This is a genomic window from Nonomuraea sp. H19, from assembly GCF_052068215.1.
Taxonomy (GTDB): Bacteria; Actinomycetota; Actinomycetes; order Streptosporangiales; family Streptosporangiaceae; genus Nonomuraea.
Window position 1 is genome coordinate 1 of sequence record NZ_JBQHCV010000029.1, and the last position, 115343, is coordinate 115343.

General features: G+C 70.0%; 102 protein-coding genes, 2 tRNA genes and 1 riboswitch (1 of these 105 running past the window's edge). Of the genes, 45 read left to right on the plus strand and 59 right to left on the minus strand.

Annotated elements, in window-relative coordinates; genetic code table 11:
- Window positions 1-399: 399 nt before the first annotated feature.
- From ACTMTI_RS44970 to ACTMTI_RS44995, 6 genes are all read right to left on the minus strand, one after another.
- On the minus strand, window positions 400-2973 hold the full coding sequence (locus ACTMTI_RS44970) for a valine--tRNA ligase (RefSeq protein ID WP_441126975.1): 2574 nt from the start codon (window positions 2971-2973) through the stop codon (window positions 400-402).
- Between the two features lie 163 nt (window positions 2974-3136).
- A complete protein-coding gene (clpX, locus tag ACTMTI_RS44975) occupies window positions 3137-4420 on the minus strand; it encodes an ATP-dependent Clp protease ATP-binding subunit ClpX (protein WP_185067261.1) in 1284 nt (427 codons plus the stop codon).
- Between the two features lie 182 nt (window positions 4421-4602).
- Window positions 4603-5226 (minus strand): ATP-dependent Clp protease proteolytic subunit, encoded by a 624-nt coding sequence (locus ACTMTI_RS44980; protein WP_441126976.1) that lies wholly within the window; start codon window positions 5224-5226, stop codon window positions 4603-4605.
- Window positions 5227-5237: 11 nt separating this feature from the next.
- The gene (locus ACTMTI_RS44985) at window positions 5238-5870 is read right to left on the minus strand and encodes a ClpP family protease (RefSeq protein WP_195897071.1); all 633 of its coding nucleotides are present in this window, start codon (window positions 5868-5870) and stop codon (window positions 5238-5240) included.
- Window positions 5871-6403: 533 nt separating this feature from the next.
- Window positions 6404-7789 (minus strand): trigger factor, encoded by a 1386-nt coding sequence (gene tig, locus ACTMTI_RS44990; RefSeq protein WP_441126977.1) that lies wholly within the window; start codon window positions 7787-7789, stop codon window positions 6404-6406.
- Window positions 7790-7955: 166 nt separating this feature from the next.
- On the minus strand, window positions 7956-8822 hold the full coding sequence (locus ACTMTI_RS44995; protein ID WP_441126978.1) for a helix-turn-helix domain-containing protein: 867 nt from the start codon (window positions 8820-8822) through the stop codon (window positions 7956-7958).
- A 235-nt stretch (window positions 8823-9057) separates the two neighbouring features.
- Between ACTMTI_RS44995 and ACTMTI_RS45000 the strand changes: the two genes are divergently transcribed.
- Window positions 9058-9537: an ATP-binding protein gene (locus tag ACTMTI_RS45000; RefSeq protein WP_441126979.1), complete on the plus strand. Its 480-nt coding sequence runs from the start codon at window positions 9058-9060 to the stop codon at window positions 9535-9537.
- A 181-nt stretch (window positions 9538-9718) separates the two neighbouring features.
- Here ACTMTI_RS45000 and ACTMTI_RS45005 read toward each other — a convergent pair whose 3' ends face one another.
- Both ACTMTI_RS45005 and ACTMTI_RS45010 read right to left on the minus strand, forming a co-directional pair.
- Entirely contained in the window at window positions 9719-10219 is a 501-nt protein-coding gene (locus tag ACTMTI_RS45005) for a DinB family protein (protein WP_441126980.1), read from the minus strand.
- 134 nt (window positions 10220-10353) lie between these two features.
- Window positions 10354-10965 (minus strand): hypothetical protein, encoded by a 612-nt coding sequence (locus ACTMTI_RS45010; protein WP_441126981.1) that lies wholly within the window; start codon window positions 10963-10965, stop codon window positions 10354-10356.
- 151 nt (window positions 10966-11116) lie between these two features.
- Between ACTMTI_RS45010 and ACTMTI_RS45015 the strand changes: the two genes are divergently transcribed.
- From ACTMTI_RS45015 to ACTMTI_RS45035, 5 genes are all read left to right on the plus strand, one after another.
- Window positions 11117-11983 carry a hypothetical protein gene (locus tag ACTMTI_RS45015; protein WP_441126982.1) on the plus strand — a complete coding sequence of 289 codons (867 nt, stop codon included), beginning with the start codon at window positions 11117-11119 and terminating at the stop codon, window positions 11981-11983.
- Window positions 11984-12335: 352 nt separating this feature from the next.
- A complete protein-coding gene (locus ACTMTI_RS45020; protein WP_441126983.1) occupies window positions 12336-13256 on the plus strand; it encodes an ABC transporter ATP-binding protein in 921 nt (306 codons plus the stop codon).
- A gap of 26 nt (window positions 13257-13282) precedes the next feature.
- The gene (locus ACTMTI_RS45025) at window positions 13283-14068 is read left to right on the plus strand and encodes an ABC transporter permease (protein ID WP_441126984.1); all 786 of its coding nucleotides are present in this window, start codon (window positions 13283-13285) and stop codon (window positions 14066-14068) included.
- A gap of 23 nt (window positions 14069-14091) precedes the next feature.
- Window positions 14092-15372 (plus strand): sensor histidine kinase, encoded by a 1281-nt coding sequence (locus ACTMTI_RS45030; protein WP_441126985.1) that lies wholly within the window; start codon window positions 14092-14094, stop codon window positions 15370-15372.
- Entirely contained in the window at window positions 15369-16046 is a 678-nt protein-coding gene (locus ACTMTI_RS45035) for a response regulator (protein ID WP_441126986.1), read from the plus strand. Before ACTMTI_RS45030 ends, ACTMTI_RS45035 begins: the two co-directional genes overlap by 4 nt.
- A gap of 119 nt (window positions 16047-16165) precedes the next feature.
- Here the strand turns inward: ACTMTI_RS45035 and ACTMTI_RS45040 are convergent, their stop codons facing one another.
- From ACTMTI_RS45040 to ACTMTI_RS45055, 4 genes are all read right to left on the minus strand, one after another.
- Window positions 16166-16369 carry a hypothetical protein gene (locus ACTMTI_RS45040; protein WP_441126987.1) on the minus strand — a complete coding sequence of 68 codons (204 nt, stop codon included), beginning with the start codon at window positions 16367-16369 and terminating at the stop codon, window positions 16166-16168.
- A 38-nt stretch (window positions 16370-16407) separates the two neighbouring features.
- Complete coding sequence (locus ACTMTI_RS45045) at window positions 16408-17364, minus strand: coiled-coil domain-containing protein (protein WP_441126988.1); 957 nt, start codon at window positions 17362-17364, stop codon at window positions 16408-16410.
- Window positions 17365-17369: 5 nt separating this feature from the next.
- Window positions 17370-17508: riboswitch (cyclic di-AMP (ydaO/yuaA leader) on the minus strand.
- 68 nt (window positions 17509-17576) lie between these two features.
- Window positions 17577-18656: a galactose-1-phosphate uridylyltransferase gene (gene galT / locus ACTMTI_RS45050; RefSeq protein ID WP_441126989.1), complete on the minus strand. Its 1080-nt coding sequence runs from the start codon at window positions 18654-18656 to the stop codon at window positions 17577-17579.
- Complete coding sequence (locus ACTMTI_RS45055) at window positions 18653-19432, minus strand: DeoR/GlpR family DNA-binding transcription regulator (RefSeq protein ID WP_441126990.1); 780 nt, start codon at window positions 19430-19432, stop codon at window positions 18653-18655. The genes galT and ACTMTI_RS45055 overlap by 4 nt, the downstream gene beginning before the upstream one ends.
- Before the next feature lie 136 nt (window positions 19433-19568).
- On the opposite strand from ACTMTI_RS45055, the gene ACTMTI_RS45060 reads away from it, so the two are divergent.
- Window positions 19569-19646 (plus strand): 50S ribosomal protein bL37, encoded by a 78-nt coding sequence (locus ACTMTI_RS45060; protein WP_441127100.1) that lies wholly within the window; start codon window positions 19569-19571, stop codon window positions 19644-19646.
- A gap of 36 nt (window positions 19647-19682) precedes the next feature.
- Here the strand turns inward: ACTMTI_RS45060 and ACTMTI_RS45065 are convergent, their stop codons facing one another.
- The gene (locus tag ACTMTI_RS45065; protein ID WP_441126991.1) at window positions 19683-20993 is read right to left on the minus strand and encodes a TrpB-like pyridoxal phosphate-dependent enzyme; all 1311 of its coding nucleotides are present in this window, start codon (window positions 20991-20993) and stop codon (window positions 19683-19685) included.
- A gap of 20 nt (window positions 20994-21013) precedes the next feature.
- On the opposite strand from ACTMTI_RS45065, the gene ACTMTI_RS45070 reads away from it, so the two are divergent.
- Complete coding sequence (locus tag ACTMTI_RS45070) at window positions 21014-21574, plus strand: HAD-IA family hydrolase (protein WP_441126992.1); 561 nt, start codon at window positions 21014-21016, stop codon at window positions 21572-21574.
- Here ACTMTI_RS45070 and ACTMTI_RS45075 read toward each other — a convergent pair.
- Entirely contained in the window at window positions 21564-22193 is a 630-nt protein-coding gene (locus ACTMTI_RS45075; RefSeq protein WP_441126993.1) for a uridine kinase, read from the minus strand. The two genes, ACTMTI_RS45070 and ACTMTI_RS45075, sit on opposite strands and share 11 nt — an antisense overlap.
- Before the next feature lie 346 nt (window positions 22194-22539).
- Window positions 22540-22610 (minus strand) — tRNA-Gly (locus tag ACTMTI_RS45080).
- Between the two features lie 89 nt (window positions 22611-22699).
- Here ACTMTI_RS45080 and ACTMTI_RS45085 point away from each other — a divergent pair.
- Window positions 22700-22776: transfer RNA gene (locus ACTMTI_RS45085), tRNA-Pro, on the plus strand.
- Window positions 22777-23327: 551 nt separating this feature from the next.
- Here ACTMTI_RS45085 and ACTMTI_RS45090 read toward each other — a convergent pair.
- Entirely contained in the window at window positions 23328-24437 is a 1110-nt protein-coding gene (locus tag ACTMTI_RS45090) for a hypothetical protein (protein ID WP_441126994.1), read from the minus strand.
- Window positions 24438-24775: 338 nt separating this feature from the next.
- Window positions 24776-25486, minus strand: coding sequence for an RNA-guided endonuclease InsQ/TnpB family protein (locus ACTMTI_RS45095; protein ID WP_441126995.1), 711 nt, complete (start codon window positions 25484-25486; stop codon window positions 24776-24778).
- Between the two features lie 35 nt (window positions 25487-25521).
- Between ACTMTI_RS45095 and ACTMTI_RS45100 the strand changes: the two genes are divergently transcribed.
- Window positions 25522-26289 (plus strand): aminoglycoside phosphotransferase family protein, encoded by a 768-nt coding sequence (locus ACTMTI_RS45100; protein WP_441126996.1) that lies wholly within the window; start codon window positions 25522-25524, stop codon window positions 26287-26289.
- A 30-nt stretch (window positions 26290-26319) separates the two neighbouring features.
- On the opposite strand, the gene ACTMTI_RS45105 is transcribed toward ACTMTI_RS45100, so the two are convergent.
- From ACTMTI_RS45105 to ACTMTI_RS45120, 4 genes are all read right to left on the minus strand, one after another.
- Window positions 26320-26703 carry a VOC family protein gene (locus ACTMTI_RS45105; RefSeq protein WP_441126997.1) on the minus strand — a complete coding sequence of 128 codons (384 nt, stop codon included), beginning with the start codon at window positions 26701-26703 and terminating at the stop codon, window positions 26320-26322.
- Window positions 26704-26821: 118 nt separating this feature from the next.
- On the minus strand, window positions 26822-27175 hold the full coding sequence (locus ACTMTI_RS45110; protein WP_441126998.1) for an MmcQ/YjbR family DNA-binding protein: 354 nt from the start codon (window positions 27173-27175) through the stop codon (window positions 26822-26824).
- Between the two features lies 1 nt (window position 27176).
- Entirely contained in the window at window positions 27177-28481 is a 1305-nt protein-coding gene (locus ACTMTI_RS45115) for a M50 family metallopeptidase (protein ID WP_441126999.1), read from the minus strand.
- Window positions 28482-28718: 237 nt separating this feature from the next.
- Complete coding sequence (locus ACTMTI_RS45120; protein WP_441127000.1) at window positions 28719-29834, minus strand: PP2C family protein-serine/threonine phosphatase; 1116 nt, start codon at window positions 29832-29834, stop codon at window positions 28719-28721.
- A gap of 118 nt (window positions 29835-29952) precedes the next feature.
- Here ACTMTI_RS45120 and ACTMTI_RS45125 point away from each other — a divergent pair, with 118 nt between their 5' ends.
- The gene (locus tag ACTMTI_RS45125) at window positions 29953-31179 is read left to right on the plus strand and encodes a GNAT family N-acetyltransferase (RefSeq protein ID WP_441127001.1); all 1227 of its coding nucleotides are present in this window, start codon (window positions 29953-29955) and stop codon (window positions 31177-31179) included.
- 14 nt (window positions 31180-31193) lie between these two features.
- A complete protein-coding gene (locus ACTMTI_RS45130) occupies window positions 31194-31346 on the plus strand; it encodes a hypothetical protein (RefSeq protein WP_441127002.1) in 153 nt (50 codons plus the stop codon).
- On the opposite strand, the gene ACTMTI_RS45135 is transcribed toward ACTMTI_RS45130, so the two are convergent.
- Complete coding sequence (locus ACTMTI_RS45135; RefSeq protein ID WP_441127003.1) at window positions 31347-31814, minus strand: ribose-5-phosphate isomerase; 468 nt, start codon at window positions 31812-31814, stop codon at window positions 31347-31349.
- Window positions 31815-31904: 90 nt separating this feature from the next.
- Here ACTMTI_RS45135 and def point away from each other — a divergent pair, with 90 nt between their 5' ends.
- Entirely contained in the window at window positions 31905-32390 is a 486-nt protein-coding gene (gene def, locus ACTMTI_RS45140) for a peptide deformylase (RefSeq protein ID WP_441127004.1), read from the plus strand.
- 107 nt (window positions 32391-32497) lie between these two features.
- Window positions 32498-33229 carry an SDR family oxidoreductase gene (locus ACTMTI_RS45145; protein ID WP_441127005.1) on the plus strand — a complete coding sequence of 244 codons (732 nt, stop codon included), beginning with the start codon at window positions 32498-32500 and terminating at the stop codon, window positions 33227-33229.
- Window positions 33230-33247: 18 nt separating this feature from the next.
- On the opposite strand, the gene ACTMTI_RS45150 is transcribed toward ACTMTI_RS45145, so the two are convergent.
- Window positions 33248-34651, minus strand: coding sequence for an aldehyde dehydrogenase family protein (locus tag ACTMTI_RS45150; RefSeq protein ID WP_441127006.1), 1404 nt, complete (start codon window positions 34649-34651; stop codon window positions 33248-33250).
- 138 nt (window positions 34652-34789) lie between these two features.
- On the minus strand, window positions 34790-35410 hold the full coding sequence (locus ACTMTI_RS45155) for a mycothiol-dependent nitroreductase Rv2466c family protein (protein ID WP_441127007.1): 621 nt from the start codon (window positions 35408-35410) through the stop codon (window positions 34790-34792).
- 90 nt (window positions 35411-35500) lie between these two features.
- On the opposite strand from ACTMTI_RS45155, the gene pepN reads away from it, so the two are divergent.
- The 11 genes from pepN (at window position 35501) to ACTMTI_RS45210 (ending at window position 54507) form a co-directional block, all read left to right on the plus strand.
- On the plus strand, window positions 35501-38065 hold the full coding sequence (gene pepN, locus ACTMTI_RS45160) for an aminopeptidase N (protein ID WP_441127008.1): 2565 nt from the start codon (window positions 35501-35503) through the stop codon (window positions 38063-38065).
- Window positions 38066-38197: 132 nt separating this feature from the next.
- The gene (locus ACTMTI_RS45165; RefSeq protein WP_441127009.1) at window positions 38198-39478 is read left to right on the plus strand and encodes an ROK family protein; all 1281 of its coding nucleotides are present in this window, start codon (window positions 38198-38200) and stop codon (window positions 39476-39478) included.
- Window positions 39479-39530: 52 nt separating this feature from the next.
- Window positions 39531-40460 (plus strand): carbohydrate ABC transporter permease, encoded by a 930-nt coding sequence (locus ACTMTI_RS45170; RefSeq protein ID WP_441127010.1) that lies wholly within the window; start codon window positions 39531-39533, stop codon window positions 40458-40460.
- Entirely contained in the window at window positions 40453-41259 is an 807-nt protein-coding gene (locus tag ACTMTI_RS45175; RefSeq protein ID WP_441127011.1) for a carbohydrate ABC transporter permease, read from the plus strand. The genes ACTMTI_RS45170 and ACTMTI_RS45175 overlap by 8 nt, the downstream gene beginning before the upstream one ends.
- Before the next feature lie 13 nt (window positions 41260-41272).
- The gene (locus tag ACTMTI_RS45180; RefSeq protein ID WP_441127012.1) at window positions 41273-42532 is read left to right on the plus strand and encodes an ABC transporter substrate-binding protein; all 1260 of its coding nucleotides are present in this window, start codon (window positions 41273-41275) and stop codon (window positions 42530-42532) included.
- Between the two features lie 23 nt (window positions 42533-42555).
- Window positions 42556-43665 (plus strand): glycoside hydrolase family 15 protein, encoded by a 1110-nt coding sequence (locus ACTMTI_RS45185; RefSeq protein ID WP_441127013.1) that lies wholly within the window; start codon window positions 42556-42558, stop codon window positions 43663-43665.
- Window positions 43662-46001: a glycoside hydrolase family 31 protein gene (locus ACTMTI_RS45190; RefSeq protein WP_441127014.1), complete on the plus strand. Its 2340-nt coding sequence runs from the start codon at window positions 43662-43664 to the stop codon at window positions 45999-46001. Before ACTMTI_RS45185 ends, ACTMTI_RS45190 begins: the two co-directional genes overlap by 4 nt.
- 12 nt (window positions 46002-46013) lie before the next feature.
- The gene (locus tag ACTMTI_RS45195) at window positions 46014-49286 is read left to right on the plus strand and encodes a TIM-barrel domain-containing protein (protein ID WP_441127015.1); all 3273 of its coding nucleotides are present in this window, start codon (window positions 46014-46016) and stop codon (window positions 49284-49286) included.
- Entirely contained in the window at window positions 49283-52111 is a 2829-nt protein-coding gene (locus ACTMTI_RS45200) for a TIM-barrel domain-containing protein (RefSeq protein WP_441127016.1), read from the plus strand. The genes ACTMTI_RS45195 and ACTMTI_RS45200 overlap by 4 nt, the downstream gene beginning before the upstream one ends.
- An 87-nt stretch (window positions 52112-52198) precedes the next feature.
- Entirely contained in the window at window positions 52199-53527 is a 1329-nt protein-coding gene (locus tag ACTMTI_RS45205) for a serine/threonine-protein kinase (protein ID WP_441127017.1), read from the plus strand.
- Between the two features lie 29 nt (window positions 53528-53556).
- Window positions 53557-54507: a hypothetical protein gene (locus ACTMTI_RS45210; RefSeq protein ID WP_441127018.1), complete on the plus strand. Its 951-nt coding sequence runs from the start codon at window positions 53557-53559 to the stop codon at window positions 54505-54507.
- Window positions 54508-54960: 453 nt separating this feature from the next.
- On the opposite strand, the gene ACTMTI_RS45215 is transcribed toward ACTMTI_RS45210, so the two are convergent.
- The gene (locus tag ACTMTI_RS45215) at window positions 54961-55326 is read right to left on the minus strand and encodes a TPM domain-containing protein (protein WP_441127019.1); all 366 of its coding nucleotides are present in this window, start codon (window positions 55324-55326) and stop codon (window positions 54961-54963) included.
- 7 nt (window positions 55327-55333) lie between these two features.
- Window positions 55334-55624, minus strand: coding sequence for a hypothetical protein (locus ACTMTI_RS45220; RefSeq protein WP_441127020.1), 291 nt, complete (start codon window positions 55622-55624; stop codon window positions 55334-55336).
- 203 nt (window positions 55625-55827) lie between these two features.
- Between ACTMTI_RS45220 and ACTMTI_RS45225 the strand changes: the two genes are divergently transcribed.
- From ACTMTI_RS45225 to ACTMTI_RS45240, 4 genes are all read left to right on the plus strand, one after another.
- Window positions 55828-56655 carry a nuclease-related domain-containing protein gene (locus ACTMTI_RS45225; RefSeq protein WP_441127021.1) on the plus strand — a complete coding sequence of 276 codons (828 nt, stop codon included), beginning with the start codon at window positions 55828-55830 and terminating at the stop codon, window positions 56653-56655.
- A 383-nt stretch (window positions 56656-57038) separates the two neighbouring features.
- Window positions 57039-58877, plus strand: coding sequence for a dihydroxy-acid dehydratase (ilvD, locus tag ACTMTI_RS45230; RefSeq protein WP_441127022.1), 1839 nt, complete (start codon window positions 57039-57041; stop codon window positions 58875-58877).
- Window positions 58878-58958: 81 nt separating this feature from the next.
- Entirely contained in the window at window positions 58959-59456 is a 498-nt protein-coding gene (locus tag ACTMTI_RS45235) for a WYL domain-containing protein (protein WP_441127023.1), read from the plus strand.
- 67 nt (window positions 59457-59523) lie between these two features.
- On the plus strand, window positions 59524-60417 hold the full coding sequence (locus ACTMTI_RS45240; protein WP_441127024.1) for a serine hydrolase: 894 nt from the start codon (window positions 59524-59526) through the stop codon (window positions 60415-60417).
- On the opposite strand, the gene ACTMTI_RS45245 is transcribed toward ACTMTI_RS45240, so the two are convergent.
- Genes ACTMTI_RS45245 through ACTMTI_RS45255 form a run of 3 tightly spaced genes read right to left on the minus strand, consistent with a single transcriptional unit; the run spans window position 60414 to window position 61976 of the window.
- Window positions 60414-60620 carry an FmdB family zinc ribbon protein gene (locus ACTMTI_RS45245; RefSeq protein ID WP_441127025.1) on the minus strand — a complete coding sequence of 69 codons (207 nt, stop codon included), beginning with the start codon at window positions 60618-60620 and terminating at the stop codon, window positions 60414-60416. The genes ACTMTI_RS45240 and ACTMTI_RS45245 overlap by 4 nt on opposite strands.
- 3 nt (window positions 60621-60623) lie before the next feature.
- Entirely contained in the window at window positions 60624-61421 is a 798-nt protein-coding gene (locus ACTMTI_RS45250) for a GNAT family N-acetyltransferase (RefSeq protein WP_441127026.1), read from the minus strand.
- 45 nt (window positions 61422-61466) lie between these two features.
- Complete coding sequence (locus ACTMTI_RS45255) at window positions 61467-61976, minus strand: HNH endonuclease (RefSeq protein WP_441127027.1); 510 nt, start codon at window positions 61974-61976, stop codon at window positions 61467-61469.
- Window positions 61977-62255: 279 nt separating this feature from the next.
- Between ACTMTI_RS45255 and ACTMTI_RS45260 the strand changes: the two genes are divergently transcribed.
- A complete protein-coding gene (locus tag ACTMTI_RS45260; protein ID WP_441127028.1) occupies window positions 62256-64313 on the plus strand; it encodes a prolyl oligopeptidase family serine peptidase in 2058 nt (685 codons plus the stop codon).
- A gap of 160 nt (window positions 64314-64473) precedes the next feature.
- Entirely contained in the window at window positions 64474-65124 is a 651-nt protein-coding gene (locus tag ACTMTI_RS45265) for a DUF6461 domain-containing protein (protein WP_441127029.1), read from the plus strand.
- On the opposite strand, the gene purU is transcribed toward ACTMTI_RS45265, so the two are convergent.
- Window positions 65121-65975, minus strand: a complete 855-nt coding sequence (gene purU, locus ACTMTI_RS45270; protein WP_441127030.1) for a formyltetrahydrofolate deformylase — start codon at window positions 65973-65975, stop codon at window positions 65121-65123. The two genes, ACTMTI_RS45265 and purU, sit on opposite strands and share 4 nt — an antisense overlap.
- Window positions 65976-66216: 241 nt before the next feature.
- Here purU and ACTMTI_RS45275 point away from each other — a divergent pair, with 241 nt between their 5' ends.
- Both ACTMTI_RS45275 and ACTMTI_RS45280 read left to right on the plus strand, forming a co-directional pair.
- Window positions 66217-67158, plus strand: a complete 942-nt coding sequence (locus ACTMTI_RS45275; RefSeq protein ID WP_441127031.1) for an anion permease — start codon at window positions 66217-66219, stop codon at window positions 67156-67158.
- 13 nt (window positions 67159-67171) lie between these two features.
- Window positions 67172-67804, plus strand: a complete 633-nt coding sequence (locus ACTMTI_RS45280) for a DUF47 domain-containing protein (protein ID WP_441127032.1) — start codon at window positions 67172-67174, stop codon at window positions 67802-67804.
- Window positions 67805-67880: 76 nt separating this feature from the next.
- On the opposite strand, the gene ACTMTI_RS45285 is transcribed toward ACTMTI_RS45280, so the two are convergent.
- Together ACTMTI_RS45285 and ACTMTI_RS45290 are read right to left on the minus strand one after the other, a co-directional pair.
- Window positions 67881-68840, minus strand: coding sequence for an SDR family NAD(P)-dependent oxidoreductase (locus ACTMTI_RS45285; RefSeq protein ID WP_441127033.1), 960 nt, complete (start codon window positions 68838-68840; stop codon window positions 67881-67883).
- Window positions 68841-68996: 156 nt separating this feature from the next.
- Entirely contained in the window at window positions 68997-69878 is an 882-nt protein-coding gene (locus ACTMTI_RS45290; protein WP_441127034.1) for an LLM class F420-dependent oxidoreductase, read from the minus strand.
- Between the two features lie 33 nt (window positions 69879-69911).
- On the opposite strand from ACTMTI_RS45290, the gene ACTMTI_RS45295 reads away from it, so the two are divergent.
- Both ACTMTI_RS45295 and ACTMTI_RS45300 read left to right on the plus strand, forming a co-directional pair.
- Window positions 69912-70286, plus strand: a complete 375-nt coding sequence (locus tag ACTMTI_RS45295; RefSeq protein ID WP_441127035.1) for an ArsR/SmtB family transcription factor — start codon at window positions 69912-69914, stop codon at window positions 70284-70286.
- The gene (locus ACTMTI_RS45300) at window positions 70270-70728 is read left to right on the plus strand and encodes an NUDIX hydrolase (RefSeq protein ID WP_441127036.1); all 459 of its coding nucleotides are present in this window, start codon (window positions 70270-70272) and stop codon (window positions 70726-70728) included. The genes ACTMTI_RS45295 and ACTMTI_RS45300 overlap by 17 nt, the downstream gene beginning before the upstream one ends.
- A gap of 41 nt (window positions 70729-70769) precedes the next feature.
- Here the strand turns inward: ACTMTI_RS45300 and ACTMTI_RS45305 are convergent, their stop codons facing one another.
- Together ACTMTI_RS45305 and ACTMTI_RS45310 are read right to left on the minus strand one after the other, a co-directional pair.
- Window positions 70770-71540, minus strand: a complete 771-nt coding sequence (locus tag ACTMTI_RS45305) for a hypothetical protein (RefSeq protein WP_441127037.1) — start codon at window positions 71538-71540, stop codon at window positions 70770-70772.
- A gap of 16 nt (window positions 71541-71556) precedes the next feature.
- Window positions 71557-72174 carry a TetR/AcrR family transcriptional regulator gene (locus tag ACTMTI_RS45310; RefSeq protein ID WP_441127038.1) on the minus strand — a complete coding sequence of 206 codons (618 nt, stop codon included), beginning with the start codon at window positions 72172-72174 and terminating at the stop codon, window positions 71557-71559.
- 86 nt (window positions 72175-72260) lie between these two features.
- On the opposite strand from ACTMTI_RS45310, the gene ACTMTI_RS45315 reads away from it, so the two are divergent.
- Entirely contained in the window at window positions 72261-74006 is a 1746-nt protein-coding gene (locus tag ACTMTI_RS45315; protein ID WP_441127039.1) for an NmrA family NAD(P)-binding protein, read from the plus strand.
- Window positions 74007-74066: 60 nt separating this feature from the next.
- Here the strand turns inward: ACTMTI_RS45315 and ACTMTI_RS45320 are convergent, their stop codons facing one another.
- The 5 genes from ACTMTI_RS45320 to ACTMTI_RS45340 form a co-directional block, all read right to left on the minus strand.
- Window positions 74067-74519 (minus strand): hypothetical protein, encoded by a 453-nt coding sequence (locus tag ACTMTI_RS45320; RefSeq protein WP_441127040.1) that lies wholly within the window; start codon window positions 74517-74519, stop codon window positions 74067-74069.
- A gap of 178 nt (window positions 74520-74697) precedes the next feature.
- Complete coding sequence (locus ACTMTI_RS45325; RefSeq protein ID WP_441127041.1) at window positions 74698-76407, minus strand: tetratricopeptide repeat protein; 1710 nt, start codon at window positions 76405-76407, stop codon at window positions 74698-74700.
- 198 nt (window positions 76408-76605) lie between these two features.
- On the minus strand, window positions 76606-77826 hold the full coding sequence (locus ACTMTI_RS45330; protein ID WP_441127042.1) for a DMT family transporter: 1221 nt from the start codon (window positions 77824-77826) through the stop codon (window positions 76606-76608).
- 360 nt (window positions 77827-78186) lie between these two features.
- Complete coding sequence (locus ACTMTI_RS45335; RefSeq protein ID WP_441127043.1) at window positions 78187-78669, minus strand: GNAT family N-acetyltransferase; 483 nt, start codon at window positions 78667-78669, stop codon at window positions 78187-78189.
- Window positions 78666-80225 (minus strand): XRE family transcriptional regulator, encoded by a 1560-nt coding sequence (locus ACTMTI_RS45340; protein WP_441127044.1) that lies wholly within the window; start codon window positions 80223-80225, stop codon window positions 78666-78668. The genes ACTMTI_RS45335 and ACTMTI_RS45340 overlap by 4 nt, the downstream gene beginning before the upstream one ends.
- Before the next feature lie 274 nt (window positions 80226-80499).
- On the opposite strand from ACTMTI_RS45340, the gene ACTMTI_RS45345 reads away from it, so the two are divergent.
- The 4 genes from ACTMTI_RS45345 (at window position 80500) to ACTMTI_RS45360 (ending at window position 84129) form a co-directional block, all read left to right on the plus strand.
- Window positions 80500-80784 carry a hypothetical protein gene (locus ACTMTI_RS45345; RefSeq protein WP_441127045.1) on the plus strand — a complete coding sequence of 95 codons (285 nt, stop codon included), beginning with the start codon at window positions 80500-80502 and terminating at the stop codon, window positions 80782-80784.
- A 564-nt stretch (window positions 80785-81348) separates the two neighbouring features.
- Entirely contained in the window at window positions 81349-82212 is an 864-nt protein-coding gene (locus ACTMTI_RS45350) for a mechanosensitive ion channel family protein (RefSeq protein ID WP_441127046.1), read from the plus strand.
- A gap of 10 nt (window positions 82213-82222) precedes the next feature.
- On the plus strand, window positions 82223-82603 hold the full coding sequence (locus ACTMTI_RS45355) for a globin (protein ID WP_441127047.1): 381 nt from the start codon (window positions 82223-82225) through the stop codon (window positions 82601-82603).
- Between the two features lie 17 nt (window positions 82604-82620).
- Window positions 82621-84129 carry a glycoside hydrolase family 13 protein gene (locus ACTMTI_RS45360; protein ID WP_441127048.1) on the plus strand — a complete coding sequence of 503 codons (1509 nt, stop codon included), beginning with the start codon at window positions 82621-82623 and terminating at the stop codon, window positions 84127-84129.
- Window positions 84130-84138: 9 nt separating this feature from the next.
- On the opposite strand, the gene ACTMTI_RS45365 is transcribed toward ACTMTI_RS45360, so the two are convergent.
- From ACTMTI_RS45365 to ACTMTI_RS45430, 14 genes are all read right to left on the minus strand, one after another.
- Window positions 84139-85302 (minus strand): MFS transporter, encoded by a 1164-nt coding sequence (locus ACTMTI_RS45365; protein WP_441127049.1) that lies wholly within the window; start codon window positions 85300-85302, stop codon window positions 84139-84141.
- A complete protein-coding gene (locus tag ACTMTI_RS45370) occupies window positions 85299-85676 on the minus strand; it encodes an acyl-CoA thioesterase (protein ID WP_441127101.1) in 378 nt (125 codons plus the stop codon). The genes ACTMTI_RS45365 and ACTMTI_RS45370 overlap by 4 nt, the downstream gene beginning before the upstream one ends.
- Before the next feature lie 221 nt (window positions 85677-85897).
- The gene (locus tag ACTMTI_RS45375) at window positions 85898-86290 is read right to left on the minus strand and encodes an NUDIX hydrolase (protein ID WP_441127050.1); all 393 of its coding nucleotides are present in this window, start codon (window positions 86288-86290) and stop codon (window positions 85898-85900) included.
- Window positions 86291-86454: 164 nt separating this feature from the next.
- Window positions 86455-88119 carry an energy-dependent translational throttle protein EttA gene (gene ettA / locus ACTMTI_RS45380; protein ID WP_441127051.1) on the minus strand — a complete coding sequence of 555 codons (1665 nt, stop codon included), beginning with the start codon at window positions 88117-88119 and terminating at the stop codon, window positions 86455-86457.
- Window positions 88120-88365: 246 nt separating this feature from the next.
- The gene (locus ACTMTI_RS45385; RefSeq protein ID WP_441127052.1) at window positions 88366-89655 is read right to left on the minus strand and encodes a GGDEF domain-containing protein; all 1290 of its coding nucleotides are present in this window, start codon (window positions 89653-89655) and stop codon (window positions 88366-88368) included.
- A 531-nt stretch (window positions 89656-90186) separates the two neighbouring features.
- A complete protein-coding gene (locus ACTMTI_RS45390) occupies window positions 90187-90828 on the minus strand; it encodes a single-stranded DNA-binding protein (RefSeq protein ID WP_441127053.1) in 642 nt (213 codons plus the stop codon).
- A gap of 182 nt (window positions 90829-91010) precedes the next feature.
- Complete coding sequence (locus tag ACTMTI_RS45395) at window positions 91011-92636, minus strand: GTP-binding protein (protein WP_441127054.1); 1626 nt, start codon at window positions 92634-92636, stop codon at window positions 91011-91013.
- Entirely contained in the window at window positions 92633-95116 is a 2484-nt protein-coding gene (locus tag ACTMTI_RS45400; protein WP_441127055.1) for a dynamin family protein, read from the minus strand. Before ACTMTI_RS45400 ends, ACTMTI_RS45395 begins: the two co-directional genes overlap by 4 nt.
- Window positions 95113-96345: a uroporphyrinogen-III C-methyltransferase gene (cobA, locus tag ACTMTI_RS45405; protein WP_441127056.1), complete on the minus strand. Its 1233-nt coding sequence runs from the start codon at window positions 96343-96345 to the stop codon at window positions 95113-95115. Before cobA ends, ACTMTI_RS45400 begins: the two co-directional genes overlap by 4 nt.
- 79 nt (window positions 96346-96424) lie before the next feature.
- Window positions 96425-97438: an agmatinase gene (speB, locus tag ACTMTI_RS45410; RefSeq protein ID WP_441127057.1), complete on the minus strand. Its 1014-nt coding sequence runs from the start codon at window positions 97436-97438 to the stop codon at window positions 96425-96427.
- A gap of 24 nt (window positions 97439-97462) precedes the next feature.
- Window positions 97463-98563, minus strand: coding sequence for a nicotinate-nucleotide--dimethylbenzimidazole phosphoribosyltransferase (gene cobT, locus ACTMTI_RS45415; RefSeq protein ID WP_441127058.1), 1101 nt, complete (start codon window positions 98561-98563; stop codon window positions 97463-97465).
- Window positions 98564-98584: 21 nt separating this feature from the next.
- Window positions 98585-99424: a sirohydrochlorin chelatase gene (locus ACTMTI_RS45420; protein ID WP_441127059.1), complete on the minus strand. Its 840-nt coding sequence runs from the start codon at window positions 99422-99424 to the stop codon at window positions 98585-98587.
- A gap of 70 nt (window positions 99425-99494) precedes the next feature.
- Window positions 99495-100670: a precorrin-6y C5,15-methyltransferase (decarboxylating) subunit CbiE gene (cbiE, locus tag ACTMTI_RS45425; RefSeq protein WP_441127060.1), complete on the minus strand. Its 1176-nt coding sequence runs from the start codon at window positions 100668-100670 to the stop codon at window positions 99495-99497.
- 80 nt (window positions 100671-100750) lie between these two features.
- Window positions 100751-101830: a GNAT family N-acetyltransferase gene (locus ACTMTI_RS45430; RefSeq protein WP_441127061.1), complete on the minus strand. Its 1080-nt coding sequence runs from the start codon at window positions 101828-101830 to the stop codon at window positions 100751-100753.
- A 77-nt stretch (window positions 101831-101907) separates the two neighbouring features.
- Here ACTMTI_RS45430 and ACTMTI_RS45435 point away from each other — a divergent pair, with 77 nt between their 5' ends.
- Window positions 101908-102321, plus strand: coding sequence for a DUF2795 domain-containing protein (locus tag ACTMTI_RS45435; protein ID WP_441127062.1), 414 nt, complete (start codon window positions 101908-101910; stop codon window positions 102319-102321).
- Between the two features lie 3 nt (window positions 102322-102324).
- Entirely contained in the window at window positions 102325-103335 is a 1011-nt protein-coding gene (locus ACTMTI_RS45440; protein WP_441127063.1) for a baeRF2 domain-containing protein, read from the plus strand.
- Here the strand turns inward: ACTMTI_RS45440 and ACTMTI_RS45445 are convergent.
- From ACTMTI_RS45445 to ACTMTI_RS45455, 3 genes are read right to left on the minus strand one after another with little or no spacing between them, the layout of a single operon-like run.
- On the minus strand, window positions 103325-103882 hold the full coding sequence (locus tag ACTMTI_RS45445) for a LutC/YkgG family protein (RefSeq protein ID WP_441127064.1): 558 nt from the start codon (window positions 103880-103882) through the stop codon (window positions 103325-103327). The genes ACTMTI_RS45440 and ACTMTI_RS45445 overlap by 11 nt on opposite strands.
- 33 nt (window positions 103883-103915) lie before the next feature.
- A complete protein-coding gene (locus ACTMTI_RS45450; protein WP_441127065.1) occupies window positions 103916-105319 on the minus strand; it encodes a lactate utilization protein B in 1404 nt (467 codons plus the stop codon).
- Complete coding sequence (locus ACTMTI_RS45455) at window positions 105316-106047, minus strand: (Fe-S)-binding protein (RefSeq protein ID WP_441127066.1); 732 nt, start codon at window positions 106045-106047, stop codon at window positions 105316-105318. Before ACTMTI_RS45455 ends, ACTMTI_RS45450 begins: the two co-directional genes overlap by 4 nt.
- Window positions 106048-106109: 62 nt before the next feature.
- On the opposite strand from ACTMTI_RS45455, the gene ACTMTI_RS45460 reads away from it, so the two are divergent.
- Complete coding sequence (locus ACTMTI_RS45460; protein WP_441127067.1) at window positions 106110-106811, plus strand: FadR/GntR family transcriptional regulator; 702 nt, start codon at window positions 106110-106112, stop codon at window positions 106809-106811.
- Here the strand turns inward: ACTMTI_RS45460 and ACTMTI_RS45465 are convergent.
- Window positions 106808-108235: a sulfatase family protein gene (locus ACTMTI_RS45465; RefSeq protein WP_441127068.1), complete on the minus strand. Its 1428-nt coding sequence runs from the start codon at window positions 108233-108235 to the stop codon at window positions 106808-106810. The two genes, ACTMTI_RS45460 and ACTMTI_RS45465, sit on opposite strands and share 4 nt — an antisense overlap.
- An 83-nt stretch (window positions 108236-108318) precedes the next feature.
- Here ACTMTI_RS45465 and ACTMTI_RS45470 point away from each other — a divergent pair, with 83 nt between their 5' ends.
- Complete coding sequence (locus ACTMTI_RS45470; protein WP_441127069.1) at window positions 108319-109320, plus strand: LLM class F420-dependent oxidoreductase; 1002 nt, start codon at window positions 108319-108321, stop codon at window positions 109318-109320.
- On the opposite strand, the gene ACTMTI_RS45475 is transcribed toward ACTMTI_RS45470, so the two are convergent.
- Window positions 109240-110655 (minus strand): MFS transporter, encoded by a 1416-nt coding sequence (locus ACTMTI_RS45475; RefSeq protein ID WP_441127070.1) that lies wholly within the window; start codon window positions 110653-110655, stop codon window positions 109240-109242. The two genes, ACTMTI_RS45470 and ACTMTI_RS45475, sit on opposite strands and share 81 nt — an antisense overlap.
- A gap of 95 nt (window positions 110656-110750) precedes the next feature.
- Between ACTMTI_RS45475 and ACTMTI_RS45480 the strand changes: the two genes are divergently transcribed.
- Window positions 110751-113573 (plus strand): helix-turn-helix transcriptional regulator, encoded by a 2823-nt coding sequence (locus tag ACTMTI_RS45480; RefSeq protein ID WP_441127071.1) that lies wholly within the window; start codon window positions 110751-110753, stop codon window positions 113571-113573.
- A 51-nt stretch (window positions 113574-113624) separates the two neighbouring features.
- Here ACTMTI_RS45480 and ACTMTI_RS45485 read toward each other — a convergent pair whose 3' ends face one another.
- Window positions 113625-115343 carry the 3' portion of an FtsX-like permease family protein gene (locus ACTMTI_RS45485; RefSeq protein ID WP_441127072.1) on the minus strand. The gene runs 213 nt beyond the window's last position, so only the last 1719 of its 1932 coding nucleotides appear in the window; its start codon lies beyond the right edge, outside the window; it ends in the stop codon at window positions 113625-113627.

The window sequence follows — 115343 nt, forward strand, 5'->3', positions numbered from 1 at the left end:
CAATAATGACGGGGTTCATACATGTAAAAACATGCACTGGCTTTTAACACACTGTTGAGTTCTCAAGAAACGGACGCGTACAACCCCACCAGAATCTCTTCTGAGGTCCTAGTGGCGGTGGCTCCACACTTCGTTTCTTTTAGACTACCAGATCCGGACGATCCTTGTCAAACCGCCCGATCCGGGAGCTTTCGGACTTGCCCCTCTCGGAGGCAACCCTGCTAACTTACCCGAACTTTCAGCCTTTGTCCAACACCGTGGTCGGAGGCAGCCCGAAAGCCTAAGTTTGATCACAGGGATGTCAGGACTCACCGGCCCTGCGTTGAAAACTCTAGCACCCTCAACGCCGTGGAAGGTCCATCTTCGGTAACGAAAGGACCTTCCCCGCGTCCGCACGGTTCAAACACCGAGCCCGGCGAGCTGCGTCTCCAACCGCGCGATGTCGGCGGCGGCCTGCTCAGCCCGGCTTCTGACCTTGGCCACCACGTCATCCGGGGCCTTGGCCATGAACTGCTCGTTGCCGAGCTTGCCCGCCACCTGGGCGGCCTCCTTGCGCGCGGCCGCGAGGTCCTTCTCCAGCCGCTTGCGCTCGGCCGCGACGTCGATCGCGCCCGCGGTGTCGATCTCCACGGCCACCTCGCCCACCGTGAGCCGCGCCGTGGCGTTGAACGTCTCCGCCGGCTCCGTCAGGCGCAGCAGCGCGCGGATGGCGCTCTCCTGGCCCGCCAGCGGCGTCCCGGTGAGCCCTAGACGGGCCGCCACCTTCTGACCCGGCTTGAGCCCCTGATCCGAACGGAACCTGCGGACCTCCGTCACCAGCTCCTGCAGCGCACCGATCTCGGCCTCGGCGGCCGCGTCCGTGTAACCGGCGTCGGCCACCGGCCAGGGCGCCACGACGATCGACTCGCCACCGGTGACGGCCCGCCACAGCTCCTCGGTGACGAACGGCACCAGCGGATGCAGCAGCCGCAGCAGCGCGTCGAAGACGTGGCCGAGCACCAGCCGGGTGTGTTCCAGACCCTCGCCGAGCTGGATCTTGGCCAGCTCCAGGTACCAGTCGCAGACCTCGTCCCACGCGAAGTGGTAGAGCAGGTCGGCCGCCTTGGCGAACTCGAACTCCTCGAACGCGGCGTCGGCGGCCGTGACGACCGTCTGCAGGCGCGACAGGATCCACCGGTCAGCCGCGGTGAGCTGCACGCCGTCGAGCGAGCCCACGGCGGCGCCGTTCATCATGGCGAACCTGGTGGCGTTCCAGATCTTGTTGCAGAAGTTACGCGAGCCTCCCGCCCACTCCTCGCTCACCGCGACGTCGGCGCCGGGGTTGGCGCCGCGCAGCAGGGTGAAGCGGGTGGCGTCGGCGCCGAAGCGCTCCACCCAGTCGAGCGGGTCGACCACGTTGCCGAACGACTTGGACATCTTTTTGCCGTACTGGTCGCGGACCATGCCGTGCAGCGCCACGACGCGGAACGGCGGCTGGCCGTCCATCGTGTAGAGCCCGAACATCATCATCCGGGCCACCCAGAAGAACAGGATGTCGTATCCGGTGACGAGCACGGACGTCGGGTAGAAGCGCTCCAGCTCCGGCGTCGCGTCCGGCCAGCCCAGCGTCGAGAACGGCCACAGCCCCGAGGAGAACCACGTGTCCAGGACGTCCGAGTCCTGCGTGTAGCCGGCGGGCGGATCCTCGTCCGGGCCCACGCACACGACCTCGCCGCCCGGGCCGTACCAGACCGGGATGCGGTGGCCCCACCACAGCTGGCGGGAGATGCACCAGTCGTGCATGTCGTCGACCCAGTCGAAGTAGCGCTTGGCCATCTCCGGCGGGTGGATGCGGGTGCGCCCGTCTCTCACGGCGTCGCCGGCGGCTTTGGCCAGCGGCGCGACGTTGACGAACCACTGCAGCGACAGCCGTGGCTCGACCACGGTCTTACACCGCGAGCAGTGGCCGACCGAATGCAGGTAAGGGCGCTTCTCGGCGACGATCCTGCCCTCGGCGCGCAGCGCGGCCACGACGGCGGGCCGGGCCTCGAAGCGGTCGAGCCCCTGGTATGGACCGTGCGCAGTGATCACGCCGCGCTCGTCCATGACGGTCAGGGACGGCAGGGAATGCCGCCGTCCGATCTCGAAGTCGTTGGGATCGTGGGCGGGGGTCACCTTGACCGCGCCGGTGCCGAAGGCCGGGTCAACGTGCTCGTCGGCGACCACGGGGATCATGCGGCCGGTGAGCGGCAGCTCCACCATCGTGCCGATGAGGTGGGCGTATCGCTCATCGGATGGGTGGACGGCCACTGCGGTGTCGCCGAGCATGGTCTCGGCGCGCGTGGTGGCCACCACGATCTCGTCTGAGTAGCGGATCGAGACCAGCTCGCCCTCGTCCTCGCTGTGCTCGACCTCGATGTCGGACAGCGCGGTCAGGCAGCGCGGGCACCAGTTGATGATCCGCTCGGCACGGTAGATCAGGCCGTCGTCGAACAGCTTCTTGAAGATCGTCTGCACGGCTCGCGACAGACCTGGGTCCATCGTGAACCGCTCGCGCGACCAGTCGACGCCGTCGCCCAGTTTGCGCATCTGGCCGAGGATCCGGCCGCCGGACTCCTCCTTCCACTGCCAGACCCGCTCGACGAACGCCTCGCGCCCCAGGTCGTGCCGGGACAGGCCCTGCTTGGCCAGCTCGCGCTCGACGACGTTCTGCGTCGCGATGCCGGCGTGGTCCATTCCGGGCAGCCAGAGCGTCTCGCGGCCGAGCATGCGGGCGCGGCGCGTCAGCGCGTCCTGGATGGAGTGGTCGAGCGCGTGCCCGATGTGCAGGACGCCCGTCACGTTGGGCGGGGGCAGGACGATGCTGTACGGCTCGCGCGAGCTGCCCGGGTCGGCGCGGAAGTAGCCTTCGGATACCCAGCGCTCGTAGCTACGGGTCTCGACGTCGGCCGGTGTGTACTGAGTAGGCAGCTCTGGCGTTGTCACAGTGACCAATTCTAGGGAGGCGAGCAAGCGGAAACCCCCATGCCCCCGAAGCCGTGGCCCACAGCCCCTGACGCCGGAGCGCCTGCACGCCGCGGACCGTCAGGTCCCCATGACGCCGAAAGCGCCCGCGTGGCTTGCTGCCACGGGGCGCTCGGTGTGCCGGAAAGACGGCTCAGGCGGACTTTTCGCGCGGAGTGCGCTGCTGCTTGGCAGCGAGCTGGTCGCGCGGGACGAGCGTCGGGATCGCGTGCTCGAGCACCGACTCACGGGTGATGACCACCCGGGCGACGTCCTGCCTGGAGGGCACTTCGTACATGACGGACTGGAGCACCTCCTCCAGGATGGCGCGCAGCCCGCGGGCACCGGTGCCGCGCAGGATGGCCTGGTCGGCGATGGCCTCCAGGGCGCCGTCGGTGAACTCCAGCTCCACGCCGTCGAGCTCGAGCAGCTTGCGGTATTGCTTGACCAGGGCGTTGCGCGGCTCGGTGAGGATCTGGATGAGCGCCTCGCGGTCGAGGTTGTGCACCGAGGTGATGACCGGCAGGCGGCCGACGAACTCGGGGATCATGCCGAACTTCAGCAGGTCCTCCGGCATCACGTCGCCGAAGATGTCGGCCGTGTCGACCTCTTCCTTCGACCGGATGATGGCGTTGAAGCCGATGCCCTTCTTGCCGATGCGCGACTCGATGATCTTTTCCAGGCCGGCGAACGCACCACCACAGATGAACAGCACGTTGGTCGTGTCGATCTGGATGAACTCCTGGTGCGGATGCTTGCGGCCGCCCTGCGGAGGCACCGAGGCCGTGGTGCCCTCCAGTATCTTCAGCAGCGCCTGCTGGACGCCCTCACCGGAGACGTCGCGCGTGATCGACGGGTTTTCGCTCTTGCGGGCGATCTTGTCGACCTCGTCGATGTAGATGATGCCGGTCTCGGCCTTCTTGACGTCGTAGTCGGCCGCCTGGATCAGCTTGAGGAGGATGTTCTCCACGTCCTCGCCGACGTATCCCGCCTCGGTGAGCGCGGTGGCGTCGGCGATGGCGAAGGGCACGTTGAGCATCTTCGCCAGGGTCTGCGCCAGCAGCGTCTTACCCGAGCCCGTCGGGCCGAGCAGCAGGATGTTGCTCTTGGCCAGTTCGAGGCCGTCGTCTCTGCCCCGGTCGCCGGACTGCACCCGCTTGTAGTGGTTGTAGACCGCCACCGAGAGCGCCTTCTTCGCCTTGTCCTGACCGATGACATAGGCGTCGAGGAACTCGTAGATCTCCCTCGGCTTAGGCAGGTTGTCCCACTTGAGCTCGGAGGACTCCGAGAGCTCCTCCTCGATGATCTCGTTGCAGAGATCGATGCACTCATCGCAGATGTAGACGCCTGGACCGGCAATGAGCTTCTTGACTTGCTTCTGGCTCTTTCCACAGAACGAGCACTTCAGCAGGTCTCCCCCGTCGCCGATGCGTGCCACCCCAGATACTCCTTTGCGTGGGACCGCCCTGCTCGCGAGCAGTGTCTCCGGACATTCTCCGGACTAGGTCGAACCGCTCAGGTTTCGACGTTACCGTCTTCTGGGCCCTCAGTGAGCCCCCTAGCGGCGAGTCGCACCGGAACGTGCCCTATTGGGCAGCGCCCCGGTGCGTCACGTCTCGTCTAGGAAGCTACGGCCTGAGCGCGTTTCTTCCTGGACGGGATGATGTCATCGATCAGACCATACGCCTTCGCCTCGTCCGCGTTGAGAATTTTGTCGCGTTCGATGTCCTTGCGGACCTCGGCGGAGGACCTGCCCGTGTGCCGGGCCACGATGTCCTCGAGGAGGGTCCGCATGCGAAGGATCTCGCGGGCCTGAATCTCGATGTCGCTTCCCTGGCCGCCACCCTCGGTGGACGGCTGGTGGATCAGCACCCGGGCGTTGGGCAGCGCGAACCGCTTGCCCGGGGTGCCGCCGGCCAGCAGCACGGCCGCGGCGGACGCGGCCTGGCCGAGGCAGACGGTCTGGATCTCCGGCCGGACGAACTGCATGGTGTCATAAATCGCCGTCATGGCCGTGAAGGAGCCGCCGGGCGAGTTGATGTACATGCTGATGTCACGGTCGGGATCGAGCGACTCCAGCGTCAGCAGCTGGGCCATCACGTCGTTGGCCGACGCGTCGTCGATCTGCACTCCGAGGAAGATGATGCGGTCCTCGAAGAGCTTGTTGTACGGGTTCATCTCCTTCACGCCGTATGACGTGCGCTCGACGAAGGAGGGGAGAACGTAGCGGCTTTCGATGTTCATGTCAGCTCCCCCTAGGAGACCGGGCCCTGTGAGGGCACCTGCCGCGCGCTCCGGACGACGTGGTCGATGAAGCCATAGTCCACGGCCTCCTCGGCCGTGAACCAGCGGTCGCGGTCGGAATCGGCCTCGATCTGGTCCAGCGGCTGCCCCGTGTGGAACGCGATCCGCTCTGCCAGCGTCTTCTTCACGTAGAGCATCTGCTCGGCCTGGATGGCGATGTCGGCGGCGGTGCCTCCGATGCCGCCCGACGGCTGGTGCATCATGACACGGGCGTGCGGCAGGCCGAAGCGCTTGCCCCTGGCACCGGCGGTGAGCAGGAACTGCCCCATGGAGGCGGCCATGCCCATCACCACCGTGGAAACGTCATTCGGCACGTATTCCATCATGTCGTAAATGGCCATGCCGGCACTCACCGAACCCCCCGGTGAGTTGATGTAGAGCGTGATGTCGCGATCGGGGTCGTCGGCCGCGAGCAGCAGCAGCTCGGCGCAGATCCGGTTGGCGATCTCGTCGTTGACCTCTTGACCGAGCACGATGATGCGCTCGCGGAGCAGGCGCTGGTAGAGCTGGTCTTCAAGCCGGAAGGCGGAGCCGTTCTCACGGCCTCGAGACTCAGGCTGATAGAAGGTCGGCGGGCTGGTCACAGCGTCACCTTCCGATGCGTCGTAATCGATTGGCTTTGCTTGTGACCTTAACGCGCGCTGCCTATAGGTCATGCCCGCTCCCCCGTGCTGTTCGCTGACGGCGCAGGTACGGCGGAAAGCCCATCTCATACGCAGCAGGCCCGCCGGTTGCCCCGCATGCCACATGACGCGGCTTTCGCCCCGGCGTAGGACGTGTCGCCCCCAGCGCCCTTGAAAGGCAGCCAGCCGCGAAGCGACCGCCACATCGCATCCGAACCGCGGCACGCCCACCGAGACCGCCACAAGCCTCCTGAGGGCCTCCCGAACGTGCCCAGCGCCCGGCACGTCGCTCCTGCCCGCGACGAAACCGCCGATGCCGTGCCGCCGTCCGGCCGATGCGGTGCCGCCGTCCGGCCGGTGCTGCGCCGCCGTCCGGCCGATGCCCGGTGGGATCGGATGTCTCCGGCCCGGCCAGAACACCGGCGAACGGCGCCGCCCCCGGACCCGTACGGATCCAGGGGCGGCGTGATGCGGGAATGCGGGAATGCGGGAGCTTACGCCTCGGGCTTGTCCTCGGCGGCGTCCTCGGGGGCCTCCTCGACGACGACCTCTTCACCGTTGATCTCGGTGTAGATCGCCTTGAGGTCGACCTCGTTGCCGTCGGTGTCGACGACCTTGGCGGCGTCACCGACCACGGACTTGGCCTTGTCGCGGACGATCTCGACCATGGCCAGCGTCAGCTGGTCGTTGTCGGCCAGGTGCTTGGCCAGCTCGTTGGGCTGGACGCCCATCTCCATGGCGCGGCGGACCACGAAGTTGGTCAGCTCCTGCTCGGAGACGCCCAGCTCCTCGGCCTTGACGATCTTGTCGAGCACGAAGCCGGTCTTGAGGGCGCGGGCGGAGTTCTTCTCGAACTCGGCCTGGCGCTCCTCCTCCGTCGTCTGGTAGAGGCGGAAGAAGGCGTCGCGGCTCAGGCCGCTCTCGGCGATCTGGTGGTCGAGGTTGTGCTTGCGGGCGTCGACCTCGGCCTTGAGCGCGCTCTCCGGCAGCGGGATGTCGATCTGCTCGAGCAGGGCGTCGAGGGCCTTCTCGCGGGCCTGCACGACCTGGTCGATGATCTTGTTGCGGCGGGCCTGCTCGCGGATGCTGGCCTTGAGCTCGTCGAGCGTGTCGAACTCGCTGGCGAGCTGGGCGAACTCGTCGTCGAGCTCGGGCAGGACCTTCTCCTTGACCGACTTGACGGTGATGATCACGTCGGCTTCCTCGCCGGCGTTCTCGCCGCCGACGAGCTCGGTCTTGAAGCTCTTCTCCTCGCCCGCGGACATGCCCTCGAGCGCGGCGTCGAGGCCCTGCAGCACGGAGCCGGCGCCGACCTCGTAAGAGACCTCGCTGGCCTGCTGCTCCTCGATGTTCTTGCCGTCGATCTCGGCGCGCAGGTCCATGACGACGAAGTCGCCGTTGGCGGCGGCCCGCTCGACGCCGGTCAGCGTCGCGAAGCGCTGACGCAGCGAGTTGAGCTGCGCGTCCACGTCCTCGTCGGAGACCTCGGCGGAGTCGACCGTGACCTCGAGACCCGCGTAGTCGGGCACCTCGAAGTTGGGCCGGATGTCGACCTCGGCGGTGAACTCGATCTGCTCACCGTCGTCGATCTTCGTGACCTCGATGTCGGGCTGACTGACCGGGAACACGTCGACCTCGTCGACGGCCTGGCCATACAGCTTGGGCACCGCGTCGTTGAGGGTCTCCTCCAGCACTACCGCCCGGCCGAAGCGCTGCTCGATGATGCGGGCCGGCACCTTGCCAGGGCGGAACCCGGGGACGCGCACCTGCTGCGCGACCTTCTTGTAAGCCGCATCCATGCTCGGGCGCAGCTCATCGAACGGCACCTCGACAGTGAGCTTGACCCGGGTCGGGCTGAGCTCCTCGACAGCGGTCTTCACGGAATGGTCTCCTTGATCAAGCTACGAGTGATCGCGGGCGCGTCCATTCGGTACGGCTCACGCGCCGCGCCCACATGAGCGGCGTTGGGCATGCTCCGCCACGGCGGGATCCAACGCCGTTAGCCAGTCTAGGGCAGACGCACACCCAACAACGACGCCGCCACCGTCAGAACTCGTCAGCGATCCTCTGCAAGATCTCAACCGTCTCGTCAGGCGTGGTGCTGACGGCGCACAGGCGCTCCATCACTTCGGTGTATCGGTCCACGTCCTCACGCTTGTCCAGGTAGAGCGCGCTGGCGAGCTGCTCGACGTACACGACGTCGGGCAGGTCGGGGTCGGGGAAGCGCAGGATGCTGAACGCCCCGCCCTCCGCACTGTGTCCTCCGAAGCTGAACGGCATGATCTGGATCGTGATGTTCGGCTGGCGCATGAGGTCGATGAGGTGCTCGAGCTGGGCCCTCATCACCTCGGCCCCGCCGATGGGCCGCCGTAGCGCGGCCTCGTCGATCACCGCCCAGAAGATGGGCCCGTCAGGCCTGTCGAACATCCGCTGGCGCTCCAGCCGAAGATCCACCCGCCTGGCGATCTCCTCGGCCCCGATGCCCGCCGCTCCGGCGGTCACCACGGCCCTTGCGTACTCCTTGGTCTGCAACAGTCCCGGCACGAACTGGACCTCGTAGGTCCTGATCCTGGCGGCGGCCTCTTCGAGGCCGACGAACGCCTGGAACCACGTGGGCAGGACATCGTTGAACCGGTGCCACCAGCCCGGCTCGTTGGCGGTGGCGACCAGGTCGAGCACGGCGGCACGGGCCTGCTGATCCACGACTCCGTACAGGGTCAACAGGTCCGCCACGTCGCGTTCTTTGAACCCCACTCGGCCCAGCTCCATGCGGCTGATCTTGGATTCCGAGCCCCGGATGAGGTGGCCCGCCTCCTCACGAGTGACGTTCTTTGCTTCCCTGAGCTTGCGCAGCTGGGAGCCCAGGAGGATGCGCAGCGCCGTCGGTCCGGAACCCGGCTGGTTCTGCGTCACTTTGCCTCCTATCAAGGTCCGCACACACAGTGACACCCCACTGCGGCTTATGACAAGGTCTCAACTCAGTGTCCGATTCGGATATCTATGCCCCAAAACGCCGCTTGCTATTGCACACTGCACTTGCACGTGCATTTGGGTCTTGCAGCGGCGGCGGGTCGTGACCCATGATGGGTTAAGTGCATATTGGGCCATACATGCACTAACTACGGCTGAACGGGGAGGCACAGGCGGCATGGTGGAGGATCCTCTGGCCACTGCCTCTTGCCTGCAGATCACCCGTGAGGTCGGCTTCGATCATCTGCTCATGGGTGGCGGCAAGCCGTACACGACCGCCTGCCCCCTGCCGTTCCAGGCCGACTCCGTGAAGACCGCCAGGGACGTGACCCGCTCGACGCTGCGGCGGTGGGGGTTGCACGACCTGAGCGACGACGCCGCGCTGGTGGTGTCCGAGCTGGTGACGAACGCGGTCAGGTACGCGATGTACGCGGCGGGACGGCGCGAGATCGAGCTGCTGCTGATGCGGGTCGCGCCGCACGTGCTGCTGGCGGTGTCCGACCCGAGCGACGAGGCGCCGCGACCCAAGGAGCCGGACTTCATCTCCGAGAACGGGCGCGGCCTTTACATCGTCGAGACCTACAGCCAGTGCTGGGGCTGGGACCCGCTCTCCCGCGGCGGCAAGGCTGTCTGGGCGCTCTTCCGCACCGAGCAATAACTCCTCTTCTTGTACGCGGTGCCGTGGCCCGCCAAGCGCCGACGCCGGCTCACGCCTGTCCAGGGGAACGGCCGCTGACCGGTCAATGGCGCGCCGCCGTCACGGAGCGTGCTGTGGGCCGGCTCCGTGGTCACATCCTTGACGGCCGGGATGGCCACATGTGGGGCACTCGCGCTGACCGTTATTCGCCGGTGACGCCGTCGATACGCTCGCGAAGCAGGTCGGCGTGGCCGTTGTGGCGGGCGTACTCCTCGATCATGTGGACGAGGATCCAGCGGTGCGTGCAGTCCTGCCCCTTGCGGATGCCGACCGCGTCCAGCGGTTTGGCGGCCGAGATGGCGCGGGCGCGCGCGATCTCGTCCTGCCACGTGGCGAACGCCTCCTCGGCAGAGGCGGTGTCGACGTCGTTGAAGTCGGCGTCGATGTCGCGGTCCTTGCCCCACAGGTTGGGCAGTTCCTCGCCGTTCAGCGTACGGCGGAACCACGCGCGCTCGACGTTCGCCATGTGCCGGACCAGTCCGAGCAAGGACATGGTCGAGGGCGGCGCGGAGCGCATGCGCAGCTGCACGTCCGTCAGGCCGGCGCATTTGACGGCGAGCGTGGCGCGGTGCCATTCGAGCCAGTTGTCGAGGATCGTCGACTCGTCACCGGTGAGGGGCGGCGGGATGCGCGTGTCAATCACGGGGACCGAGCATATCTTCGGCCCGGTGTTCGCTCTGCAGGAGCCGGTAGACGGCCTCGCGGACCGTTTCGTCCCGAACGTTGCCGATGAAGTCTTCGGGGGTGTTGCCGCAGAGGTGACGTAATTCCGCGGATTCATCCAGGAGGTCCTGGATCAGGGCACGCTGGGGCCTGAGTCGCCTCGGTCGGCCTGCGCGATCGGCCAGGCAGCCGGCCGGTGTAGAGCGAGGCCGGCGGGAGACGTACGGCCGATTCCAGAGTGATCGGGTGGCCGAGCGGGCGGCGGCGGTAGTTGGGCTCGGTGAGGTCGAGGGCGGCGAGTTGCCGTTCATCCAGCCAGAGGACGAAGAGCCTGGAGGTCTCGCCGGGGACCTCGATCGGCGCGGCCGGCACGTACCCCCACCTGCTCACGTGAGCGGACACGCCCGGCGCGATGCCCGGCACGTCGGCGAGCGTCATGGGGACGGCCGGCCGTACCGAATGGTCGAGGAACTTCCTGCGTAACTGGCTGGGCGCGGCGTTCGAGCCCACGGCGATCACCAGGTGGCGCTCCTTCAACGGGGCGAGTCCATGGCGGGCCAGCAAGGCTTTCAGCGGCTGGTCCGCGGTCCGCCACTCGTCCGGAGGACGGCTCCGGATGGGCCGCAGCGGTATGTAGGCGTCGTCGAGCAGGACGCCGGAGGTCGCCGGGATCCGGCCGGGATAGGTGAGCGGGCGGGAGATCGGATCCTCCGCGAACAGGCGCATGGCTCTCAGCATGCCCGGCCGCTGCGGGGATGACCGCGGTCAACCGGCCCGTAAGCGGGGAGCAGGCGTACGCAATCGGCGTGCAGTCACCGCGCAAGCGCTTCGGCGTTACCTGGCGGCACAACAGGACCGACGAGCAAGGAACACGCTGATGATGCGGATGGGAAAGCTGCTGCTCCCGGCAGGGGTGATCGTGGGAGTGATCGGCGCCGTCGTGCTGACGGCCGGCGTCGTCGGGATGATGTCGTGGCCCATGCCGGGGTGGACGAGCGGAGCCTTCTCCATCGGCATGGGGCTGACGATCCCCGGGGCCTTCATGTTCGCGTTCGGCATGTTCCACCGCGTGATGAACGCGGCCATGCCCGATGGCGCCCTGCGGCCGAGCGGGTCGGGCGGCCTGTTCGGGATGATCGACGACCTGGCCGGCGGCAACCGCGACCTCCTGGTCAACGGCGTGCCGGCGAGCGCCGTCATCCTCTCGATGCGCGACACGGGCGTGACGGTCAACGACCTGCCCATGGTCATGTTCGACCTGGAGGTCCGCCGTGAGGGCGCGGCCGCGTACCGCGTCGCCCACCGCGAGCGGATCCCCCGCCTGCTGGTCGGCGCCGTCCTCCCTGGCGCTCATCTCCCCGTCCGCATCGACCCGGACGACCACGGCCGCCTCACCGTCGACTGGGAGCACGCCGCGGGCCACGTCCCCCCGTCCGCCGGGCAGCGGGTGTCGGCCGCCGACGTTCTCGCCCGGGGTGTGCCCGCCATGGCCACCGTCGCAGGCACGTTCTCGACGAACGGCATGACCGCCGACAACGGCGACCCCATCGTGGGCCTCTTCCTCCACGTGGCCGGCCCGCACGGCCCATACGAGGTGCGCCTCGCCCACCGGGTCCCGCCGCACCACCTGGCCAGCCTCCTGCCCGGCACCCGGCTCCTCGCCAAGATCGCCCCTGAGGACCCCCAGAAGGTCGCCATCGACTGGACCGCCGCCCATCCCACTCCCGAGCCTCAGAGTCTCTGATCGAAGCCGTCGCCGCGCCCGGGAACCGAGCGTGGCGACGCGGCTGCCGCTACTGGCGGAGAGTCTTTCAGAGTGTGTGAAGAACAGCCGTCATGGCGGGCCTGGCGCAGCTGAACGTGCCGGAGGTGGCATGTTGTCAGCCGCCGTCGCCTGCGAGGTGCGCGAGGTGGAAGCGACGTCGTCGACGGTGCCATAGCGTCCCCGTCCGGGTGGCGATCCACCGATCGGTTGAGTCGACGCCTCCACCGTTCGGCAGCCAGGTCCCGTCTCCTGGTCGGTGTTGGAAGAAGTGCTGGTCGTAGCAGGCTGAATGCGCGAATCGCCGATGGGTCTAACCCGAAAGGACGCGCGCATGCCACCAGTGATCGAGGTACGCAACCTCCACAAACGCTATGACGACAAGATCGCGGTCGATGATGTCTCGCTCACCGTCCAGGAGGGTGAGATCTTTGGCATCCTCGGCCCGAACGGCGCCGGCAAGACGACGACCGTGGAGTGCATCGAGGGCCTCCGCATGCCGGATCGCGGTGAGATCAGGGTGCTCGGGCTCGACCCCCTCAGGGACCGCGCCGAGCTGACCCGGCGGCTCGGCGTCCAGTTGCAGGCCGGCCACCTCCCCGAGCGGCTACAGGTCGCCGAGGCCCTGGAGCTCTACAGCTCCTTCTACCCCGAGCCCGCCGACTGGCGCGCGCTGCTGGACGGCCTCGGCCTGGCGGACAAGGCGAGGACCAGGTACGCGAAGCTGTCCGGCGGCCAGAAACAACGGCTCTCGATCGCGCTGGCGCTCATCGGCAGCCCTCGGGTGGCGATCCTCGACGAGCTCACCACCGGTCTCGACCCGCAGGCCCGGCGCGACACCTGGGACCTGATCGAGGGCGTGCGCTCTCGCGGGGTGACGATCGTGCTGGTCACCCACTTCATGGAGGAGGCCGAGCGGCTGTGCGACCGGCTCGCGCTGATCGACGCCGGCCGCGTCGTCATGGTGGACACCCCGACCGGTCTGACCGAGCGGGCGCGCATCGAGCAGCGGATCCAGTTCCGCCCGTCCAGGCCGATGGACGACCGCCTGCTGACGAGCCTGCCCGACGTCTCCGGCGTCACCCGCCGGGGCGAGCTGGTCATCGTCAACGGCAACGACAACGCGCTCAATGCCGTCACCACCGCGCTGGCCCGCAACCAGATCGTGGCCGAACAGCTGCGCGTCGAGCAGGCAAGCCTGGAGGACGCGTTCGTCCAGCTGACCGGCAAGCGCATCGAACCCGGCTCCCGGTAACAAATCACAGAGAGGACCTCATACCCATGTCAGCCCTGCGCACCGCAGCATCCCCCGTCACCGCCGAGCGAGGTTCCGCGACGTGGCGGCTCATCAAGGTCGAGAGCACGTTGTGCGTTCGAGACAAGGTCGGACCCCTCTGGGGTATCGGCTTCCCGCTGGTCCTGTTGATCATCCTCGGCAGCGTCTCCGATCTGCGGGAGCCCGTGGACGCCGGCAGCGGCCTGACGTACTTCGACCTCTACGTCCCTGTCCTGATCCTGTTCAATTTGGCCATCCTGGCCACGGCCTCCCTGCCGACCACGCTCGCGGGATACCGGGAGAACGGCGTGCTGCGGCGCATGCGGACCACGCCGGTCGGCCCGGCCCGCGTGCTCGCCGCCCAGCTCGTGGCCAACTTCGCCATCGCGGTCGTCGCGATGGTCGTGTTCCTCGCGGTGGCCGGGTTCGGCTTCGGCGTCGATCTGCCGAAGCACCTTCTCGGTTTCGCCCTCGCCTGGCTGCTCGCGGCGGCCGCGCTGCTCGCGATCGGCCTGCTGGTCACCGCGCTCGCGCCCGGGCGTGGCCCGGCCACGGCGATCGGCACGGTGCTGTTCTTCCCGATGATGTTCTTCGCCGGACTCTGGATACCGATCTCGCTGATGCCGCCGCTGCTGCGGAACATCGCCCACTACACCCCGCTCGGCGCGGGCATGGGGGCGTTCCAGGACGCGTACCTGGGTCACTTTCCGTCCGCCGTGCCGCTGTTGACCCTGGCGGCCTATGCGGTGGTGTGCGCGTTCGTCGCGGTCCGCTGGTTCCGCTGGGAATAGAATCCCGCGGGGAGAGGGAAGTCTTGAGCAGGAAGATTTCGCAACAGCCGCCGTTCTTTCTGGTCAACGTGGTGCCGTACGCGCTGCTGACGCTCCTCGTCGCGATCCTGATGATCGTGGAGGACTGGGCGGGCGGCTCCTTACTCATCGACCTCGGCCTGTGCGGGCTGGCGGCCGCGTGGATGCTCGGCATGTTCACCTTGCGTCCCGGCTGGTGGGACCGGCCACGGATCATGGGAGTGTTCGTCGCGGGGCTGCTCGTGATCACCGCGGTCCTGGTGGCCCGGCACCCCGTTTTCGGGCTCTTCACCCCTGCCGCCTACATCTACTCCTTCACAGTCCTGCGCTGGCCGTGGCGGCTGCTGGGCGTGGCCGCCGCGGCGGTCCTGGCCGGTACGGCGCAGGCGTCCGGCATCCCCAAGACGGACGCGCTCGGCCTGACGATGCACGTGATCATCGTCGCCTTCAACATCGCCATCATGTGGGCCTGCGCCTGGGTCCTGCGGCTCGCCGAGAAGGAGGAGGAGCGGCGCGAGCAGATCCTCGAAGAGCTGAGCCGGACGAACCGGCTGCTGGAGGCCTCGCTCGCCGAAAACGCCGGCCTGCATGCGCAGCTGCTCGCCCAGGCCAGGGAGGCGGGCGTGCTCGACGAGCGCCAGCGGATGGCCCGCGAGATCCATGACACCCTGGCGCAGGGGCTCACCGGCATCATCGCGCAACTCCAGGCGGCCGAGCAGATGCACGAGGTCCCGGCGCCGTGGCGCCGGCCCTTCGACGCCGTCAAGAACCTGGCGAGGGAGAGCCTGGCCGAGGCGCGGCGCTCGGTCGACGCGCTCCGGCCCGAGCCGCTGCAGAGCGCGCGCCTGAGCGACGCACTTGCCGACGTCGCCGACCGGTGGTCGAAGCTGCACGGGCTCGCCGTTCACGTCACGACGACGGGCACGGTGCGGCCGATGACACCGGAGGCCGAGTTCGCGCTGCTGCGCACGGCGCAGGAGGCATTGGCCAACGTGGCCAAGCACGCGCACGCGACCAGGGTCGGGGTGACCCTGTCCTACCTGGAGCACGAGGTCGCGTTGGACGTACGTGACGACGGCAAGGGCTTTGATCCGGCAGGTCTCGAAGCCGGCACTGCCACAAACGGCGGGTCACGGCCGCCGTCCCGCGGCGGCGGATTCGGCCTGACGATCATGCGTCAGCGCGTCGAAGGACTGTCCGGCACTTTGCAGATCGAGTCCGAGCCCGGCGCCGGCACCGGGATCTCGGCCTGCATTCCCACCCTGCCGGCCGGGAGCCACGCATGACCGATCACGCGGCCGAGCCGGCAGCCGAGACCCCGATCCGGTTGGTGATCGCGGACGACCATCCCGTCGTCAGGGATGGGCTGAGCAGCATGTTCGCCTCCGCGCCCGGATTCGAGGTGCTGGGCGAGGCCGCGGACGGCGCCGCAGCCGTACGGCTCGCCCAGGAGCTCAGGCCCGACGTGATCCTGATGGACCTGCGTATGCCGGGCATGGACGGGCTGACCGCGATCACCGAGCTGACCAGGCTCGGCGTCACCGCGCGCGTGCTGGTTCTGACGACCTACGACACCGACACCCACGTCCTTCCGGCGATCGAGGCGGGCGCGACCGGCTACCTGCTCAAGGACTCCCCCCGGGAGGACCTGCTGCGAGGCGCGCGGGCCGCCGCCAAGGGCGAGAGCGTGCTGTCGCCTTCGGTGGCGGCACGGCTGATGAACCGGGTCAGGACGCCCGCGCCGCAACTGCTCAGCCAGCGGGAGCTCGAGGTCCTCGAACTCGTGGCGGCCGGGAACACCAACCGTGAAGCGGCCGCCCGGCTGTTCATCACCGAGGCCACGGTCAAGAGCCACCTTCTGAACATCTACGCCAAGCTCGGCGTGGGGGACCGCGCCGCCGCCGTCACCGAGGCGTTCAACCGAGGTCTGCTCGTCCCACGAATGCCTGAACAGTCCTGACCCTTGAGCTTGTCTTCGAGTGCGCACCTTGCCCAGCAGGTCAAGAGCCCGTTGGACGGAGCGCATGCGCTGGAAGGCGTCGCCCGCCGCGCGATCAGCGCGCCTCGTCGACTCTCGTGTCACATCCGGCCGGGTGTGCGGCCGGCCGCGTCGCCGTAGCGGACCCATCGACCGCCGGAGATCGTCGCCCACCGCTCGACGGTTCCTGGCGCAAGACCGAGGAGTTTGCCGATGACGGGCGGCGGAAGCTGGCGAGCGTGGTCGAGCAGGGCGCTGCTGCGGTCGGGACGGGCGTCGATGCCGAGCTGGGTCGTCTTCTTCAAGTGTGCGAATAGCTCACCAGATGCTATTCGTCCCATTCTCAGTACATCGAGATGTGCACGTGGTCGAAGTGGTTCTCGGTGACGCTGCCGCGGTTCGACATCGCCCGCCAGCCCGAGCCCATGTTGATGCGCTGCTTCCAGATCACGTACTTGACGCCGATCTTGTCCTTGTTCTTGATGGCCCAATCCGCGATCCGGTCGCCCAGGGCGTTGTTGGCGGCCGTGGGCATCGAGCCGCCGGTGCTCATCATGAAGTCGCAGGCCCGGCCCAGCGGATGCTCGCCGTCGGAGCCCGCGCGGAAGCAGCCCACCGCGTACGGCAGCGCGAAGTTCTTCTGGACCTGCGCGCGCATGAGACGCGTACGGGAGGTGATGTTGTCCGCGCCCGAGGGCAGTTCGGGGGCCCAGCTGCCGTTGCTCTTGCGGCCCGTGCCGAACGGCACGAGGTCCTCGAGCTTCTTCTTGATGTCGTCGATGACGTCCTCGGCCTCGTCGCGCTGCTTGTCCACCTCGGCCGCGTCCCCGCGGATCTCGTTGGCGAGCGCGACGGCCTCGTCGGCGGCCTTCTTCTTGTCGTCGCGCGCCTTGGCCACGCCGTTCACGAGCGCCTGCTGCTCGGCCGTCACCTGGTTGAGTACGGCCGCGCTGCCGCCGTTCTCCGGGAGCATGAAGCTCGGCACGGAGGGGTCGCCGTTCTGGTAGCGCAGCCGGGCGATCTCGCCGACGCGCTGCTCGGTCGCCGCCAGCGTCTGCTCCGCCGTGGCCAGGCGCTCCTTCGCCGCCTTCGCGGCCTCCTGCGCCTTGGCCAGTTCGACCCGCTTGAGGTTGTACTTCTCGATGAGCTTGTCGACCTTGCTGTTGAGCTGCTTCAGCTGGGTGCGGAGCTCGGATTCAGTGGGTTTGGGGGCCGCCGACGCCGTGGTCGCCGGAAGGAAGGCGACGGCGGCGGCGGCGATCAGACCGATGGCAAGACTCACGGGGGACGAAGCCGCCACGTGGTGTTTCCTCTCCCTCTGCCGACCGGGTTAGCTGACGGGTTCGGGATGGGAGTTGCTTCCCTACCACCGAAGTGGATTCACCCCAAGTGCATGGGTCCCCGGCTCCCGGGCACCGCGCCCGGGATTAGGCGTGCGCCAGCCGTTACGGATGGTGCATAAGGGGATATTAATGGTAGATCACGAGTAATGCGACCTTAACTAGAAATCCATTAGTGATCTACTTGTGATCGAAGCATGCGTGCGGCCTCCTCCGGCAGCACGTCGTTGACGAAGGCGCCCATCGCCGACTCGGACCCGGCCAGATACTTCAGCTTCCCGGGCGCGCGCCTGATGCTGAACAGCTCCAGGTGCAGGTACGCCAGCTCGCGGTCCTGCCGCACGGGCGCCTGGTGCCAGGCCGAGATGTACGGCATCACGACCCCGAACAGCCCGTCGAACGCCCGCAGCACCGAGGTGTAGAGCGGCGCGAACGCGGCCCGCTCCGCCTCCGTCAGCGCCGCCAGGTCGGCCACCTGCCGATGCGGGTAGATGTGCACCTCGAACGGCCAGCGTGCGGCGGCCGGCACGAACGCCGTCCACAGCTCGTTGGCGGCCACCACCCGCGTCCCGGCGGCGCGTTCGGCCGCCAGCACGTCGGCGAACAGGTTGCCCGGACCCTTGTAGCGGGCCGCGGCGCCGAGCTGGAGCCGGGTCCGGGGCGTGATGTACGGGTAGGCGTAGATCTGGCCGTGCGGGTGAGCGAGCGTGATGCCGATCTCCGAGCCCCGGTTCTCGAAGCAGAACACCTGCTCCACGCCCTCGATCCCGGACAGCTCGGCCGTACGGTCCGCCCACGCCTCCATGACCAGTTCCACCTGGGCGTCGGAGAGCCGGGAGAAGGAGGAGGAGTGTTCGGAGGTGAAGCAGACCACCTCGCACCTCCCCACCCCCGGACGGACCTCACTCAGCCCGCCCACATCCTGATAAGTCCCAAAATTTCCAGAAAAAGAGGGGAAGCGGTTCTCGAACACCACCACGTCGTAGTCGTACGCCGGGATCTCCGACGACCGCGTGTCCGACGACGGGCACAGCGGGCACTCGGCCGCCGTCCCGGTCGGCTGGAACGTCCGCGTCTGCCGGTGACCCGCGATCGCGATCCACTCCTCCGTCAGCGGGTCGTAACGCATCTCGGAGGCCACGGGCCGAGAGTCCAGCTCCCGCCGGTCGATCGCGCTCCGGTCGGCGTCGTCCCGCAGGTCGAAGTAGATCAGCTCTCGGCCGTCGGCCAGATGGGTGATGGTGCGTTTCAAGGGGTGCCCTCCGCGATGATCAATTCTCCGGCGCGTTCGGCCAGTTCGGTGCGTGCGTCCTCGGGCAACCCCGGGTCGCTGATGACCACGTCGGCCTCACTCAGCTCGGCGATGGTGCTGATGCCGACGGTGTTCCACTTGGTGTGGTCTGCGGGGACGACCAGCCGGTGCGCGGCCGCCACCAATTCCCTGTCGGTCTCGGACTCGAGCAGGTTGGGCGTGGTGAACCCGGCGCGCACGCTCATCCCGTGCACGCCGAGGAAGAGCGTGTCGACGTGGAGACGGCGGATCGCGGCCACGGCCACCGGGCCGACCAGTGCGTCCGAGGGCGTGCGTACGCCACCGGTCAGCACGACCGTGCGGTCGGCGCGCGGGTTGCGGTGGAACACGTCGGCGACGGGGATCGAGTTGGTGATCACCGTGAGCTCCGGCACGCCGATCAGGTGATGGGCCAGCGCCCAGGTCGTGGTCCCCGCGGACAGCGCCACGGCGGTGCCGGGCCGCACGAGCTGGGCCGCGCGCCGCGCGATGGCCTCTTTCTCCTGCTGCTGGCGGGCGGATTTGGCGGTGAAGCCGGGCTCCTCGGTCGAGCCGGGGCCGACGGCGGTCGCACCGCCGTGCACCTTCTCCACCAGCCCGCGCTCGGCCAGCACCTCCAGGTCGCGGCGGATGGTCATGTCGGAAACGCCGAGCTCGCGTACGAGGTCGGCCACCCGCACGCCGCCGTTGCTTCGCACGCGCTCGAGAATCGCCTGTTGACGCTGCTGTGCGAGCACGCCCGCTCCTTCCAACAGATTCCACCAAATTATGACACGAATATGTTGGGGAATGTTAGTTCGCGCGTGTCGCTTGCCCGATCGCCGTAAGAGAGAGACCTTGAAGGCACGCCTACCGATCATCGGGAGGGAACTCATGGCCAAGCGCGCACGCAAGGGCAGGGCACGCAAGAAGAAGAAGGCTAACCACGGCAAGCGCCCCACGGCGAAGTGACGGGGTGGCCGCCTCCATCCGGCGGCCATCCCGTTTTCACCCGGGGAGCTCGGCCAGGGCCTGGTCGATGCGGTCCTGCGGAAGCGTGTAGTCCTCCAACTGCCCGGCCAGGTAGCGGTCGTAGGCGCCGAGGTCGAAGTGCCCGTGGCCGCAGAGCGCGGTCAAGATGACCTTTTCACGGCCGCTCTCCTTGCAGCGCAGCGCCTCGGCGATGGTCTCGGCCAGCGCGTGCGTGGGCTCGGGAGCGGGCACGATGCCCTCGGTTCTGGCGAAACGGACGCCGGCCGCGAAGCATTCGTTCTGCGAGCGGGTGACCGCTTCGAACAGGCCCAGTTCGTACATGTGCGACAGCAGCGGCGACATCCCGTGATAGCGCAGCCCGCCGGCGTGAATCGGGTCCGGCACGAACGCGTGCCCGAGCGTGTGCATCTTGAGCAGTGGCGTCAGGCCGGCCGTGTCGCCGAAGTCGTAGGCGTAGGCGCCGCGGGTGAACGACGGGCAGGCGGCAGGCTCGACCGCGCGGAACACCGTCCCGATCCGCCCGGCCAGCTTCTCGCGCAGGAAGGGGAAGGCCAGGCCGGCGAAGTTCGAGCCGCCTCCGGTGCAGCCGATGACCAGGTCCGGCATTTCGGGAAGCTGTTCCAGCGCCTCCTCACCGATCACCGTCTGGTGCATGAGCACGTGGTTGAGCACCGAGCCGAGCGCGTAGCGGGCCTCCGGCGTCGCGGCGGCCACCTCGACGGCCTCGCTGATCGCGATGCCCAGGCTCCCCGGCGAGTCAGGGTGCTCGGCCAGCACCTTCCCGCCCGAGCTCGTCACGGGTGACGGGCTCGCGTGCACGGTGGCGCCGTACACCTGCATGAGCGAGCGGCGGTACGGCTTCTGGTCGTAGGAGGCACGTACCATCCAGATCCGGCATTCGATGTCGAACTGAGAACAGGCGAATGCCAGAGCCGAGCCCCACTGCCCGGCGCCGGTCTCGGTGGTGAGCAGCCGTACGCCCTCGCGCGCGTTGTAGTAGGCCTGCGGCACGGCCGTGTTCGGTTTGTGCGAGCCGGCGGGCGAGACGCCCTCGTACTTGTAGTAGATCCTGGCCGGCGTGTCGAGGGCCTTCTCCAGCCGGCGCGCCCGGATCAGCGGCGTCGGCCGCCAGAGCCGGTAGACGTCCAGCACCTCCTGCGGGATCGGGATGAACCGCTCGCCGCTCACCTCCTGCCCGATCAGTTCCATCGGGAAGAGCGGCGCCAGGTCGTCCGGCCCGATGGGCTGCCGCGTGCCGGGATGCAACGGCGGAGGCGGCGGCGCGGGCAGATCGGGAACGATGTTGTACCAGTCGCTGGGGATCATCGCCCCAGTCTGCGCCGACGATGCGCCGCGTTCCAGCACACCGTCTGGGAGTCCGGGAGAAGTGGGAGGCCGCGCTGGGTCTGCCCGCCGGCGGCATCGACGCCCACATGGGCCCGACATGGGCTGCGGGCGCGATCGGGGCCATCACCGAAGAAGGCGTCCACAACGAGCCGACCAAGCTCCTGGGGCGGGACGCGAGCGCCTTCATGGCGGAGTTATGGACCGAATACCTCGGGACGCTCAACGCGGACCTGGCCGCCTACCTCGGATCCCTGCGCCCTCGCTACCGGACGGGCATCCTGAGCAACAGTTTCGTGGGCGCGAGGGAGCGCGAGCAGGCCGCGTACGGCTTCGCCGGCCTCGTCGACCACATCGTCTACTCGCACGAGGCGGGCCTGGCCAAGCCGGACCCGCGCGTCTACCGCCTGACGTGCGAACGGCTCGGGGTGGCGCCGGAGGAGACCGTCTTCGTCGACGTGGACATGTGCGTGACTGCGGCCCGCGAGGTCGGCATGCACGCCGTCCACTACCGGGACGACGCCCAGGCCATGTCCGAGATCGACGCCCTGCTCAGTCGCTGACCAGCACCGCGAGCCGATCCGGGTGATCGGCCCTGACCACCACGTCCGCCGCCTGCTGGGGCCGCGCCTCCCGCTCGTACCTGTCGTACGCGGGCAGCCGCCAACGCTCCTCCTCGGGGGCCGCGCGCTCGAGCGCGCTCGCCGACAGCCATACGTGCACGCGCACCTCGAACACCAGCCCCCGCCCCAGCAGCAGCGTCCCGTCGACCAACAGCACCCCGCCCCGGGGCAGCTCCTCGTACGGCACCCGGTACGCCCGATCGATCCGGCTGTCCCACAGCGCCGGCAGCACCCGCCCTGAGCCGCCCGCGTCCAAGGGTTCGAGCACCTCGCGCTGCAGCGCCTTCACGTCGAGCCAGTCGTCGTAGAAGGCGTCGGGATCGGTCCTGCCGTACTCCAGCCGCAGCGACGCGGGCCGCAGGAAGTCACCCGCGGACACCCGCAGCGCGGGCCGCCCGCGCAGCCTGAGGGGCGCCACGAGCTCGTCAGCGAGCCTCTCCGGGCGCGCGGCCGGCGCCCCGTCGACGGCGACCCGCACCCATTCGTCGCGAGGGCGTCCGGAGATCAGCTCGGCCAATTGCTCGACGAGGGCATCACGGGAGATCGGTCGCGCACGCATCGCCATCAGCTTACGAGCGCCGTCAGAGACCCTTCACGAAGGGCGACATGGCCGCGGTCGCATCCTTGAGCACCCGAACCGACTCGACCGGATCGCCGGTCTCCATGCCTGGGGTCTCCACGCAGGGCGCTCGCTCAGGCATCAGGTCGCGTGAGAGCGCCGAAGAGCACGTAGCCATCGGCTTCGCCGTACGCGTCGGCCGCGAGCTCGATGACTGGGCCGGACCGCAAGCTGACTGGGCTCTGAGCGCCCGGAAAGAGCTCGGGCACGAAAGATCCGGAAGAATTAACCAAGATCACGAAAGGCCAGGTTCCCAACGGGGATGACCTGGCCTTTCGCCGTGCAGAGCGGACGACGGGAATCGAACCCGCGTAGCTAGTTTGGAAGACTAGGGCTCTACCATTGAGCTACGTCCGCGCGAACCGGTCGAACTCTGGTCTAGACTTCATCCGGTCGTCAGGGCGTAAGCGTACCGGAGTCCCGGTGCGTATGCGCAATCGGCGAGACGGGGCGTGGCGCAGCTTGGCAGCGCGCTTGCTTTGGGAGCAAGAAGTCGCAGGTTCAAATCCTGTCGCCCCGACCAGCTAGAGGGCCGCGTCCGATCCGGACGCGGCCCTCTGCTTGTCCATCGCTCCTATGACGCTCCCAAGACCCCGCTTCACGGCTCTGGAACCCCCTCCCGCCGAGGGCAGCAAACGGGCACCAGCCAGGGCCCGCGAATGCCGAGTGGCCGTAGATCAGCGGCCCTGCGCTGCAAGGAAGGTCCGATGTGGCCACTCCTGAGCCAGCACCTCGGTGAGCAGCGGCTGAGTCGTGCCACTGATGTAAAGAGCACCGTTCGGGCCTTTGTCTGCCAGCACAGTGGCGGTCGCCTCCGCCCCATAAACGTTTGGCCATGGCTCGACGCGATTGACCAGGACACCGCTGAAAGTCTGAGGCGCTACCCGCGTCGGACACGATGACAGTACGGCTCTCATAGTCGATCACCGGATCGGGTCGCTCGGACTCAATCCGCTCAGACAGATCGTCCGGGTACAAGTAATCCCACGCGAGGTCGGCCTCCGACAGTTCCTCGCCGCAGCAGTGGCACGTCTTCGGCTCAGGCATCGCCACGGCAACTCTCCTTCCGAACGATCAACCGTCGAAGACCGCCCACTTGATCCCCTGGTTGGCCAGCGGGCGTAACAGGCTGCGGTGTGCGGCGCCGAACGAGACATGGCACTCCTCTTTCTCGTCGTCGCCATCGACGCAGGCGATGAGGCCGGGCGCTACGTAGAAGGACGTCTGGTACAGCGGCCACATCCAGGTCTTGAGCGGCACCCGGCGCAGCGTGCTGACCAGCTCGGAGGCGATCGGCGTCGGCACCGGGCCGCCCCCGGCGTGATAGGGCGCGTTCACCATGGCCTCGTACAGCGAGAACTGGAGCAGGAAGCCGCTCAAGCGTTCACGTTCGGCGTAGCGGTATTCAGGCTCCTCAATCGTCCACACGGTCGGGTCGTCCTGGGAGAGGTCGAGCGACCAGTGGAAGCAGCCCTGGTTCTCGTAACCGAACTCCAGCAGGCCGTGGGCGTCGGTGGACAGCTCCTCTGCGGGACGTATGAAGTTCTGGACGCCGAGGACTTGCGGTCGCCCCTGCGCGAGCCGATAGAACGCGGCCAGGGCCTCAGGGGCACGGACCGATGGCGTGGCCGGCGCCGCATCGGCGTGGGACAGCGGATACCAACCTTCGATCAACAGTCGCAGCGCAGTGGCGCGGTCATTGTCGACGTGGTCGAGCCAGTCCAGCGCGGGCAGGGTGGCGGGCGTGCTCGGTGGGCGGACTCGGTCGAGCACGTCCAAGCTGAGCGGCGGCTCGATCCGCAGGTCACAGTCATCCATCGTCTGCTCGCCCGTCCTCCACCCGCTCTGACCATGTCGGACCGTGCCGAGGTAGAGAAATCCCTCCTCCAGCCGGACGAACAGGTGGATCGGCCCGAGCTCGGCCGACTGCTCCAGGGAAGGCCACGCCCGAGCCCACCTCAGGAACCGTTCTGCCAGAGCCTCCGGTACCGGGCCGATGAGCCGGAACTTCTCGCTGCTCCACACCCCGCTGGCCGCGAGATCATCGACGGCATCAGAAATGACCACACTGCCGCTGGGACCGACGGTGACATCGGCGCCACCGGCCGTGAACGTCTCGGAGGGCGTACCTACCAGGCCGAGCACATCGACGTCAGCGACCATGTCCATGGGCGAAAGCTGCATGCCGGTGACTGTAGTCCGCCGTCACGTCGTCATCTTCTGAGGACCGACAGAAGATCGATTATCGCTGCGGATGGTCATCGGGACACCGTTCCGGACGGGTGTCCCTGCTGTCCCTGAACGAGCGAAGAGCTGCCTGGTGCTTCGCACGCCTTCCTAGCGCGCCACGCGCGGAAACGCGGCTGCACATGTTGCAGCGCCTGGAAGCACGACCCCTGGAAGGGCGGGTGAAGCCCCTTTGAGAGCATCAGAAATTCCGGACTACTCCGTCTCGGTCGCGTAATATCGTCAGTTCGCCCGCGCGGTGGGCCGAGTCGTTGATCCTCTACCCCAAGGGAACGTCAACTACCACCGGCTGAAGCCGGTGGCTTGCTCTCACGATCCCGTCTGGCTGAAGGGAGGCCGGTAGCGTGTGGCTGGTTGACAGCAGCCCACCCCGTAACGCCGCGTGCGGCGATGTTGCGGGCCGCGATGTGGTCGGCGTGCCCAGCGAGGCCACACCCGGTGCAGACGAACCGGCCCCGCGCCGGCCGATTCGCCCTGGCAACGTACCCGCAGTCGGGACAGGCCTGCGAGGTGTAGGCGGGGTCGACCAGCATGAAGGCGACTCCGGCGCGTTCGGCCTTGTAGCGGGTGAAGGCGATCTGCTGGGCGAAGGCCCAGTTGTGCAGGGTGCGCCGCTGGAGCCGGTGAGCCCTTACCCGCCCGCGGATGCCCTGCAACTCTTCCAGGGCGATCCCTTGGCCGGTGCGTTCGGCTTCGCGCACCACATACTTGCTGATCTGGTGGTTGAGGTCGGTCATCATCCGATGCTCACGCCCCGAAAGGCGGCGCAGCACCCGCCGCGCCGCAGGAGTGCCCTTGGCCTGCAGGCGGCGGCGTTGCCGATGCCGCCGCTCCCGCAGGGTGCGGACGTGTCCGTTACCGTGGATCGGCCCGGACAGGGCGGGACCGGGCAGCACCGCACCGTCGGAGGTGACCGCCAGGTTCGCCACCCCCTGATCCACCCCCACGAACCCGTTGACCGGCTCGCTCGTGCGGTGCTCACCCAATCCCGCTCGCCGGCGGGGACGTCACCGAGGGGGTTGTGCGCGTCGGCGACACGGTGCGCCGCCCTGTTGGCCCCAATGCCCCGCTCGTCCACGCGCTGCTGCGCTATCTGGAGGAGATCGGGTTCGCGGGCGCTCCGCGGTTCCTCGGGATCGACGCGGCCGGGCGTGAGGTGCTGACCTTCATTCCTGGTGAGGTCGCCGGGCGGCCGCGGCCGGCGTGGATCGCCGACGAGGAGCGGCTGGCCTCCGTCGGGCGCCTGGTGCGCGACTACGACGACGCCGTCGCGGGTTTCGTCATGCCTGAGGGGGTGCGGCCCAGCTTCGGGTTCTCGGAGCCGCCGGGCATGCCGCCTGCGCCGCCCTACCCAGCCGAGTTGGTGGGGCATATGGACTACACGCCGGACAACATCGTGTTCCGGGACGGCGAAGCGGCCGCGCTGATTGATTTCGATATCGCCAAGCCGGTCGCCAGGGTGGATGAGGTGTGCAACGCGATGCTGTACTGGGCGCCGCTGAGCGACCCCCTCGACGCCGACCCGCTGCTGCGGGAGGTGGACGTGCCGCGTCGCTGCCGGATCCTCGCAGACGCCTACGGGATGTCGGACGTCGACCGCTCCCGGCTCGTCGAGGTGGCCGTGCTGCGGACACGGCGGTCGTGGTTCTCGATGAAGCAGATCGCCGAGGAGCAGGGCGGCGGCTGGGCACGCATGTGGGATGAGGGCGTCGGTGACCAGATCAAGCGGCGCGAGGCGTGGCTGGACCGCAATGGCCCAGCTATCGACGCGGCGCTGACGGCACCCTGATCCAGGGTCAGCGGCTGGAGCGGCCGCGCATCAAGGAGACGTCGCAGCGCGGTCCGAATCGCCGCTCAGGACACAGAACTCATTGCCCTCGGGATCGGCGAGGACGGCCCAGCCTGAGCCGTCGGGACAGCGCCGGTCAGCGACCAGGGTGGCGCCGAGGCCCAGCAACCGCTCGACCTCCTCCTCGCGGGAGGTCTCCGGACGCAGGCACAGGTGGATCCGGTTCTTGATCGTCTTTGTCTCCGGCACCTGGTTGAAGTGCAACAGCGGGCCGTCCTTCAGCATCACCTGGGTTTCGTGATCACCCGGTCTGTCCTCTGGATGCAGGGGACGGCCGGTCACCTCACTCCAGAACCTGGCCAGCTTGTACGCATCCGCACAGTCGATCGCGACGTTCTGCAATACCGACACCATGAGCAAGGAGTTTGCCCGAGCGCCACCGCGCCGGCCACTGGATTACCAGAGACCGCCGTGACCTCTCCAGCATGAACGTACTTCGGCGGACGGCCGGGCCAGGCGACCTAACCGGATGTCAGGACATGCGGGCGACGAGAGTTTTCGGGGCGATCTGGCGGTAGGCGTCGGCGACGATCTCCGCGATCTCCGCCCAGTCCATCTCCGGAACATCCAGGTAGACCCCGAGCCACCCCCGGTGCCCCACGTACGGCGGCCGGAAGAACCGCTCGGGAGCCTCGGCCACGAGCTCCTCCTGCGCCCCCGGAGGAGCCGCGCACCAGAACGCCAGCCGGTCGTCGTGGTGATGGTCGGCGAACATGACGAACGTCTTCTTGCCCCGGACGAACCACGTCGGCTCCCCGTGGCTGAGCCGCTCCGTCGTCTCCGGCAGCGCCAGGCAGAGCCGGCGCAGCCGGTCCAGGGCGTCCACGTCAGCCGGTCAGGGTGAGCGGGTTGACGATGTCGGCGTAGACGAGGAGGCCAGCCATGATCATCATGGCGATCGCGATCACGTATGTCAGCGGCAGCACCTTTGCGATGTCCACGTACGCCGGCTCCGGCCGCCTCATGATCTTGGCGAACGCCCGCTTGATGCCCTCCCACAGGCCGCCGGCGATGTGGCCGCCGTCGAGCGGCAGCAGCGGGATGAGGTTGAACATGCCGATCGCCAGGTTGAAGCCGGCCAGCAGGTTGACGAAGATGGCGATCTTCTTCTCGCTGGACAGGTCGGAGGCGAGGATCTCGCCGCCCATGCGGCCCGCGCCGACCACGCCGACCGGGCCCTCGGGGTCGCGCTGCTCACCGGAGAAGGCCGCGTGCCAGACGCCGACCATCTTCTCCGGCAGGTTGATCAGCGAGCCCGCGACCCTGGCGGTCAGCTCGCCCATGTAGCCGACGACCTGGCCGAGGCTCTGCTTCTCCATGACCTCCGTCGGCAGGACGCCGAGGAAGCCGACGTTCTTGTCGATCTTCTTCGGGTCCTCGAGGTTGGGCCGGTCCTGGGCGATGAGCGTGACGTCGAGCGTCATCGGCTTGCCGTCGCGGACGATGCCGAGCTTGACGGGGCCGGGGCCGTGGGAGCGGATGAGGTGGGTCGCGTCGTCCCAGGAGCCGATCTTCTGGCCGTCGAAGGAGACCATGCGGTCGCCGGGCTTCATGCCCGCCTGGGCGGCGGGCGTGGGCTTGTCCGTGGACGTGCAGGTGGCGCGCTGCTCCGAGATCGGGATCACGCACGTGTTGGTCTCGGGCGACACGACCGGCGCCCAGGTGGGCAGGCCGATGCCGACCAGCAGGATGCTGAAGAACACGAAGGCGAGCACGAAGTTCATCGCCGGGCCGCCGGACATGATGATGACCTTCTGCCACCACTTCTTGCGGTAGAAGACCCGGTCCTCGTCGCCGGGGCGCACCTCTTCCTGGGCGGCCTCCCGGGCCGACTCGATGAGGCCCTGGAACGGCCCCGTGGAGGTGCTCCTGACCTTGTTGGGGTCGTCACCCGGGCGCGGCGGCAGCATGCCGATCATGCGGATGTAGCCGCCGAACGGGATCCACTTGATGCCGTATTCGGTCTCGCCCCTGCGCCGCGACCACGCCGTCGAGCCGAAGCCGACCATGTATTGGGTCACCTTGACGCCGAAGAGCTTCGCCGGCACGAGGTGGCCGATCTCGTGCAAGGCGATGGAGAACATCAACCCGAAAAGGAAGATGAGGATCCCCACGAGATAGAGCCAGTTCATCTAGACGCGCTCCAGAGCAAGGCGGAAGTCCCGACAGCCCAAGGGTAGTCGAACTCCTCAGCCCTCACGGGCTTGCCGAGCCTTTGACCAGCATTGACAGTTCGCGATCAGTCGAACACGCTGAGAGACGACGGAGGGGGACGTCCAGCGCCGCGCCGCCGGGGCCGCGCAACCTTGAGGATGTCGGCCGGGCCCTTGCCAGTGACCGCCGTCACGACCGGCCCGTGTGAAACGTCACTATGGACGCCAGAAGAGCACCAGCGCGCAGTCGTCGTTGTGACCGGAGGCCATGGCGCTGACCAGCGCTCTGGCGCCGTCCCGGAACCCGGAGGTCAGCAGCCGCTCCGCCTCGCCGAGCAGCCGGTCGAGCCCGGCGTCGATGTCGCGGCCGGGCTGCTCGATCAGGCCGTCGGTGTAGAGCAGCAGCGCGTCGCCCTTGCGCAGGGTGCCGCTCTCGGGCTCGCAGTGCAGGTCGGGCACCACGCCGAGCACCACGCCTTTGGCCGAGGCGACCTGCCAGCTCCCGGTGCCCGAGTCGAACTTCACCACCGGCGGATGCCCGGCCGAGGTGATCGTGTAGTCGCCGGTGGCCAGGTCGAGGCGTACGTGCACCGCGGTCACGAACCCCTCGTCACCCCGCTGGCGATGCAGATAGGCGTTGCAGGCGGGCAGGAAGTCGTCGACCGCGCCGAGCAGCCCGCCGAACGTGCCCGACAGCAGCAGCGCCCTGGTGCCCGCGTCGACGCCCTTGCCGGACACGTCGACCAGGGCGAGGTCGACGATGTCTCCCTTGCGCAAGGAGACCAGGAAGTCGCCGCCGAAGGAGGAGCCCCCGGCCTGCTTGAGCACGACTTTGCCGCCCCAGTCCTTGGGCAGCGGGGGCAGCTCGCCCTGGCTCTTGAGACGGTCGCGCAGCTCCAGCAGCATCGCGTCGCCCCGCAGACCCTGCACGCCCAGCTTGCCCCTGGTGCGGGCCATGAGCAAGGCGAGCACGGTGGTGAACCCGATCGTCACGCTGAGCCCGAGCCCGACGCGGCCCATGCCGAGCGAGATCGCGATGTAGCCGAGCGCGGCGCCGACCGCCACGAGCAGCTTGACCAGGCTGCGCAGCCGCAGCTGCAGCCCGCCGATCAGGGTGACGAGGATGAGCAGCGACGGCGAGAACCACTCGGTGGACACCTTCGCGGCCAGCAGCCCGATGATGAGCGAGAGGGCGGCCAGGCCGATGAGCAGGTTGCGGTCGCGGGCCAGCGGACCCTTGCGGAAGTATCGGACGATGGACACAAGGAAGGGCACCCGCACCAGGACCGCACGGACCCGTGGCGGGATCAGCGGCGCCGGACGGGAACTCATGATGCGCCTGACTGTATCGGTCTGACCCGTGTTTGGGCAGCCCGCTTGACCAAGCCCTTGATCATTGAGCACGGATATTGAGTGGCTTTCCCTCTCTGGCCGCTCATACCGTGGACGGATGACGTATCCGATCCGCCCGATTGACTCGTCCGAGTGGCCGGCATTCGCCAGGGTCCTCGCAGAAGGGTTCGGTTGGACGCCACATCCCAAGCAGTCCGCGCGTCACAAGGCCGAGACCGAGCTCGACCGCACTCTCGCCGTCTTCGACGGCGACGTCATGGCGGGGGTCACCGCCGTGTACAGCCTCAGGATGACGGTTCCCGGCGGGCAGCTGCCCGTGGGCGGGGTGACCGCCGTCAGCGTGCTGCCCTCGCACCGCCGCCGCGGCGTGCTGTCCTCGATGATGCGCAGGCAGCTCTCCGACATACGCGACCGCGGCGAGTCGGTGGCCGCGCTGTACGCCTCCGAGTCGGTGATCTACGGCAGGTTCGGGTACGGCAGGGCCGCGAGCGGGCTGTCGTACCGCATCCACAAGCACGGCTCGGCTTTCGTCAGGAACGCGCCGGTCGACCCGTCGCTCAGGATCCGGGTGGCCAAGCCCGCCGACGTACGCGCCGACCTGGAGAAGCTGTTCGCATCGGTGGTGACGGCGCGCCCGGGACGCTACGCGCGCCACGGACCGTTCTGGGACGGCGATCTGGCGGACGAGGAGTTCGATCAGCAGGGGGCGGGCTCGCTGCGCTCGGTGCTGGCCGAGGACGACCGAGGCGTGCGCGGGTACGCGTTGTTCCGGATCAAGGGCTCCTGGGACGAGAACGACGTGCCCAACGGGGAGCTGCGGCTGAATGAGCTGGAGGCGGCCGACCCGGCGGCCTACGCCCTGCTGTGGCGCAGCGTGCTCGACCGCGATCTGGTCACCACTGTGCGGGCGCGCGGACCGGTGGACGACCCGTTGATCGCGCTGCTGGCCGACCAGCGGCAGCTGCGCGCGAGCTGGGCGGACGAGCTGTGGGTACGCCTGGTCGAGGCGGACCGGGCGCTGGCCGCCCGCGCCTACGCCGCGCCGGTGGACGTGGTGATCGAGATCGAGGACGACGTGTGCCCGTGGAACGCCCGCCGCTGGCGGCTGACCGCGGACACGACGGGCGCCGAGTGCAAGCCGGTCGACGAGGAACCCGACATGACGGTGCCGGTGAGCGCGCTCGGCTCGGCGTACCTGGGCGACGGGCTGCTCACCACTCAGCTGGACGCGGGGCTGCTGCGCGAGCACACGCCGGGGGCGGTCCGGTCGCTGGCCACCGCCATGTCCTGGAGTCCCAAACCGTGGGCGGGACGGGTCTTCTGACGTACGCTGCAGGCATGGCACTGCAAAGCCTGCAGATCACCGCGACCATCGCCATGCGTGCCCGCGACGTGTCGAAACCGTCGGCGGAGCAGCAGGAGGCCGCCGACCGGCGGCCCCTGCGCGATGAGATGCCGAGGCGGGACCCCAAGCGCAAGGGCCAGATCTAGCTACGGCAGCGAGGGCAGCTGGCCGATCGTCTCGTAGGTGTCCAGCTGCGCGATCCGCCTGCTGTGGCGCTCGCTGCCGGAGAACGACGTGCTCAGGAAGACCTCCACGAATCTGGTGGCGTCCTCGATGGAGTGCATGCGCGCGCCGACGCTGACCACGTTGGCGTTGTTGTGCTCGCGGGCCAGGCTGGCCGTCTCCTCACTCCAGGCGAGGGCCGCGCGGATGCCGCGCACTTTGTTGGCGGCGATCTGCTCGCCGTTGCCGGAGCCGCCGATCACCACTCCGAGGCTGCCGGGGTCGCCGGCGACGCCCTCGGCGGCACGCAGCACGAACGCGGGATAGTCGTCCTCGGCGTCATAGACGAAGGGACCGCAGTCGGTGACCTCGTGCCCATGGTCCTTCAGCCAGGACACGAGGTGGTTCTTGAGCTCATAGCCGGCATGGTCGGCACCGATGTAGACACGCACCCGCCCAGTCTTCCACAGCCTCGCCGATCGAGCTCACTGGCTAGAGTAAGGGCCTCTGTCGGTACCCAGTCCTTACGAAAGCAGACATCCATGCGAGAGATCCGCATCATCGGCGATCCTGTCCTGCGCACGCCCGCCGAACCGGTGACGGACTTCGACCGCGAGCTGCGCCGTCTCATCGAGGAGATGTTCCAGGCGATGTACGCGGTCAACGGCGTGGGCCTGGCCGGTCCGCAGATCGGCGTGTCGCGGCGGCTGTTCGTGTACGACATCAGCGGACGCAAGGGCCATGTGATCAACCCGGTGCTGACCGTCGACGACCCCGAGGAGGTCGACGACGAGGAGGGCTGCCTGTCGGTGCCCGACCGGCAGACGCGCCTGCCGATCTACGCTCCGGTCGCGCGGGCGGCGGGGGTGACCGTGGAGGGGATCGACCGGCTGCGGCGACCGGTGCGGATCAAGGCCCGCGGGTCGCTGGCGCGCTGCTTCCAGCACGAGACCGAGCACCTCGACGGCAAGCTTTACGTCGACAGGCTGCCGAAAAACGAAGCGCGCAAGATCATGCTGCGCGCATAGGCGCACAAACCGCTGCCTGCGGCGGACCGCTGAACGCGGCCCACCGTAGGCGCACAAACCGCTGCCTGTGGCGCCCCGCTGAACGCGGAGCATCATAGGTTGGCTGCATGAGCGTACTTTTCGGGAAGGGCGCATTAGTCACTGGAGGCTCCCGGGGCATCGGCCGGGCCATCGTGGAGCGGCTGAGGGAAGACGGCGCCGAGGTCGTCTTCTGCTACGAGCATTCCGAGGAGGCGGCGCAGCAGGTCGCCAAGGAGACGGGAGCGCAGGCCGTACAGGCCGATCTCGGCAGCAAGGACGATCTGGCGCGACTGTTCGCCGAGGCGGAGGCGCGGCTGCCGGGGCTGGACATCCTGGTCAACAACGCCGCCATCACCGCAGGGCAGAAGCCCATGACGGAGATCACGGACGAGGACTACGAGCGGGCGTTCGCGGTGAACACGCGGGCGGTGTTCCTGGCCATGCAGTGGGCGGCGCGGGTGATGCGCGACGGCGGGCGCATCATCAACATCTCCACGCTCAACACCCAGGTGCCCGCGCCGACGCTGTCGCTCTACTGCGGCAGCAAGGGCGCCATCGAGCAGTTCGCCAAGGTGGCGGCGCGGGAGCTGGGCGGGCGCGGGATCACCGTCAACGTCGTCTCGTCCGGCGCCACCGACACCGACATGCTGCGGAACAGCAATCCGCCGGAGGCGCTGGAGCAGACGCCGGCGTTCACGGCGCTGCAGCGGCTCGGCCGGCCGGACGACATCGCGGCCGTGGTCGCGTTCCTGGCGGGTCCGGACGGGCGATGGGTGACCGGGCACAACATCCACGCCACCGGCGGGCTGATCGTCTGACGGGTCGGCGGCGACCCGTCAGAGCTGCAGCGACTTGATCTCGAGGTATTCCTCGAGGCCGTGTTCGCCGAGCTCGCGGCCCACTCCCGACTGCTTGTAGCCGCCGAAGGGGGCCCGCGGGTTGAACTTGCCGCCGTTGATGGCGACCTGGCCGGTGCGCAGCCGGCGGGCGACCGCGACCGCATGCTCCTCGGTCCCCGCCCAGACGGCGCCGGCCAGGCCGTATCTGGTGCCGTTGGCGATCTGGACGGCCATGTCCTCGCTGGTGTACGGGATCATCGACAGGACCGGGCCGAAGATCTCCTCCTGCTCGATCGCCATCCCGGGCTCCACGCCGGCGAACACCGTGGGCTCGACGTAGTAGCCGCGCTCGTGCGGGCGGTCGGTGCCGCCGGCCACCAGCCGGGCGCCCTCCTCCTGGCCCCGGTTGATGTAGCGGATCACGCGGTCGCGCTGCACCGCGGACACCAGCGGGCCGATCCTGGTGGACTCGTCGAACGGGTCGCCGACGGTGTACTTGCCGGTGGCCTCGACGGCCAGGCGGACGGCGGCGTCGTACTGGTCGCGGTGGACGATCATGCGGGTCCACGCCGAGCAGGTCTGGCCGGCGTTGACGAAGCAGTTGGCCACGCCGACCTTGACGGCCGTCGCCAGGTCGGCGTCGGGGAGGATGATGTTGGCGGACTTGCCGCCGAGCTCGAGCGCGACCCGCTTGACGGATTCGGCGGCGAGTGAGGCGACCCGGCGGCCCGCGGCCGTCGAGCCGGTGAAAGAGACCATGTCCACCTCGGGGTGGGCGGCCATGGCCTCGCCCACGACCGGGCCGCGCCCGCTGACCAGGTTGAACGCGCCCGGGGGCAGGCCCACCTCGTGGAAGATCTCCGCCAGCGCGTACGCCGCCAGCGGCGCGATCTCGCTCGGCTTGAGCACGACGGTGCACCCGGCGGCCAGCGCGGGACCGACCTTGCAGACGATCTGGTGCAGCGGGTAGTTCCACGGCGTGATCGCCGCGACCACTCCGATCGGCTCCTTGACCACGAGCGAGTTTCCGACGCGCGACTCGCGCGGATGGCTCTCGGCGAGCTGGGCGTAGGAGGACAGGACGGTCGCCGGCATGAGCGCCTGTACCTTGAGCGCGAAGCCGAGCGGCGACCCCATGTCGGTCGCGATGGTCTTGGCGATCTCGTCGGAACGCTGTCTCAGCAGCTCGGCCGCCTCGCCGAGGATCTTGCCGCGCTCCGCGGCGGCCGTCTCCGACCAGGCGGGAAAGGCCTGCCGGGCGGCCCGCACGGCCGTCTCCACATCGTCGGGAGAGCCCGCCGGCACGCGGTCGATGATCTCTTCCGTGGCCGGGTTCACCACTTCGATGGGCTCGCCGGACGCCGATGCGGTCCAGGAGCCGCCGATATACAGCTGACGCATAGCCACCATCCTGACAGCGTCTCAGAAGACCGCGAGGCCCATCCTGAGCGGAGGATAAGCTTTCTCCACCTCTACCGGCCTTATTTGCGCCAGAGTACGACGATCGCCCCCAGGATGGCCCCGGCAAATCGGGATATGTCAGTCGAACGTCGGCCGTCGCGTGCGGGTGCGCTTCAGCTCGAAAAAGTCATCGAATTCGGTCACCGCCAGCACCCCGTCCCACAGCCGCCCCGCGTCCTCACCCCTGAGGATCTTGGTGATCACGGGTCCGAAGAAGGCGTTGGCGCCGACGCGGATGATCGGGGTGCCGACCTCCTGGCCGACGAGGTTGATGCCCTCGTCGTGCGAGGCGCGGATGGCCTCGTCCCACTCGTCGGAGTGCATGGCGTCGGCGAGGTCCTTGTCGAGCGCGTTGGCCTCGAGCGCGGCCTCGATGACCTCGCGGAGGCGTTCCGGCTGCTTCCTCATGTCCTCGTTGTGCAGGCGGGTGCCGAGCTGGGTGTACATCGGGCCGACGACCTGCTCGCCGTGCTTGGCCGCGGCCGCCGCGACCACCCGCACCGACCCCATGGCCTGGGCGGCCCGCCGTTTGTAGTCATCCGGGACGTCCTTGTCCTCGTTGAGGAAATGGAGGGACATGACGCGCCAGCGTGGCTCGATCGGCCGAACCTTCTCGACTTCGAGCAGCCACCGTGATGTAACCCAAGCGAATGGGCAGGAAGGATCAAACCAGAGGTCCACGGGAATCTTTTCGCTCACGTGTGGCCATAACCTGAGGTGGTTCGGGTCCTATTCCCGCCGTGACAGGATAACGGACAACCCCGATGAAGCGGTGTAAAGGAGCGCAACTTGGCAGGAAACCTGACCCGGGACGAGGCTCGTGAGCGTGCCCGGCTGCTGAAGGTCGAGTCGTACGAGGTGGCACTCGACCTGACGGAAGGGGAGGAGCGCTTCGAGAGCATCACGACGGTCCGCTTCACCAGCACCCGGCCGGGCGCGTCCACATTCATCGACCTGCACGGGGCACACGTCCGCCAGGTCACGCTGAACGGCCGCGATCTCGACGTGGCGGACTACGACGCCGACAAGGGGCGCTTCCCGCTCCCCTCGCTCGCCGAGTCCAATGAGCTGCGCGTCGACGCCGACTGCACCTACATGCGCACGGGCGAGGGGCTGCACCGCTTCGTCGATCCGGTCGACCAGAAGGTCTACCTGCACAGCCAGTTCGAGACGGCCGACGCGCACCGCATGTACGCGTGCTTCGACCAGCCCGACCTCAAGGCCGCCTTCCAGCTCACCGTGCTGGCCCCGGCCGACTGGGAGGTCGTCTCCAACGCCGCCTCCACGCACGTGACGGAGCTGCCCCAGCAGGCCGGCAAGCACGGGACGGTGCCGGCGGCCAAGCGGTGGGAGTTCCCGCCCACGCCGGTCATGTCCACCTACATCACCGCGCTGGTGGCGGGGCCGTACCACAAGGTCACCTCGGAGCACGACGGCATCCCGCTCGGCCTCTACTGCCGGGCCTCGCTGGCCGAGCACCTCGACCCCGACAACCTCTTCGAGGTCACCAGGCAGGGCTTCGACTTCTTCCACAAGGTGTTCGGCCTGCGCTACCCGTTCGGCAAGTACGACCAGCTCTTCGTGCCCGAGTTCAACGCCGGCGCCATGGAGAACGCCGGGTGCGTGACGTTCCTGGAGGACTACGTCTTCCGCTCCCGGGTCACCGACGCGGTGGTCGAGCGGCGCGCGGAGACGATCCTGCACGAGATGGCGCACATGTGGTTCGGCGACCTCGTCACCATGCGCTGGTGGGACGACCTGTGGCTGAACGAGTCGTTCGCCACCTACATGTCCGTGCTGGCCCAGGCCGAGGCGACCCGGTGGGGCAACGGCGCGTGGACGACCTTCGCCAACGTGGAGAAGTCCTGGGCCTACCGCCAGGACCAGCTCCCGTCCACGCACCCGATCGCCGCCGACATCCCGGACATGCAGGCGGTCGAGGTCAACTTCGACGGCATCACGTACGCCAAGGGCGCCTCGGTGCTCAAGCAGCTCGTCGCGTACGTGGGGCTGGACAACTTCCTGGCCGGTGTACGCGACTACTTCGCCGAGCACGCCTGGGGCAACACCGAGCTGAAGGACCTGCTCGACGCCCTGGAGCGGACCTCGGGCCGGGACCTGTCGGCCTGGTCGAAGGAGTGGCTGGAGACCTCCTGGGTCAACACGCTGCGCCCGTCGTTCGAGGTGTCCGACGGCCGGTTCACCAGCTTCGAGGTGCTGCAGGAGGCGCCGGCCGACTACCCGACGCTGCGCTCGCACCGGGTCGCGATCGGCCTCTACTCGCTGGTGAACGGCGAGCTGACGCGGACCAAGCGGGTCGAGCTGGACGTGGTCGGGGCCCGGACGCACGTGGCCGAGCTCGTCGGCGCCGAGCAGCCGGATCTGGTGCTGCTCAACGACGACGACCTCACCTACGCCAAGGTCCGCCTGGACGAGGACTCGCTGCGGACGCTGATCGACGGCGGCATCGTCAAGTTCACCGAGTCGCTGTCGAGGGCCCTGTGCTGGTCGGCGGCCTGGGACATGACCCGCGACGCCGAGATGTCCACGCGCGACTACGTCAGGCTGGTCGTCTCGGGCGCGGGCACGGTCTCGGACATCACGGTCCTGCAGACGATCCTGCGGCAGGCGCGCATGGCCGCGCAGCAGTACGCCGACCCGGCCTGGCGGGAGAAGGGGCTGGCGCTGCTGGCCACCGAGCTGCGCTCGCTGCTGGCCTCGGCCGAGCCGGGGTCGGACCGTCAGCTCGCCTACCTGCAGGCACTCGCACCGGTGGCGAGGTCGGCGGAGGACCTCGACCTGGTCCAGGGCATCCTGGACGGCTCGGCGGTGCCCGAGGGGCTGAGCGTGGACGCCGATCTGCGCTGGACGCTCGTGCACGCGCTGGTCTCCGGCGGCCGCCTGGGCGCCGCCGACATCGACGCCGAGCTGGAGCTCGACCCTACGGCGACCGGTGAGCGCTCGGCCGCGCTGTGCCGGGCCGCGGTTCCGGAGGCCGAGGCCAAGAGCGCGGCCTGGGACCGGATCGTGGGCGGCAAGCTGGCCAACCACATCGCCCGCGCCACGATCCAGGGGTTCCAGGACCCGCACCACCCCGAGCTGCTGGCTCCCTACCGGGAGAAGTACTTCGCCGAGGTGGGGCGGATCTACCGCGAGTGGACGTTCGACCAGGCGTCGTCGTTCGCGGTGGGCTGCTTCCCCTCGCTGCTCGTCGAGCCGGAGACCATGCAGGCCGCGAACGACTACATGGTGACCGAGCAGCCGCCGCAGGCGCTGCGCAGGATGATCCTGGAGGGCGCCGACGGCGTCCGCCGCGCGCTGAACAACCGGGAGAAGGACGCCGCGTCCGCCTGACGTTCCCGTTCGAAGACCCCCGCCACCCCGGCGGGGGTCTTCGTCGTTTCCGGGAGGTTTCCGGCTCTTGACAGGGGGATGCCCGCCAGGGATTCTTTCACCACTAACTTTATTCCTAAAGAAAGTCCCTTCATGGCAGGCACTGATCGCGGCGATCTCACCAGGACGGCGATCCTCGCCCTCCTGGGCACCGTCGGCCCGCTGAGCCGCACCGAGATAGCCCGCGAGCTCGACCTCAGCCCGGCCAGCGTCACACAGCTCACCCGAGAGCTGATCGGGCACGGGATGCTGGAGGAGCTCGACCTCAAACCCTCGCGCGGCGGGCGGCCCGCCCAGCGGCTCGGGCTGGTGGGCAGCGCCGGACGGGCGCTGGGCGTCAAGGTGACGGCCGACCGCCTGGTGCTGGTCGACGTCAGGCTCGACGGCGAGGTGCTCGGCTCCTGGGAGCTGCCCTGCGATCCGGCGGCGGCGGACGTGCTCGACGATCTGGCGGGCGCGGTGGAGTCGGTGGTACGCGACGTCTCCGCGCGCCCCGGGGCCCCGCTGCTGGGGGTCGGGGTCGGGGTGCCGGGCAGCGTGGACGACCAGGCGGTCGGCACGGTCAACGCGCCCACGCTGGGGTGGCAGGCCATGCCGGTCGGCGAGCGGCTGCGACGCCGGCTCAACCTGCCGGTGCTGGTCGAGAACGACGTGAACGCGCTGGCGGCGGCCGAGCGGCTGTACGGCCGGGGGCGTACGCACCGGGACTTCCTCGTCGTGACGATCGGGCGCGGCGTGGGCGCGGCGATCGTGGCGGACGGGCGGGTGTACCGGGGGGCCAGGGGCGGCGCCGGCGAGTTCGGTCACCTGCCGGTGGATCCGGATGGACCGGTGTGCGGGTGCGGGGCCCGGGGGTGCCTGGAGGCGTTCGTGGGCTGGGCGGGACTGCTCGGCGCCGCCCGCGCCAAGGGCCTGGCCGTCCCCGGCGCCGTCCCCGTCGACAGCCCTTCTGGTCCCGGCGATGCGCGCGCTGATGGGACGCCGGCTACCGGGAGGGCCGATGCCCCGGTGGCGGCGCTCGGGCGGGCCGCGGCGGGCGGCGATCCGGTGGCACGGGCCGTGTTCGAGGAGGCGGGGGCGATCCTGGGCCGGGCCACCGCCGGGCTGATCAACGTCGTGGACCCCGAGGTCGTGGTGGTGCTCGGCGAGGGCACGGCCGACTGGCCGCTCTGGAGGGCCGGATTCGACCCGGCGCTCAGGGCGCAGCTCTACCCGGGGCGGCGCGACATCTCGATCGAGGTGGAGAGCTGGGACGACACGAGCTGGGCCCAGGGGGCGGCGGCCCTGGTGCTGGCCACCCCGTTCGACGCCGCGGGCGCGGCCGGGGAGCAGGGCCGCCTGGTGCGGGCCCGCCTCATAGGAGCCACGCCATGAGCGCCCGTACCCGCCGTCCCGTGTTAGGGGGCGCGAGCGAGGAGGCGGCCCCATGACCCTCACCGAAGCCCCGCCGAAGGCGCGCGCCATGCATGGGCTCGCAAGGCCGCGCAGGCGCTGGCGGTACGCGGGCACCGTCGCCTTGTTCCTGTTGCCGAGCCTGGTCCCGCTGACCCTCTACACCCTGATCCCGATGGTCGGCTCGCTCTGGATCAGCCTGCACGAGTGGGATCTCATCACCCAGATGCGCTGGATCGGCCTCGGCAACTACGTCGAGCTGATCGGCGACCCGGAGACCAGGGCCGCGTTCCTGCACACGCTGTATTTCATCGCCGGCTATCTGCCACTGGTCTACGCCGGCGGGCTCGGGCTGGCCCTGCTGCTCAACCGGGCGATGCCCGCGCGCGGTCTGCTGCGCGGGATCTACTTCCTGCCGGTGATCACGAGCTGGGTGGTCGTGGCGCTGATGTGGAAGTGGCTGCTCAACCCGGCCAGCGGCGTCGTCAACTGGGCGCTCGCGCTGTTCGGGATCAGCGGCCCCGGCTGGTGGACCGACCCGGACTGGGCGATGCCGTCGATCATCCTCGCCTCGGCCTGGAAGGACCTGGGCTTCGTGATGATCATCCTGCTGGCCGGGCTGCAGGCCATCCCGCGCGAGATCCAGGAGGCCGCCATGGTGGACGGGGCCTCGGCCTGGCGCAGGTTCCGGCACATCACACTGCCGCTGCTGTCGCCCTCGACGTTCTTCGTCGTGGTGATCTCGCTGATCAACGGCTTCCAGGTCTTCGACCAGGTCCAGATCATGACCGGTGGCGGTCCGGGCGGGGCCACGCAGGTGGTGGTGTCGCAGATCTACGACCTCACCTTCCGTTACGGGCGGGCGGGTGCGGCCTCGGCGCTGTCGTGGCTGCTGTTCGCGCTGGTCCTGCTGGTGACGATCGTGCAGATCCGGGGCCAGAGGCGGTGGGTGCACTATGGGTAAAGTCCTGCGCTACGCGCTGGTCGGGCTGGGCGCGGTGGTGATGCTGTTCCCGTTCGCGTGGGCGGTGATCACCTCCATCACGCCGAGCGACGCGGTGCTGGCCGTGCCGCCCGACTTCACGCCCGCGGGTGCGAGCCTGGACGCGTACGCCAAGCTGCTGGAGACGCTGCCGTTCTGGCGGATCGTGCTCAACAGCGCCTGGATCGGCGCGACGTCCACCGCCCTGCAGCTGGTCACGAGCGCGATGGCGGCCTACGCCTTCGCGCGGCTGCCCTTCCCCGGCCGGGGCGCGTTGTTCTCGGTCTACCTGGCGACGCTGATGATGCCGCTTCCGGTCCTGGTCGTGCCGCTGTTCATCGAGATGCGCACGTTCAACCTGGTCGACACGTATTTCGCGCTGCTCGCGCCGACCATCGCCTCGGCGTTCGGGGTGTTCCTGCTGCGGCAGGCGATCAATCAGGTGCCCAGGGAGTTCGACGAGGCCGCCGTACTGGACGGCGCAGGACATTTCCGGATTTTTCTCTTCGTGGTGTTGCCGCTGATCCGGCCGGCCCTGGCGACGTTCGCCATCTTCGGCTTCATGGCCAGCTGGAACAGCTATCTGTGGCCGCTGATCATCATCAAGTCACCCGAGTTCATGACGCTCCCGCTGGGCCTGGCCACGCTGCACGGTCAGTTCACCACGCAGTGGGACGTGGTCATGGCCGGATCAGTGGTCAGCGTCGTGCCGATCCTCATCCTCTACGTCTTCGCACAGAAGCACGTCATCGCCAGCGTCGCGCAGAGCGGGCTCAAGTAAAGGAAATCCCCCCATGTCACGAAAAATCAAGATCGCTGCCGCCGTGGCCGCCGCGTTGCTCGCCTCCGCCTGCTCCCAAGGGTCGGCGACCAAAGGGTCCAGCGGCGCGGATGGCAGGGTGATGCTGCGGTACTTCACGTTCTCGGCGGCCCCCGACCACGTCAAGGACCTCGACGCGATCGAGAAGGCGTTCGAGAAGGAGAACCCGAAGGTGGACGTGGTCGTCGAGACCGCCCCCTTCGAGCAGTACTTCACCAAGCTCCAGACCAGCATCGCCGGCGGCACCGCGCCCGACACGTTCGAGCTCAACTACGAGAACTTCGTGACCTACGCCAGCGCGGGCTCCCTGCTCGACCTGTCCACGGTGGCGGGCGACGGCGACATGTCGGTCTACGCCCAAGAGTCGCTCAACGCGTTCAAGCGGGACGGCAAGCAGTACGCCCTGCCCGCCTCCTTCTCCACCGTCGTGCTCTTCTACAACAAGGACCTGTTCGAAAAGGCCGGCGTGGCCGCGCCGACCGCGGACTGGACGTGGGAGGACGAGCAGGCCGCCGCGGCCAAGCTGACCGACCGGAAGAAGGGCGTCTACGGCGACTTCCAGCCGGTGCAGTTCTTCGAGTTCTACAAGACGCTCAAGCAGGCGGGCGGCGAGTTCTTCACGGCCGACGGCAAGAAGACCGCCTTCGACAGCCCCGCGGGGACCAAGGCGGCGAACTGGCTGGTCTCCAAGGTCGGCAAGACGATGCCGACCGAGGCGGAGATCGGCGGCACCGCCGACTACGACACGAACCTCTTCAAGTCCGGCAAGCTCGCCATGTGGCACAACGGCATCTGGCAGTTCGCCGGTCTGAAGGACGTCCCGTTCGAGTGGGACGTGGTCGTCGAACCGGGTGACGCGAGCAAGGCCAGCGCCGTCTTCCACAACGCCGTCGCCGCGTCCTCCACCACCAAGCACACCAAGGAGGCCTGGGCCTGGGCCCGCTTCCTGTCCTCCTCGAACGTGGCGGCGACCACCCGCATCACCTCGTCGTGGGAGCTGCCGCCGGTCTCCGACCAGCAGGTGCTGGCCGGCTACCTCAAGGACCCCGAGCCCGCCAACCGGCAGGCCGTCTTCGACTCGCTCAAGTCCATCGCGCTGCCGCCGGTGATCAAGCGCCAGCAGGAGATGCAGGACGCGGTGACCAAGGAGCTCAGTGAGGCCGCCGCCGGGCGCAAGTCCGTGCCGGACGCACTCAAGGCCGCCGCCGCGGCCGTCGACGCCCTGCTCAGCTGAAACCACTCATCAGGAGAGACCCGTTGTCCCTCGTCGCGCACAGCCTTGACCTGATCAGGCGCTTGCAGTCCCCCTCCGGGGCCTATCCGGCCTCGCCCACCTTCTCCGCCTACCGCGGCTACTCGTGGCTGCGTGACGGGGCGTTCATCGCCGAGGGGGTGAGCAGGCACGGCGACGTGGCCGGCGCGGACGCCTTCCACGCCTGGTGCGCCGGGGTGGTGGGCGACCGCGCGGGCCAGGTGGACGCGCTCGTCGCCCGCGCCGCCCGCGGCGAGTCCGTACCGGTCGCGGAGATGCTGCCCACCCGTTTCACGCTGGACGGGGTGAACGGGGACGACGACTGGTGGGACTTCCAGCTCGACGGGTACGGCACGTGGCTGTGGGCGCTCCACGCGCACTCCGCGCGACACGGCAGGGTGGTGCCCGGCGTCGAAAAGGGTGTACGGGCGACCGTCCGCTATCTGACGGCGTTCTGGCATCTGCCCTGCTACGACTGGTGGGAGGAGCACGTCGAGCAGCGGCACGTGGCCACGCTGGGCGCGGTGCACGCCGGGTTGCGGGCGGCGGACGCGCTGGGGGTGCTGAGCGCGGCGGAGTCGGCCGCGGCCACCAAGGCGGTGGCGGGCATCGCCGATCTGGTGGCGCGAGAGGGGATCGGCCCCGCCTCGGCGGCCGGAGGCGCGGCCGCTGGGCGGCTCAGGAAGTGGCTCGGCAGCGACGCCGTGGACGGGAGCCTGCTGGCGTGTGTGACGCCGTTCGGGCTCTACCCTGCCGATCACCCGGTGGGGGCGGCGACGGTGGCCGAAGTCGAGCGGCAACTCGCCCGGGACGGCGGCGTCTACCGCTACCTGGCCGACACCTTCTACGGCGGCGGGCGGTGGCTGCTGCTGTCGGGGTTCCTGGGGTGGAACCACGCGGCGGCCGGACGGCAGGCCGAGGCCCGGCGCTACCTGGACTGGATGGCCGCGCAGGCGACCGCGTCGGGTGATCTGCCCGAGCAGGTGCCGGACCTGCTGCTGGCGCCCGAGCGGCGCCAGGAGTGGCTGGATCGCTGGGGTCCGGTGGCGACGCCGCTGCTGTGGTCGCACGGAATGTATCTGATCCTCGCCGACGAGCTGGGGGTGCGGGCATGATCCGGCATCGGCCGTTCGGGTCGGGGCATCCGTATGCGGACAGCGAGGACCAGCGGGTGCCCGCCCGGCCGCTGAACGGCGAGGCGGTGGAGCTGCGGGTGCGGGCGTCGGCCGGCGTCGTCGCGGTGGTCTGCGAGTGGACCACCGACGGCGGGGCCCCGCGGGAGCTGCCGCTCACGAAGGCCGGCGAGGGGTCGCGCGCGGGTGCCGACGGAGGCAACGGCGGCGCGGCCGGAACCGGCGGCGCGGCAGGGACCGACGGTGACGCCGGACCAGGCGCGGTGGCGCACGCCGACGGCACGAGCGTGGCGGCGCAGGCCGACGACGCGGGCGTGGCGGTCGACGGCGGGCATCTGGCCGCCGCCCAGGCCAGGGCCGCTCGGGCCGCCGCCGGGTCGTGGGCGGTGCGGACGCCCGTCCTGCGTGCCGGGCATCGCTACGCCTATCGCTTCCGGGCCACCCTGGCCGGTGGCGGAAGCCGTACCAGCAGGTGGTTCGAGGTGACGGCGGCGACGTGGTCGGACTCCGGCGGGAAACTCGACGTCAGCGGCGGCGAGCGGATCGTGCCGGGGAGCGTGCGGTGGCTGGCGGACGGCGACGGAGCGCTGCGGGTGCGGTTCGAGGTGGAGCTCGCGCCGGGCGAGCACGTGGTCGGCTTCGGCGAGCGGTTCGACAGCGTGGACCAGCGCGGGCGCGCGCTCGACGCCGTGGTGTTCGAGCAGTACAAGGCACAGGGCCGGCACGGGCGCACGTACCTGCCGATGCCGTTCGCGCTGGTCGTAGGCGGGGCCTCGAGCTGGGGGCTGCACGTGGGCACCTCGCGGCGGACCTGGTACGACGTCGGCGCCGCCACGCCCGGCCGGCTGCGCGTGGAGGCCGAGGTGGGCCGGGACGGCGAGCTGGGCGTGCGCTTCCACGACGGCCCGCGGCCCGCCGACGTGCTGCGCGGGTTCCTCGACGACGTCGGGCGGCCGCAGGAGCTGCCGCCGTGGGTGTTCCGGCTGTGGGCCAGCGGCAACGAGTGGAACACGCAGGAGCGCGTGCTGGCCGAGATGGACCGGCACCGCGAGCACGGCATCCCGGTGGGCGCGCTGGTCATCGAGGCGTGGAGCGACGAGACGACGTTCACGGCGTTCCGCGGAGCCGAGTACGAGCCGTCGGAGGAGCCGCACCGGCTGGCCGACTACACCTTCCCGCCCGGCGGGCCCTGGCCGGACCCGAAGGGCATGGTGGACGAGCTGCACCGCAGGGACATCAAGGTGCTGCTGTGGCAGATCCCGCTGCAGAAGATGCGCCCGCACCCCAGGCACCAGGCCGCCGTGGACGCCAGGCAGCTCGTCGAGCGCGGCTACGGCGTGCGTGAGGCCGACGGCCGGCCGTACCGCAACAGGGGCTGGTGGTTCCCGCTCGCGCTCATGCCGGACCTGTCGTCGCAGGAGGTCCGCGACTGGTGGACGGCCAAGCGGCGCTACCTGGTCGAGGAGGTGGGCGTCGACGGGTTCAAGACCGACGGCGGCGAGCACGCCTGGGGCCACGACCTGCGCTACGCCGACGGCCGCGACGGCGCCGCGGGCAACGGCCTGTTCCCCGTCCACTACGCCCGCGCCTTCGGCGACCTGCTGCGTAGCTGCGGCAAGGCGCCGGTGACGTTCAGCAGGGCCGGGTTCGCCGGGTCGCAGCGGCACGGCGCGTTCTGGGCCGGGGACGAGGACTCCACGTGGGAGGCGTTCCGCTCCTCCATCAGGGCCGGGATCACGGCTTCGGCCTGCGGGATCGTCTACTGGGGCTGGGACCTGGCCGGGTTCTCGGGCGAGGTGCCGGGCGCGGAGCTGTATCTGCGGGCGGCCGGAGCCTCGGCGTTCATGCCGATCATGCAGTACCACTCGGAGTTCAATCACCATCGCACGCCCCTCAGGGATCGCACGCCGTGGAACGTCGCCGAGCGGACCGGTGACGAGCGGGTGATCCCGGTGTTCAGGCAGCTGGCCGAGCTGCGCGAGCGGCTGGTGCCGTACCTGGCGGAGGAGGCGCGCGAGGCCGTGGGCGGCGGGGCCCCGCTCATGCGCGGGCTGTTCTTCGACCACCCCGGCGACCAGCGCGTCTGGGAGTATCCGCTGCAGTACAAGCTCGGGGACGCGTTGCTGGTCGCGCCCGTGACAGAGCCCGATATCTCGGAAATCACCGTCTATCTCCCTGAGGGCGAGTGGATCGACGTCTGGACCGGACGCGCGCTCGACGGCGGCCAGGAGGTCACGCTGCCCGCCCCCCTCGACCGCCCGCCGGTGCTGTGTGCGGCGGAGCACTGGTCCCGGCTCTCCCCCATGTTCACCGTCTGAGAGGAGCACCCCGTGGTCGTGTTACGGTCGGGCGCCGTCGTCGCGGCGATCGCCCTGCTCGCCTCCTACGCCGCCGTGCCCGCGTTCGCGCTCGACGGCATCCACCACAACCCGACCGGAACCGACGACCTCTACTCGGCGGAGCCGACGGAACGCGTGCCGCGCGACCCCATGGCGGGTGAACCGGTGCAGATCAAGGTGACGACCTGGCCGATCGAACCGGGCCAGAGCGTGTGGGTGACCTGGACGAAGAACGGGGCGAACCAGCCCCCAATCGGCGCGGCCTGGGACCACAACAGCGGCAACAACAGCTACTGGAAGATCGACCTGGGGTCGTTCGCCCGGGGCGACAAGATCTCCTACACGGTCAACGCGGACGTGAACGGGGGCGGGCAGAAGAACGCCGGCCCGTTCTCGTTCACGGTCACCTCGTGGAGCACGGTGACGAACGTGACCGGCTACACGAACAACGGCACGTCGGTGGACGTCACGACCGGCGACAGCGCGGGGAGCTTCACGCCGAAGATCCGCTTCGCGTTCCCGGCGCTCGACCGCTTCAGAACCCAGATCGCCCCAAGCGGGCAAGGTCTGAACATTTCCGGTATTTCCGGCTATACGGTGACCGACTCCGCGAGCACCCTCACGATCTCCACGAGCTCGCTCGTCCTGAAGATCCAGAAGTCGCCTTACCGGCTGTCGGTCTACAAGGGTGACGGGACGACGCTGATCACCCGCCAGTACGACCCCGCGACGTTCCGGAACATCGGCTGGGCCAGCGACGGCGCCACCACGATCACCAAGATTGAAGATCACTTCATGTCCCCCGCCGGGGAGCGCTTCGAGGGCTTCGGCGAGCGCTACGACCGGCTCGACCAGCGCGGCACCGATGTGCACAACTATGTCTACAACCAGTACAGGGACCAGGGAGCGACGCGGCGCACGTACCTGAGCGTGCCGTTCTTCCTGAACTCGGCCGGATACGGGATCTACATCCCGACCACTCGCTACGCCGTCTTCAACCTCAACACCCACCTGAGCGACCTGGCCGGGTTCACGGTGGACACCGGTGGCGGGCTCAACTCGACGCTCGACTACCACTTCTACGCCGGCACCCCGGCCAAGATCGTGGACGACTACACCGCGACCACGGGCCGCCCGCAGCTTCCACCGAAATGGGCGTTCGGCGTGTGGATGTCGGCCAACGAGTGGAACACGCAGGCCGAAGTCGACGCGGAGCTGGCGAACGTGGCGACGCACAAGATTCCACACACGGCCATGGTGCTGGAGCAGTGGAGCGACGAGGCCACCTTCTACGTCTGGCACGGCGCGACGTACACCCCCACACCGGGCAGCGGCCGACTCTCCTACAGTGACCTGACCTTCCCCGCGGGCACGGCGTGGCGGGACCCGAAGGCCATGGTCGACAACGCCCACAGCAAGGGGATCAAGGTGATCCTCTGGCAGATCCCGGTGTTCAAGGAGAACTTCGACAGCAACCCGCCGACCGCGCCGCAGCAGCACCTGAACGACAAGGCGTACGCGGAGTCGCAGGGATATGTCGCGAAAAATCCGACTAACGGGCCCTATCGCATCCCGACCGGCCAGTGGTTCGGGGACAGCATGGTCCCCGACTTCACCAGCACGGCCGCGGCGAACTGGTGGATGAGCAAGCGGGACTACCTGATCGACGAGATCGGCATCGACGGCTTCAAGACCGACGGCAGCGAGGCGATCTTCGGCAGGAACGTGAAGTTCGCCGACGGCCGCAAGGGCGACGAGATGCACAACGCCTACCCCAACAGCTACACCGGCGTATACAACGCCTACGTCAAGGGCAAGAGGCCGGACGGCACGATCTTCAGCAGGGCCGGCACGGCAGGCGCCCAGACCAGGTCGATCTTCTGGGCCGGCGACCAGAACTCCAGCTTCTCCGCCTTCCAGGAGGCGGTCAGGGCCCAGCTCAGCGCGGGCCAGTCGGGAGTGCCGTACATGGCCTGGGACCTGGCGGGCTTCACGGGGTCCTTCCCCAGCGCCGAGCTCTACCTGCGGTCGGCGGCGCAGGCCACGTTCTCGCCGATCATGCAGTACCACTCCGAGAAGGCCGATCCCGGCACGTCGGAGGCCCGAACGCCGTGGAACGTGCAGGCCCGCACGGGCGACACGCGCGTGGTGCCGGCGTTCCGCGCGTTCGCCAACGTGCGCATGAACCTGATCCCCTACCTCTACACCGAGGCCAAAGCCGGCGCGGCCACGGGCGTGCCGATGATGCGCGCGATGAGCTTCGCCTTCCCCGGCGACGCCACGGCCGCGGCCCTGGACCAGCAGTACATGTTCGGCTCGCAGCTCCTCGTCGCACCGATCACCGCGCAGGGCGCGACGTCGAAGAACGTGTACGTGCCCGCCGGCGAGTGGTACGACCTGTGGAACGGCGGCCGCTTCACCGGCCCCGGCACCAAGACCTACAACGCGGGCCTGGACACGATCCCGGTCTATGCCAAGCCGGGCGCGATCATCCCGCTCAATCTCAACGCCGACTACCAGCTCGGCGGAGAGATCGGCAACAGCGTGGACAACTACACCAACCTGACGTTCCGGATTTATCCCTCAGGAACCACGTCGTACGCATATTTCGAGGACGCCGCGAACGCCACCCGCACCGTCACCTCAGCGGAGAACTGGGCCGGGCACGCGGTGACGGTCACCGTGCCGCCGCTGACCACGACCAGCACCCTCCAGGTCGCGAGCACGAAGCCGGCCTCGGTCACCGGCGCCACCGCGCGGGCCACGCTCGCCGGCCTCAAGGCGGCGGCCGAGGGCTGGTGGTGGGACCCGGTGCACCAGCTCACCCACGTCAAGCTGGCGAGCAGCGCCGCGAGCAGGACGGTCACGCTCAACGGCGTCGACAAGGCCGCGTACGAGGCCGAGTTCGCGACGGGCACCGGCACCTCGGCCGGCACCGACCACCCCGGCTACACCGGCACCGGCTTCGTGGACGGCTTCGCCACCTCGGGCGACGCCGTGACGTTCCAGGTCAAGGCCGACACGTCCGGCAGTCACCAGCTCAAGTTCCGCTACTCGACCACGGTGGCCGCCACCAGGGCCGTCTACGTGGACGGAGCGCCGGCCGGCACGCTGTCGCTGCCCCCGCTGGCGAACTGGGACACCTGGGGCACGGCCACGCTGACGACCTCGCTGTCCGCGGGCGCCCACACCATCAAGATCTCCTATGACGCCGCGAACACCGGCGGCATCAACCTCGACAACCTGGTGGTGGCCCGGCCATGACACGCGCCCTCGTTCTCCTGTCGGCCCTGCTCCTGCCCATGACGGTGGCCTCGTCCGCGCAGGCGGCCGTCCAGCGGGTGGAGTTCACCAGCGGCTCGGCGTACCTGATCGTGGAGTTCCTCGACGACGACCTCGTGCACTTCGAGCTCGCCAACGGGGCCGGCCCCGGCGTGAACTCGCCGATCTTCGCCACGCCGCAGGTGGCGAAGAAGGACTACCCGGGCCCGTCGAGCTTCACCCAGTCGGGGAACACGCTGACCACGGCCTCGATGAAGGTCGAGGTCGCGGCGGGGACGCTCTGCGTCAAGGTCTCCGACCCGGCGCGGCCGCTGTACGAGGCGTGCCCGCGCAACCTCGCCCAGGCGTGGAAGGGCCTGACGATCACCAAGGGCTCGATGCAGAACGCGTACGGGCTGGGCGAACAGTTCTTCATGGGCGGCAACGCCGACGGCGACTGGGTGGGCCGCACCCGCTCCCCCGGCGGGCCGTACGGCAACGCCATGGTCTTCGACACCGACAACGGCCCGGTCGGCAACGCGCAGATCCCGGTGCTGTTCGCGGTGGGCGCGGCGAACCTGAACTACGGCCTGCTGCTCGACCAGGTCTACAAGCAGGAGTGGAACCTGACCGGCGACCCATGGACGGTGGACACCTGGGGCGACCAGCTCAGGTGGTACACGATGACCGGGCCCGACCTGCCGGACCTGCGCAAGGACTACATGGAGCTGACCGGTCGGCCGCCGGTTCCGCCGAAGAAGGCGTTCGGCATGTGGGTGTCGGAGTTCGGCTACGACAGCTGGAGCGAGATCGACAACCGGCTCAACGGGCTGCGGGCGGACGCGTTCCCGGTGGACGGGTTCGTGCTGGACCTGCCGTGGTTCGGCGGGGTGACGGCCGGGTCGGACAACACCCGCATGGGCACGCTTTCCTGGGATACGACAGCCTTTCCCAACCCCTCGGCCACCATTTCCGACTACGCAGCCACCAAAGGCGTCGGTTTGATGACCATCGAGGAGTCCTACGTCGGCAAGAACCTGCCCGAGCACGCCGACCTCGCCTCCCGCGGCTACCTCGTCAGGGCGGGCTGTTCCGGCTGTGCCCCGGTCTACCTGACCAATAACGACTGGTGGGGCCGCGGCGGCATGATCGACTGGACCCAGGACGCGGCCGCCGACTACTGGCACGGGCTCAAGCGGCAGCCGCTCATCGGCCAGGGCATCCAGGGCCACTGGCTGGACCTGGGCGAGCCGGAGATGTACGACGCCGCGGACTGGACCTCCGGCGTGCTGCCCGGCAAGCATGCCCACGCCGACTACCACAACGTCTACAACCTCAAATGGGCCGAGAGCGTCGCGCGCGGCTACGCCTCCTCCGGCAAACGCCCGTTCATGCTCGCCCGCTCCGGCGCGGCGGGCATGCAGCGGCACGGCGTGGCCATGTGGTCGGCCGACATCGGCTCCAAGCTCACCGCGCTGGCCCAGCAGCAGAACGCGCAGCTGCACATGTCGATGTCCGGCATCGACTACTACGGCTCCGACATCGGCGGCTTCCGCAGGGAGATGCTGAACTCCGATCTCAACGAGCTGTATACGCAGTGGTTCGCCAGCGGCGCCTGGTTCGAGGTGCCGGTACGGCCGCACACGGAGAACCTGTGCAACTGCGCGCAGACCTCACCCGACAAGATCGGGCACAAGGCGAGCAACCTGGCCAACCTGCGCCAGCGTTACGAGCTCGCGCCCTACTACTACTCGCTGGCCCACCGCGCCCACCTCTTCGGCGAGCCGGTGGTGCCGCCGCTGGTGCACTACTACCAGAACGACCCGAACGTCCGCGAAGCCGGCCACGAGAAGCTCATCGGCCGTGACCTGCTGGTCGGCGTGGTGGCGGGCGCGAACGAGCGCGAGCGGGACATCTACCTGCCCGCGGGCACCTGGTACGACTACGCCACCGGCGAGAAGCTCACCAGCTCCGGCCAGTGGTTCAACGACCGCCCGCTGTGGGTCAACGGCGCGTTCCGGCTGCCCGCCTTCGCGCGCGCCGGGGCGATCATCCCCAAGGCGCACGTGGACGGCAAGACCATGAACGTGGTGGGCAAACGGACCGACGGCACGACCAGGAACGAGCTGATCGCCCGGGTATATCCGGCCACTACATCCACAAATTTCACCCTTTATGAGGACGATGGGGCGACGACCGCGTACCAGGGCGGCGCCGTCCGCACCACCCAGATCAGCCAGCAGCTCAGCGGCGGCACGGCCACCATCACCGTCGCCCCCTCCACCGGCTCCTACAGCGGCGCCCCGGCGAGCCGCCCCACCGTGGTGGAACTGGTCGCCGACACCCAGGCGTCGGCCGTCACGCTGAACGGCTCCCCGCTCACCCAGCACGCCACCAAGAGCGCCTTCGACGCGGCCGCCGCAGGCTGGTACAACGCGGGGGGCAACCTCATCGTCGCCAAGGCGGCGAGCGCGAGCGTCACCACGGCCAAGGCGTTCGCGTTCACGCTCGGCCAGGCGCCGGCGTCGATGACGTTCAGGTGCGACAACGGCACCACCACACCCGGCCAGTCGGTCTACGCCGTCGGCAGCGTCCCGCAGCTCGGGTCCTGGTCGGTGGCCGGCGCGGTGAAGCTGTCGCCCACGGCGTACCCGTCGTGGACGGGCACGGTCGGCAAGCTCCCGCCGAACACGGCCGTCGAGTGGAAGTGCGTCAAACGCCAGGAGTCCGGCTATCCCGACACCGCCGACCAGTGGCAGCCGGGCGCCAACACCTCTTTCACGACCCCGGCCAGCGGCAACGGCGGCACGACCGCCGGCACGTTCTGAGCCGCCGATGCGCTCCGCGGCGAGGAGCTCAGATGGCCTGCCTCGACTTGGCGATGTCATCGAAGGCGCGGTGTTAGCCTCAAGTACGTGCTCGGGCCAAGTACCACACTCAACGACCGCTACGTGCTGGCGGACCGCCTCGGCGGCGGCGGCATGGGCGAGGTGTGGCGTGCCGACGACACGGTCCTCGGGCGCGCGGTCGCGGTCAAAGTGCTCACGCCCGCCTTAACCGAAAACCCGACCTTCATCCAGCGGTTCCAGAACGAAGCCAGAGCCATGGCCACGCTGCGCCATCCCGGCGTGGTCGACGTCTACGACTACGGCACCGGCGAGGTCGACGGCCGCCAGGTGAGCTTCCTGGTCATGGAATACGTGCAGGGGGAGTCGCTCGACCGCCTCCTGCACCGCGGCCCGCTCGGCCCCGCCGCCACGATGCGCCTGGTCGCCGAGGTCGCTGACGCGCTGGCCGCCGCGCACGCGCAGGGCATCGTCCACCGTGACGTCAAGCCGGCCAACCTCATGATCAGGCCCGACGGCGGCGTGGCGCTCACCGACTTCGGCATCGCGCACTCGGTCTCGGCGGGGCATCTGACGGCCACGGGCACGATGCTCTGCTCGGCCGGCTACTGCGCCCCGGAGATGGCCGCCGCCAGTGAGGTCACGCCGGCGGTCGACATCTATGGCCTGGGCGTGGTGGCGTACGAATGCCTCACCGGGCAGCTCCCCTTCCAGGGCGACACCCCCGTACAGATCATCTTCAAGCACCTCAACTCCCCCGTCCCCGCGCTGCCCGAGGACGTGCCGCCGGGGCCGCGGCAGGTGGTGACGCGGGCGCTGGAGAAGGCGCCCGGCCAGCGCTGGCCGACGGCCGCGACGATGGCCGAGGCCGCGCGCAACGCGATGGCCTCTCCCGCCACGCTGCCCGTGCCACGCCCCAGCCCCAGCCCCAGCCCCAGCCCCAGCCGCAGCCGCAGCCGCAGTCGAACGCTGCGGGTGGCGCTCACCGTGGCCGCCGCCGTGATCGCGTCCGCCGCCGTGGCGGGCTCCGTCTGGCTGCTGCCGGCCGGACCCATGACCGACGAGGAGGTGCAGCCGGCCGTCAGCGGCACCTCGACCACGGTCTCCCCCACGCCCACGCCGCCCACGGTCACCAAGAGGCAGTCCGCGCCGCCGACCAAGCGGCTCCCGAGCGCCAAGCCGACGCGCGCGACGCCGGTGCCCAGCCCCACGCCCACCGTCACCGCCACACCGACCACGACGACGACGCCCACCTCCAAGCCGACCACGTCCGAGCCCACGAAGGAGCCGTCGGACGAGCCGACGCAGGAGCCGGAGCCCACCACCCCCGGCCCCGAGGAACCCACGATCGGCCAGCCGACCGACGACATCCAGTGCGTGCGGGAGCCATGTCCGTGAGCGTCCCCGGATCGTGAGAAGGTCGTCGCGTGGACAACAGTCGTGACCTGCTCATCGCCTTGGCCCGCCGCTACGCCTTCGCCGATCTCGGCGCGCTCGCGCCGACGACCGAGATCGCCGCGGTGTGCGAGTTCGGGCACCTGCTGCTCTCGCTCGACGCGGAGGACTTTGCGGCCGAGGCGAAGGGCGTGCCCGCCGAGCTGAGGCGACGGGCGCGGGCCTGCCACATGCCGCAGACGCCGCGCGAGCAGCCGCGGGGCGCGCTGGAGTCGCTGCGACCGGCATACGAGCTGCTGCTCGAGGTGATCGCTGTGCGGTGGCACCGGCGGGAGCTGAGCCCGATGATCGCCGCGGTGCACATCGCCGGCGAATACCTGCCGCTGCTGGCCTTCGAACCGCAGCTGGGCCACGCCGGCGATCCGGCCCGCTGGCCGGCGGGGCTGAGCGGGCAGGGCAGCAGGTTCGGAGTGATCGGCGACCGCGAGTGCGATCACACCAAGTCCGAGCAGTCCGCCACCAACCGGACGTTGCGGGTGGCTGGGGAGCCGGCCGAGGGCTGGCGTGCGTACTTCGACCGGCAGCACAGCCAGGTCGCGGGCGCGCTCGCGGTGTGCGTCGCCACCTGCCGAAACCCCTGCACGGCCATGGACTGGATCGCGCCGGAGCCGCGTGCCGACCTGCACCTGCGGGCCCGCACGGCGCTGGCCTTCGCCGAGACCCCGCTGGTGCGGCTGCGGCATGCGGCGCCGGTGGGGCACGGGTTCGGGGTGCCGTCGCCGGAGGAGATGCTGGACGCCTGGGAACGCAGCCGTGCGGCACTGGACAAGAACCCCGTGGGCGCGGCGGCGCTGAAGGACGACGGCTTCCCGCTCCCGGGTCTGCCATCGCTGTTCTCCGCCATCGCCGCAACCCCGATCGCACCGTCCACGCTCCTCCACGGCGTCAGCGACCACATCGCCAACCTGCTCTCACGTCTCTAACTCGCCGCACTTCGGTTGAGACCGCTTTTTTACGGCGGTGCCACTCCGGTTAAGGACATCCATCTTTTACGGCGGTGCCAAGTGGGCACCACCCGCCGCCCCTTGGTGACCGGCCCTCCAGGGAGACGCTTCCCGGCTTCCCCGGTGCCCCGCCGCAACGGCGCACGCTTGACCAGCCCCAAGTCACCACGACACCGCTACGACGCGTGCTTTTCCGTGGCCAAGTCACCGCGCTGCCACGGCGCCTGCTTAGCCGGTGCCCACGTCACCGCCCACCGCGACAGTGCCCACTTGGCCCATGTTGCCGGTGCCCGAGTCGCCATGGTGCCGGGCAAGCGTGCGTTCGTTACGGCGAGCACCATGTGGGCCTTCACGACCGGCCATGACGGGCGGCAACCGGCTACGGCGCGTGCGGGTAAGCCGGCTTGCCGTAAAAGATGATCTTTTTCGGGTTTATCGGGGACGGGCGGCGGACTGCTGGGCGAGGGAGGAGATGCCGTAGAGGACGCCGCCCACCACGTCGCCCGCGCTGAAGGCGGTGGCCATGGACATCGCCGTCAGGCGGCAGGCGCTGTCGCTCAGCCGGCGCCGGGCGTTCTCCCCCGTCACGATCTCCAGCCCCCGGCCCTTGACGTCCACGAGGATCACCACGGCGTCGTCGGCCTCGTCGCCGAGTGCGGCGTGCAGGCGCTCGGCGAAGTGCCGCCGCCCCCCGGCCGGTTCCCCCAGGAACAGGCCGAACCGCAGCCCGCTGCGCCGTCCGGCGGCGCGCAGGGCGTTCCTGATGTCGTCGGCTTGTGCGGTGGTCAGTCCTCGCATGGTCGCCTCACCATCCGGCGGAAGCGCCGCCGACGCGTCTGCCGGGCTCTGCCTTTTCGGCCGCGGCCACCCAGTCGATCTCGGGCACGTCCGCCCAATGGGCCACCCGGTCGGCCAGCACGAGGTCGGAGGTGCTCACGCCGCGCTCGCTCCCGGACGGACCGCCGAACCAGATCGGGCCGGACTCGAGCCGCCGCCGGCTGTCGCGCCCCGGCACCATGACCAGCAGGCTGATCAGCACGAACAGCCCCATGGACACCCCGATGAGAAAGAGCAGGATCTCTGCCGCGCTGTTCACACCAAGAACGTAAACCCCGTGAGCGGGTCCGGCCAGACCTGTTGCGGGAGTGTCGGTATGATCTTGTCCAGGACGGGCACTTCTCTAGAGAAGAATGTAAGTAATACCCCGTAATCGGGTGTGGAACACGATGAGCTGAGCCATAAAACTATGGACTGGGCAGCACTAGGAATCGATCAGATTCGCGGGCTACGGTGAGTGACGTGGACTCCGACAACCAGCGAGAAGACGGTCACAATGCGTCACCGATCTGGGTGAGCGAGCGGCCAGAGAGCGAGCAGACCGCCGCCGCGAGGCCTTCGGCGCCCACCTCCACGTACGCGCCGGTTGAGCGCGCGTCCGTGCGCAGCCTGCTGCAACAGCCGCGTTTCCGCCGCTTGCGCAACCGATTGCTGGTGGCGATCGCGGTTGCCCTGGTGGTGGGCTTCCTCGTGGCCGACTGGCGGGTGGGCGTGACCGCCGGCGTGGTCGCGGCCATCGCCGAGGCCGTCTATCGCGCGCGCTCCAACTCCTCCGTGCCCGCCTGGCGACGCTCGTCGGTGGCGGAGCGGCGCACCGAGGCGCAGCTTCGCAAGCTGGAGCGCAACGGCTACCGCACGCTGCACGCCAGGGCGATCCCCAACAGCGAGGCCCAGATCGACCATCTCGTGGTGGGCCCGACGGGCGTGTACGCGGTCGACTCCGAGAAGTGGGACAAGCGCCTGCCCGTACGCGTGCAGATGGGCAAGAAGCTCTTCCACGGCCCCTTCGACCAGAAGGCCCGCCTCAACGAGGCCAAGTGGGAGGCGTCGCAGGCCAGCGAGCTGATCAGCAAGTCGTTCGGCCGCGAGATCGCGGTCGTGCCCTCGCTCGCGATCTATGGCCCGCCCGTGCCGTGGAAGATCATGACGATCCGCGGCGTGGACGTCTACCAGGGCGACCGGGCCCGCAAGTGGATCACCAAGCGGGAGCGGGCGCTGACCGACAGCGAGATCGACCGGATCTACGACATCGCCGCCCAGGTGCTGCCCGCCCGCTACGGCGAGGGCTGAACCCACGGGTCCGGCTGCCGCCCAGCGGTGGATCTCCGGGATGGAGCCGCACCAGGGGAAGACCTCCTTCTTGCCGGCCCGGGTGATGTCGCCGCACACGCCGATCTGCGTGAACCCGCACGCCGGCACTCCCGCGTCGCGGGCTCTCCCGCGTGGTCGTCGTCGGTCCTGTCCTCGGGACCCGGCTTGGCGGCCGCGACCGGCGTGAACCTGACTCTCTCGACCTGTGAAGCCGCGTTCCTCCCGATTCGGGCGACTGTCGGCCCCTTTTGCTTGATTTGCGCCACGATCCGGTAAGCAACCGTCCGGCGTGTGGACAGGCGTCTCAGTTAGCGGGCGATGGCCGTACCATGTGAAGACTCGCTAGCGATGGGAGATGCCCAATGCCCGCCCTCAGGTCACGTACAGTCACCCACGGCAGGAACATGGCCGGTGCCCGGGCCCTGCTCCGGGCGACCGGCGTAGCCGGGAGCGACTTCGGCAAGCCCATTATCGCGGTGGCCAACAGCTTCACCCAGTTCGTGCCGGGCCACGTGCATCTGCGCGAGGTCGGCGACGTGGTGTCGGCCGCGATCAGGGAGGCGGGGGCGATCCCCCGCGAGTTCAACACGATCGCGGTCGACGACGGCATCGCGATGGGCCACGGCGGCATGCTCTACTCGCTGCCGTCGCGCGAGCTGATCGCCGACGCCGTGGAATACATGGTCGAAGCGCACTGCGCGGACGCGCTGATCTGCGTCTCCAACTGCGACAAGATCACGCCGGGGATGCTGCTGGCCGCGTTCCGGCTGAACATCCCGACGATCTTCGTCTCGGGCGGGCCCATGGAGGCCGGCAAGACGCCGGGCAAGAAGCTCGACCTGATCGACCCGATGATCGCCGCCGCCGACGACTCCGTCTCCGACGCCGAGTTGCTGGAGATGGAGGAGAGCGCCTGCCCGACGTGCGGCTCGTGCTCGGGCATGTTCACCGCCAACTCCATGAACTGCCTGGCCGAGGCCATCGGCCTGGCGCTGCCCGGCAACGGCACGATCCTGGCCACGCACAAGCGGCGCAAGCAGCTATTCGAGGACGCGGGCCGGCAGCTCGTGGAGATCACCCGCCGCTACTACGAGGACGACGACGAGTCGGTGCTGCCCCGCTCGATCGCGACCCGCGAGGCGTTCGAGAACGCCATGACGCTCGACGTGGCGATGGGCGGCTCGACCAACACGATCCTGCACATCCTGGCCGCGGCCCGCGAGGCGGGCGTGGACTTCGGCCTCAAGGAGATCAACGAGATCTCGCTGCGGGTGCCGTGCCTGTGCAAGGTCGCTCCGGCCACGAACAAATACCACGTCGAGGACGTCCACCGCGCCGGCGGCATCCCGGCCATCCTGGGCGAGCTCGACCGGGCCGGCCTGCTGCACCGCGACGTGCCCACGGTGAACGGCGGCACGCTCGCCGACCTGCTGGCCGCCTGGGACGTCAAGTCGCCGGCAACGCGGCCCGAGGCCGTGGAGCTGTGGCACGCGGCGCCCGGCAACGTGCGCACGGTCAAGGCCTATTCGCAGGACAACCGCTGGGACTCCCTCGACCTCGACCGGGCGGCCGGGTGCATCCGCGACCTGGAGCACGCCTACACCGTGGACGGCGGCCTGGCCGTGCTCTACGGCAACATCTCGCGCGACGGCGCGGTGGTGAAGACGGCCGGCGTGGACGAGTCGATCTGGACGTTCAGCGGGCCTGCGGTGGTGTTCGAGTCGCAGGATGAGGCGGTCGAGGGCATTCTCGGCGGACGGGTCAAGGCGGGCGACGTGGTGGTCATCCGCTACGAGGGCCCCAAGGGCGGCCCCGGCATGCAGGAGATGCTCTACCCGACCTCGTTCCTCAAGGGCAGGGGCCTGGGCAAGGTCTGCGCGCTGGTCACCGACGGCCGCTTCTCCGGCGGCACGTCCGGGCTGTCGATCGGCCACGCCTCCCCCGAGGCGGCCGAGGGCGGCACGATCGCGCTGGTCGAGGACGGCGACATCATCGACATCGACATCCCCAACCGGTCGATGGAGCTGCGCGTGCCCGAGGCCGAGCTGGCCGAGCGGCGTGCGCGGCTGCTGGCCGACCTGGGCCGCTACCGGCCGCGCGAGCGCAACCGGCCGGTGAGCGTGGCGCTCCAGGCGTATGCGGCGATGACGACGTCCGCCTCGACGGGCGCCTCGCGCGACCTGTCCCAACTGGGCCACTAAACCCTGTACGGCAGGCGATAACCCTGTCGCCTGCCGCACAGAGTTTCGAAAATTGTCGGTGGTCATCCCTATTCTTGGGGTATGACGACAGTCGTGAAGCACGATACTCGCCCGCTGACGACCGCCGAGATCGCCGCCCTCGCACTCTCCCTCGCTCACCTCGGAGCAGGCCCCCAGGCCGTCACCGCCCGGCGCGGCCTGCAGCACGCACTGGAGCACCTGGAGCTCGACGACGACGTCATCGCCACCACGCTCACGACGCTGACCGAGCCGCTGCCCGTGGAGGTCGCCTCCCGTGCCAGGCTCATCGCCGACGCCATCAGCAGCCGACTCATGATCCGCCTGCACTACCGGGACGCCGCCGGCGCGATCACCGCGCGTGACGTCGAGCCGGTGACGTGCCTGGTCCACCGCGAATACTGGTACCTGGTCGGCGTGTGCAGGATGCGCCGGGCGATCAGGGCGTTCAGGTTCGACCGGATCATCGCGGTCGAGCCCACGCTCACGCCGTCCCGTCCGCACCTGGCCGACCGGTTCCTGCCGTTCCAGCGCCGCAAGCGCGGCAGCAGGGCCGCCTGAGGAAATGACCGGCGCTTGACCGGGCGCGACCCCGGCCTTTGGGGTGACGGATGGCAGGCTCCCGCACATGCGCGTACGGGGGATCTCGCTCATCGCCATTGCCCTGCTGGCCGCCGCGCCCGGCTGGGCCGCCAACCCGCTCGTGACCCCGCGCCCGGCCGCCACGGCCGGGCAGCCGGAGTCCGTCGTGGAGAGCGCGCTGTCCCAGGACGACCGGCGCGCTCTCGACCAGGCGCTGGAGCGCTATCTGCGCGATCGGCCCGGCCGGGCGGCACTGGCCGTCTATGACCGTACGACCGGCGCCAGATACGCCTTCCACGAGCGCGCGCCGTTCATGCTGGCCAGCGTGGGCAAGGTGGACATCCTGCTGGCGTTCCTGCTGGACAAGCAGCGCGAGCGGCGGCGGCTGAGCGACTATGAACGCAAGCTGGCCGCACGGATGATCCGCAACAGCGACAACGACTGCGCACACGAGCTCTATCTGACCATCGGCGGCCGGAAGGGGCTGGCCAAGGCGCTGCGCGGGCTGGGCATCGACCACACCTCGCCGGGGCCCGGGCTCTCCTGGGGATCGACCCGCAGCCTCCCCTCCGACCAGGTCGAGGTGCTGGAACGGCTCACCGACCCCGGCGGCCCGGTGTCGGAGCACAACCGGCGCTACGCGCTCGACCTCATGTCATCCGTGCTGCCGGACCAGGCGTGGGGCGTCAGCGCGGCCGCGCCCCGGGGCGAGGTGGCGCTCAAGAACGGGTGGCTGCCCGCCCACGAACACGACGGGCTGTGGACCATCAACAGCGTGGGACGCCTGGTCGTGCGGGGGCACGAGCTGCTGATCGCCGTGCTGTCGGAGCGCAGCCCGGCCATGGAGACGGGCATCGCCACGGTCGAGCACCTCGCCCGGCTGGCGGTGCGCACGCTGACCGGCTCGGAGACGACGGTCAGCGCGGCGCGCGCTTCCTAGGAGCAGCAACCGCCGCCGCAGCAACCGCCACCACCACTGGGCCGCGGTGCGGCGGCGCCGCCGGTCATGGCCACCGTGGACAGCAGCTTGACGGTGTCGTCGTGGCCCTCCGGGCAGGGCGCCGGGTCGCCGGAGGCCGACATGGGACGGGACACCTCGAAGGTGGAGCCGCATGCGCGGCAGCGAAACTCGTAACGCGGCATGAGCTAAGGGTAAGTCAAATGCGCGTAGTCGGAGACGGGCTCGTAGCCGATGGCCTGGTAGATGGCGTTGCTCGTCGGGTTGTCCAGGTCGGTGAAGAGCACGACCTGCCGGCAGCGCTCGGCCAGCCCGATCTGGCTGGCGTATGCCGTGACGGCGGCGCCGTACCCGTTCCTGCGGCACGACGGCGGCGTGTAGACGGGACCGATGCGGCACACTCCGCCGGCCGCGGGCGAGAGCCCCGCCAGCGAGACCGGTGCCCCGCCCGCCTCCCACAAGAACAGTTGCCGCCCCGCCAGGCGATGCGCGACGCGCTCGGCCACGTCGCCCTCCCCCATGCCGACCTCGTCGCCGAACGCCTGATACCAGCTCACCAGCAGCGGGAAGTCGGCCGGAACGGCCGGCCTGCCCTGACCGGGCACGTCGGGGACGGAGAGCGTGCCGAGCCGGTAGAGCCGCTCCGACACCACCCGCCCGGGCCTGCCGAGCAGCCGCATGATCTCGTCGGTGAGCTCCACCCGTCCCACCACCCCGGGAAGGTCGTCGCGCAGCTCCGCCACCAGGGGCGCGATGGCCTCGACGGGCATGACGGCGAGCCCGACGGGATGCGGCGGCGTACGGAAGGCCGCGCCCCGCACCTCACCGTCGACCCTCCACCAGCCGAAGAGGGGATCCTTGACGGGCATGCCCGCCCGCAGGTTGGCCAGGATGGTCAGCGCGACCGTGTTGCCGACGGGGTCGCCGAGCAGGAACGGCTCGGCGACCGCGGCGTATTCCTCAACATCTGAGGTGAAGGTCCACATGCCTACTCATGGTGTCAGGCTGGAACCTTCTGGCTCAAAGCGGTTTCAGGCCGCAGCCTCGAGGTAGGGCGCCCACTGAGGGTCTCCGACGAGCGTCGCGCCGATGAGCCGCCAGTGGGCGCCCCGTGGCACCGCCGGGCTGACGCGTAGCGTCCACCCCAGCTCCTCCAGGTATTTGTCGGCCTTCCTGTGGTTGCACGTCGTGCACGAGGCGACGCAGTTTTCCCAGGTGTGGGTGCCACCCCGGGACCGCGGGATGACGTGGTCGATGGTCTCGGCCCGCTGGCCGCAGTAGGCGCAGCGGTAGTTGTCGCGCCGCATGAGAGCGGCCCTGGTCAGGGGGATGCGCGAGCGGTAGGGGATGCGGACGTATCTGCGGAGCCTGATCACCGAAGGCACGTCGAGCGTGCAGCTCGCGGAGCGCAGCACCGCGCCCCGGCCGTCGCGATGCACGACGTCGGCCTTCTCCCGGAGCACGAGCACGATGGCACGGTGCAGAGAGAGGGTGGTCAGTGGCTCATAGGTGGCATTTAGCAGCAGGACTTGGCGCGTCATCGGGCCTCTCCCTGCTGCGCGCGTATCAAAGGGGACATGCCGCGGCATGTCCCGCCTGTCGGCCCCTCCTGGGGCACTTGTGCTTCCGTCACGTGGACCTCCGCCGGACGGCCCAGCGGATGGTCACCACGGCACCGTCCTATCACCAAGTCTGGCGTCTGCACCGTGGTCCCCGCCACCCCAAAAAGCTCCCGGTGGGATGACCAGAGGGACGCACGGTACGTTTTATGCCCACTTCACCAGCACTTTACGCGTCCGCGTTGGCATAGGGTTCCGTCCATGACGCGTGAGCCGTACCCGATCGCCCGGCGCGAAGACATCATGGACATCCTGCACGGAACGCCCGTTCCGGACCCTTATCGATGGCTCGAGGATCCCGACAGTCCAGAGACGAAGGACTGGCTGCTGGCGCAGGCCGAGCTGTTCAGCCGGCAGAAGGGGCCGCAGCGGTTCAAGAGCCGCATCGCCGAGTTGCTCAGGTCCGGCTCGGTCGGCACGCCGACGTGGCGCGGCGAGCGCTATTTCTTCTCCCGCCGCACTCCCGACCAGGAGCACGCCGTCTACTACGTGGCCGACGCCAACGGGACGGAGCGGGCGCTGATCGACCCGATGGCGATCGACCCGTCCGGCCTGACCACGCTGGACGCGGTGCAGCCCGACAAGGAGGGGCGCCTGCTGGCGTACCAGATCTCGGTGGGCGGCGACGAGGAGTCGATCCTCTACGTCATCGACGTGGCGACGGGCAAGCGCGTCGAGGGACCAATCGACCGCTGCCGCTACTCCCCGATCGCCTGGCTGCCCGGCGGCGAGGCGTTCTACTACGTACGCAGGCTGCCGAGCACCGAGGTGCCGGAGAACGAGACGCAGTTCCACCGCCGCGTCTATCTGCACCGCGTCGGCACCTCCACCGAGGACGACGTGATGATCTTCGGCGAGGGCCTGAAGATGACCAACTACTACGGCGTGTCCGTCTCGCGTGACGGCCGCTGGCTCCAGGTGTCCGCGCACGAGGGCACCGCGCCGCGCAACGACCTCTGGGTGGCCGACCTGACCGCGTCCGAGCTCGACCGGCCCGACCTCAAGGTGGTCCAGGAGGGGGTGGACGCGCAGACCGGGCTGGTGTTCGGCCGCGACGGCAGGCTCTACGTGCACACCGACCGCGACGCGTCCAGGGCCAGGGTGTGCGTCACCGACCCGGCCACGCCCGGCTTCGAGAGCTGGCGCGACCTGATCCCCCAGGACCCTGAGGCGGTGCTGAGCGACTTCGCGATCCTCGACGACCTGGAGCGCCCGGTCATGCTGGTGGGCTGGACCCGCCACGCGATCAGCGAGATCACCGTTCACGACCTGGCGACCGGCGAGCGGATCGGCCAGGTGCCCACGCCCGGGCTCGGCTCGATCGGCGGCATCGCCGAGCGCCCCGAGGGCGGCCACGAGGCCTGGTTCGGCTACACCGACAACACCACGCCGCCCACCATCCAGCGCTACGACGCCAGGACGGGCGAGACCACCCTCTGGGCGGCCTCGCCGGGCGCGGTCGAGGTGCCGGAGGTGCGCACCCAGCAGGTCGTCTACCGGTCCGAGGACGGCACGGACGTCCGCATGCTGATCATCTCCCCGGCCGACGACGCTCCCGGCCCGCGGCCGACGATCCTGTACGGCTACGGCGGCTTCGGCCTGTCGATGACCCCCGGCTACTCGGCGTCGATCCTGACCTGGGTGGAGGCCGGCGGCGTCTACGCCATCGCCAACCTGCGCGGCGGCGGCGAGGAAGGCGAGGACTGGCACCGCGCGGGCATGCTGGCCAACAAGCAGAACGTGTTCGACGACTTCCACGCGGCCGCCGAATACCTCATCGAGACCGGGGTGACGACGGCCGCGCAGCTCGGCATCTCCGGCGGCTCCAACGGCGGCCTGCTGGTGGGGGCCGCTCTGACGCAGCGCCCGGAGCTGTACTCGGCCGTGGTCTGCTCGGCGCCGCTGCTCGACATGATCAGGTACGAGAAGTTCGGCCTCGGCGCCACCTGGAACGTCGAATACGGCTCCGCCGAGGACCCCGAGCAGTTCGGCTGGCTGTGGGGCTACTCGCCCTATCACCACGTCAAGGAGGCGGTGGCCTACCCCGCGACGCTCTTCACCGTCTTCCAGTCGGACACGCGCGTGCACCCGCTGCACGCGTGGAAGATGTGCGCGGCGCTGCAGCACGCCTCGGCGGCCGACCGGCCGGTGCTGCTGCGCAACGAGGCCGAGGTGGGGCACGGCGCCCGCTCGGTGAGCCGGTCGGTCGACCTGTCGGCCGACACGCTGACCTTCCTCGCCACGCATCTCGGGCTATGACGTCGAAGGTGTGAGCACGCCGGGGCCGGCCACGGTCGAGGCCGGCCCCGGCGCTGCGCTGCGGCCCTATGCGACGCGGTCGACAGAGGCAAGCTGATCGGGGCAGGGACCCTCCGTCGTCCGGTGGTTCTGTCGGTGGGGCCTGGCAGCATGTCGTGCCATGACGACCGACCTCCTCGCCTCCTACCGCTGGTTGCAAGCCCCCGATGGGAGCCCGCAAAACCCGCTGGGCGACATCTACTGCGTGTCCTTCTTCCGCGGGCTCGACCCCGTCGAGGTGCTGCGCAGGTTCGGCCCCGAAGCGCCTCCCGGGCGGGAGATGACCTTCCAGGAGCTGGATGAGGAGGTGTTCGAGTTCGTTCAGGAGACGGGCGGCGGGCAGGGCGGTGGGCACGTCGGGGTCGTCAAGGCAGGCGCCTGGAGCCTGGCCGTCGAGTTATGGGGCTGGTGCGCGACGCTCGGAGAGAGCGTTGCCCGGCTGTCCCAGGGATGTGAGATGGTGGCCGTCGGGCGGCACGACTACGCCGAGGACCACTTCACCTATGCCGTCGACGGCACGACCGTCACCTCCTTCACCCCGGTCCGGCCCTGCGATCGGTACGGCAGCGACACCGACCGGCTCAACGAGCTGATGCGCGAGGTCGGACTGCCACCGGAGGAGTCCGAGGACGACGCCGTGTGGGATGACCTGTCCGAGCACGGACTGGCACGGGCCTTCGTGCTGGCGGCCGGGATCACCGGTGTGCCGCTGACCCCGGCACTGCTCGATGGCCCCTTCCTCGTCGGCGCCATCGACGAGAGTCTCAGCTAGCGCGGGAAGACGATGGTCTTGTGGCCATCCAGCAGCACGCGCTGCTCGGCGTGCCACTTGACCGCCCTGGCCAGCGTCACGCACTCCACGTCCCGCCCGATCGCCGCCAGGTCCTCAGGCGCGTGGCTGTGGTTGACCCTGGCCACCTCCTGCTCGATGATCGGCCCTTCGTCCAGGTCGGAGGTCACGTAGTGGGCCGTGGCGCCGATCAGCTTGACGCCCCGGTCGTGGGCCTGGTGATAGGGCTTGGCGCCCTTGAACGACGGCAGGAACGAGTGGTGGATGTTGATCGCCCTTCCCGCCAGCTTCCCGCACAGGTCCTGCGAGAGCACCTGCATGTAGCGGGCCAGCACCACCAGGTCCACCTGATAGTGCTCCACCAGCGCCAGCACCTCCGCCTCCTGCCTGGGCTTGGTCTCCGGGGTGACCGGCAGGTGGTGATAGTCGATGCCGTACGACTGCGTGAGCGGCCGCAGGTCGGGATGGTTGGAGACGACCGCGGCGATCTCGATGTCCAAGGTCCTTGACCTGACCCGATAGAGCAGGTCGTTCAGGCAGTGGTCGAACTTGCTGACCATGATCAGCACCCGGGGCTTCCTGGCGACGTCGCGTACCTTGAACTCCATCGCGAAGTCCGGCGCGAGCGCCGCGAAGGCCGCGTTGACCTCGTCCTCGCCCAGCGGTCCCGCGAACTGCACGCGCATGAAGAAGCGCTGCGCGACCCGGTCGCCGAACTGCTGGCTCTCGGTGATGTTGCATCCGTGCCCGGCCAGCAGGCCGGAGACGGCGGCCACCACACCGGGCCGGTCGGGGCAGGACAGGGTCAGGATGTATTCGGCGGGGCTGGTCATGCGTCTTCACACTTTCGCGGGCATGGGATCGTTGGGCGCCTTGAGGCTGATCTGGGCAGCGTACCGGTCGCCGACCGCCACCACCGCTACCTCGCGACAGCAGCGTCGGTGGCATGGCCGAGGGTACCCGGCGTGGGCGGTGGGAGCCTCGATCTTGGGTAGTTGTCGGGCATTACGGACGCTTGCCGCGAGTATCACGTGTCCCGCCCCAACGGGGCGGGCCTGGATGGAGTGCGCGCTTTTGGACGCCGTCGTACTGATCGTGGTCGCGGGCTTGTTCGCGGTCGTGTCCGGGGTCAACGACGGGGGCGCCCTCCTCGCGACCGGGCTCAAGCTGCCCACGGTACGCCCGGCCACCGGCATCCTCGCCCTGGTCGTGATGGTGGCGCTGGTTCCGCTGGGCACGCACCAGGTGGCGCTGACCTTCGCGACGAGGCTGGCCGGCTTCCGCGCGCCCGGCGGCGAGATCGCGATGACGCTCGCGGTGATCTCCGCGCTGGCCGTGGTCTCCGCGCTCAGCGCGAAAGGCCGCCCGACCAGCCTCACCCTGGCCGTCGTGGGCGGTCTCACGGGAGCCGCGCTGGGCTGGGGGCTGCCGGTCTCGCCCGGCTCGGTGGCGCTGGTGCTGGCGTTCGGCGTGGCGGCGCCCATCGTCGGGGGGTTGCTGGCGTGGGCGCTCGTCCGGGTGCTGGTGGCGGTGACGACGGCTCGGGGACTCGCGCGCTGGCACCGGGCCGGGTTCCTGCTGCAGACCTTCGCGTACGCGGCCAACGACGGGCAGAAGATGCTGGCCGTGTTCATGATCGCGCTGGGCTTCCAGGACGCACCGCCCGCGTACACGTCGCTGGTGGCCGTCCTGTTCGGCCTCGGCACCCTCTATGGGCTGCCCAAGGCCGGCCGTACGCTCAGCCGTGAGCTCATCGTCTCCCGGCCCGCGCACGGGGTGGCCGCGGAGCTGGCCGCGGGCGTGGCGGTGATCGCCTGCGCGGTCGCCAGCATGCCGGTGAGCATGACACAGTCCGTCGCCGGGGGCCTCATCGGCGCCGGCATGGCACAGGGTGGCGGCCGGGTCCGCTGGTACGCCACCGCCAAGATCGGCGCGGCCTGGCTGCTGACCCTGCCGGCGAGCGCGCTGCTGAGCTGGGCCCTCGCCGCCCTGGTGAGGGGATTGACGCTGTTGTGAAGGGGGTGCGGAAATGAAGCGGCTACGGCGGATCAGGGATCTCATGACCGGTCGCATGGACAGCGCGCTCACGGAGGCGCTGCTCGGGCAGCTCCAGGCCACCAAGGAGGGCGCGTGGCTGGCGATGGCCATGATCGGAGGAGAGGTGGGCAGGACGGGGGCGCACGAGCAGATGCGCTCGATCGAGCACCTCGGCGATGAGGAACGCGCCCGTTTGGTCGAAGAGCTGAAAACCGCCGTCGTCACGCCCATCGACCCCGAGGACCTGTTCCGCTTGTCGCGCTCGATCGACGACGTGCTGGACTCGTTGCGGGACTTCGTCCGCGAATCCCACCTCTACCGGGTGCCCGACCAGATGCGCTTCACTCCCCTGCTCGACCAGGTCATCGTCGGCATCGACGCACTCGAGAGCGCCGTCCGCGACCTCGCCTCCCGGCCTTCGGTGGTGGCCAGGGACGCGCTGGAGGCGAAGAAGGCGGGCGGGGCCATTCGGCGGATGTACCAGTACGAGATCTCGCGGATCTTCTCGGGGGAGCTGACGGCGGACGCGATGAAGGAGCGGGAACTGGTACGCCGACTGGAGATCGTCGGCGTGGCCATCGGTGACGCGGCGAACGCGATCGCCGACGGCGCGATGAAACGGTGAAGGGCTCGCCCGGCACGCAAGGCGGCTCGGCGCGTGGGAGAGCCCCGCGAACGGGCCGGCTCGGCGGGCAGGGCGGTCACCGTACCGGGGCGAAGGCGTCGACACCGGTGAGGTCGGCGGACAGCCGCCACAGGCGCGCGGCCTGTTCCGGATCGATCGCATGGGCACGCACGCCCGCCCCCTCATCCGCGGCGAGCCCGGTGATGTCGCAATCCTCGCAATAGACGCCGCCCATGCCCGCCAGCTGCGGGGAAGTGGCCGCCCACACCTGGGTGGCCGCACCCTGCGCGGGAGTCTTGAAGGTGGGGTCCAGCGCGTTGCCCGCCTCGTCGATCCAACCCGCCGCGATCATCTCCTCCTTGGGGAGGTGCCGCTGCAGCGGCGTCAGGATCGCGCCTGGATGCAGCGAGAACGCACGCACCCCGGCGTCCTGGGCGAGCGCGTCGAGGTGCACGGCGAACAGGATGTTCGCGGTCTTCGCCTGTCCGTAGGCCAGCCACTTGTCGTAACCTCGCTCGAACTGGACGTCGTCCCACCGGATGCCGGAAATCCCGTGGCCTGCGGACGAAACAGTCACCACTCGGCCTCCGCCGCGAACGATGGCCGGCCAGAGGCGGTTGACGAGCGCGTAGTGGCCGAGGTGGTTGGTCGCGAACTGCGCCTCCCACCCGGGCCCGACCCTGGTCTCCGGGCAGGCCATGATGCCCGCGTTGGCGATGACGATCTCCACGCCGCGCCCGGTGGCGAGGAAGCGCTCCGCGAACCCGCGTACGCTCTCCAGATCGGCGAGGTCCAGCGCGTCCACCTCGACCCCGTCGATGCCCTCAACCGCCTCCCGGGCAGTGTCGGGACGGCGGGCCGGAACGACGACATGGGCGCCGGCACGGGCGAGCGCCCGCGTGGTCTCCAACCCGATGCCTGAGTAGCCGCCGGTGACGATCGCCAGCTTTCCCGACAGATCGATCCCTCTGAGCACGTCGTCCGCGGTGCTCCTGGCGCCGAACCCTGATCCGATCTTGTGCTGTGGCGTTGTCATGGACACAACGCTACGAATTGGAGCGCACTCCAGGTCAACCGCCGCGCCCCGCCCTCAGCCGGCATCGGCGACACGCCCATGACCGGCGGCCCGGCACGTGCGCGCCATCACCGCATGCGGCGTCACACGCGGGGACCCCGCCAACCCGTACGGAAACTACAGGTCGAGGGCCGGAGCGAGGTCGGCGAGTTGGGCGAGAACGTCGGTGAGGTCCGAGGTGTTCGGGGAGAGGGGCTGGATGGCGACGTGGTCGGCGCCGGCGTCGAGGTGGGCGCGGACGCGTTTGGCGATGGTGTCCGGGTCGCCCCAGGCCACGATGGCGTCCGTCAGGCGGTCGCTGCCCCCGTCGGCGAAGTCGGCGTCCGTGAAGCCCAGCGTGCGCAGGTTGTTGAGGTAGTTGGGCAGGGTCAGGTAGAAGGCCATGTGGGCGCGGGCGATCTCGCGGGCGCGGGCGGGGTCGGTCTCGATGACGACCGCCTGCTCGGGGATCAGCAGGCGGCCGGGGCCGAGGACCCGGCGGGCCTGCGCGGTGTGCTCCGGCGGGACGAAGTAGGTGTGGGCGCCGGATGTGCGCTCTCTTGAGAGCTCCAGCATCTTGGGGCGCAGCGCGGCCAGGAGCCGGGGGGCCTCGGCCTTGGGGAGGCTCCGCTCGGCCTCGTCCATGGCGTCGAGGTAGGCGCGCATCGTGGTCAGGGGCTTGGTGTAGTCGTGGCCGCGCCGGCCGACCAGAGGGCCGTGGCTGACTCCGATGCCCAGCAGGAAGCGGCCGGGGTAGCCGTCGGCCAGCGTGACGCCGGCCGCGGCCATGGCGGTGGCGTCGCGGCCCCAGAGGTTGGCGATGCCGGTGCCGACGGTGATGCGCTCGGTGGCCGCGAGCAGGATGGCGGCGACGGCGAACGCGTCCTTGCTGCCCACGCCCTCGTTGACCCAGATCGAGCCGTAGCCCAGCGCCTCGATCCTGGCCGCCGCCCGCCGCGCTTCCCCGGCAGGCGCCTTGCCGATCATGGAATGCCACACGCCGATGCGCCCGATGTCCACGACCACTCCTCTCGCGTAGGATGTTCGATCGAGATGGAACACTACATCGATGTTCGACCGCCGTCGAACAGGACGCGCTCGCTCACTCACGCCTCTCCGCTCGAGGTCTCGCTGCAGGCCGCCCTCGACGCGCTGGGCGACCCCGTACGCCGCCGCATCGTCCGCGAGCTGGCCGGCGGGCCCGACTGGACCCGCGCCTGCGGGACGTTCACCCACCTGCCGGTGGCCAAGTCCACGCTCAGCCACCACTTCGCGGTCCTGCGCAACGTGGGCCTGCTCGAGCAGCGCGACGAGGGCACCCGCAGGCTCAACCGGCTGCGGCGCGCGGAGTTCGACGATCGCTTCCCGGGGTTGCTGTCGCTGGTTCTCGACGAGGAACGGGACGTGCCGCATGACGGACGCCCCTGATGACCGCCCCGCCGCGCGCGTCGTCTGCCTGGACCGCGACGGCAGGGTGCTGCTGCTGCACTGGTACGACCGGGTCGCCCGCATGGACGTCTGGGAGCCGCCGGGCGGGGGGATCGACCCGGGTGAGACCCCTCTGGAGGCGGCCAGGCGGGAGCTGACCGAGGAGACGGGCCTGCCGGGCTCGGCGGTGCTGGATCGGTTCGTGGCGGTCGAGCGCGACTTCTCGTGGCTCGGGGTGCGTTACGTCAAGACCGAGCCCTTCTTCCTCGCCAGGTTCGACACCGTACGCCCCCACGTGGATCCGGGGGAGCTGACGGAGGAGGAGCACGCGGCCTACCTCGGCTACGCGTGGGCGGAGGAGCTGCCCGCGACGGTCGACCCCCCGGAGCTGGCGAAGATCGTCGAGCGCCTCACCGAAGAGTCAGGCGGCGGAGCTCACTGAAGGGCCCCCGCCGGAAGATCTGTGCGGGGCGGGCCGCGTGATCAGCCGCCCAGTTCGGCCAGCGTCGTCGCGAGCAGCCCGCGCAGCAGCGCCCCCGCCACCTTCTCGTGCACCGGCTCGACCGGCAGCCCCTTGTCCACCTCTTCCCGATAGATTTCGCGTTCGCGAACGTCGGTGTAGGGCAGCGCGGTCATGCCGACGAGCACCGTGACGCGGGTGCCGCCCCTCGGCAGGAGGGCCACGGCATGCGTACGCACGCAGGTCTCGTCGGGGGCGCCGTACCAGCCGCACTTGATCGCCGCCTCGGGAGACCCGATCGCCTCCCGCGCGCCGAACGTCTGCTCCGCGCCGACCTGGCGCATCCACTCCAGGATCGTCGCCGCCACCGGGTCGCCCGCCACGGCGGACTGGGCGAAGGCCGCGTAGGCGGTGGCGACCTCGTCGGCGGCGACCTCGACCGAGCCGAACCGCGACGGGTCGCCGTTCGGCGGCGACCAGGCCACGCCGGTGCGCTGCCTGATGTCGTCGAGGATGACGCCAGGGCCGACGGACAGCCAGAGGTTGAGCGTGTCAGTGTTGGACGAGACGACGACGGCGGGCTCGGCGTGGCGGCGCCATCGGTCGGCGTCACGGATGCGGTCCGCGCTCACCCACGCGTACAGCGGTTTGAGCAGCGACGCGCAGCGAAGCCGCGCCAGGCCGGATTTGACGCCCACCGTACGGGCGGGCGGCCCGCCGTAGCCGCGTTTGATGCCCGCTGCCTGGGCGGTTGCGCCATGGTCAAGGTCGTCGAGTAGCTCGTAGAACGCCACGCACCCCACCGTAGACCTATGGAGCCTGCCCCCAGCGCCCTTCGTACCACTCCGCGCTCGGCGGGTCGCCGGGCAGCTCGGTCACCCCCGGCGCGCGCAGGCCGTCGAGTGTGATGGCCAGCAGGCGCTCCTTGACGTGCGGCTGTTCGCCGTCCGGTGCCGGGCGGCTGAACTGCTCCATGAGCAGCGAGACGTCGAGCGTGGTCACGTCGCTCCTGAGCACGCCCGCCTCGCGCGCCCTGGTGATCAGCCGGTCGGCCAGCTCCGTGGCTCTGCGAGAGGTGCGCCACATCTCGTCGGTGACCTCGATGGCGCCCGCGACGGGGGCGAGGGCGCCGGACCGGAAGCCGACGCACGTGCGCACGTACAGCTCCAAACCCGCCCACGGGTCCGGCTCGGCCAGCCCCGCTTCGGCCGCCTCTGCCACCCGCTCCATGGCGATCAGGCACAGGCGCTGGAACAGCTCCTCCTTGGTGCGGTAGCGGCGGTAGAGGCTGCCCATGCCCACGCCGGCCTGCTTGGCGATGGCCGACACCGGCGCGTCGAACCCCTGCGTGGTGAACACCTTATGCGCCGCCTGCAACAGCCGCAGATCGTTGCGTGCCGCCTCGGCCTGCCTGCCGCGTGTGCCCATGCCGTACAGGATAGCCCGGTTGCGGAGCGATCCGCTCCGATATAGATTTCGGAGCGAACCGCTCCGAAAGAAATGTGGAGGTTGTCATGCGTGCTGTGGTCTTGAGGCGGTACGGCGGGCCAGAGTCGCTGGTCGCCGAGGAGGCGCCGGACCCCGTCGCCGGCCCTGGCCAGGTGCTGGTGGAGGTGTCCGTGGCGGGCGTCACGTTCGTGGAGACGCAGGTACGCGCGGACCGGGGGCCACGCCGGGCCGAGCTGCCCGCGATCCTGGGCAACGGGGTGGCGGGGACCGTGCTGGCCGTGGGCGAAGGCGTGGACGATGCGCTGATCGGCACGCGGGTGGTCAGCACGCTGGGCGGTTACGGGGGTTACGCGGAGCTGGCGGTGGCGAACGCCGGCGACCTCATCCCGGTGCCCGACGGCCTGTCGATGGAGAGCGCGGTGGCGTTGCTGGCCGACGGGCGCACCGCCGTGGGCCTGGCGCGCGCCGCCGCGCCGCGGCCGGGCGAGTGGGTGCTGGTCGAGGCGGCCGGCGGCGGTGTGGGCAGCCTGCTGGTGCAGCTCGCGCGGAGCGCCGGCGCGCGCGTGATCGGCGCGGCGAGCAGTGCGGCCAAGCGCGAGCTGGCCGCGAGCCTGGGCGCCGAGCTGACCGTCGACTACACCGAGCCGGGCTGGACCGACCTGGTACGCGCCGCGACGGGCGGCCTGGACGTGGTCTTCGACGGCGTCGGCGGCGAGATCGGCGTGGCCGCGCAGGGGCTGCTGAAGGACGGGGGCCGGTTGAGCGCGTACGGCATGGCGGGCGGCCCCATGACCACCCCGGACCCGCGCGTGACGGCGGTCGCCTGGCCGCAGGCCGACCTGCGCGAGCTGGCCATGGAGGCGCTGGCGGAGTCCGCGGCCGGGCGCCTGCGCCCACAGATCGGCGCCGTGCTCCCGCTGGAGTCGGCCGCGGAGGCGCACGCGGCGATCGAGGCGCGTACGGTCACCGGAAAGACCCTGCTCCTGCCCGGGCGGGCGCGGACGATCCTGGTCACCGGTGCGACCGGCAACCAGGGCGGCGCCGTGGCCCGCGAGCTGGCCGCCCGCGGCTGGTCCGTGCGCGCTCTGGTGCGGGACCCGGACTCCGCGGCCGCCCGCGCCCTGACCGGCGTCTCGCTGGTGCAGGGGGACCTGGACGACCCGGCCTCCGTACGCGCCGCCATGACGGGCGTGCACGGCGTCTTCAGCGTGCAGGCGCTCGGGTGGACGGCGGAGGAGCTGGCACAGGAGGTGCGCCGGGGCACCACGATCGCCGACCTGGCCAGGGAGCTGAAGGTGGCGCACCTGGTCTACAGCTCGGTGGGCGGCGCCGAACGCGACACCGGGATCGATCACTTCACCGGCAAGTGGGCCATCGAGCAGCACATCGCGGCCTCGGGCGTGCCCGCCACGATCCTGCGGCCGACGTTCTTCATGACCAACCTGCTCTTCTACGCCGACGCCCCGGACGGGGAGCGGGTCATCAAGCTGCCGTTCCTTCCGGAGCAGCGCATGCAGCTGATCGCCCCTGAGGACATCGCCCACTTCGCTGCCGAGGCGTTCGACCGTCCTCAGGAGTACACCGGCAGGCAACTCGAGATCGCCGGTGAGGCGCTCACCGGTGCCGAGATCGCCGAGGTGTACGAGCGCGTCACCGGCGTGCCCACCCGTTTCGAGCCGCAGCCGACGGGCGGGGAGCGGATGTACGAGTGGTTCCGGGAGAGCGGCTACCAGGCCGACCTGGACGCCCTGCGTAAGGAGCACCCGGGCCTCACGACGTTCGAGACCTTCCTCCGGGGCCGCCTGGCTTAGGGGCGCCTCGAAGCGGGGGCGCGGCTCCGACAGGCGTTGACCGGGCTCGCCGGCGCCCGCTCAGATTCCGAATCGGGCCCAGGAGACGGCCAGCGCGGCGGGCACCAGTGCGACCAGCACCAGCGCGGTCGCCACCTTCCAGCGCCTGGCCACCCCGGTCTGCGTCACGAACGCCGCCACGGCCCCCGCTCCCGCGAACGCCACCCCCGCCGTCGCCGCGTGCGCGAACTGCGACGTCCACGACGGCAACGCCTCCCCCACGGCCCTGAACACCACGAGCGTCCCGGCCGCCGCCAGCGCCACCCGCCGGCCGGGCCGTACGTCCACCCGCTCCAGCACGCGCACGGACCCGGCGAACAACGCCAGTGTGATCACTGCCACGACCCCGATGGCCGGGACCAGGCAGCCCCAGTCCTCGCAGCCGACGCCCGCCCACGCCAGGCGCACGGTGGCCCACCACAGCACGCCCAGGACCGCGCACACCACGGCCGCCCGCCCCATTCGCCCCGTCATGGCATCTATGCTCCCACCAGGCGAGCCACCCCCTGGAGCACCGACTCCACGACCGGCTCTCCGGCAATCAGCCGTGCCACCACCGACCGGCTCCTCGGCGATCAGCCGCATCCCACCACCGACCGGCCGTCTCGCCCGGCGGTTGCCGCTGCGCATCCCCCACGCGCGGCGCGGCGCGTCACGAGAGCCCGTCGGCCCGGCGTTCATCCTCGCCGGCCTCTGCCACGCGGCCAAGGGCGCGCAGGGCGACGGCGCGGTTGGCGTACAGGTCGGCCTGGGGCTGGAGCTGGATGGCCTGGCTGAGGTCCTCGACCGCCCCCTCCGGTTCCCCCGCCACGTACCGCAGCACCCCCCGGTTCCCCCAGGCCACCGCGAGCTCCGGCGCGGACTCCACGGCCTGGTCCAGCGCCGCCCTGGCCGCGGCCAGCCGGCCGGCCGCGGTCTCCAGCTGGCCCAGCACCGTGAGCAGATGCGGGTTGCCGGGAGCCAGGGAGAGCCCGGCCGTGACGTCGGCCATGGCCTCCTCGTCCCGCCCCTCGGCGGCCAGCAGCCCGGCGCGGTTGATGTAGGCGTCCAGCCAGCCGGGGTCGAGCTCGATCACCCGGCCCAGGTCGGCGAGCGCGCTGTCGGTGTGCCCCCACACGGTCCGCACCTCCGCCCGGTTGTAGTACGCCTCGGGCAGCGGCGGCCCGGCCCGCATCGCCTGCTCGTAGTCGGCCAGCGCCTCCTCGTGCTGCCCGAGCCTGAACAGCAGGTTCCCGCGCTCCAGGTAGTAGTCGGGGAAGCCGGGGTCCAGGGAGATCGCGGCCGCGTAGTCCTCCAGTGCCTCCTTGGTGCGCCCGAGCGCGGCCAGCAGCTGGGCCCGGTTGGCGAGCAGCACCATCCGGTGCACCGGATGCCGCTCCCCCAGCTCGCGCGCCAGCTCAATGGCCGACTCGACCAGCGACAACGCGGCCCCGATCCGGCCGTGCCGCAGCTCGATCAGCGCCAGCCCGTTGCGGTCGAAACCGAGCTTGAAGGCTCGCTCGACGGGGTCGGGCAGCAGGCTGGAGATGGCGATCGCCTGGTTGATCCATCTCCTGGCCCTGGCCAGATCGCGCTGCTCGGGGTCGGGATTGCGGGCGTCGAGCATGGCGGTGCCGTACGCGCTGGCGGCGTGCATCTTCGGATCCTGGCTGGCCGCCCGTACGCGATCCCAGACCGCGCGCGCCTCCGCGGTGCGTCCCAGCCCGCCGAGCGCGGTCGCGGTGCGCTGGGCGAAGCGCCACCACCGCTCGCCGCCCGGCTCGGTATGGGACATGCCGCGTTCGCCGAGCTCGACGACGGCGTGCAGGAAGCCCTCTCGCATAGAGCGGTCCACCAGGGCCCACAGCTCGTCCGCGCCACGCGTGTCGGGGGCGGGCTCGGGGCCGCCGGAGTACAGCATGATCCTGAGCGTGACGGGCGGGATGCGCCGCATCATGACGTCGAGCAGTTCGACGTCCGTCGGGTCGGCCTCGGCGCCGTTGCACACGGCCAGTGCCCACCCCGGGCGTACGGTGTCGCGGACGAACTCCGCGATCCCGTTGGCCAGCCGCAGCGTACGGCGGGGCGCGGGCACGAGGATGCGTTCGTCATCGGACAGGCTCGCGTCGATCGTGACGCGCCTGGCCTGGACGAGACCGGCCAGTTCGGGCGCCGCCGCGAGGATCTCGATGTCGTGCGCCGCCACCAGCTCTCCCGACCTCTTCAGAGCGGGTGGCACCAGGTGCCGCAGCAGGGCGGCGGCGACGGTGTACGGGCCGCGCGGCCGCCGATGACCGTCGATCAACGGCAGCAGCAGCCGCGCGGCCCCCCATCGGGAGGGTGGTTCGCCCTGGACTCTGAGGTGGGACCTTGCCTCAGTCACCCCTTGTGAATGACGCTGGAGGTCCCGGCCAGCCTCGCGGTGCCTGGCTTGCGGACAATGATGCGTTTCATGACGCTGCCTCTCCACTTGGGGTTAATCGCCCATCATTAGGGCACCCCTACGATTATCAAGAGTTGCGGCGAATAAGCGGGAGGCCAATGGATAAGAAGTAGTTGCCTTTTGACTGGATTTTCTAACCTATTTGGAGCGGAACCATCGGGGCAAACCTCTCCTGCGCGCTTGATCGGATTCCTCCATCAAGTCGCACAGGCAGCGGCCGAGCAGCGTGACCGACTGACAGCAGCCGGGTCCCGGCAGGTTCCTGGCGCGGACGATGATGGTGGCCCGCTCGATCAGCCGCTGCAGACTGGGTTCCCCGCCGCCTTTGAGTGAACGGGTGTTCCAGGGACACGAATCGAGGTTCGAGCAGGCGGTCTTGGCGATGTACGGCATGGGGCCGCGGTCGAGCCGCAGCGGGTCCTCTCGCTTGATCTTCCGGTTGGCCAGCGCCTTCGTGGCCGTGCGGGAGACGGCGAGAAGATCGTGGTTCTTGATCTTGCGTTCCTTTCTCAAGGCCGCGGACCTGGCAGGCAGGGCCAGCAGCATCGCGCCCGCCATCAGGCCGCCGCCCACGATCATGCTCCAGCCCACCTGCTCGTCGAACCAGATCACCGCGATCACGGCCACCCAGACCGGCTGCGACGACATCAGGATCGCGCTCGGCACGGCGGGCACGTGCGCCTGACCGTACGAGCGGGCCAGGAACCCCAGCGCGCACGACACCACGGACAGATGTGCCAGCAGCAGCCAGTCGGACGCGCCGACCGGCACGGTGATCCCGTCGCGCACCCCGACGGCCCCGGTCATGAGCCCGATGGCCAAGAGCTGGATCACGGTCAGCGCGTACGGGCGGAACGCCCCGCGCTTGGACAGCTGGCCGAGCATGAGCGTGTGGCCGGCGTAGAGAGCGGCCGCGCACAGCGTGACCATGAGCGCGACCACCGACAGCTCGTGCTCTTCCACCCCGCGCATCAGCGTGAACGCCGTCATGCCGGCCAGCGCGAGGACGACGCCGGCCCAGACCCTGCGGGGCACCTTGGCCTTGAACAGCAGGAGCGCCAGGATCGGCGTGATCACCACGCTGCAACCGACGGCGAACCCCGACACGGCCGAGGGCAGGCTGTCCAGCGCGATGGCCTGCGCCGTCTGACCGACCCCGAACATGACCCCGAGAATGACCCCGTTGATCCACGCCCCCCGGGAAAGTCCCCGCAGGCAGCCGGGCTTGAAGAGGAAGAGCGTCAGCGCGGCGATCAGATAGCGCTCGGCCAGCAGATCCTCAACCGGTAACCGATGAATGAGATCCTTCATCAGCGGGAACGCCGACCCCCAAGCGGCGCTGACGAACAACAGAAGCACGGCTCCCGGGAGGGGTCGGGGAGCGGGCACGACTGCCATGCCAAAAGCATCTCACTACTATTTGCAGCCGTAGATGTACAGGCAGCAGCCGGTGAGGTTCCTCTACCACTCGGAGTTAAGACCCTCACCCGTGGGTTCGTACATCCATACCGTGAGGCAGAGAACCGGCTATTTCCTACATATCCCGCCGTAGGGAATTAGTGCTTTCTGCCGGGACAAAGTGCGGGAGGAATGTCACTCACCGTGACGGCGGAGATCGGCGAGGATCGGCGGCGAGGTCACGCCGGAGGAGAGCCGGGAGAGGTCATCGGGGAAAGACGAGGAGGCGGCCCTGGAGGGGGACCGAGGGGCCGGGCGAACTCAGCGGACGGCGGGCGGCAGCAGGCGTTTCTCACCGTAGACGACGGTCAGGTCGCCTACCTGCTGCCGGGCGAGCTCACGCCAGCCCTGGCGCGCGTACAACGCGAGCGCGGCCTCCTGGTTGAGCGTCGTGTCACCTCTGACGCTGTGGAACCCGAGTTCCACCGCGCGCCGCTCGAGCGCGATGAGCATGGCCGCGCCGAAGCCACGCCGCTGGAACCCGGGATGGACGCGCAGCCGGCAGATCTCGGCCGTCCCGGTGTCGACGGGTTTCAGCCCGCCCATCGCGACGACCCGGGAGGCGACCTCACCGACGAGGAAATCGCCACCGCAGCCCAGATAGACCTCCTGGATACGCGGGAAGTCGTCGTCGTAGTAGACGCCGTCTCCGGGGACCAGACCCACCTCGGCGAGGCAGATCCTATGCAGGGTGAAGATGGTGTCGAGATCGGACCATCGATAGCGCCTGATCGTCAACTTCATGCACCGCCCCCTTTCGGTTGTGGCTGCCGCTGCCGATACAGCACGGCCTGATATTCCTTGAGCTTCGGATGGTCGGCGTCGCGCGCCATGATCGCCTGCTCCAGCTGGAGAGCGGGACGCAGGATGAGATCGGTGAGATATTCGTCGCCGACCAGTTGCAGGGCTTTCGTCCCGATGGTGAGCGCTTCGTCGAGCTCGCCGTCGATCAGCTTGCACTGGGCCTGGTCGAGCCTGATCAGCGTCTGGTCGAGGATGTGGTCCTCGTACTTCTCCAGCGCCTGGTCGAGCACCACCTCGGCCTCGATCGTCTGGCCGAGCTTGGTGAGCACGTCGCCCTGGTAGAAGTAGAGCTGCTTCTCGGTGTAGCCGAAGGCCATGTCCTCCTGATCCTCGATCCTCATGTGGGAGAAGGCGTTCCGCGCCCGGGCCAGCGCACGCTTGGCCTGGTCGACGACCTCCTTCTTGCTGTCGCCCCCCGCCAGCATGGCCAGCGCCCGCGCCTCGACGACCGGCGCCATGGCCTGGGCGGGGCACGGCGTCGCGCCGGCCAGGTCGCGGCTCTTCTTGGCCAGCTGCAGCGCCTCGCGGGCGTCGCCGAAATAGAGGGGGACGAGGGACTCGCGAGCGGTGACCCACGCGCGCAGCGCACGGTCGCCGGTCTCGTCGGCCGCGGTGCGCCCGGTGCGGAAGAACGAGCGCGCCAGCCGGTGGTCGCCGAGGTTGATCAGGATCATCCCGCTCAGCCCGGAAAGCTGGGCCGCCATCCGGAGCAGGCGGTCCTGCAGATCGATCGGCTGCCGGCGGGACATCGCGATGCGGACGGCGCTCATTTCGAGCAGCACGTCGCACAGCAGCCTGAGCGGGGCCGTCGTCGTGTATTGACGGCCGAAACTGATCGTGGCCTCCTCCCACTGGTCGAGCATCGCGGCCGACACGGTGCCCGACACGAGCGTCTCGTCCATCCGGCGCCTGATGCCCTCGCACGCGCCGAGCACGGGACCGTCGAGCTCGACAGTGCGGGCGGTCTCGGGGTTGAGCAGCGTTAACAGCGTGCGCCTGAGGATGTTCTCGTCCTCTTCGGTCACGGGCTCCGGCGCGGGCGGCGGCTGGAGCACCATGTCGCGCTCCTTCGTCGACAACATCGGCTCGCGCTCTGGCAACTCCACGGCCAGCACCGGCATCCGGTGGCCGTGACCGCAGATGCACGGCCCGTCGAAGCCCAGTGCGGCCGGCTCGACCCGGTAGACGGTGCACAGGTAGTGGAGGTATTCGGGCCCGGGGCGTTTAAGCCCGCTCTCGTAGGCGGACAGCAGCGTCTCGCCGATGCCCGGCATCGGCTTCTGGTCGCGCTCGAACAGGGCTCTGACCTGTTCGATGACGTCGGCCAGCGCGATCCCGTGGGCCAGGCGGTGCGCCTTGATGCGGGTCGTGCCGAACTGGGTCGTGCAAGCCTCGTGGATCTCGTCGGCTATCTGGGCCGAGGTTCGCCCGGCGGCCAGGCCCTTGGCCCGGGTCCGTCGCGCGATCTCCGTCTCCCTGTGTTGCCTGCCGGACATCCCGGCCCCTCTCACCATGTCTTGACCGGTCCACAACTGGTGACTGAGCGTAGTCGCAGAATCGCTGTGCGCCTACCCATGACTATGAACTAACGGCGGCGAGTTTGGAAACGTCCTTCCCAAGACTACGGTTAAGGATCGTCCTCCCAAGGACTGTTTCTTACATCCCACGAGGGAGAAGCAACTCCCCGTGAGCGTGGGGCCCGCATTGCGCCAGCCGTTGCCATGCGTCATCTTTGGCCCACCAGCAGCGATCGGCGAGGGAGGACGAACGGTGGGGGACGACAACTTCGAACGGCTAGAGCGGCTGGTGTCCGAGTTGGGCACTCACGGGTTGCTCGCACGAGTGGTCCAGACCCAGAGCGGACGCGGGTTCGTACGGGTCATCAACCCGAACGCGACGAGCCTGTCCGAGAACGTCACCTGTCGGCCGACAGCCGTGTCGGACATCCCGGACTGGTGGTACTGCTGGTCCTGGGGAGAACGGATGCACACGGCCGACGACCCGGCCGGTGCGGCGACGAAAGTCGCCCGCGTGCTAGCCGCAGTGGGAGAGTGACGACGCGGTGATCCGGGTGGAGCGCAGCCACCGCGGCTCACCGCACCCACGGCGGCCACACGGAGCCGGCGGGGTGACCGGTGCGGAGGGTCTCTTGTTTGCCGGGACCCTGGTCACTCCGCCGGTTCCGCCCACAGACACGCTGTCGGCGTACGGCTCCCCCCGTACGCGCACAAGCCGCCCGTCCGGTCCGCCGGGCGGGTGCTCGGGGGATCCCTCCCGGAACCGGCGCAGGACATGCTTCCGGGTGTGTGTCCTGCTCCGAGCCGTCCGTCATCGGAGCGCCTGCTCTCTCCCTCCGCGGCCTAGAGAGCCGGCGACCCCGTCTTCCCCGGCGTGATGTGACGGCGGGCGGTTCGGTCAGCGGTATTTTGGATCGCGTCGAAACGGTCCAAGCAAAGCCGACCGAACCGCTTCCGGAGGGGGATCCACCCAGTGTTACTGCTGGTGACAGCGTCGCCACCACCCGTTTCGCCGTCCGGGCTGCCGGACCTCAGCAAGGTGAGCTCACAGGTGGAGCAGTATTGCCAGAGCGACACCGTCGTGTGCTCTACCATTGCGGGGATGTTCCCCAACGCGTCCTGGGCACCCCTGGTCGCCACCGCGGTCACCGTTGTGCTGATCCTCGTCATGGCGTTCGTGCTGCGCAAGGTCGCGCACCGGTTAATCACCAGGGTGGTCAACCGCGCGGCGACCGGCGGCTCCATCGCCAGCAGGTTCCGCAAGGGCGCGGTGACCGACGGCATCGACGCGTTGCTGCACGAGCGGCGCAAGCAGCGGGCCGAGACCATGGGCTCGGTGCTCAAGCACGTCGCCTCGATCGTCATCCTGGGCACCGCGGTGCTGACCGTGCTCGACCGGCTGACCATCCCGATCGCTCCCCTGCTGACCAGCGTCGGCATCCTCGGCGTGGCCATCGGTTTCGGCGCGCAGGAGCTGGTCAAGGACTTCATCGCGGGCATGTTCATGCTGCTAGAAGACCAGTACGGCGTGGGCGACGTGATCGACGCGGGCGCCGCGATCGGCACGGTCGAGGCGGTCACCCTGCGCGTCACCAGGCTGCGTGACGCGGACGGCCGCGTCTGGTATGTCCGCAACGGCACGATCACCAGGGTCGGCAACGAGTCGCAGGGCTGGTCGCGGGCCTACATGGACGTCCCGGTGGCCTACGACGCGGACGTCGTGGGCGTACGCGTCCTGCTGGAGAAGGTGGCGGAGGAGATCTGGACCGACCCCGAGCTCCGCGAGTCCAAGATCGTGGAGCACCCGCAGGTGTTCGGCGTCGAGCAGTTGTCCAACAGCTCGCTGGTGTTCCGCGTCTCCGCCAAGACCCTGCCTTCCGCGCAGGCGGAGGTGTCCAGGGAGCTCAGGCTCAGGGTCAAGTCGGCGCTCGACACCGCAGGCATCTCCATGGTGTCCACCGCATAGTCTTATGAGCGTGACTGAGACCTCCTTTTACGACGCCGTCGGGGGCGAGGAGACCTTCCGGCGCCTCGTGCACCGCTTTTACGAGGGGGTCGCCGAAGACCCGTTGTTGCGGCCGCTCTACCCGGAGTCCGATCTGACGGGCGCCGAAGATCGGCTGCGGGGCTTCCTGATCCAATACTGGGGCGGTCCCAAGACCTACAGCGAGCAGCGCGGCCACCCGAGGCTGCGGATGCGGCACATGCCGTTCACGATCGGCGAGCCGGAGCGGGACGCCTGGCTGCGGCACATGCGGGACGCGGTCGACTCGCTCGGCCTGCCCGAGGAGCTGGAGAGCCGGCTCTGGGACTATCTCGTGTACGCGGCCCACAGCTTGGTGAACTCACCTGTATAACGGGCATGACACGCCACATGGATATCCCCTGGTGGCGTGATGCCGTCGTCTACGAGATCTACGTTCGCAGCTTCGCCGACGCCTCAGGAGACGGCGTCGGCGACCTGGCCGGGGTGCGGGATCGGCTGCCGTACCTGCGGCGGCTGGGGGTCGACGCCATCTGGCTGACGCCGTTCTATCCCTCCCCCATGGCCGATCACGGCTATGACGTGGCCGACTACCGCGGCGTCGATCAGCTCTTCGGCACGCTGGACGACTTCGACGCGCTGGTCGCCGACGCGCACGAGCACGGGCTGAGGGTGCTCGTGGACATCGTGCCGAACCACAGCTCCGCCGAGCATCCCTGGTTCCAGGCGGCCCTGCGCGGCGAGGGCCGCGACCGCTACATCTTCCGCGAAGAGATCAACAACTGGCAGTCCACGTTCGGCGGGCCGGCCTGGACGCAAGTGGCCGACGGCCAGTACTACCTGCACCTGTTCGCTCCCGGCCAGCCCGACTTCAACTGGCGCAATCCCGAGGTGCACCGGGAGTTCCTGGACATCCTGCGGTTCTGGCTGGACCGGGGCGTGGACGGGTTCCGCATCGACGTGGCGATGGGCCTGTACAAGGCGCATGGGCTGCCCGACGTGGCCGACCAGTCCTTCATGTCGGTCTCCCCGGTGTGGGGGCAGCCCGAGGTGCACGGCGTCTATCGCGACTGGCGCCGGCTGCTGAACAGCTACCAGGGCGAGCGGATGGCCGTGGGCGAGGTGTGGACCGACAGCCCGCAGGACCTCGCCCTCTACGTCCGCCCCGACGAGCTGCACCAGAGCTTCAACTTCGCCTGGCTGCAGGCGCCCTGGTCGCCGACGGCGTTCAAGAAGGTCATCGACGACACCCTCGCCTCAGTCCCGTTCGCGACGTGGGTGCTGTCCAACCACGACGTCGTACGGCACCGCACCCGTTACGGGACGGCCGACCCCGGCACCGGTCTCGCGCGGGCCAACGCCGCGCTGCTGACCATGCTGGCCCTGCCCGGGTCCGCCTACCTCTACCAGGGCGAGGAGCTGGGCCTGCCCGAGGTGACCGATCTGCCCGCCGAGGCCCGGCAGGATCCGGTGTTCTTCCAGTCGGAGGGCAAGCTGCCCGGGCGCGACGGGTGCCGGGTGCCGATTCCGTGGACGGTGGACCCGCCCTCGTACGGGTTCTCGCCGGGCGGGGGCGCGCCGTGGCTGCCGCAGCCGGAGACGTTCGCGGAGCTGAGCGTCGAGAAGCAGGAGGGCGACAGCGGCTCGACGCTGGAGTTCTACCGCAAGGCCCTGATCTGCCGCCGTGACCTGGTCAGATCCATTCCTTATACGCTGGAGTGGCTGGAGTCTCCCGAGGGTGCGATTTTCTTCACCCGTGGCCCGCTGGTCTGCGCGATCAACTGCGGCACCGGGCCGGTACGCCTGCCGGAGCACGACTCCGTGCTGCTGGCGAGCGGGCCGCTCAAGCGGGGCCTGCTGCCGCCCGACACGGCGGTGTGGCTGCGGCGCGCGTCATAGCCCGCGGGTTCACCCGCCCCGCGGACGCTCGCCGCGGGCGGGGAGGACGGGCAGTGAGGCCAGCGTGCACACCAGCCCTGCCGCGAATCCCGCCCAGAACCCGGCGCGCACCATCAGCACTCCGGCCAGCGGCGTGACGATCAGGGAGACGGTGTTCTGGATCGTGTTGTGGGTGCCGAGCACCCGGCCCGCCCACCCGGGTCCGGCCAGCTCGCCCGCCGCGAGATAGGCCAGCCCGTTGCCGGCCACGGTCATCACCGCGGCCAGGGCCAGCATGACGGGTCCGAGCCAGGTGCGGGTGAGGGCGCCGGCGACCAGCAGCGCCAGCACGCCGAGGGTGGCGAAGGTGATCAGCAGCAGGGGCCGCATGCGCAGGCCGGTGCGGTCCGACCAGCGGCCGACCGCGATGCGCACCACGGCCCCGCCGATCGCCGCCGCCCCGAACAGCTGCCCGGCGGCCACGCTGTCCCAGCCGTAGAGCCCCACGAGGCAGCTCACGCCGTACGTGCTCACCACGATCTGCGGCACCACGTGCAGCGCGCTGGTGGCGTGCACCCGCCACAGCGTGCGCTGCCGGTACGGCGAGCCCGCCGGCGCGGCTCCGGAACCGGAGATCTCGTGCGGCGGCTCGGCCAGGAACGCCGCGGCCAGCACGGCGGCCAGCAGGCTGGCGCCCGCGCAGACGAGCAGCACGCCCGGCAGGCCGTGCGCCCGCGCTACGGGCGGCAGCGCGAAGGCGCCGACGGCCATGCCGAGCGTGAAGGAGACCTGGCGCACGCCCATGGCTACGCCGCGCTCCGGCGGCTCGAACCAGCGCAGCACGATCCGGCCGCCGCCGACCATGGCGGCCGAGCCCGCCGCGCCGGCCAGGGCGAGCAGTACGATCACCGCCCAGGTGCGCTCGACGAAGGCGACGGCGGCGAACAGCACGGCCGCCAGCCCGACGCCGATGCCCAGGACCAGCCGCTCCCCGTGCCGGTCGGCCAGCGCGCCCCATACGACGAGGGCTAACAGGATGCCGAACGCCGGCGCGTTCGCTATGAGCCCGCCCACTGGCAACGAGACCGCGAAATGTCGCATTATTTCGGGCATGACCAGGGGCAGACCGAAAAGTCCTAGCGTGACGCTGGCATGGGCGTTGACGCCCAGCGCCAGCATCCGCCAGCGCCTCATCCCGAGAAGCGCTTGAGGTAGGCCAGTTCGTTCTCGTTGAGCCTGCGCGGGGCTTCGCGTTCGACGTCGTAGGCGGCCAGCACCGACTGGGCGGTGACGTACACCGCGTCGTCGTCGCGGATCTCGTAACGCAGTGTGAACCGTACCGGCCTGATCTCCGTCACCCAGGTCTCCACCCGGACCGGGCCAGGACGGAAGCCGAGCGGGCTGCGGTAGTCGATCTCGTGGCGGGTCACGACCAGACCTCCGAACGGCTCCTCGCCCGCGTTGCGGAGATCGATGGCGAACATGCCGAAGCGGGCGTCCTCCAAGTAGTCGAGGAAGCGCACGTTGTTCACGTGGCCTTGGGAGTCGATGTCGGCGAACCTCACCATGCGGAGGTAGATGTGCCGTTGGGCCTGGGTGCGTTCAACCACGTCCGCAACCGTACCCGCCCGAGCCTTGGGACCTCGCGCCGGGCCAGGACACACCGCCCGACGCCCGGCCAGGCTCGCGCCGCCCAACGCCGGGACAGGACCGCCCCGCCCAACGCCGGGACAGGCTCGCGCCGCCCGGCGGCCAGGGCGGGGCGACCGGCCGGAGGGGGCTTTTGGAGTCAGCGGAGGCGGCCGCTTTGGTGAAGGTGGTCGAAGACGATCTGGTCGACCGGGGCCACGCGGTCGCGGTCGGCGTAGGTCAGCCAGACGACCTCGTCGATCTCGCTGCTCGCCGTCGGGGTGCCCAGGTAGCGGGCCGTGTAGCAGGTCATTTGCACGGTGACACCGGCGGCGTGGCCGTCTGCCTGGGCCTGGAAGGTGCCGAAATGTGCGGCGCTGGACGGGATGATGGCCACGGCGAGTTCCTCGTCGATCTCCCTGACGAGGGTGTCGAGGTCGGTCTCACCAGGCTCGCGCTTGCCGCCGGGGAGGTAGTAGACGTCCTTGCCGCGTGACCGGGTGCTGAGGATCTTGCCGTCCTCCAGGAGGATCCAGGCGACTTTGTCGATCATCGTAGTGAAGGTCATCCTTTGCTCGAGGGTGCCGGCCGTTCCCCAGCCATGCTCTGTCACGTTCAAGGCCCGCGCGCGCCGTCGAGCAACACGAAAAGCAGGGAAGAACGCGTGAGGGGCGGGCCCAAGCGGGCCTGCCCCTCACGCTGAAGGTCACTGCAAGATCAGTCGCGGTGCAGCTTCCGGTACGTCACCCGGTGCGGGCGCGCGGCATCGGCGCCGAGCCGCTCGATCTTGTTCTTCTCGTAGTCGGCGAAGTTGCCCTCGAACCAGAACCAGTTGGACCCCTCTTCCCACGCCAGGATGTGCGTGGCGATGCGGTCGAGGAACCACCGGTCGTGCGAGGTGATGACGGCGCAGCCCGGGAAGTCGAGCAGGGCGTTCTCCAGCGACGACAGCGTCTCCGTGTCGAGGTCGTTGGTGGGCTCGTCGAGCAGCAGGACGTTGCCGCCCTGCTTGAGGGTGAGCGCCAGGTTGAGCCGGTTGCGCTCGCCGCCCGACAGCACCCCCGCCTTCTTCTGCTGGTCGGGGCCCTTGAAGCCGAACGCCGCGATGTACGCCCGCGACGGCATCTCCACGTTGCCGACCTTCATGTGGTCGAGCCCGTCGGAGACGACCTCCCAGACGTTCTTGTTCGGGTCGATGCCGCCCCGGCTCTGGTCCGCATAGGAGATCTTGACCGTGTCACCGACCGTGATCGCGCCCTTGTCGGGCGTCTCCCCGCCGGTGATCATGCGGAACAGCGTGGTCTTGCCGACGCCGTTGGGGCCGATGATGCCGACGATGCCGTTGCGGGGCAGGTCGAACGTCAGCTCCTCCATCAGCAGCCGGTCGCCGAACCCCTTGGTGAGGTCGTCGGCCTTGATCACCGTGGTGCCCAGGCGCGGGCCCGGCGGGATCTGGATCTCCTCGAAGTCCAGCTTGCGGTATTTGTCCGCTTCGGCCGCCATCTCCTCGTACCGCTGGAGCCGGGCCTTGCTCTTGGTCTGGCGGGCCTTCGGGTTGGACCGGACCCACTCGAGCTCGTCCTCGAGGCGCTTCTTGCGCTTGACGTCCTTCTGCCCCTCCACCTTGAGCCGCTGGGCCTTGAGCTCCAGGTAGGTGGAGTAGTTGCCTTCGTACACGTACGCACGGCCGCGGTCGAGCTCCAGGATCCAGCCCGCGACGTTGTCCAGGAAGTAGCGGTCGTGGGTGACGGCCAGGACGGTGCCGGCGTATTTCTCCAGGTGCTGCTCCAGCCACTGGACGCTCTCGGCGTCGAGGTGGTTGGTGGGCTCGTCGAGCAGCAGCAGGTCGGGCGCCTCCAGCAGCAGCTTGCACAGCGCGACGCGGCGCCGCTCACCACCGGACAGCTTGGTCACCTCGGCGTCGGGCGGCGGGCAGCGCAGGGCGTCCATGGCCTGCTCCAGCTGGCTGTCGAGCTCCCAGGCGTTGCGGTGCTCCAGCTGGTCCTGCAGCTTGCCCATCTCGTTCATCAGCTCGTCGCTGTAGTCGGTGGCCATCTGCTCGGCGATGTCGTTGAAGCGCTGGAGCATCGCCATCGTCTCGGCGACGCCCTCCTGGACGTTGCCGAGGACGGTCTTCTCCTCGTTGAGCGGCGGCTCCTGCTGGAGCATGCCCACCGTGAAGCCGGGCATGAGCTTGGCCTCGCCGTTGGACGGCTGCTCCAGGCCGGCCATCATCCGGAGCAGCGTCGACTTTCCAGTGCCGTTCGGCCCCAGGACACCGATCTTGGCTCCGGGCAGGAACGACAGCGTGACGTTGTCAAGGACAACCTTGTCGCCGTGCGCCTTGCGCACGCGCTGCAGCGTATAGATGTACTCCGGCATGCCCTCTAGCTTAGGGGCTCCTGACCCGGGCTTCCGCCGTTCCTCCCCGCCGGCGGTCGGACAGCGCCACAGTTCCGGCCCAGCAAGGCGATGCGAGACGTGTGCCCGGCACGACCCGACGGGCGTGTGCCGGGGTGACGGGCCCGCGAGCGGGCAACGCCACGGTTCCGGCCCAGCAAGGCAATACGAGACGTGTGCCCGGCACGACCCGACGGGCGTGTGCCGCGGTGACGGGCCCGCGAGCGGTCAGGCGGTGTCTTCGGGGAGGGGACGTCGGGGTGGCTGGACGGCTGGGATGCAGACGCGGTCGCGTCCCAGCTCCTTGGCCCGATAGAGGGCCAGATCGGCGGCGGCCAGCAGGTCGATCAGGTCATCGCCGTGCACGCTCATCAGCGCGACCCCCGTCGAAATGGTGACCTTGATCAGGGTGTCGTCGACGGGGACGGCCATGTGGCCGATGTGGGTGCGCAGGCGTTCGGCGACGCGCCGGGCCTCGTGCATGTCGGCGCCGGGCAGCAGGACGACGAACTCCTCGCCCCCGAAGCGCCCGACCACGTCGTAGTCGCGCAGCTGGCTGCGTAGCGTGCTCGCCACTCCGACCAGGACCTGGTCGCCGACCAGGTGGCCGTGGGCGTCGTTGACGCGCTTGAAATGGTCGATGTCGATGATCAAAAGCGCCAGGGTGCCACCGGTGCGGCGGGCGCGGACGATCTCCGTGTCGGCCTCGCGTTGCCAGGCGGCGGCGTTGAGCAGGCCGGTCTTGGCGTCGGTGCGGGCCGCGGCCTGGAGCTGGGCGTGCAGGAGGCTGCGTTGCAGCAGCACCACCGGCGGCAGAGCGAGGAGCAGTAGGCCCAGGTTGAGGCCGCAACTGATCGAGACCGTGATGCCCAGGCAGAGCTCCACGATGTCCAGCAGCACGCTCTCCCTGTCCCACAGCACCTCCCCCCAGGGGACGTCGGGGTTGGCCATGTGGGCGGCGACGGCGATCAGCGCGATGTTGAGCAGGGAGAAGAGCACCGCGGCGGCCACCGCATAGATGATCGTGGACCCGTTGCCCCGCAACAGCGCCGCCGGATCCTCGACGAGCCGATGGAACAGGACGGACGCCGCGCAACCGGCCAGGCCGATGGCGGCCGAGCTGAACACCCGGCGGTAGAGCACGGTCGCCCTGACCCGCACCTGGAGCAGGATCTGCAGCACGATCGGCGCGAACAGCGCATAGACCGGGGGCAGAAGCAGCGCCACCGGCAACCACCAGGCCGACAGCAGGTCCCGTGAGACTCCTGCGGGCATGCCGAGGCGCCTGGTGGCCTCGATGCAGACCGCACCACAGCCCATGAGGGCGGCGAACGTGAGCGCATCCGCCCCCCGGAACCGGGTGGCCAACGCGAACAGGACGATCGCAACAAGATCAAGAACGACTATCGCGCACAGGTAGATCACGAGCGCGCGCCGTTGGCCTAGCAATGGCCAGCGGTCGACCAGTGTTGACACACCGCCGCGAGAATTGATCGAGGCGTGACCAGTCGCCGCCATTCTCGACTCCTCCCTGACTAACGATGTGTAACACAATAATTGCGGAGTGTGCGTTTCGCGATGGGAACCGATACGTTGGCAGCGACGACACCTGCTCATCGTTCACTGGAAAGGAGCAGCCATGGTGCGGGGTGTGATCTGGACCTGACAGATGCTCTAGCGATCTGACGCAGGCAACATGCCACCGGCCGTCGGGGCGATCAAGCGGGACCCGGCCGGTGCCCCCTCCCCCCTTTACTCTTCTGGCTGCCCTCCTGCTGTCTTTCTCCTCCCGCCTAAAAGGCTGATCTCCGCCGCTCGCTCGTCCCTTCGTCAAGGACGGCTCTGTCGTCACGCCGAACGTCCCTTGCCGTGCTCCTCGCCATCGGCCGCCGCCTAGCTCCTCCGCTCACCGGCTCGCAGCTCACCGGGAGCGCCGGGCTTGGCGGCTGTTGCCTTGTAAGCCCGTCTTTCCGCTGCTTGGTGGGTCCGGTGGCGCTGGCCGCACGGGGGCACCTGAGTAAGCCCTCGATGCCCCCGCTCGCCTGGCGCCTACGCCGCCGCTCGCTCCTCCAAGGTCAGGGGCTCGGCGTCACGGTCCCCCTCATCGGCGGTGTCCGGCCTCTGGTCGCCCGGCAAACCTGCTGTGTCGTCTGCCTCCCCCACGGTGCGCACGGCGTCACGGTCACCTCCCAAGACGCGCACAGTGTCACCCTCGGCGCCGGACTCCGGGCGGGCGACGGCTCGGAGGTTTCGTGAGCCCATGGCCCAGTCCTGAGTCTCCTCGTCGAGGCGGTCGCGCATCTGCTTGCTCATCGAGCCCACCCCGCCGCCCCGCTCCGGTTTGGTGAAGACGCCGGTGCCCCAGCGCAGGTCGTGACCGACCGCACTGGCCTCGATCTCGGGCATGAAACGGCGGTCGCCCTCCGCGCCGAACTCGCGGATGCGCAGCTTGCCCGACACGACCACCGGCTGGCCCGCCCGTACGGAAGCCACGACGTTTTCGCCCAGGGCGCGCCAGCAGCGGACCGTGAAGCAGACCCGCTCCCCGTCCGTCCACTGGCCCGTCTTCTTGTCGAAATAACGGTGTGAGGTGAACACCTTCAGCGAGGTGACCCTGAGACCGTCTTCGAAGGTGTATTGCCTGGGCTCTGCTGCGACGTTGCCAGTGAGCGTGATGTAGATGTCGTTCATCCCATGCCTCCCATGCCTCGAACGCGGCGGGCCGGCTGCCCGCGACCTGGGGAACACGGTGCCGTGGGAGGGCACGGTCGCGGGCGGTGGAACGGGATTCTGTGGATGAGGGTGCCGGGGTGGAGGGAGGTTGTGGACAAGCAACGCCGCACGTCAGCCCGCGAGCCGCGGACGGCGTTCGATCAGCCGGACAGGTCTCGGAGGGCCGTGTAGAAGGCGTGGTGGCGGCTCAGCTCGCGTTCGACGGGCTCGACGACCATGGTCGCGGACAGCGCGGCCACCCGGCGCCGCATCTCGCGTTCGAGCCGCTCCCGCTCCTTGGACGCCCCGAGCTCCACGAAGTTGCGTGACGCGATGCCCGACAGCACCCCCAGCCCCAGCACGGAGGCCATCATGAGCCCTACCCAGGGCAGTGTCGCGCTGTCGCCGAGCAGTTCCAGGGTGGGCGGCAACTTCCCGGGCATGAGCAGGCCGGCCGCCAGCCAGGCCGTGCCGGCCAGGAACGCGGCCACCAGGAAGTACTGCCACACCTTGAGCGCCCGCCACCAACCGGGCACCCGGTCGAGTTGCGGCGCCACCTCCGTGAGGTCCTCGGTCAGCGCCTGCGGCAGCTGTCCCGCGCGGGACCTCGCCGCCTGGTGCACGGCCGTGCGCCACACCGGGTTCATTCCCATGGACAGCCCGTCGGCGAGCGCGTGCACGGCGTTGGCGACCTCGGCCGACTGGGCGCTCACGGACCCCTTCGTGATGCCGCGGATCTCGTCGCCCACGTCCTCCAGGCGCAGGGTCTTCAGCGGGTCGGCGCGGAACTTGGCGAACCAGCGCGGGTACGGCCACCCGACCCACTGGCTGGACCGCTCCGCGTAGACGTTCTCCATGGCCTCGCCCACGGCCGGTACGCCCACCGCGTCGCACAACGCGTCCGTCAGCCCCATCCTGCGGGCGTCGTCGACCGAGGAGGGCGCGCTCAGCGCATCCCCCAACGGCATGGCCTCGACGATGCGCTGCTCCAGGCGCTGGAGGTCGGCCTCCAGCTTCTGGATGGCGGCGCGCCGCCGGGCGACGGCGGTCGCGATGACGCTCTTGAGGCTCTCGATGCCCCGCCCGGTGACCGCAGAGGTGGGTACGACGCTCGGATGATCGACGCCTTCGCGGCGCAGCAGGTCGTTGAGGTCGATGACCAGCTCGGCCAGCTCTTCGGTGGTGAGCCGGTCGGCCTGGTTGAGCGCGAACACGGTCACCGCCTCATGCCCCGCCAGCTCCGTCACGTAGCGGCGGTGCGTGGAGGCGTCAGCGTATTTCTGCGGGTCGAGCACCCACACCACCAGGTCGGCCAGGCCGATGAGCCGGTCGGCCTCGGTGTCGGTGAGCGCCCTGATCGAGTCGTGGTCGGGCAGGTCGAGCAGGATGAGCCCGTGGAGCTGGCTGTCCCCCTTGTCCAGCGCGCTGGCCCGGGAGAAGCGGTGCCGCCACTGGATCTGCAGCCAGTCGAGCAGCGGACCGGCGCCCTCCAGCCCCCACACGCAGGCGTGGGTGCGGGCGGTGGTCGGCCTGCGTACGCCGGTGGGCGACAGCTCCAGCCCGGAGATCGCGTTGAACAGCGACGACTTGCCGCTGCCCGTGCCGCCGGCGAGGGCGACGACGGTGTGCTCGGACGACAGCTTGAGCCGTTCCCCGGTGCGCTGCAGCAACCCGGTGGCGTCGCTGAGCAGTTTCTTGTCCAGCCGTCCCGGCCCCAGCTCCACCACCTTGGTGAGCGCGGTCAACCGCGGTGCGAGCCCTGGCTTGGTGGGCATGGTGGTGGTCATCGAGCGACCTCGAGGTTGTACGTTGCCTGATAGAGCCGGGTCGCGACGGACTCGTCGGGGATGCCCGCGGAGTCGAGCGCTTGCACGTAACGCATGGCTTCCTCGTCGAACAGCATGCCGATCCTGGCCCGCAGATCGCTGAGCGCCTTGGCCCCGATGCCGCGCAGCGACTCCGCACCGAGCAGGGCGTTGACCAGCCGGTGCGGCACTCCTTCGCCGTTGGTTCCGCTGAACATCGCGACCATGAAGATCAGCGAGAGAACGTCGGGGTCGAACGAGACCAGCTTCGACACCGACCGCTTGGCCACGCCCTCCGTGCGTACGAGCTCGCCCAGGTGATCCTGCCAGGACGCGATGGCCCGGCCGGTGTGGCGTACGAGATTGTCGGAGGGTCTGTCGAGGCCCTCGCCGAGCTTGGCGCCCAGCTCGGAACGGTGCCGCCAGCGGGCCACCACCTCCTCGGCGGCGCGGTTGGCGGCGGCCACGATCACCGACTCCAAACCGGTGCGGATCGCCGCCTTGAACGCCAGTACGCGCTCGGGCGCCTGGCTGGCCGCCCGGCCGCGCTTGCGCAGCTGCAGCGAGCGCATGAGGTCGCCGGAGCCGGCGAAGTCCTGCCAGCGGGCCAGCACCTCGCCGTGCAGCAGGGAGCCGTTGCGCGACGCCTTCTCGATGGCGCCGAGCGCGTTGAGGAATGCGGCCTCCACGTCACCGCGCAGCTCGGCCCGGAACGCGACCTGCCCTTCCAGGTGCTTGGCCAGCGCGGGTACGCGGGTCTTGAAGCTGTTGAGCACGCCGTTGAGCGTCTCGCGCACGGCCTGCGCGCGGCGCTCCTCGTCGACGGACAGCTCGGCCAGCCAGAGCCGCAGGTCGGTGACCTCGCTGTCGGGCAACCTGCCGTCGCCGACCGTCGCCTCGTGGATGACGAACCTGTCGATCTCGCCCAGGCCGTATTCGGTGAGCATGCGTACGAAGTGCTTGAGCACCATCTCGGCGGACCTGGGCTGCACCCGCGACAGCACGATGGCGAGCCGGGCGCCGCGCTCCTTGGCCAGCTTCAGCAGATTCCAGGCGGGGGCGTCGGCGTAGCGGGCCGCCGTGGTCACGAAGATCCACAGGTCGGCGGCGTCGAGCATGCGGTGCGCGATCTCGTGGTGTTCCTCGACGACCGAGTCGATGTCGGGGGTGTCGAGCAGCGCGACGCCCTGCGGGAGCTTCTCGGTCGCGACGATGACGATGCCGCGCATGCCGTCGTCCCGAGGGGCGGCCTTGTCCAGCCGTTGGAGGCCGCCGAGCAGCTCTCCCTCCGCGAACCACGAGCGGTCCTCGGGGTGGCAGACCAGCACGGGGGTGCCGGTGGTCGGGCGGCGTACGCCGGTGCGCGAGACATTTCGCTCGGCCAGCGAGTTGATCAGGGTGGACTTGCCCGCGCCGGTGGAGCCGGCGATCACGATGAGTGCGGGGGCGGCGCTGGTCCTGACCCGGGGCAGCACGTAGTCCTGGAGCTGGGCCAGCAGGTCGGCCTGCGCCTGCCTGGCCTCCTCCGCGCCGGGCAGGTCAAGCCCGAAGCGCAGGTCGGCGACGCTCTCGCGCAGCGCGTCCAGCGCCGCGGTGAGCGCTTCGGCGGCCTCCGCGGGCAGCGCCTCGACGCGGGTGCCCTTGGGGGCTTCGTCCGAGTCCTCCTCGGCGGCCCCCTCATCGCCCGCCTGCTGCTCGTCGGCGGCTCGGGGCTGCTCGCCTTCGGCCCCCTCATCGGACAGCTCGTCCTCGGGCGACAACTGATCGCCGGAGAGCTCGTCCTCAGCACGCGGCTCGACTTCGGCGTCCGGCTCGTCCTCAACGTGCGGCACGTCCGTGGCGTCCGGCTCGTCCTCAACGTGCGGCTCGACTTCGGCGTACGGCTCGACTTCGGCGTGCGGCTCGTCTTCGTCCGCCTGCGACTCACCGGCGGCTTCGGGCCCCTCATCGGACAGCTCACCCTCGGGCGACAACTGATCGCCGGAGAGCTCGTCCTCAACGTGCGGCTCGGCTTCGGCGTACGGCTCGGCTTCGGGGCGCGGCTCCTCGTCATCGCCGGGCTGCTCGGCCGCCTCGTCGCCGGTCGCGGCCGAGTCCTCGGGCGTGGCGGGCCCGGCAGGCTTCACGAAAAGGGAGGGCCCCGTGAACTCGACCGGCTCCACCGGAGCGGCAGGTTCGCGGGGCGCGGGGCGGTCCGCGCCGGTGACGGGCCGGGCGGGCGCGAAGAAGTTCATGGGACTGGAAGGAGTCTCGGACGGCTCCTCGGGCTCCTCGGAACGAGCGGGACGCGAATCGCCGTCCCGCTCCCGCTCGGACGCCGAGCGCGGCTCCTCGCTCCCCGCCCGCGCGGCCTTGGCCGAGCCCGCGTCGAAGGCGTCGAAGTCGTCGTCCCGCACCGGCCGGAAGCTCAACGTCTGCTCCCCCAGTGACTCCTGCCGCCCGTCATCCCTGGCCGTGTTCACGGCAAGCGCTCCGCTCGAACCATCTCGACCTCCTGGCCGACCCTGACGACGTCGCCGACGATGACGATCGCCGGCGGCCGTATCCCAGCCGCGGACACGCGGTCGGCCACGGTGGAAAGCGAAGCGATAACCGCCCGCTGGGTCGGAAGGGTACCGTCCTGTACCACCATTACGGGAGTCTCCGGGGAACGTCCGTCTCGTTGGAGCGCCTCGGCCACCTTCGCCAGCCGCTCGACGGCCATCATCAGCACCAGAGTGCCCTGGGAACGGGCCAGGCCGGGCCAGTCGACGGTCGACTTAGGGTCGTCGGGTGCCACGTGCACGGAGATCACGTGGAACTCCTGGCTGACCCCTCGATGGGTCACCGGCACGCCAGCCGCCGCGGGCACCGCGACGGCGCTGGTGATGCCGGGCACCACCAGCACCGGGATGCCGGCCTGGGCGCAGGCGATCATCTCCTCGCCGCCGCGGCCGAACACGAAGGGATCGCCGCCCTTGAGCCGCACCACGAACTTGCCCTGCCTGGCGCGGTCCACGAGCAGCTCGTTGATCGTGTCCTGGGACAGGGACCTGCCGTAGGGGACCTTGGCGGCGTCGATCAGCTCGACGTCGGGCGCGAGCTCGTCGAGCAGGGCGCGGGGCGCGAGCCGGTCGGCGACCACCACGTCGGCCTGCGCGAGGAGCTGCCGGCCCCGCACGGTGATCAGGCCGGGATCGCCGGGCCCGCCGCCGACCAGGGCCACGCCGACCGGTTTCGTACGGTTGCGCCGGGCGTCGACCGTGCCGTCACGCAGCGCGCCGACGACCGCGTCCCGGATGCCGGCGGCCCGGCGCGGGTCGCCGCCCGCGGTGACGGCCACGCTGATCTCATCGACCCGCCCCGTGGCCGGCGTCCAGGCGGCGGAGGCGTCCTTGTCATCGGCCCGCACACACCACACGCGCTTGGCCTCCGCCTCGGCGGCGACCGCGGTGTTGACGGATCTGTCGTCGGTGCAGGCCTGGACGAGCCAGGCGCCGTCGCAGTCGCCGACCTCGTAGGGGCGATCGTGCCAGGTGACCCTGCCCGCGGCGATCAGGTCGTCGAGTGCCGGCGTCACGCCCGGCGACACGACGGTGACCTCCGCACCGGCCTCTAGCAGCGCGGGGACGCGCCGCTGCGCGACGCGGCCGCCGCCCACGACGAGCACCCGGCGGCCGGAAAGCCGCAGCCCGAGGAGGTAGGGGCCCATGAGGGGAATCTCCCGTTCGCGAAGGTTGTGTTAGGAGGTAAACCTACCGGCTCTGAATCCGTCATTTGCTGCACGTGGGTCAACGACCGTCAAGAAGGGGCTGCCGGGGATCCCAGCGAGGCCCGCCCTGCTCGTCCTTGCGGCGTCTGGCCATCGCTGACAGCGCCTCAAGGATAACGCGGTTCCCGAGATACGCGGTGATGTCCGCGTGGTCGTACGGCGGCGCCACCTCGACCACTTCCATGCCGGCCACGGGCAGCTCGTAGCAGATCCTGCGTACGGCGTCGAGGAGCTGCCTGGCCGTCAGCCCGCCGGGCTCGGGCGTGCCGGTGCCGGGCGCGTGGCCCGGGTCGCAGACGTCGATGTCCACGGACAGGAAGATCTGCTCGCAGTCGTCGAGCGCGATCCGGAACGACTCCGTCAGGCATTCGTCGAGCCCGCGCGCCACGATCTCGGTCATCTCGTAGGAGCGCATCTTCTGCGCGGCCATCCACTCCAGCGTCTCCGGCTCGGGCCAGTAGCCGCGCAGCCCGATCTGCAGGAACCGGTCACCGCGGATGGCGCCGGACTCGATGAGCCGGCGCATCGGCTGACCGTGGCCGTACAGGTGGCCGAAGGCGATGTCCCCGGTGTCGGCGTGTGCGTCGAAGTGGATCATGGAGGTACGGCCGGCCCCGTGCGCCCTGGCGGTGCCGCGCGCGTCCGGCAGGGCGACGGTGTGATCGCCGCCGAGCACCATCGGGATCGCGCCGGAGGCGGCCACCCGGTGCACCGCCTCCTCGATGGCGGCCAGTGAGCCCTCGACGTCGCCCGAGTAGCACTCGACGTCACCCGCGTCCAGCACCCGAAGGTCGCGCAGCGCGTCCACGCGCAGGGCCAGGCTCGGTCTGGAGCCGTCGTGGGGCAGGTAGCAGGCCTGGCGCAGGGCCATCGGACCGAATCTGGCGCCGGGCCGGTTGGTGGTGCCGCCGTCGAACGGCGCACCGATGATCACCACGTCGGCGTCGGCGTAGCTCGCCGGGTCATTGACGTCGCAGCGATCCACGCCGAGGAACGTGATGTCAGGGCCGTACATCGCGCCATAACGGGACACAGTTCACCTCCAGTGCCCCAATCATCACACGGGCTTCTCGGTCACTCCCGCCGCGTCGAACGTGGCCACGTCGTGCATCACCCGCACGGCGGCGCAGACCAGCGGGTGCGCCAGCAGACCGCCGGTGCCCTCCCCGAGCCGCAACTCCAGGTCAACAAGCGGGCGCAGGCCGAGGTGGGCGAGCGCGGCGGCGTGGCCGGGCTCGGCGGAACGATGCCCGGCGACACAGTGGTCGGGCGCGGCGGGGTCCAGCGCGGCGGCCACGAGGGCGGCGGCACCGGCGATCACGCCGTCGAGGATCACCGGCACGCGGGCCGCCGCGCCGCCCAGGATGAATCCCGCGAGGGCCGCGTGCTCGAACCCGCCGACGGCGGCCAGCGCCCGCAACGCCTCGCTGGGCTGCGGGAACTCCCTTGAAGCAGGCGGGCCGGAGACGGCCGCGCCCGGCAGCCCGTTGACGCGGAGGGCCTCGCGGACGATGTTCACCTTGTGGGCGTACGTCTCGTCGTCGATGCCCGTGCCCCTGCCGGTCACCTCGGCGGCGTCCTTGCCGGTGAAGACGGAGATGAGGGCGGCGGAGGCGGTGGTGTTGGCGATGCCCATGTCGCCGGTGATCAGGCAGCGGGCCCCGGACGCCACCAGGTCGCGGGCCACGATGATCCCGGCCTCCAGCCCTCTGACTGCCTGGTCGACGGTCATGGCCGGGCCTTGCGACAGGTCGGCGGTGCCGTACCCGATCTTGTGCTTGACCAGCCCCGGAGCGTCGGGCAGGTCGGTGGCGACGCCGACGTCCACCACGGTCACGGACACGCCGGCCTGGGCGGCGAAGGCGTTGGCCACCGCGCCGCCGGACAGGAAGTTGGCCACCATCTGCACGGTGACCTCCTGCGGCCAGGGGGTGACGCCGCGGGCGTGCACGCCGTGGTCGGCCGCGAAGATGGCCAGCGCCGCGGGAGCGGGCATGGGAGGCGGGCAGGCGCCGGAGGCGCCGGACAAGCGGATCGCGACCTGCTCGAGCACGCCGAGCGAGCCACGAGGTTTGGTGAGGCGATCCTGATAAGCGCGAGCCTCCGCGAGCGCCATGGCGTCGGCGGGGCGGATCGCGGCGAGCGTCTCAGCGAGCACAGCTAAACCTCCAATTACCACTTAGGGGACGAGTTGGAGCGCTTCCTCGTATCGGTCGATCACGATGTCGGCCAGGGTCTCGCAGTCGCCGATCACCTCGGCGCAGCGGATGTCGAGATCGGGATGCCCCGCGCCGTACGCCAGCGCCTGCGCCCAAACGCGCTCGAGCAGGCCGCCCGCGAACAGCAGGTACGGCACCACGATCACGCGTTTGGCCCCCAGGCGGCGGCAGCGCTCAAGCCCTCCGGGGACGCCCGGAGGGGTGACCGACACGAACGCGGTCTCGACGGTCATGAAATCGTAGGCGTGCGTCTCCCAGAACAGCCGCGACACCCGGTGGATCTCGGCGTTGGCGGTGGCGTCCGTCGAGCCCTCGCCCACCAGCACGACCGCGGTCTCGCTGGGCTCCACGTGCAGCTCCTCGACGGCCGGCGCGTCGACCGCGCGAAGGCGGGGCCGGGCGCCGACGAGCTCCAGCGCGCGCGGCTTGGAGATCTCGGCGGCGGCCTCGGTGAGCCGCTCTGCCAGCAGCCCGAGCATGCGCGGGTCGGGCCCGAGCGGGCGCCCGTGGTCGTACATCAGCGTGGGATGCCGCTTCTGCTCCAGCTCCATGGCGGCGCCGAACTCCTCGCTCACCCCTCTGAGGCTCAGCGGCAGCGTCACGAGGCGGTGGTGTCCCCTGGCGACCAAGGAGGCGACCGACTCGCTCAGTCGCGGTGTGGCGCGCTCCAGATAGCCACCGGAGACGTCGGGGCCCGTCTGGTCGAGGCGGCAGCGGAGACGGTGTACGAACCTGCCGAACTCCGCGGCGTAGGCGTCATCGTGCGAGCCCTGCCCGATCAGCAGGAGCGGCGGCTTCATCGTGAGGGAATCTCCGGTGCGGTGGACAAAGTCACGCGAGGATAACCGATGCGCACCGGTAGGGAACAGGTCACGCTGTGTGTGCAGGTGTCGCATGCACCACGAAGACGGGATCGGAGCCGGTCAAACTGTGGGAGCCGTCGGGGTTGAGCGTGAGCTTCGACACCAGGATCTGGGTGCCCTCACCGCGGTAGCCCTGCTCGCGCAGCCGGTCGAGCACGGCCGAGACCTGCTCGACCTTGCTGAGCGCGCACACCAGTGAGCGCGGCCCGCGGGCGGCGCAGGCCATGACCACGTCGGGGCCGCCGCCGCCCACGAAGACGGCGTCGGGGTCGGGCAGCGGCTCCAGCGCCGGCGGCGCCTGTCCCCTGGTCAGCGCCACCTTGACGCCGTGCTTGAGCACGTTGGCGCGCAGCTTGGCGCAGGACTCCTCCTCGCGCTCGACGGCCATGACCGCCGCGCCGAGCCTGGCGCACTCGACGGCGATCTCGCCGACGCCCGCGCCCACGTCCCACACCAGGTCGCCGAGCCGGGGGCCGAGTTTGGCCAGGATGTACGCCCTGACCTCCGCCGGGAGCCTGCTCTCGAACGGCAGCGCCCACTCGGCGGGCCCCGGCTGGGCGCCGGCCACCCAGCTCGGCTCCTTGGGCTGGTGCAGCGGGTCGATGACGAGGACGACGTCGGGATCCTTCCACGGCCGGGTCGTGGCCTCGCCCATGCGGCTGTGCGTGATCCGCTCGTCGGGGCCGCCGAGGTCCTCGCAGACGATCAGTGCGCGGGGCGTGGTGGGGGCGAGTTCCCTGGCGATCTCCCCCGGGCCGACGCCGGGCGCGACGAGCAGCGCGACCTTGGGGTGGGCGCGGCAGGCGTTCACGGCGCGGTCGAGCTGGTGCGGGCCGGCGGGGGCGACGACGAGCGCGTCCTCCCAGTTGAGCCCGGCGCAGGCGAAGGCGCGGGTGACCAGCGAGGTGGCGGGCAGCACGTCCGGTTTGATGCCGTGCGCCCGCAGCGTGCGTACGACGCCGAAGAATCCGGGATCGCCCTCGGCGAGCACGACGGCGGGGCCCTCGCCGTGTTCGAGGTGATGGTCGAGGGTTTCCAGCAGCGACTCGTCGCCCGCGGTCTGGGCGGTGAGCTTGAGCTGCCCGAGGATGGCGTCGGGTCCCACGACGAGCCGGGCCTCTTGCAGCCGGTCCACCGCCTTGGCCGAGAGCTCGGATCCGTCCCAGCCGACAACCGTGATCATTGCGCCTCATCCTCCTCACCTCAAGGGTGACGGCTGTCGCGGTGTTTCACAAAGGGTGCGAGGGTCAGTACGGTGTGCCCTCACTCCAGGTCGGACGGGATGAGGCTGTAGACCACGAGGTCCTCGCCGGCGAATACGCCGCGGGCGACGCCCTCGCGGACGAAGCCCGCCTTCTCGGCCACCCGCTGGGACTCCGGGTTGGCCACGGCCGCGCGGAGCTGGAGCCGGCTGAAACCCTGCCGCTCGAACAGCCAGCGGGCGATCGCCAGCACGGCCTCGCCGGCGTACCCCTTGCCGCGGGCCCAGGGGGCGGTCATGTAGCCGACCTCGGCCGTCCGGTTGCTCCAGTCGAGGTCTCTGAGGTCCACGTTCGCGGCGAAGCGGCCGGTTTCCAGCTCTTCGGCGCTCCAGGCGATGCCCGTGCCCCTGATCCGCAGCTGTTCGGAGATGTCGATGAACGCCCGCGCGTGCTCCCTGGTGTAGTCGCGCGGTACGCCCGTCCTGGCCTGGGTGAGCGGGTCGGCGCCGGTGGCGGCCAGATCGGGGACGTCGGCGACGGCGGGCGGCCGCAGCAGCAGCCGCGAGGTGCGCAGCTCCGTCCTGGGCAGCGTGTCGGAGGGGATGCGGCCGTCGCCGCGCAGCAGCCCGAACACGACGAGATCGTGCGGGCCGTCGTGCTCCATGACGGCCTCGCGCAGCACGCCTTCCCAGGTGAAGCCCGCTTTCTGGGCCACGCGGAGCGAGGCGACGTTGTCGAGGTTGGCCGTCAGGTCGATCCTGCGCAGGCCGGTGGTCTCGAACGCCCAGTCGACCAGCCCGCGCACGGCCTCGGTGGCGAGGCCGCGGCCCCTGTAGAGCGGGTGCACGCCGTACCCGACCTCGGTCGTGCCCGCGCTCCACGAGGTCTTGAACAGGCTGATGGCACCGACGATGACACCGTCGACGTCCGTCATGGCCAGGTGCACGCCCTGCCCGGAGCGGTGCAGCTCGTGAGCGCCGTGCGACAGCCACTGGGCGATGCCGGACACGTGGGTGGGGGCGCCGGGCGGCAGGAACTGGACGCGGGACTCCACGATGGCTCGAATTCGAGCCGCGTCCTGAGGGCCGAACGGCCGCAGCGTAAGCCTGGCCGTGGCGATGCTCACGTGGGGATCGAACACGCTCGGCAGGGTACACAGTCGCAATGTTTGCCCACGAAAGCGGGGGTAGGGGCGCAATTGAGAGGAGTGACGGAACCATGGAACAACGTGGGAGCGACAAGCACGGCCCCCGTCTGGACGAGCAGCAGAAGCACGAGGACGAGGGCCTGGTACGCGGCGGCGGCACGACCCATGCCGAGGAATGGAAGGAGCCCGAGGCCATGCCGTCACCCGGTGAGGAATCCCTGCAGTCGTCGTACCCGCCCGGTCACGAGCCAGGCACCCCCGCCGGCATCACGCAGCAGGGCGTCGACGTCCGCAGCGAGCTCGCGAAATGGCTGAGCGACTGCCAGTGGCCCGCGGCCAAGGACGATCTCGTACGTCACGCCGAACGCGTCCAAGTGCCGGACGAGGTGGCGGACATGGTCGAATCCCTTCCCGACCGCCGCTACACGAACGTGGCCGAGGTCGCCAAGGCGCTCGGGCTCGGCGTGGAAAAGCGGAGGTGGTGACCGGTGCGGCTCGACTTCATCCGGCGGCTGTACGAGCGGCGCGGCCCGTACGCGTCGGTGTACCTGGGCGCGCTGACCGGTCCCGAGCGGAAGGCACACTGGCGTGGCATACGCGACCAGCTCGACCACGTCGACTCGGCGACGCTCGACGCCCTGGAGAAGGAGGCCTTCGCGGCGGCCGCCGGGCGGGCGCTGTTCGCCACGCACGGTGAGGTCGTGCTGGCCGAGTCCCTCCAGCGGCCGCCGTCCGAGCTGGCCGTGTGGTCGCCGTTGCCGCACGTCACGCCCCTGCTCATGCAGCGCGGCGAGAACGTGCCGCACCTGCGGGTCATCGTGGACCACGCGGGGGCGGAGCTGACGGTGTTCGGGGGCGGGGCGCCGCGCAAGGCCACCGTCGAGTCCGCCGAATGGCCGCTGCAGAAGACCGCCCAGGGCGGCTGGTCGCAGAAGCGGTACGAGCGGGCCGTCGACGAGACGTGGGAGAAGAACGCGGTCGCCGTCGCCCATGAGATCGACGAGCAGGTACGCCGCATCGGCGCGGAGCTGATCCTGGTCGCCGGCGAGCCGAAGTCACGCTCGTACCTGCTGCACCATCTCGGCACGAAGTCCGCTGACCGGGTGCTGATGGTGGAGCACGGCAGCCGCGCCGACCACGGCCAGTTCGAGGCGGACGTGGAGCGGACCCTGGACGACTGGCTCGACCGCCGGCGCGCCGAGCTGCTCGAACGCCACCAGGAGTTCGACGGCCCCGTCGGGATGGCACGCGTCGCACAGGCCCTGCGAGAGGGCCGGGTGCACGCGGTGCTGTCGCCGGGCGTGGTGCCGAAGCCGGTGTGGATCGGCGAGGGCGGCACGCAGCTCGCCACCGATCCGGAGGAGCTGCGCCGCTGGGGCGTGAGCGACCCCGTCCAGGAGCGCGGAGACTCCGCGCTGGCCAGGGCGGCCGCGATGACGGACGCGGAGCTGTGGTTCACCGACACCGTCAAGGACGTGGCGGCGGTGCTCAGGTACTGATGACCACTTCGAGCGTTCTGGGGCCGTGCACGCCCTCGACCCGGTTCAGCTCGATGTCGCTGGTCGCCGACGGGCCGCTGATCCAGGTGAGCGGGCGCGCCGGGTCGAGCCGGGCGATCGCCTCGGGCACGCCGGCCACGATCTGGGCGGCCCTGACCACGCACAGGTGGTAGTCGGGGACCAGCGTCTGAGCCCTGGTGCCCTGGCCGGGGCCGTGGTCGAGGACGATCGTGCCGGTCTCCGCGATGGCCACGGCGCAACCGGTGATCACGCCGTCGGCGGTGTTCAGGTCGTCCCAGCCGCCGGGCCGGTCGAAGCCCTCGGGGACGATCATGCGGCGCTCGCCCACGCACTCGGCGATCTTGGCGGGCACGTCCGCCTCGGGGATCACGTGCACGATCGCGCGGTAGTCGTCCACGCGCTCGGCGAACAGCCCCACGAGGTCCTCCACCTGCTGCGTCGTGCGGTAGAGGCGGGGGATCTCGACGTCCCCGGCGCCGGCGACGGCTTTGCCGATCCTGGCGAGGATCTCCTCACGCGCGCTCATTCCGCTCCTGCCCACTGGTCGCTCACCGCTCCCTCACTCGCTCCGCTCGCTGCGTCGGGTTCGCTCCCACCAGTCTCTGAAGGATTCTTCCGGGATCTCGGGCAGGTCCCTCGTGTCGGTCCACGCCGCCAGCGGCCCGGGCAGCCGCTTCGGCAGCAGCTTGCGCAGCCGGGTGGCCGCGCGCTGGGCCTTGGCCAAGCGGCTGTGGTCGTTGAATATCCAGCCGGCGACCATCATGCCGGCCCGCTCCGCGGCCGCGTGGGGGGCCTTGGCCCGCAGGTCCACCAGGACCTCTGGGATGTCGATGGCGACCGGGCAGACGTCGTAGCAGGCGCCGCACAGGCTGGAGGCGAACGGCAGCGAGGCGTCCAGGTCCGAGCCCATGCCCCGCAGCTGCGGGGTGAGGATCGCGCCGATCGGGCCCGGATAGACCGAGCCGTACGCGTGGCCGCCCGCCCGCTCGTACACCGGGCACACGTTCAGGCAGGCCGAGCAGCGGATGCAGCGCAGCGCCTGGCGGCCGACCTCGTCGGCGAGCACGTCGGTGCGGCCGTTGTCGAGCAGGACCAGGTGGAAGTCCTGGCCCTCGACGGCGCCGGTCCACATGCTCGTGTAGGGATTCATCCGCTCGCCCGTGGAGCTTCTCGGCAGGAGCTGGAGGAACACCTCCAGGTCCCGCCAGGAGGGCAGGAGCTTCTCGATCCCGACCACGCTGATGAGCGTCTCCGGGAGGGTCAGGCACATGCGGCCGTTGCCCTCGGACTCCAGCACGACGAGCGTGCCGGTCTCGGCGACCATGAAGTTGGCGCCGGAGATCGCGACCTTGCTCTTGAGGAAGCGTTCGCGCAGGTGGAGCCGGGCGGCCTCGGCCAGGGCGGGCGGGTCGTCGGTGAGGTTTTCCGGGACCTTCGGCATCTTGTCGAGGAAGATCTCGCGGATCTCCGACCGGTTGCGGTGGATCGCGGGGACCAGGATGTGGCTGGGGAAGTCGTCGCCGAGCTGGACGATCAGCTCGGCCAGGTCCGTCTCGTACGCGGTGATGCCCTGCTCGGCCAGCGCCTGGTTGAGCTCGATCTCCTGGGTGGCCATGGACTTGACCTTGACCACCTCGGTCTCGCCGGTGGCCTTGACCAGGTCCGCGACGATCTGGTTGGCCTCGGCGGCGTCCCTGGCCCAGTGCACCGTGCCGCCCGCCCCGGTCACGGCCCGCTCGAGCTGGACCAGGTAGCGGTCGAGGTTGCGCAGGGTGTGGTCCTTGATGGCCTTGCCGGCCGCGCGGAGCTCCTGCCAGTCGGGCAGCTCGCCGACGACGCCGGCACGCTTGCCGCGAATGGTGTGCGTGGCCTTGCGGAGGTTGTAGCGGAGCTGCGAGTCCTGTACGGCTTTCTCGGCGTTTTGGGGGAAATTTCCGGGCATGCCAAGGAACGTCCCGCTCATTGGGCCTCCTCCGTCGATGCGAGGATCTCGGCCAGGTGCATGGTCCGCACGCCGGTCTTCTGGCGGCTCAGCGTGCCACCGATGTGCATCAGGCACGAGTTGTCCGCCGCGCACAGCACCTCGGCGCCCGTGTCCAGGATGTTGCGGGTCTTGTCGGCGCCCATCGCGGCGGAGACGGCCGGGTTCTTGACCGCGAACGTGCCGCCGAATCCGCAGCACTCCTCGGCGCCCTGCAGCGGGACCAGCTCCAGGCCGCGGACGTGCTGGAGGAGCCGGGTGGGCCGGTCGGCCAGGCGGAGGCCGCGGAGCGAGTGGCACGTCGGGTGATATGTCACCCGGTGCGGGAAATATGCTCCGACGTCTTCGGTTTTCAGGACGTCGATCAGGAACTCGGACAGCTCGTACACCTTGGGCACCACCTCGGCGATCGCCGCCGCTCCCTTGCTGCCCGGCTTGGCCAGCTTCGGGTACTGCTCGCGCACCATGGCCGCGCACGACCCCGACGGCGCGACGACGGCGTCATAGCCGGCGAAGACCTCGGTGAAGTGACGCGCCAGCCGCACCCCCTCCGCGCGATAGCCCGTGTTGACGTGCATCTGGCCGCAGCACGTCTGGGCGGCCGGGAAGTCGACGTCGCAGCCGAGCCTGCGCAGCAGCGACACGACCGCCTTGCCGGTGCCGGGGAAGAGCGTGTCGTTCACGCAGGTGATGAACAGGGCGACTCGCACGGCTCTCCTTCCGTAGGTATGGTCGGACCACAGTATGGTCAGACCATATCAGGGAGGCTTCGTTGGACGGCAGCGGCTGGCGTCCCGTCAAGCGAACGCGGACGTTCGAGGACGTGCTCGCGCAAATCGAGCGGCGTATCGCCGAGGACGGGCTGACGGCGGGCGACCGCCTGCCCGCCGAGCGCCGGCTCGCCGAGCAGCTCGGCGTGAGCCGCTCGTCGGTACGCGAGGCGATGCGCGTGCTGGAGACCCTCGGCGTGGTGTCCTCGCAGGCAGGCCGGGGGCCGGACGCGGGCGCGGTGCTGATCTCGCGCCCGGACTCGGCGCTGACCGACCTGCTCAGGCTGCATCTCGGGCTGGCGAGCCTGGAGCTGCGCGAGGTGATCGACACCCGGCACATGATCGAGCAGTGGGCGGCCGCCCGCGCGGCCTCCGTACGGGCCGGCACCTCCACACTCGCCGCCGCGGTCGCCGGGATGGAGGGGGCCCGGTCGGCGGAGGAGTTCGTGGAGCACGACACGGACTTCCACTGCGCGATCGCGGACGCGTCGGGCAACCGGCTCGTGGCCGCCATCATGCGGTCGCTGCGGGATTCGATGCGCAGATACGCGGTCGAAGCGGTCGAACGCCTCGGGGACACCTCGATCCTGCACGCGGACCACGTACGCATCCTGGCCGCCATCGAGCAGGGCGAGCCGGACGAGGCCGCCAGGGCCGTGTCCGAGCACCTGGCGCACGCGTACCCGTCGCTCTTTCCTCACTAGCGCGCGTCGGCTTCCCTGCACTTCGCGCCCGAGCAGGCCATCATCCCGGCCAGCCGCTCGCTCAGGCCGGCCAGCAGGGCGGGATCGGCGCCGGCCGCCAGGTTGCGCAGCTGGTACGGATCCGCCTGCAGGTCGTACAGCTGGATCTCCCCCGTGTAATACCGGACGTAGGTGTAGCGCTCGGTGCGCAGCGCCTGGAAGGCGGGTACGGGCGTCTGTTTGGCCGACGACCGGTTGACCGGCCTGATGAACTCGACCAGCACGTGCGTGCGCCAACCCGGCGGCGGGCTGCCGCGCAGCAGCGGCGCCAGCGACCTCCCCTCGGCGAACGCCGGCGGCTTGGCCCCGCCCAGGTCGGCGACCGTGACCGCGAGATCGACGGTGGCCCCCAGCTGCCCGATCGTGGCGCCCGGCGCGATGCCGGGGCCGCGGACCACGAGCGGGATCCTGATCGACTCCTCGAACGGGGTGGTCTTGCCCTGCACGAGCCGGTGCGTCCCGAGATGGAAGCCGTTGTCCGAGGTGAAGAAGATGTAGGTGTTGTCGAGCCGGCCGGTTTCCCGCAGCGTCTCGACCACGGTGCCGACGAGGTCGTCGACGCCGAGCATGGCCCGCAGCCTGGCCCGGTAGCGCTCGTCGACCTGTTCCAGCTCGGGCTGCCCGAGCATGGGCCGGGAGCGCAGCCAGAGCGGCTCCTGGGTCACGTCCGCCTGGTTGAACGACGGCGTCCGCGGCGCCATGGCCGTCGGGAACGCGTTCGCGTGCCGCAGTGCCGGGTTCGCCGGGTTGTGCGGCGCGACCGGCGCCAGGTACAGGAAGAACGGCTTCGCGGACCCGGCGATGAAGTCGCGGGCCTTGCGGGCCAGCACGTCGGACAGGTAGTCCTGCTCGGACCAGCCGTAGTCGACCGAGCGGCCGTTCTCGTTGAGCCGGTAGCCGTACTCCTCATAGAGGTTGCGTACCGGCACATCCCATTCGTCCCAGCCGGGCGGCACGTACGTCTTCTCGGCGGTGGCGCCCGGATAGTGGTTGAGGTATTTGCCCATCATCCCGGTGCGGTATCCGGCCGCCTGCATCCACGTGCCGATTGTGGAACGTTCCAGACCAAGGGTGTGGAAGCGGTCGAATCCACCTTCCGGCGCGGTGTTGGTCATCACGCCATGGCTGTGGACGTATTGAGAGCGCAGGATCGACGCCCTGGACGGGCAGCACCAGGAGTTCGTCACGAAGAACCGGTCGAACGAGGCACCCTCGTGCACCAGGTGCCGGGTGATGTTCGGGAAGTACGGCAGGGTGCCGGCCTCCAGGTCGTCGACCACGATGAGGACGATGTTGGGCCGCGACGCGCTCGCGGCCACCATGGGCTCGGCCGCCGGGAGCAGCAGAAGGAGCAGGCAGGCGGCACGGCAGAGACCTTTGAGCACGCACTGTGAGTACCCACGAAGATCCTCCATTGACACCCGCGCCCGTCAAGGGCAGTAATAGAACTTAATTCCGGAGGTGTCACATGAAGCTCGGGCTCCAGTTGGGCTACTGGCAGCGCAACGGCGACGACGCGACCGAATCGGTGCTGGCGGCCGAGCGGCTCGGCTACGACTCGGTGTGGACGGCGGAGGCGTACGGCAGCGACGCGTTCACGCCTCTGGCCTGGTACGGCGCGCGTACGAGCCGCATCAAGCTCGGCACGTCGGTCGCGCAGCTCTCGGCCAGGCCGCCCGTCACGACGGCGATGACCGCGATGACCCTCGACCACCTCACCGGCGGCCGGCTGCTGCTCGGTGTGGGCGCCTCGGGCCCGCAGGTCGTGGAGGGCTGGTACGGCCAGCCGTTCGCCAGGCCGCTGGCCAGGACGCGCGAGTACGTCGAGATCATGCGCAAGGTGTGGCGCCGCGAGGAGCCCGTCACCAGCGAGGGCCCCCACTACCCGCTGCCGCTGGCGGGCGGCCTGGGCAAACCGCTCAAGCTCATCACGCATCCGCTCCGCCCGGACATCCCCGTCTATCTCGGCGCGGAAGGCCCCAAGAACGTGGCACTCGCCGCCGAGATCGGCCAGGGCTGGCTGCCGCTGTTCGCGTTCCCCAGCAAGATCGACGAGATGTACGGCGAGTCGCTCGCGAACGCTTCCGAAGGCTTCGACGTGGCCGCCATGGTGATGGTGGTGATCTCCGACGACGTGCGGGCCGCGCTGGACGGCGTGAAGCTGATGCTCACGCTGTACATCGGCGGCATGGGCGCCAAGCACCGCAACTTCCACGCCGACATCATCGGCAGGATGGGATACGCCGAGGCGGCCGAGCACATCCAGGCGCTCTACCTGGCCGGGCGGAAGGACGAGGCGTTCCGGGCGATCCCGGACGAGCTGGCCGACGGCATCTCGCTCGTCGGCCCGCCCGGGCGGATCAAGGAACGCCTGGAGCTCTGGCATGCGTCACCCGTTACCAGCCTGCTGGTCATGGGCCCCCGCGACGAGCCGTCGCTGAAGCTCATCCGCGACCTGGTGCTGGGCTGAGCCTTCCCGCGCCCGCAGGAGGGCGACCAGACCGGTGGCCACGGCCATGAGTACGGCGCAGATCCACATGGCCTCTTCGGGGGAGGAGACGGCTCCGAGCACGGCCACTCCCATGGCGCCCGCGAACTGCTGGCCGGTGGTGAGCACGCCGGCCGCGATCCCGGCCCGCGCCGGCTCGATGCCGCCGAGCACCACACCCATGAGCGAAGGCACGACCAGCCCGGCGCCCAGGCCGAACAGCGCCAGCGGCACCGACAGCCATCCGGGCCCCACCGCCTTGCCCAGCAGGTGCAGTTCGACGGCGAAGGCCAGCATGCCGGCCGTGCTCATCACGCCGCCCGCGGCCAGTGCGCGCAGGCCGTACCTCGCGAACAGGCCGCGCCCCAGCAGCGAGGTCACCATCGAGCCGACGGCCATCGGCAGGAACGTCAGCCCCGCCGCCAGCGTGCTCAGCCCGAGCTCGACCTGGAGCAGCAGGGTCATGACGAACATCAGGCCACCCATCGTGGCCATGAACGCGACCATGATCCCCAGCCCCGCGGAGAACGACCGGGCGCGGAACAGCGCCGGGTCGATCAGCGGCTCGGGCGCCCGCCGCTCCCAGCCCAGTGTGAACCCGAGCACCACCGGTGAGGCCGCCAGCGACGCCCACGTCCAGGCCGGCCAGCCCGCCTCCCGCCCCAACGCCAGCGGCACCAGTGCGAGCGCCACGGCGGCCGAGATCCCGAGGACGCCCAGCAGGTCGAGCCGGGGACGAGCGGTCGGCCGCGCGACGGGGAGCAGCTTGGCCGCCGCCAGGACGGCGACCACGCCGATCGGCACGTTGATCAGGAAGATGGCCCGCCAGCCGAAGCCGAAGAGATCCGCCTGGATCAGCGGGCCACCGCATACCTGCCCCGCGATGCCGCCCGTGCCCAGGACCACGCCGAACCACGACAGGCCACGTGACCGTTCCCCGGCCGGCAGTATCGCCGTGATCAGGGCCAGCACCTGCGGCGCCATCGCCGCGGCGGCCAGCCCCTGCAGCAAGCGGGCGCCCACGAGTTGCACCGCCGTAGCGGCCAGTCCGCACAGCAACGACGCCAGCGCGAACGCGGCCACGCCGAGCAGGAACATCCGCCGATGGCCATAGAGGTCGCCCAGCTTGCCTCCGGATACCATCCCGGCCGCGTAGGTGAAGGCGTAGCCGCCCACGACCAGCTCCAGCGCCGCCTGCCCGGCATGCAGTTCGGTCCTGAGCACGGGGATGGCGACGTTCACCACCATGTAGTCGAACGAGGCCATGAACGTGGCCAGCAAGATCACGGGAAGGACGAGCCATCGATGTTCAGTCATGCGCTTACGATCGCGGCCTGAACACGGCGGCCACATTGGGCATTTGCTATATCCGCCTCCTTAGACTGCGGTCTGCCTCTTTAGACTGCGAAACAATGACGACTCCGTTCGTCGGCCGCGCGGCCGAACTGGCGGCCCTGCGCCAGGCACGGGAGCGGGGCCCCGCCATCGTGCTCGTGGCCGGTGAGCCGGGCATCGGCAAGTCCCGGCTGGTGGAGGAGTTCGTGGCGGGCCTGCACGCGGTGGAGGGCGGTTGCCTGGCCCTCGGCGCGGACGGCCTGCCGTACGCGCCGTTCGTGACCGTGACGCGCCGCTTGGTCCGCGAGCTGGGCGCCGCGCGGTTGACGGGCCGTCGCGGTCTCGCGCACTGGCTCCCTGAGCTGGGAGAGCCCGATCCTTCGTACGGCAGGGCGCGGCTCTTCGACGACGTGCTGACCTTGATCGAACTCGCCGCGCCGGTCGTCGTGGTTCTGGAAGACCTGCAGTGGGCCGACCCGTCCAGCCGCGAGCTGCTGCTCTTCCTCGCCCGTAACCTGAGCGACCCCGGCGTCCTGCTGATCGGCACCTACCGCTCCACGGACCTGGCCGACGACCATCCGTTGCGTCCGCTGCTCACCTCGCTGACCCGGCTGCCGCGGACCCGCCTGATCGAGCCGCCGTCGCTCACCCCCGGCGAGCTGGCGCGGATGCTCGGCGAACGCCCCGGCCGGGACCTGGTGGCACGCAGCCAGGGCAACCCGCTGTTCGCCACCGTACTCGCGGAGGCGGGCACCGGTGCGCCGCTGCGCGACCTGCTCCTGTCCGGGTTCCGTGAGCTACCCGACGAGAGCCGCCGCTGCGTACGCGCCCTCTCGGTCGCCGGCAGCGTGACCGCTGAGGGGGTGCGGCAGGCGGCACTCACCCGGATCACCGGCCTCGACGACCCGGAGCTGGAGGCGGCTCTGCGGCCCGCGGTGGAGCGTCGGCTCCTCCTGCCCACGGACGACGGCTACACGTTCAGGAGCGCGCTCGTCCGCGAGGCCGTCTACGACGACCTGCTGCCCGGCGAGCGGAGGCGGCTGCACCTGCGGTGCGGCCAGGTTCCCGAGGCGGCGCCGGTCGAGCTGGCGGCCCACTGGCACGCGGCAGGCGAGAGATCCCTGGCCCTCCAGGCGGCCTGGCGCGCCGCCGAGGCCGCCGGCGCGGTCTACGCCTACGCCGAACGGCTTCGCATGCTGGAACGGGTGCTCGACCTGTGGGACCCGGCCATCGGCATCGATGCCGGCCACGCCGACGTGCTCAAGTCCGCCGCCGACGCCTGCCTCCATGCCGGTGCGGCGCAGCGCGGCATCGCCCTGGCCGACGCGGCCTTGCGGGAAACGCCTGACGGCACATCACAAGCACTCATCCTGGAGACCAGGAGCCTCCTGAAGCACCGCCTGGGACAGGACGGCCTCGACGACCTGCGCAGGGCGCTCCGGTCCCTCCCCGACTCCGCACCGCCGGCTGTACTCGGGCGTCTGCTGGCCACGCTGGCCAGCAGACTCAACGTGCTCTCGCGATACGAGGACGCCAGGGCTCCCGCCGAGCAAGCGCTCCGGCTCGGGGACGGCGACCTTGCCGTCCGGGCGCTGGCCCTCGTCACGCTGGCCTCGCTGGCGGTCAGGGACGGCGAACACGACAAGGCCCTGGCGCTCTGCCACGAGGCCGCCCCGCTGGCCGCCCAGGCCGCGGACCACGACACGGTGGCCCTGGTCGACGTCGTGGAGGCGGTCACGCTCAAGGCGGCAGGCGCGTATGAGGAGGCAGTGACGATCGCCTGTCGCGGGCACGCCACCGCGCGCCGCTACGGGCTGGCCGGCGGGCGGGGCGCGATGCTCGCCGTCGTGGCCGCCGACGGGCTGACCGTCCTCGGGCGCTGGGCGGCAGCCCGCCAGACGGTCACCGACGCGCTGGCCGACGAACCGCCGCCCCTCTACTGTGCCGTCCTACTGACCGTGCTGGGCTTCGTCACGCTCGCGGAGGGCGACACGGCCGTGGCGGCGAATCTCTGTGAGGAGGCGACGCGGCTCATGGGTGATCGCTATACGGGTACGGAGTTCGTGCTGCCGCTGCGTGACCTGCAGTGCCAGGTCACGCTCGCGTCGGGTGAACCGGAAACAGCCGACAGCCTGCTCGGCCGGGCCCTGGCCATCCCGCGCCTGGCCGCCGATCCGGGCTTGGCCTGGCCGCTGCTGCTCACGGGACTGCGGGTGTGTGAGATGCGTCTGCCCAGCGCCGTCGACCGGCTGGAGCAGCTCCGCACACTCGGTGAGCTGCTGACCGTGCCCGGCCCGGTGCAGGCCGCCCAGCAAGCCACCTTCCGCGTCTGGAGCGACCGGCTGGCGGCGCGTCTGGCCGCCGCCAGGACGCCGCACTCCAGATCGCTCGCCGGTCAGGAACCGCTCGTACGCCGCACGAGCAGGAACGCGGCACCACCCGCAGCCCCTGCCGAGATCCGTGATTGGGACACCGTGGCGGGGGCATGGCGGGCTCTCGGCCACCCGTATCCCCTCGCCCAAGCACTCTTGAGCGCCGCGGAGGACGCGCTGAGCGCGGGCGACAGGGCTGGGGCGTTGACCAGGCTGGAAGAGGCGACCGCCGTCGCGGGCGAGCTGGGCGCGGCTCCTCTCGTACACGAGCTCGAGGTTCTCGCCGCTCGGGGTCGTCTCACCGCCAACGCACGGTCTGCGGACCGCCTCGGCCTGACTTCGCGTGAGAGTGAGGTGCTGCGATTGGTGGCCGAGGGCCGCAGCAACCGCCAGATCGCCACCGCCCTGTTCATCACGGCCAAGACCGCGGGCGTGCACGTCTCCAACATCCTCGCCAAACTCGGCGTCGGCTCCCGCACCGAAGCAGCGGCACTAGCCCATCGACTGGGTCTTTTCGACCCCCACTGACCGACCGCACACCGCCGCCACAAGACCACGCACGCGTGCAAGGGCCCGCCGCTAGTCGGGGCGCGGGGCCGGGTCGGCGGTGACCGAGCGGAGCAGCGGCCGGCTCAGCGCCCCCGCGCCGATCACCCCGGCGAACCCGACGGCGACGCAGGTCAGCAGCGTGATCAGACCGACCGTGCTGACCTCGATCATGAACGGCAGCCCGCAGAACGCCCCCACCAGGATCGCCCCGCCACCCATCACCGCCAGCGGGATGAGCGTCTCCGCGCGGCGGGCCCGGTCGAGGACCTCCAGCGGCGTCCCGGCCAGCCGCAGCAGCCCGTACGTCTGCCGCCGGTCCAGGATCGACGACGCGGCCGTGATGCCCGCGCTGGCGATGGCCACCAGGAACGACACCGACAGCACCACGATCGTGCCCACGCGGACGTCGGCCAGGAGCTGGATGCCGAACCGCTGGTCATCGGCCTCGCTCGTCGGGGTGCGTCCGGGGACGAGCCCGGTGAGGGCGGTGCGCGCCCGGTCTGCCGTGGCCGCGTCGGCGGAGCTGCCCAGGGCCGCGACGACGACGTTCTCCGACGGCTTGACGGTGGCCGTCACCTTGGCGGCCGCCAGCCGTTCGCGGGCCTGCTCGGTCACCTTCGCCACCTGCCCGGCAGGCGCGGTGACGCGGAGCTGGGGAGGCCCCGCGTCCTCGGTGAAGGCGGCCGGGCTGAGCAGGCCCAGGAAGCCCGCCGCGAAGCCGGTCAGTGCCACGCCGCTCACCGTGCGCCAGGCCGAGCGCGGATCGTCCACCAGCCGGCGGGCCGCCAGCAGCCGGGCGGGGCCGCGCGCGGTGCGTGCCGTGATCCTGCCGATCACGCCGATCACCCAAGGGCCGACGAGGTTGATGCACAGGAACGCCAGGCCGAGCGCCACGGCGACGATCGCGACGCCGGTGCCCTGGGTCAGCAGGGGGAACACGGCCAGCACCACGAGCAGCGCGAGCACCCGTACGAACCGCATGGCGGGCGGTGTCTCCCGCTTGGCCACGCCCAGCGGGCTCACCACGACCCGCCGCAGCCCGGCCACCGCCGACAGCCCCACCATCAGCGGCACCACGACCACCACGGCGGCCAGCTCCGGCAGGCTCGGGAACAGGTCCCCGGCGAACCAGGGGCCGCCCTGGATCTCGATGCCGACCAGCAGCGGCACGGCCAGCGCGAAGACCACGGCTCCCACGAGGGCGCCGGCCAGCGCCACGATCACCGCCTCGGCCACTGTCATCGCCACCACCTGGCCCGGGGTCGCGCCGATCAGCCGGAGCGCGGCCAGCCGCTGGTCGCGCCTCGCCACCGTGAGCCGGGCCGCCGCGCCGCCGAACACCAGCAGCGGCACCACCATGAGCACGCTCGCGACCAGCGCCAGCGCCTGGTACGCGCCCGCGTCCTCGCTGGGCGTGCCCGCCAGGCTCGCCACCTTGGTGGGCGGCTTGGCGATGATCCAGTCCTCGCTCCGCGAGGCGGTCATCTCGGGCGCGTCCGGCGCGTGGCCGACGACCGCGACCAGTTCGTCCGGGTGGACCAGCCCCGCGTCGCCGAGCACACCGGCGGGGTCCGGGTATCGCTTGGCAAGCTGGTCGGCGGGCAGTTCCTTGGCCAGCTCGGCCAGAGCCGGGGACAACCACACCTCGCCCGGCTCGGGGAAACGCGGCAGACCGGGCGGCGGGGGTACGCCGTCCTTGAGCGCGGCCAGGTCGACGACGGTGATCGCCTGGTCGCGTACGAAGTCGAA

Excerpts from the sequence above, each read along its gene's own strand:
- ACTMTI_RS45315 (WP_441127039.1), top strand. The coding sequence starts at position 72,261 with ATGCGTGCTGTGGTCTTGAGGCGGTACGGCGGGCCAGAGTCGCTGGTC.
- ACTMTI_RS45010 (WP_441126981.1), bottom strand. The coding sequence starts at position 10,965 with ATGCGCCTGTTCGCGGAGGATCCGATCTCCCGCCCGCTCACCTATCCC.
- ACTMTI_RS45395 (WP_441127054.1), bottom strand. The coding sequence starts at position 92,636 with ATGACCACCACCATGCCCACCAAGCCAGGGCTCGCACCGCGGTTGACC.
- ACTMTI_RS45480 (WP_441127071.1), top strand. The coding sequence starts at position 110,751 with ATGACGACTCCGTTCGTCGGCCGCGCGGCCGAACTGGCGGCCCTGCGC.
- ACTMTI_RS45165 (WP_441127009.1), top strand. The coding sequence starts at position 38,198 with ATGGCAGGCACTGATCGCGGCGATCTCACCAGGACGGCGATCCTCGCC.
- ACTMTI_RS45020 (WP_441126983.1), top strand. The coding sequence starts at position 12,336 with ATGCCACCAGTGATCGAGGTACGCAACCTCCACAAACGCTATGACGAC.
- ACTMTI_RS45250 (WP_441127026.1), bottom strand. The coding sequence starts at position 61,421 with ATGTGGACCTTCACCTCAGATGTTGAGGAATACGCCGCGGTCGCCGAG.
- ACTMTI_RS45320 (WP_441127040.1), bottom strand. The coding sequence starts at position 74,519 with ATGACGGGGCGAATGGGGCGGGCGGCCGTGGTGTGCGCGGTCCTGGGC.
- ilvD (WP_441127022.1), top strand. The coding sequence starts at position 57,039 with ATGCCCGCCCTCAGGTCACGTACAGTCACCCACGGCAGGAACATGGCC.
- ACTMTI_RS45035 (WP_441126986.1), top strand. The coding sequence starts at position 15,369 with ATGACCGATCACGCGGCCGAGCCGGCAGCCGAGACCCCGATCCGGTTG.
- ACTMTI_RS45015 (WP_441126982.1), top strand. The coding sequence starts at position 11,117 with ATGATGCGGATGGGAAAGCTGCTGCTCCCGGCAGGGGTGATCGTGGGA.
- purU (WP_441127030.1), bottom strand. The coding sequence starts at position 65,975 with ATGACCAGCCCCGCCGAATACATCCTGACCCTGTCCTGCCCCGACCGG.
- ACTMTI_RS45445 (WP_441127064.1), bottom strand. The coding sequence starts at position 103,882 with ATGAGCGCGCGTGAGGAGATCCTCGCCAGGATCGGCAAAGCCGTCGCC.
- ACTMTI_RS45180 (WP_441127012.1), top strand. The coding sequence starts at position 41,273 with ATGTCACGAAAAATCAAGATCGCTGCCGCCGTGGCCGCCGCGTTGCTC.
- ACTMTI_RS45360 (WP_441127048.1), top strand. The coding sequence starts at position 82,621 with ATGGATATCCCCTGGTGGCGTGATGCCGTCGTCTACGAGATCTACGTT.
- ACTMTI_RS45065 (WP_441126991.1), bottom strand. The coding sequence starts at position 20,993 with ATGATCCCCAGCGACTGGTACAACATCGTTCCCGATCTGCCCGCGCCG.
- ACTMTI_RS45470 (WP_441127069.1), top strand. The coding sequence starts at position 108,319 with ATGAAGCTCGGGCTCCAGTTGGGCTACTGGCAGCGCAACGGCGACGAC.
- ACTMTI_RS45450 (WP_441127065.1), bottom strand. The coding sequence starts at position 105,319 with ATGAGCGGGACGTTCCTTGGCATGCCCGGAAATTTCCCCCAAAACGCC.
- ACTMTI_RS45235 (WP_441127023.1), top strand. The coding sequence starts at position 58,959 with ATGACGACAGTCGTGAAGCACGATACTCGCCCGCTGACGACCGCCGAG.
- ACTMTI_RS45420 (WP_441127059.1), bottom strand. The coding sequence starts at position 99,424 with ATGAAGCCGCCGCTCCTGCTGATCGGGCAGGGCTCGCACGATGACGCC.
- def (WP_441127004.1), top strand. The coding sequence starts at position 31,905 with ATGCGAGAGATCCGCATCATCGGCGATCCTGTCCTGCGCACGCCCGCC.
- ACTMTI_RS45215 (WP_441127019.1), bottom strand. The coding sequence starts at position 55,326 with ATGCGAGGACTGACCACCGCACAAGCCGACGACATCAGGAACGCCCTG.
- ACTMTI_RS45335 (WP_441127043.1), bottom strand. The coding sequence starts at position 78,669 with ATGAAGTTGACGATCAGGCGCTATCGATGGTCCGATCTCGACACCATC.
- ACTMTI_RS45190 (WP_441127014.1), top strand. The coding sequence starts at position 43,662 with ATGATCCGGCATCGGCCGTTCGGGTCGGGGCATCCGTATGCGGACAGC.
- ettA (WP_441127051.1), bottom strand. The coding sequence starts at position 88,119 with ATGCCGGAGTACATCTATACGCTGCAGCGCGTGCGCAAGGCGCACGGC.
- ACTMTI_RS45175 (WP_441127011.1), top strand. The coding sequence starts at position 40,453 with ATGGGTAAAGTCCTGCGCTACGCGCTGGTCGGGCTGGGCGCGGTGGTG.
- ACTMTI_RS45340 (WP_441127044.1), bottom strand. The coding sequence starts at position 80,225 with ATGTCCGGCAGGCAACACAGGGAGACGGAGATCGCGCGACGGACCCGG.
- ACTMTI_RS45240 (WP_441127024.1), top strand. The coding sequence starts at position 59,524 with ATGCGCGTACGGGGGATCTCGCTCATCGCCATTGCCCTGCTGGCCGCC.
- ACTMTI_RS45435 (WP_441127062.1), top strand. The coding sequence starts at position 101,908 with ATGGAACAACGTGGGAGCGACAAGCACGGCCCCCGTCTGGACGAGCAG.
- ACTMTI_RS45150 (WP_441127006.1), bottom strand. The coding sequence starts at position 34,651 with ATGCGTCAGCTGTATATCGGCGGCTCCTGGACCGCATCGGCGTCCGGC.
- ACTMTI_RS45370 (WP_441127101.1), bottom strand. The coding sequence starts at position 85,676 with ATGGTGAGGTTCGCCGACATCGACTCCCAAGGCCACGTGAACAACGTG.
- ACTMTI_RS45260 (WP_441127028.1), top strand. The coding sequence starts at position 62,256 with ATGACGCGTGAGCCGTACCCGATCGCCCGGCGCGAAGACATCATGGAC.
- ACTMTI_RS45000 (WP_441126979.1), top strand. The coding sequence starts at position 9,058 with ATGGTGGAGGATCCTCTGGCCACTGCCTCTTGCCTGCAGATCACCCGT.
- ACTMTI_RS45025 (WP_441126984.1), top strand. The coding sequence starts at position 13,283 with ATGTCAGCCCTGCGCACCGCAGCATCCCCCGTCACCGCCGAGCGAGGT.
- ACTMTI_RS45170 (WP_441127010.1), top strand. The coding sequence starts at position 39,531 with ATGACCCTCACCGAAGCCCCGCCGAAGGCGCGCGCCATGCATGGGCTC.
- ACTMTI_RS45300 (WP_441127036.1), top strand. The coding sequence starts at position 70,270 with ATGACGGACGCCCCTGATGACCGCCCCGCCGCGCGCGTCGTCTGCCTG.
- ACTMTI_RS45070 (WP_441126992.1), top strand. The coding sequence starts at position 21,014 with ATGCGCCGCGTTCCAGCACACCGTCTGGGAGTCCGGGAGAAGTGGGAG.
- ACTMTI_RS45350 (WP_441127046.1), top strand. The coding sequence starts at position 81,349 with ATGTTCCCCAACGCGTCCTGGGCACCCCTGGTCGCCACCGCGGTCACC.
- ACTMTI_RS45390 (WP_441127053.1), bottom strand. The coding sequence starts at position 90,828 with ATGAACGACATCTACATCACGCTCACTGGCAACGTCGCAGCAGAGCCC.
- ACTMTI_RS45265 (WP_441127029.1), top strand. The coding sequence starts at position 64,474 with ATGACGACCGACCTCCTCGCCTCCTACCGCTGGTTGCAAGCCCCCGAT.
- cobA (WP_441127056.1), bottom strand. The coding sequence starts at position 96,345 with ATGGGCCCCTACCTCCTCGGGCTGCGGCTTTCCGGCCGCCGGGTGCTC.
- ACTMTI_RS45245 (WP_441127025.1), bottom strand. The coding sequence starts at position 60,620 with ATGCCGCGTTACGAGTTTCGCTGCCGCGCATGCGGCTCCACCTTCGAG.
- ACTMTI_RS45365 (WP_441127049.1), bottom strand. The coding sequence starts at position 85,302 with ATGAGGCGCTGGCGGATGCTGGCGCTGGGCGTCAACGCCCATGCCAGC.
- ACTMTI_RS45310 (WP_441127038.1), bottom strand. The coding sequence starts at position 72,174 with ATGGGCACACGCGGCAGGCAGGCCGAGGCGGCACGCAACGATCTGCGG.
- ACTMTI_RS45280 (WP_441127032.1), top strand. The coding sequence starts at position 67,172 with ATGAAGCGGCTACGGCGGATCAGGGATCTCATGACCGGTCGCATGGAC.
- ACTMTI_RS45105 (WP_441126997.1), bottom strand. The coding sequence starts at position 26,703 with ATGGTGTCGGTATTGCAGAACGTCGCGATCGACTGTGCGGATGCGTAC.
- cbiE (WP_441127060.1), bottom strand. The coding sequence starts at position 100,670 with ATGATCACGGTTGTCGGCTGGGACGGATCCGAGCTCTCGGCCAAGGCG.
- ACTMTI_RS45285 (WP_441127033.1), bottom strand. The coding sequence starts at position 68,840 with ATGACAACGCCACAGCACAAGATCGGATCAGGGTTCGGCGCCAGGAGC.
- ACTMTI_RS45120 (WP_441127000.1), bottom strand. The coding sequence starts at position 29,834 with ATGAGTTCCCGTCCGGCGCCGCTGATCCCGCCACGGGTCCGTGCGGTC.
- ACTMTI_RS45200 (WP_441127016.1), top strand. The coding sequence starts at position 49,283 with ATGACACGCGCCCTCGTTCTCCTGTCGGCCCTGCTCCTGCCCATGACG.
- ACTMTI_RS45295 (WP_441127035.1), top strand. The coding sequence starts at position 69,912 with ATGGAACACTACATCGATGTTCGACCGCCGTCGAACAGGACGCGCTCG.
- ACTMTI_RS45115 (WP_441126999.1), bottom strand. The coding sequence starts at position 28,481 with ATGAACTGGCTCTATCTCGTGGGGATCCTCATCTTCCTTTTCGGGTTG.
- ACTMTI_RS45145 (WP_441127005.1), top strand. The coding sequence starts at position 32,498 with ATGAGCGTACTTTTCGGGAAGGGCGCATTAGTCACTGGAGGCTCCCGG.
- ACTMTI_RS45375 (WP_441127050.1), bottom strand. The coding sequence starts at position 86,290 with ATGATCGACAAAGTCGCCTGGATCCTCCTGGAGGACGGCAAGATCCTC.
- ACTMTI_RS45475 (WP_441127070.1), bottom strand. The coding sequence starts at position 110,655 with ATGACTGAACATCGATGGCTCGTCCTTCCCGTGATCTTGCTGGCCACG.
- ACTMTI_RS45130 (WP_441127002.1), top strand. The coding sequence starts at position 31,194 with ATGGCACTGCAAAGCCTGCAGATCACCGCGACCATCGCCATGCGTGCC.
- ACTMTI_RS45385 (WP_441127052.1), bottom strand. The coding sequence starts at position 89,655 with ATGGCGGCGACTGGTCACGCCTCGATCAATTCTCGCGGCGGTGTGTCA.
- ACTMTI_RS45125 (WP_441127001.1), top strand. The coding sequence starts at position 29,953 with ATGACGTATCCGATCCGCCCGATTGACTCGTCCGAGTGGCCGGCATTC.
- ACTMTI_RS45075 (WP_441126993.1), bottom strand. The coding sequence starts at position 22,193 with ATGCGTGCGCGACCGATCTCCCGTGATGCCCTCGTCGAGCAATTGGCC.
- ACTMTI_RS45255 (WP_441127027.1), bottom strand. The coding sequence starts at position 61,976 with ATGACGCGCCAAGTCCTGCTGCTAAATGCCACCTATGAGCCACTGACC.
- ACTMTI_RS44980 (WP_441126976.1), bottom strand. The coding sequence starts at position 5,226 with ATGAACATCGAAAGCCGCTACGTTCTCCCCTCCTTCGTCGAGCGCACG.
- ACTMTI_RS45090 (WP_441126994.1), bottom strand. The coding sequence starts at position 24,437 with ATGCAGCTTTCGCCCATGGACATGGTCGCTGACGTCGATGTGCTCGGC.
- ACTMTI_RS45060 (WP_441127100.1), top strand. The coding sequence starts at position 19,569 with ATGGCCAAGCGCGCACGCAAGGGCAGGGCACGCAAGAAGAAGAAGGCT.